The following is a 113,453-nucleotide window of genomic DNA, read 5'->3' as shown; positions in this document are numbered from 1 at the left end:
GTCACCGACTTCGTGCTGCTCGCGCCCACGAAGGGCTACGCCGTGGTCCAGGACGGCACGCTGCGCAACCACCTCGTCGCCTTCGATCCCACCGGCGCGACGCCGCCGCGCGACCTCTACGCGCGCATGGGCTTCCTGCCCGACGTCGCCGTCGGCCCCGACGGCCTCGTGTGGCTCGCCGACCAGGGCATGCCCGATCCCGGCCTGCGCCTCTTCGATCCGTCCACCGACCGCCCGGTGCAGCGCCGCCCGCTGCGGCTCGGGCTGCCGCCGTTCTCGATCGGATTCCTGCCGTGACGGTGCGCGCGCTCCTCGTCGTGCTGCTGCTGCTCGTGCCGGCGGCGGGGCGGGCCGATCCCTTCCTCGACGACGTCGTCAGCTGGACCATCGGCCCCGGCGGCGGCGCCCGGGTCGCCGACCTGCCGGGCGTGGTGCTCGGGCCGCCGCGCGGCGCGGGGCCGTTCGCGGGCTCGCTCGACACCCTGTCGCTCGGGCTCGGCGGCCAGGTCGTGGTCGCCTTCACCGACAACGTGGTCGTGAACGGTCCCGGCCCCGACTTCACCGTCTTCGAGAACGCCTTCCTCACGTTCGGGGCGACCACGCTCGATCCGTTCGCCGAGCCGGGCACCGTGTCGGTGAGCGCCGACGGCGTCACCTGGGCGACGTTCGCCTGCGCGCTCGACCAGCCGCCGTTCTATCCCGGCTGCGCCGGCGTCTATCCGGTGTTCGCGAACGCGGCCGATCCCGGCGCGCCGTCGCCGCTCGTGCCCTCGACGGCGCCGATCGCGTCGCTGGTCGGCGTCGACGTCGACGCCTTCGTGCCGCCGCCGGGCTCCGGCGGCGACGTCTTCGATCTCGCCGACGTCGGGCTCGCCGCGATCCGCTTCGTGCGCATCGACGCCGGCCCATACGTGTTCGGGCTCCAGCAGCTCGCGGGCTTCGACCTCGACGCCATCGCCGGCCTCAACTCGAAGGAGACCGCCGGCTCGGCCGACGGCGACGGCGACGGCATCCCCGACGTCGCCGACGGCTGTCCGCTGGTCGCCGATCCCGCCCAGGCCGACGCGGACGGCGACGGCGTCGGCGACGCCTGCGACCTCTGCCCGGGGCTCGCGAGCCCCGACCGCCGCGACCGCGACGGCGACGGCGTCGGCGATCCGTGCGACAACTGCCCGGGGACGCCGAATCCCGACCAGGCCGACGCCGACGGCGACGGAGTCGGCGACGCCTGCGAGGACGGTCCGAGCGGACCGCCCGACAGCGACGGTGACGGCGTGCCCGACGCCGCCGACGTCTGTCCGCTGGTGCCGGATCCCGCGCAGGCCGACGCCGACGGCGACGGCGTCGGCGACGCCTGCGACCTCTGCGTCACGGTCGCCGACCCCGAGCAGCTCGACACCGACGGCGACGGCGTCGGCGACGCCTGCGATCCGTGCCCGGCCGACGCCGCGTGCGGGCCGCTGGTCACGGGCGCGTTCCGCGGCCGCGGCGGCAAGCGCGCGTCCGACCACCTGCTCACCTACGTCAGCCCGACCGGCGCCGCGATCGCGCTGCCGGCGGGCAGCACGCATGCCGAGCTCATCGTGGTGATCGCGCCCGAGGTCCGGGCGGGGTCGGTCACGGTGCGCGCCGGCAAGCGCGACCTCACCGCGGAGCTGGGCGCGTCGATCCCGGGATCGACACGCCGGCTGCGCATCCCGCTCGCGCGTCGACGGACCACCGTCGTGCTTCGTGCCGAGGGCCCCGGCACGAAGCGACGGCGGAAGTCCGTCGACCTGGACCGCTTCACGGTGACGCTCCGCTGAGGCGACGAAAGGACATCCGCAGCATGGTTTCCTGGACACGTCATGCGACTCTGGCCGGCGCGCTCGCGCTGGCCGCCGTGGCCCCGGTCGGGGCCGCCATCACGACGGCGCCCGGCTGGGTTGCCGGCACCATCCCGACGCCGGACTTCGTGCAGGGCGGCGTCGTCCGTGCCGGCGACGCGGTCTTCGTGGGCCAGGGCGCCTTCGGGGTCGGGCTCCAGCAGGTGATCCGGCTCGACGGCGGCGTCGCCACCACGATCGCCACCGGCTTCAACTCGCTCGGCGGCTTCGCCTTCGCGGGCGGCACGCTCTACGTCACCGACAACGGCGGCCACCTCATGGGGGCGACCACCGGCGACACCGTCTACGCCGTTCCGGACGCGCTCACGCGGGCGACCGCGCTGCCCGCGGCGGGAGCCGAGGTCGTGCCCAGCGGCTCGATCCCCTTCGCGCAGGACGTCGTGGTCTCGGGGAGCGATCTCATCGTGAGCGACGGGACGGGCCCCGGCGCCGGCCGGGTCGTGAAGATCACCGGCGGCGTGGCGTCGAACCTCGTCACCGGATTCGACTACACCGCGGGCCTGGCCCTCGCCGGCGGCAATCTCCTGGTCGGCAACGTCGATGCGACGTTCACCGGCTCCGTGGCGGCGTACACGCTCGCCGGCACGCCGGTCGGGCCCGTCGTCGGCGGGCTCTCCGGCTGCTACGCCATCGATCTCGACAACGACGGCAACCTGCTCGTCAGCGGCGGCTTCAAGCCGGACTTCTCCAGCAGCACCATCCTGGCGGTGGCGCCGGGAGGCGCCCAGAGCGAGCGGGCCAGCGGCTTCGTCTTCTCGTCGGAGCTGTTCCACGACCCCGCCCGCAACGAGACGCTGGTCCTCGACGTCGGCGTGAGCGAGATCGCCACCATCTGTCGCGACGCGGACGCCGACGGGGCCTGCGACGCCGATCAGCCGTGCATCGGCGGCGTGGCGCTCACGCGGGCGAAGCTCACGCTCACGAAGGTCGCTCTGCCGACCGGCGACGACGGCCTCAAGCTGACGGGCGAGATGATCGTGCCCACGTCCCCGGCGCTCGATCCGCTCATGAACGGCGTGCGCCTCGCGGTCACCGGCGCCGCCGGCACCGTCGCCGACGTCGCGCTCCCGGGCGGTGCCTACGACGCCGGGACGAAGACCGGCTGGAAGGTGAAGGGCGGCGGTACGGCCTGGACGTTCTCGAGCAAGGCCGGGGTCGCAGGCATCACGAAGGTGGCCGTGAAGAAGCTCCCCGTACCGGCGGGCCGCGTGAAGGTGAAGGTCACCGGCAAGAAGGGCGCATTCGTCGCCGGTGCCGGCGATCTGCCCCTGCGGGCGACCTTCAGCCTCGATGCGGCGGGGCAGTGCGGTACGAGCGCGTTCGCGAGCTGTGCGCTCGCCGGGCCGAACGTGCGCTGCAAGTGAGGTCGGAACGGAACGAGCGGCGGGCGCCCGGCGCCCGTCGCTCGGGCCGCAAACACCACGGCCCCGATCGGCGGGGCTCCCCAGCACTCCGCCGATCGGGGCCGCAGCTTCGCGGGCGCGCAGCCGCGCCCTCAGTAGGTCATGTTGATCGACCAGGTGCCGACGACCCAGGGGTCGTCGTTGTCGTTGTAGAACTTGTTCACGTTGCCGAAGGTGTAGACGTAGGCGCCGGCGCTGGCCGACCACGAGCCGTAGTCCTCGCCCATGAAGGCGAGCGGGACGCTGAAGATCGCGCCCGCCCGGAAGAAGCCGAAGGTCTCGTTCGAGTTGCTGAACGGGCCCTCGTAGTAGTTGTCGATGCCGATGCCGAGCTGGAGCGGCACCGCCAGCGACACCGGATAGTCCTCGCTCTCGAGGATGGTGAACGACGGGCCGGCGTTGAACTCCATGTAGTCGCCGCGCTTGTCGCCGAGGGCGGTGCCCTCGAGCTCGTGCGCCCAGAGGAAGCTCGGCGACATCGCCCACATGCCCAGCCACTCGCTGTCGTCGAGGCTGAAGGACATGTCGAACTCCTGCACCGTGGAATAGGCGCCGTTCGGATAGGTGTAGGCGATGTAGAAGGGCTTCACCTCGAGCTTGTTGAAGAAGGTGAACTTGGCGCCGAGGTAGACGTCGGACTCGTACCAGTTGGTCGGGCCGCTGACGGCGCCGGTGGCCTTCGAGTGGACCGAGTTCCAGGTGCCGATGAAGGGCGTGAAGCCCGTGAAGATCGCGTTCTCGTCTTCGTCCGCGAAGAGGTTGATGTTCACCTCACCGTAGGGCTGCCAGATGAAGCCGTTGCGCTCCTGGAGGATGCCGCGGAAGAAGTAGGCCGTGGTGAAGTCCATGCCCACGCTGAACTCGATCTTCCCGCTGTTCGGTCCGGCGTGGACCGCCGGAGCTGCGAACAGCAGGCCGGCTGCTGCGACGAGGCCGGCCAAGCGCCCCGCCCTCGACGATCGACGTCGATGATCCATGAGTGTCCCTCCCTCCATTTCGCGACCGGCACCATCGAGGGCGCGTCGGCCGTCGTCCCGGGGCACAGCAACCCGCATGCCGCGACGCTCCGTCGCGCAGGCGACCGCCAAGTCCCCTGGTGAACGATCGTTTGCCGCCGCCGCTCGCAGCCGGATGTCGTCGCCTGCCTCGCATCGGGCATGCACCTGCCCAGGCAATGTGCACTGCAATCGTTGACAGGGGAGCCGCCGGCGCGGATGCACGGGCCGTGCTCCGGCTCCTCGGCGCGGCGGCGTTCGCGGTCGTGTTGGCCGCGTGTGCGCCGCCGCCGGCGGCGCGGGGCGACGGTGCGCGCATCGTCTCGCTCGCGCCGTCGGTGACCGAGATCCTCTTCGGGCTCGACGCCGGCGCGCGTCTCGTGGGCGTCTGCGGACACTGCAACTTTCCGCCGGCGGTCGAACGCCTGCCGCGTGTGGGCGGCTATCTGTCGCCGAGCGTCGAGGCGGTGATCGCGGTCGCGCCCGGGCTCGTCATCGCCGTGCCGTCGCCCGGGAACCGCGAGGCGGTGCGCGCCATCGAGCGCGCCGGCATCCCGGTGCTGGTCGTCGGCGACCGCACGCTCGCCGACCTGCGGGCGGCGATCCGCGCCATCGCCGCCGCGATCGGCGAGCCGGCGCGCGGCGAGGCCCTGGTCGCGCGCATCGACGGCGAGCTCGACGCCGTCCGCCGGCGCGTCGCCGGCCTGCCCATGCAGGGCGTACTGCTCGTCGTGGGGCATCGGCCGCTCATCGTCGCGGGCGGCGGGACGCTCCAGGACGAGCTGCTGCGTGTCGCCGGCGCGACCAACGTCGCGGCCGACGTCGGCCAGGCGTTTCCGCAGATCGCTACGGAGGTGGTCGTCGCGCGTGCGCCGGACGTCATCCTCGACGCCGCGATGGGCACGGAGGAGGGCGGCCGCGACCTGTTCGCACCGCTCACGACCGTACCCGCGGTGGCGAACGGCCGCGTCGTACGGATCGCCCCGGACGCGCTGTTCCGCGCCGGGCCGCGCGTGGGCGAGGCGGCCGCGGCGCTGGCGACGGCGATCCATCCCGGAGCCCCGGGGTGAGGCGCGGTCGTGGCGCCCATCTGACGCCGCGGCGCCTGCTCGGCGTGCTCGCCGTCCTGGCGCTGCTCGTGGTCGCGTCGATCGTGGCGGCGACGCTGATCGGGCCGACGTCGGCGAGCCTCGCACGCGCGCTCGGACCCGACGGCGCGGGGACGCCCGACCATCTGATCCTGTTTCGCACCCGCCTGCCGCGCGTGCTGCTCGGTGCCGTCGTGGGCGGGGCGCTGGCCTGCGCCGGCGCGGCGCTCCAGGGCCTGCTCGGCAACCCGCTCGCCGATCCGCACCTGCTCGGCATCTCGGCCGGGGCGGCGGTCGCCGGCGCCCTGGTGCTGGTGACCGGGGCCGATCCGGTGTCGCCCGTCGTGCCGCTCGCGGCGTTCGCGGGGGCGCTCGGCACGATGGCGCTCGTCTTCGTGCTGGCGCGGCGCGACGGCCGTGCGGCGCCGACGACGCTGCTGCTCGTGGGCGTCGTGTGCAACGCGCTCGGGGCCGCGGCGATCATGCTCGTCAACGCGCTCGCGAGCTACACGCAGGCACAGGGCGTGCTGTTCTGGATCATGGGGTCGCTGTCGGCGCAGAGCTACGTGCTGGTCGGTCTGGTGGCCGCCTACGCGCTGGCCGGCGTCGTCGCGCTCGGCCGGCACGCGCAGCACCTGAACCTCATGGCGGCGGGCGAGGAGGGCGCGCACGCGCTCGGCGTCGACGTCGAGCGGGTGCGGCGCACGGTGTTCGTGGCGGCGTCGCTGCTCGTCGCCGCCGCCGTCTCGGTGAGCGGCATGATCAACTTCGTCGGCCTCATCGTGCCGCATCTCCTGCGCCTGCTGTTCGGGCCGGACCTGCGCCTGCTGCTGCCGGCGTCGTTCCTCGGCGGCGCCGTCCTGCTCGTGTGGGCGGATACGGCGGCGCGCACCGCGCTCGGCGCGAACGAGCTGCCGGTGGGCGTCGTGACGGCCTTCCTCGGCGGCCCGTTCTTCCTCTACCTCCTGCGCCGCACCTTGCGCCGGGGGAGCGCGTGACCCGGCTCACGGCCGACGCGGTCCACTTCGCGCACCAGGCGCGCCCGGTGCTGCGCGGCGTGTCGCTGGCCCTCGAGCCGGGCGCCGTCGTCGGCCTCGTCGGTCCGAACGGGGCCGGCAAGTCGACGTTGGTCCGCCTGCTCGCCGGCCTCGATCGCCCGTCGGCGGGGACGGTCGTGCTCGGCGACCGCCCGCTCGCCGCGTGGCCGCGCCGCGAGGTGGCGCGGGTGCTCGCGCTGGTGCCGCAGGACCCGCGGCTCGAGTTCCCGTTCACGGTGCTCGAGGCGGTGCTGATGGGGCGTACGCCGTACCTCGGCCCGTTCGGGTTCCCCGGCCCGCACGACCTCGCCGTGGCGCGGGCGGCGCTCGCCGCGCTGGAGATAGACGCCCTCGAGGTGCGGCCCATCGACGCGCTCTCGGGCGGCGAGCGCCAGCGCGTCTTCCTGGCGCGGGCGCTCGCGCAGGAGCCGCAGGTCCTGCTCCTCGACGAGCCGACCACGCACCTGGACCTGCGCCACCAGAGCCTGCTGCACGCGGTGGTGCGCGCCCGCTGCCGGCGCGACGGGATGGCGGCGCTCACCGTCCTGCACGACCTCAACCTGGCGGCCGCCTTCTGCGACCATCTCGTGCTGCTCGCCGACGGGCGCGTCGTGTGTGCCGGGCCGCCGGCGGCGGTGCTGGCGCCGGACGTGCTCGAGGCCGTGTTCGCGACTCCGGTCCTGGTCGAGACGCACGGTCCGAGCGGGCGCCGGATCGTGGTGCCGCGGCTGGACGCGCCGGCCGGTTGAGGCGTGGATTGCGCCGCCCGCCGGGGCGCTGGTAGGGAGCGGGGCGAGACCGGTCCGTGATGCACTTCGACTTCGCGAACGTGCTCGTGTTCGTCGGGCTGGGCGTCGGGCTCTGCGCGCTGATGCTCGCTCTGGGGTCGCTCCTGCGCCCGAGCGCGCCGTCGCCCGGCAAGCTGGCGACCTACGAGTGCGGCGAGCCGCCGAGCGGGCCGGCGTGGATCAACTTCAACATCCGCTTCTATCTCATCGCGCTGGTGTTCGTGATCTTCGACGTCGAGCTGGCGTTCGTCTATCCGGTCGCCGCCGTGTTCCGCGAGATGGTGGAAGACGGCAGGGGCGTGACCGCGCTCGTCGAGCTCCTGTTCTTCGTCGGCATCCTCGCCGTCGGGCTCGCGTACGTGTGGGCGCGCGGCGATCTCGCCTGGCACGCACGCCGCGATCGGGTGCGTCCCGCCGCCTGACATCGGGAGACCGCCCATGTCGCTCCTCAACACCGCGCCCGAGATGGCGATCACCACGCGGGTCGACGACCTCCTCAACTGGACCCGCAAATCGTCGGTCTGGTACATGATGTTCGGCCTCGCCTGCTGCGCCATCGAGATGATGCAGACCGGCGGGCCGCGCGCCGACCTCGAGCGCTTCGGCATGGCGCCGCGCGCGACGCCGCGCGTCTCCGACGTGCTCATCGTCTCCGGCACGCTGACGCTCAAGATGGCGCTGCGCACGAAGGTGCTCTACGACCAGATGCCGGCGCCGAAGTACGTCGTCTCGATGGGCAGCTGCGCCAACTGCGGCGGGCTCTTCCAGCTCGCCTACTCGGTGTGCGACGGCGTCGACAAGGTGATCCCCGTCGACGTCTACGTGCCCGGCTGCCCGCCGCGGCCGGAGGCGCTCACCGAGGGGCTGGTGAAGCTGCAGGCGAAGATCCAGCGCGAGCGCTGGCTCGTCCGCGCCCCGGAGACGGCCTGACGTGCTCGACGCCGCCGGCGTGCACGCGCGGCTCCGCGATCGCTTCGGCGAGGCGATCGGCCCGCTCACGGGCAGTGGCCGCGACGCCTGGCAGCGGGTCGACGCCGCGCAGATCGCGCTCGTCTGCCGGTTCGCGAAGGATGATCCCGCTCTCGCCTTCGACTGCCTGTCGTGCCTGTCGGGCGTCGACTGGCCGAAGCGCGAGGTGATCGAGGTCGTCTACCACCTCTACTCGTACCGGCTGCGGCACTGGGGCGTGCTGAAGGTGGAGACGCCGCGCGACGCCCCCGGCGTGCCGACGGTGAGCGGCGTCTGGCCGGCGGCGGAGTGGCCCGAGCGCGAGGTCTTCGATCTCTTCGGCGTCGTCTTCGACGGCCATCCCGATCTCCGCCGCCTGCTGATGCCCGAGGACTGGCCCGGGCATCCGCTGCGCAAGGACTTCGTCGAGCCGGAGGAGTACCACGGCATCTCGACCTCGCGCGCGAGCCTGCTCCGACCCTGAGGCGGCATGGCGGGGCTCGGAGGCTTCGAGGTCGAGGTGCAGCGGGAGACGCCGGGCGGCGTCGTCACCGAGGACATGACGCTGTCGATGGGCCCGCAGCACCCGTCGACGCACGGCGTGCTGCGCTTCGTCGTGCGTGCCGACGGCGAGGTGATGAAGGAGGCGGTGCCCGACGTCGGCTACCTGCACCGCTCGATCGAGAAGATCGCGGAGAAGGTCGGCTGGCACGGCTTCCTGCCCTACACCGACCGCGTCGACTACGTGGCGGCGATGTTCTGCAACCACGGCTGGGCGATGGCGGCGGAGCGGCTCGCCGGCATCACCGTGCCGCCGCGCGGCGAGTACTGCCGCGTGATCGCCGACGAGCTCTGCCGCCTGCACAGCCATCTCCTCTCCGTCGGCTCGATGGCGATGGACCTGGGCGCGTTCACGCCGTTCACGCACGCCATCCGCGAGCGCGAGTACCTGAACGACCTCTTCGAGGAGCTGTGCGGCGCGCGCCTCACGTTCCACTACATGCGCATCGGCGGCGTGGGATGGGATCTGCCGCCGGGGTGGCTCGGGCGGCTGACGCATTTCCTCGGTCGCTTCGAGCCCATCCTCGACGAGTACGACCGCCTGATCTCGTACAACAAGATCTACGCCGAGCGGCTCGCCGACGTGGCCGTGGTCGGCGCCGAGCAGGCGATCGCGTGGAACCTCGTCGGCCCGAACCTGCGCGGCACCGGCTTCGCCTACGACGTGCGCCGCGACGATCCGTACTCCGTGTACCCGGAGCTGGAGTTCGACGTGCCGGTCGGCCGCGGCGAGATGGGGACGCTCGGCGACGCCTTCGACCGCTACATCGTGCGCATGCGGGAGATGCGCGAGAGCTGCCGCATCCTGCGCCAGTGCGTCGCGCGGCTGCCGGACGGGCCGGTGATCGCGAAGGTGCCGCGCAACTTCAAGCCGCCGGCGGGCGAGTGCTACGTCCGCGTCGAGAGCGCGCGCGGCGACATGGGCTGGTACGTGGTCAGCGACGGCACCGCGTTCCCCTACCGCTGCAAGATCCGCACCGGCTCGTTCGCCGCCATCGCCACCATCCCGCAGGTCAGCCGCGACCTCATGATCGCCGATCTGGTCGCCGTCATCGCCAGCTACGACCTCGTGGCCCCAGAGATCGACCGGTGAAGGCGCTGGTGGCGGAGCTGGCGGCGAGCGGCCTCGTGCCGGCGTGGGTGCCGCCGTGGGCGCTGGCGCTGGGCACCATGCTCGTCGCCGGCGGGCTCGTCGTCTTCGGCTTCGTGCTGCCGATCGCGGGCGTGACGACGTGGGTCGAGCGGCGCCTCATGGCGCGGCTCCAGAGCCGCGTCGGCCCGAACCGCACGGGTCCGATCGGCATCCTCCAGTGGCTCGCCGACGGCGTGAAGAGCCTGCTGAAGGAGGACGTCGTGCCGGCGGCGGCCGACGCGCGCCTCTTCCGGGCGGCGCCGTACGTCGTCATGGTCGGCTTCGTCGCGACCTTCGCCTGCCTGCCGTTCACGCAGGACCTCGTCGTCGCGGATCTGAACGTCGGCGTCGTCTACGTGACCGCGGTCACGGCGCTCGTCGTCGTCGGCATCCTCATGGCCGGCTGGGCGTCGAACAACAAATGGTCGCTGCTCGGCGGCGTGCGCTCGGCGGCGCAGATCGTGAGCTACGAGATCCCGGCCGGGCTCTCGATCGTGCCGGTCGTGCTGCTGTCGGGGACGCTGTCGATGCAGGGCATCATCCTCGAGCAGGGGGCGGCGCCGTGGACGTGGTACGTCTTCGACTCGCCGTTCACGTTCGTCGCCTTCCTCGTCTTCTTCACCGCGGCGCTGGCGGAGGGCAACCGCACGCCGTTCGACCTGCCCGAGGCCGAGTCCGAGCTGGTCGCCGGGTTCGCCACCGAGTACAGCGGCATGCGCAGCCTGCTCTTCTTCATGGCGGAGTGGGGCAACCTCTACGTGATCGGCGCGCTCGCGACCACGCTCTTCCTCGGCGGCTGGCAGATCCCGTGGGCGCTCGACGGGCGGCCCGTGCTGCGCAACCTCCTCCAGCTCGGCACCTTCTTCGCGAAGGCCTACACCGTCGGCGTGCTGCTCCCGATCTGGCTGCGCTGGACGCTGCCGCGCGTGCGCGTCGACCAGATGATGGCGATGTGCTGGAAGTACCTCGTGCCGGTGGCGCTCGTGAACCTCGTCGGCACGGCGGTGTGGATGGTCGTCTTCCCCGTCGGCGTGCCCGCCGTGCGCGGCGCGCTGTGCGGGCTCGCCGTCGTGCTGGCGGCCCTCTTCGTCCGCCGCGTCGCGTTCCATCTGCGTCACGCGGGTCTCGGCCGCGCCCACCTCAGCTGGAACCCGCTCGGCACGGCACGGTCGCCGGGATGAGCGGGCGGACGACCATGGGCGGCGTCACCGGCTGGTTGCGCAATCTCGCGGAGGCGCTCCTCACGGTGGCCGAGGGGCTCGCGGTGACCGCGTCGCACCTCGTGCGCAAGCCCGTGACGCTCCAGTATCCCGACCGTCTGCCCGACGGCCTGCGCGTCCAGGACACGCTGCCGTTCCGCTACCGGGGCATGCTCGCCGTCGATCTCGAGATCTGCACCGCCTGCCTCGCGTGCGAGCGTGCGTGTCCGATCGACTGCATCGTGATCGACGCGGTGAAGGACAAGGAGGCGGGCGGCCTCGTCATGTCGCGTTTCGACATCGACATGGCCAAATGCATGTACTGCGGCCTGTGCAGCGAGCCGTGTCCGACGGGCGCGATCCACCACACCCCGGAGTTCGAAGGGGCGGACTACACCCTGGAGAGCCTCGTCTTCCGCTTCGTCGACGCGCCGGTGCGGGCCTACCGCCCGAAGAAGGGCGGCGAGCGCGATCCGGTCCTGGCCCCGCTCCTCGAGCGCGGGCTGCGCTACGTCGACGAGTTCGCGAGCCCCGCGGCCACGCCGCCGCCGCGGAGCTGACGGGGTCGTGAAATCTGCCGCCGTTCGGCACGGCGCCGGTGGACCTCCGGGCGGGATTCCGTTACGGCGGAGCGCGTGAGGCGGAGCGCCGGCCCGACGTGGGCGACCCTCGGCGTCCTGGCGCTGCTGCTGCTCTTCGGGGGGGCCGAGGCGCGGGCGAGCCAGCCGGATCCGCTGTTCGACGATCCCGAGGGCGCCGAGGTGCCGTCGGGGTTCCCCGATCCCTTCGAGCCGATCAACCGCGCCGTCTTCGGCTTCAACCAGCAGGTCGATCGCTTCGTCCTGGCGCCGCTCGATCACGCCTACGTCGCCGCGGTCCCGGAGGGCGGCCGTCGCGCCGTGCGCCGCGCGCTCGCCAACCTCGATGCCCCGGTCGTCTTCGTGAACGACCTGCTGCAGCTCGATCCGGGCCGGGCGATCGTCACCCTGACCCGCTTCGGCGTGAACACGACGCTCGGCGTGCTCGGCTTCTTCGACGTCGCGGCGGTGATGGGTATCGAGGGGCATCGCACCGACTTCGCCGAGACGATGGCGCTCGTCGGCATCCCGAGCGGGCCGTTCCTCGTGCTGCCCGTGCTCGGCCCGACGACGGCGCGCGACGGCACCGGCTTCCTCGTCGATCTGGCCTTCCAGCCGATCACCTATCTGCTCACCCCGGCGGTCGTGATCGTCCTCACGGCCGCGCGCGAGGGCGGGGCGGGCTTCGCCAGCTACGACGAGAACGCCGGCGCGCTGCGGGCGCTGCGCGAATCGAGCGTCGACTTCTACGCCGCGGTCCGCAACGCCTACTACCAGAACGCGATGGGGCAGATCGGCTCGCGCCGTGCGGCGCAGCAGCGCGACGCGGCCGCGCCGGCGTGGCGGACGTCGCTACTGGGGGCGCTGACGTTCGCCCCGGCCCGCGGCGAGATCCGCGATCTTGCCCCGCAGAGTCGCTACTAGGGCGTCGAGGTCGCCGCGCGCGAGCGCCGCCGAGTAGTCCGACCGGCGCAGCGCCAGCTCGCTCACGGTGCCGCGGTAGAAGACGTCGGCGATGCGCCACGTCCCGTCGGTCTCCTGGAGCCGGTAGGCCAGCTCGACCGGGTCCTTCCCCGGCTCGTCGATGCGGGTGCGGACGAGGACCGTGCCGTGGCTGCTCGGCTCCTCGCCGAGGATCGTGAACGTCTGGCCGCCGGCGTGGTCGAGGTTCGCGGCGTACGTGGCCGTCATGAAGTCGGCGAAGGTGGTCTTCCAGCGCGCCTTGTCGGCGTCGGACAGCGGGGCCCAGTACCTGCCGAGCGACTTCTCGGCCATGAGGCCGAGGTCGAACGTGCTCGCGAGCAGCGGGGCGAGCGCGTCGTAGCGCCCCTGGTAGCCGAGGCTCTCGGCCTTCGCGAGCGTCTGCTGCATGCCCGCGTTGAGCTTCTCGACCGTCGACTGGGGCCCCGAGCCGGCGGCGACGGCGACCGTCGCCAGCATTCCCAGGAGGCCGGCGGCGTGGCCGGAGCGTCCTCTCCCCATGCGCTCGTGCTAGCACAGGCTCGCGGGAAGCCGAACCGTTCGCGTGCGCGGATACGGAGTTGCCCTGGCGGGGGGCCTTTTGCTAGACGGCCAGCCGGCCCCGCCGGGAACGGCTCGCCGCGAGTCCACGTGTCGACGACGCTCGCCGTCTTCTATCTGCTCGCCGGGCTCACCGTCGGCTCCGCGATCGCCGTCGCGGTGAGCCGGCACGTCGTCTACGCCGCGTTCGCGCTCATGAGCACCCTGCTCGGCGTCGCGGGCCTCTTCGTCCTCCTGTCGGCGGACTTTCTCGCCGTCGTGCAGCTGCTCGTCTACGTCGGCGGCGTCCTCGTGCTCGGCCTGTTCGCGATCATGCTGACGCACCGGATCGCGGAGGCGGAGGTCTCGAACCGCGCCGTGGGCCGCGGCCCGGCGGCGGTCGTCGTCGGGCTCGTGCTGGCGGCGCTGCTGCGCGCGCTGGGGCAGACGGAGTGGGGGACGGCCGAGCTGCCGCCGCCGGCCCCGACCACCTACGCCGTCGGCATGGCGTTCCTCGGCGACTACGCGCTGCCCTTCGAGGTGGCGTCGCTCGTCCTGCTGCTCGCCCTCGTCGGCGCGGTGGTCGTGTCGCGCAAGGAGCTCGGCCGGTGATCGGCGAGCCGACGCTGCTCCACTTCCTCGTCGTCGGCGCGATCCTCTTCGCGCTCGGGCTCTACTGCGTGCTGACGCGCCGCAACGCGCTCGGCATGCTGATGGGCATCGAGCTCATCCTCAACGCGGCGAACGTCAACTGGGTGGCGTTCGCACGCTACCGCGACACCGGCGTCGACGGGCAGGTGTTCGCGATCTTCGTCGTCATGCTCGCGGCTGCCGAGGCCGCAGTCGGGCTCGCGATCGTCCTCGGGCTCTACCAGGGCTTCGAGACCATCGACGTCGACGCGGCCGATCGGCTCCGAGGCTGACCCGGGCCATGCCGACCGCCGCGCCCGTGCTCGCCCTGATGCCGCTCTTCCCGCTCCTCGGGGCGCTCGTGCTCGGGGTCGGCGGGGCGCGGCTCCAGGCGCGGGCCGGGGCGGGGGCGGTCGGAGCGCTCGGCTGCGCCGGGGTGTGGGCGGCGTTCGGCGTCGGGGCGGCCGCGGTCTGGACCCTGGCCGGACTCCCCGCGAGCGAGCGCCTGCTGCTCGCCGAGGGACCGACGTGGATCGACGTCGGCGGGCTGCGCGTGCCGTTCACGCTCGCGCTCGATCCGCTGTCCGCCGTCCTCGTCCTGCTCGTGGGCGGCGTCGGCGGGCTGATCCACGTCTATGCGATCGGCTACATGCGCGACGATCCCGCCGCCTGGCGGTTCTTCGCGTACCTCAACCTGTTCACGGCGGCGATGCTCGTGCTCGTCCTCGCCGACAACCTGCTCCTGCTCTTTCTCGGCTGGGAGGGCGTGGGCTTCTGCTCCTGGGCGCTCGTCGGGTTCTGGTGGGAGGACCGCGCGAACGCGGCCGCGGGGACCAGGGCCTTCCTCGTGAATCGCGCCGGCGACGTGGGCGTGCTCCTCGGGACGGCGCTGCTCGTGGCGAGCCTCGCCGCCGCCGGCCCGCCGACGCTGACGTTCCGCGAGCTGGGGCCGCTGGTCGGGGGGCTCGCGCCGGAGGTGGTGACGACGGTGACGCTGCTCCTCTTCCTCGGCGCCGCCGGCAAGTCCGCGCAGATCCCGCTGCACGTATGGCTGCCCGACGCGATGGCCGGCCCGACGCCGGGGTCGGCGCTGATCCACGCGGCGACCATGGTGACGGCGGGCGTCTACCTGCTCGCCCGCCTGCACCCGCTCTTCGCGCCGGCGCTGGTGACGGCGCACGTGGTCGCGGGCGTCGGCGCCGTGACCGCGCTCTGGGGGGCGGTGCTGGCGGCGTCCCAGCACGACGTGAAGAAGGTGCTCGCGTACTCGACGGTCTCGCAGCTCGGCTACATGATGCTCGCGATGGGCGTCGGCGCCGCGGCGGCGGGCGTCTTCCATCTGACCACGCACGCGTTCTTCAAGGCCGCGCTGTTCCTCGCCGCCGGCAGCGTCATCCACGCGCTCGGCGGCGAGCAGGACATGCGGCGCATGGGCGGGCTCCGCCGCGCGCTGCCGCACACCTGCGCGGTGTACGTCGTCGCGACCCTGGCGCTCACCGGGGTGCCCTTCGTCGGCGGCTTCTTCTCGAAGGACGCGATCCTGTGGGAGGCGTTCGCGGGCGAGCGGGGACACGCCGGGCTGTGGCTCGTCGCCACGGCCGTCGCCGGGCTCACCGCCTACTACATGGTCCGGCAGCTGCTGCTCGTCTTCGCGGGGGCGTCGCGCCTGGAGCCGGCGGCGGCGCGCATCCACGAGTCGCCGCCGGTGATGATGCTGCCGCTGTGGGTGCTGGCGGCGGGTGCGCTCGGCGTCGGTTGGCTCGGCGTGCCGCCCGCGCTCGGCGACGTCCTCGGCGTGCCGCATCTCTTCGGGGCGTGGCTCGCGCCGGTGCTCGGGACGCCCGTCGCCGAGCCCCATCCGGCCCGCGGGGTCGAGCTCGCGCTCATGGGCGTGTCGGTGGCCGTCGCGGCGGCCGGCATGCTCGTCGCATGGTGGCGCTTCGGCCGCGGCGCGCCGCCGGCGACGGGAGCGGCGGCGACGGATCCCCTCGACGCGCTCTACGCGCGCGCCGTCGTGCCCGCCGTGCTCGCCGCAGCGGCGGGTGCGGCGCGCTTCGATCGCACGGTGCTCGACGGCGTCGTCGACGGGACGGCGGCGCTCGTACGCGGCCTCGCCGGGGCGAGCGGGTGGCTCGACCGCGTGGTCGTGGACGGCGCCGTCGACGGCGTGGCGACGCTCACGCGCCGCCTCGGGGACCGCGCCCGCGCGCTCCAGACCGGCGCGATCTCGACGTATCTCTTCGTGGTCGCCCTCGGCGTGCTCGGCGGGGTCGTCCTCTGGTGGACGTGGACATGGACGACGGCATCCTGACGCTCATCACGTTCCTGCCGCTCGTCGGGGCGGCGGTCGTGCTCGCCCTGCCCGCGAGCGAGCCGCGGCTCGTGCGCCTGGTGGCGACGGCGGCGACGCTGCCCTCGCTCGGGCTCGCGTGCCGGCTGGTCGCCCGCTTCGATCCGGCGGGCGGCTTCCAGTTCGTCGACCGCGTGCCGTGGATCCCGGCGTTCAACATCGAATACTTCGTCGGCGTCGACGGCATCAGCGTTACGATGGTGCTGCTGACGGCGCTGCTCTCGACGCTGTGCATGGTGGCGTCGTGGAACGTCGGCGAGGCGGTGAAGGGATACGCGGCGCTGTTCCTCCTGCTCGAGACGGGCATGCTCGGGACCTTCGTCGCGCTCGACTTCTTCCTGTTCTTCGTCTTCTGGGAGCTGATGCTGCTGCCGATGTACTTCCTCATCGGCATCTGGGGCGGGCCGCGGCGCGAGTACGCGGCGATCAAGTTCTTCCTCTACACGCTGCTCGGGTCGGTGCTGATCCTGGTGGCGATGCTGGTCCTCTACGTCACGCCCGATCCGCACTCGTTCGACATCACCCGGCTCGGCGCGCTGGTGCGCGACCGCCTGGCGCCCGAGACGCAGCTGCTCCTGTGGATCGCGCTCTTCGTCGGCTTCGCGATCAAGATCCCGGTCGTGCCGTTCCACACCTGGCTGCCCGACGCGCACGTCCAGGCGCCGACGGCGATCTCGGTGATCCTCGCGGGCGTGCTCCTCAAGATGGGGACGTACGGGCTCCTGCGCATCAACTTCGGCATCCTGCCGGAGGCGACGTGGGCGCCGTTCGCCGGGGCCACGCTCTCGTTCTGGCTTCTCGGCGCACTCGGCGCGCTCGGCATCGTCTACGGCGCCGTCTGCGCCATGGCGCAGACGGACCTGAAGGCGCTGGTCGCGTACTCCAGCATCAGCCACATGGGCTTCGTGCTGCTCGGCCTCGCGGCGCTGACGCCGATGGCGCTCAACGGCGCGGTCCTCCAGATGTTCAACCACGGGACGATCACCGCGATGCTGTTCCTGCTCGTGGGGGTCCTCTACGACCGCACCCAGCGTCGCGACATCGACGGCTTCGGCGGGATCGCGGCGATCATGCCGCGCTATGCCGGCGTCGCGGGCTTCGCGTTCTTCGCCGCCATGGGCATCCCGGGGCTGTCGGCGTTCATCTCCGAGGTGCTCGTCCTGCTCGGCGCCTGGCCGGTGTATCCGGGCCTCACCGTGGTCGCCGCCGCGTCGGTGGTGCTGACCGCCGGCTACTTCCTGTGGGCGCTGCAGCGCGTGTACCTCGGGCCGCCGAACCCGCGCTGGGCCGGGTTGCGCGAGCTCGACGCCCGCGAGCTCGGGATGCTCCTGCCGCTCGCCGCGATCGTCCTCACGCTCGGCATCGTGCCGACGCTGGTCCTCGACCTGCAGAGCCCCGCGTTGCTGCGGCTGGCCGAGCACGTGCGCGCCGCAGCCCCGGCCGACGCCGCGGCGGCCGCGCCCCGCGATCCGGCCCGCGTCGCGGCCGGGCCGCTCCGCGCCGAGCGCGAGGCGCCGTGAGTCCCGCGGACAGCCTCGCCTTCTTCCTCCCGGAGCTGGCGCTCGCGACGGCCATCCTCGCCGTGCTGCTGGTCGACCTCGTGCCGGCGGTGCGCGCGCGCGGCGGGCGCGAGTGGCCCGGAACGCTCGCGCTCCTCGGCGCGGCGGCGGCGCTCGTCCTCACCGCCGGGCTGCCGGTGCTGCGCATCCGCGGCCTGCTCGAGGCCGCTCCGGTGCCGCTGTTCGGCCGCATGCTGGTGCTCGATCCGTTCGCCGTGTTCTTCAAGCTGCTGCTCCTGCTCGCGCTGCTGGCGGCGGTGTGGATGGCGCTGCGCTCGCGCGAGGTGCACGGGCGGCCGCACGAGGCCGAGTTCCACGCGCTGCTGCTCGGCAGCGGACTCGGCATGCTGCTGATGGCGTCCGCCGCCAATCTCCTCATGGCCTATCTGGCCCTCGAGCTGGTGAGCCTGTGCGCGTATGCGCTGACGGGCTTCCTGCGCCACGACCGGCGCGGCGGCGAGGCGGCGCTCAAGTATCTGCTCTACGGCGGGGTCGCGTCGGGCACCATGATCTACGGCATGAGCCTCCTCTTCGGGCTCGCCGGGACCATGGACTACCACGGCATCGGCGAAGCCCTGGGCGCGCTCGGGCCGGACGCGCAGGGCGTCCTGTTCGTCGCGCTGCTGCTGGTGCTCGTCGGCTTCGGCTACAAGATCGCCGCGGTGCCGTTCCACATGTGGGCGCCCGACGCGTACACCGGCGCGCCGTTGCCGGTGAGCGCGCTCCTCGCCGTCGGCTCGAAGGCGGCGGGCTTCGCGCTGCTGCTGCGTTTCTTCGCCTTCGCCGTCGGGGCGGACGGACCCGCGGCGTCGGTCGCCGGCATCCCGCTCGTCCCGCTGGTGTGGGGCGTCAGCGTCGCGACCATGACGCTCGGCAACCTCGCGGCGCTGGCGCAGACGAACATGAAGCGGCTGCTCGCATACTCGTCGGTCGCGCACGCGGGCTATGCCTTGCTCGCCGTCGTCGTGTTCCGCGATACGGGCGTGCGGGCCGTGCTGCTGTATCTCGCGATCTACTACGTCATGACGCTGGGCGCGTTCTGGATCGTCATGATGATGCGCAACGCCACGGGCCGGGAGGATCTCGACGCCTACCGCGGGCTCGCGTGGCGCGGGGGCGGGCCGGTGGCGGCGCTCCTGGCCGTGTTCCTCTTCTCGCTCGCGGGGCTGCCGCCGCTCGCCGGCTTCATCGGCAAGTTCTACGTCTTCGCCGCGGGCGTGCAGGCGGGGCTGTACGGGCTCGTCGTCGCCGGCGTGCTGAACAGCGTGCTGTCGCTCGCGTACTATGCCCGCGTGGTGCGCACGATGTTCCTCGATCGCCCGGGCCCGGACGACCGCTCGCTCGCGTTCCCGACCGGCGACGTGCTCGCCGCGGCGGCGCTCGGCGTCGCCACGGTAGTGCTCGGCGTTCGCTTCGGCTGGCTCGTCGATCGCGCCGAGGAGGCGCGGCGCGTGTTCGCGGGTTAGGCGCGGTGGCGGCGCCCGGCGTCTTGTGGGTCGTCGCGACCCCGATCGGCAACCTCGAGGACGTGACCCTGCGCGCGCTGCGGGTATTGCGCGAGGCCGACGTCGTCGCGGCCGAGGACACGCGCCGCACGAAGGTCCTGCTCGCGCACCACGGCATCGAGCGGCCGCTGGTCGCCTACTACGACGCCGTGGAGCGCGCGCGCGCGCCGCAGCTCGTGGCGCGTCTGCTCGCGGGCGAGCGCGTCGCGCTGGTGAGCGACGCCGGCACGCCCGGCATCAACGATCCCGGCTACCACCTCGTGCGCGAGGCGATCGCGGCGGGCGTGCCGGTGGTGCCGATCCCGGGCCCGTCGGCGGTGACGGCGCTCGTGTCGATCGCCGGCATTCCCGCCGAGCGCTTCGTCTTCGAGGGCTTCCTGCCGGCGCGACGCGCGGCGCGACGGGCACGGCTGGAGGCCCTTGCCGGCGAGACCCGGGCGACGGTCTTCCTCGAGGCGGGCCGGCGGCTCGCCGACTTCCTCGCCGACGCGGCGGACGTCCTCGGCGACCGCGACGTCGTCGTCGGCCGCGAGCTGACGAAGCTCCACGAGGAGGTGCGCCGCGGGCGGCTCGTCGCCTTGCGCGACGCCGTCGCCGCCGAGCCGGTGCCGCTCGGCGAGCTGACGCTGCTGGTGTCGGGCGCCACCGAGGCGCCGGCGCCGAGCGCGACGGCGCTCGACGACGCGATCCGCGCCGGGCTCGCGGCGGGACAGCGCGTGCGCGACGTCGCCGACGCGGTGGCGGGTGCGCTCGGCGTGCCGCGGCGCGAGGTGTATCGCCGCGCGCTGGCGCTGGTGGCGGACGGACGCGGCGACTGACGCCGCGCGCCCGCCGTCCACGGGGCGGTCGCCGTGTCCGCGCCGGTGGACGGTCTGGCGGCGGCCCCTGGTCGGATGCCGTAGGCGGCGTCTCATTCGCGGTGTGGCGTGGGCTTTGCTTCGATCGTCGCCGAGCATGGAGAGCGAAGCCGAGATCGCCGCGGCCCTGGCGCGCTATCGCGAACACCGTCTCGAGGAGCTTGCGGGCTATCCGGACAGATTGTCCGAGCATGATGCCGAGCGTGTGGCGCGTGATCTCGAGCGGTGGCTGGAGGCCGAGCAGGCGCGACGGCAGCGCGAGGCCGACCTCGCCTGGGCGCGGGGCTGGAGGCGCTGGGTGTCGACCGGGGCGGGGGCAGCGGGTGTAGCGGTCGCGTTCGCCGCCATCGCGCTGTGGATGGCGTTTCGGAGCGTCCCGGTGGCGAGCCCGAGCGGGGCCGAGCCCCTGGTCGGGCTCGTCGAACGCCTCGTGGCCGCGGGGCATACGCCGAGCCCGGCCTTCGATTCGGGGGCGGCGAGCCTCGCCGTCGTTCTGGTCACCATCGCGTTGCTGCTGGCCGTCGCCAAGCTGTTCGGCACCTCCGACGGAGCTCGGCCCCGGAACGACGACGATGGTGTGACGCGGATCATCGCCGCGGCCATCGGCACGATCGGCGGCGTGTTCGCCCTCTCCAAGATCGGTGCGCCGGTGCTGCCGGAGTCCTGGGGCATGGTCGCAGGGCAGGCCACCCTGGCGACGCTCGTGTGCGTGGGGTTGGCGGTCGCACGCAGCGACGATCGTTGCATGTCCCGGCTCGGAACGGCGGTCGTCGGAGTCTGCCTCGTGGGGCTGATCGCTCCGCTGCTCGGCTGCGGCGAAACCGAGACCGACGGGTTCCCGCCGACGACCACATTGGTTCCCACCACGACGTCGACCGTAACCTCGACCTCGCCTCCGCCCGGCGCGACGACGACGACTGCGCCGCCGCCGCGCGCGGCGGCAGGCGTGTCCGTCCGACAGGTCGCACGGGTCCGTGGGTTCTCCTCGGGCGTGGCGAGTCCCGACGAGGCCGCGTCCTGCGCCCCGGTCGCCGAGGCGGATCGCGCCGCCTTTCGCCGGAGCATCGAAGCGGCGGCGCGGAAGCTGCGGCGGATCCTCGCGCACGGTCACGACGTCCGCCTGCTCCTGGTGCCGTCGGTGGACCGCGATCGACTGGTGGACGCCTGCCTGACCCGTTTCGGGACCAACCAGCGGCTGGCACGGGCACGCGCGCGACGCGTCGCCGAGGCGCTCGCATCGGCGAGCGCCGGCGCCCCCTACGCGATCGTCACCACGGGCCCGCTCGACTGCGGGATCGCCGATCGCAGCCAGGATCGCTTCGTCCGCGTCTTCGCCGTCTTCTCCCGGCAGCCCCGGCTCGCGAGCGTCATGGCCCGGTGAGCGATCGGGGCTCGGACGGCGGTCGATCGGCCGCCGGCTCGGGCGGCGGCGGCAGGATCGGCTCCGCGGGCGGCACGCGGCCCTCCGACAGCGTCAGGGTGCCGTGGCTGACGTTGCCGAGGCGTCCCGCGCCTGCGGCCAGCACGGGGCCGACGAGCCTCGCCTCGGACAGCGCCCGCTGGGCCGGCTCGAAGGCGATGACGCCCATGCCGGGCGTGATCTTGCCGGGATCGCGCGCCAGCGCCGGGATGGGGCGCTCGGCGTAGACGACGATCTGGCGCACCACCTTGCCGTAGAAGACGAGGGGCGCGTCGCGGAAGCGGGCCGCGGCCTCCTGGGCGAAGGGCTTGAACGACGCGCGGGTGGCGTTGTCGGCCTCCATGCGCGGCACGGCGACGAGGAGCCAGCCGGTGGCGACGACGGCCACCCCGGTCGCGATGACGCTCCAGGCGCGGTAGGCGATCGCGCCCGACACGACGCCCACCGTGAGGCCGAGCACGGCGGCGGCGGCGCCGGCGCCGCCGTGCGCGCCGACGAAGGCCTCGACCGTGAGCCGGTCGGAGCGCGCCAGCCAGTCGGGCCGCGCCAGCGCGACGAACGTGCCGGTGGCGAGCAGCACCGCCGTCACCCCGGCCGCGATCAGCGAGGCCCGGCTCGGGCGCAGCGCCCCGCGCGGCGCCGTCAGCAGCGCTTCCACCGTCGGCGCCATGAGCAGCGCCAGCGCCGGCAGCGCCGGCAGCAGGTAGTAGCGCAGCTTCCACTCGGCGGGCGTGAACGCGATCGCCGGCGCGAGCGCCCAGCAGACGAGGAAGCGCGCGCGCGGATCGCGGAAGCCGTCGCGGCGCCAGAGGCGCCACAGCGCGACGGCGAGGAAGGGCGTCCACGGCATCACCACCATCGGCAGGTGCACGACGTAGAACGACAGATGGTACCAGATCGGGTTCGTCGAGTAGTCGCCGCCCTCGGGCAGGCCGCCGGCGAGGTTGCGGACGTAGCGGCCGACGAGGTGCTCCTGCACGAAGAGGTCCCCCCAGCCGAGGAGCGCGAGGGCGTACCAGCCGAGCCCGAGCACCGCGAAGCCGAGGACGCCCGCGAGCGTCGGCAGGCGTCGCAGGCGGGGCAGGGCCCGCTGCCAGAGCAGGAAGCCGCCGACCGCGATCGCGAAGATGACCGGACCGACGGGGCCCTTCGCCAGCGTCGCCGCCCCGGCCCAGACGAGTGCCCAGGTGCCCTGGCGGCGATCGCCGTCACGCCACCACCCCCACACGGCGCCGAGCGCCAGCGCGAGGCACAGCGTCAGGAGGACGTCGGGCCGCGCGACGCGCACGCGCGTGAACAGCGCGACCATGGTCGCGAGCAGCACGCCGGCGACGGTGCCGGACGCGGGGCCGACGAGACGCGTGCCGAAGGCGACCGTCCACCACACCAGCGCCGCGCCGCACAGCGCCGACGGCAGCCGCACCGCCGTCTCGGAGAAACCGGCGAGCGCGGTCGGGATCGCCGCGAGCCAGTGATAGCCGGTGGGCTTGTCGGGCAGCGTGTCGTCGTTGAAGCGCGGCCACAGCACGTGTCCGCGCACGACGTCCTGCACGATGCCGACCTCGCGCGCCTCGTCGTCGCCGACGATGGGCGCGTCGCCGAGCCCGTGCAGCGCCAGCAGCAGATAGACGAGCGCGAGCAGCGGCCCGCGCGCCGCCGGCGATGCGAGCCAGCGCCGCAGCTCAACCGCGAACGACGAAGTCCCTGAAGCCTGCACCGCCCGCCCCCGGCCAGGTGACGCTCACGCCGTCCACCCGCGCTCCGCGCGGCCCGCGATGGGCCCACGCGATCAGGGCGTCGACCGCCCGGGGCGTGCCGACGCATTCCGCTTCCACCGTGCCGTCGTCGCAGTTCCGCACCCAGCCGACGACGCCGAGCCGCCGCGCCTCCTCCTGCATGGAGCCGCGGAACCACACGCCCTGCACGCGCCCGCGCACGACCAGCCTCGCGTGCGCCGTCATCGCGCCTTCACCAGATCGAGGAACCGGTCCTCGTCGAGGACCGGGATGCCGAGCTTCTCCGCCCGCTTCAGCTTCGCGCCCGCCTCGGCGCCCGCGACCACCCAGTCGGTCTCCTTGCTGACCGACGCCAGCACGCGGCCGCCGAGCGCCTCGACGCGCCGCTGCGCCTCGGGGCGCGACATCGACGCCAGCGTGCCGGTGAGGACGAGCTTCTTGCCCGCGAGCGGGCCCTTCGCTTCGGTGACGGGCTCCGGCGCCACGCCGGCGGCGCGCAGTCGCTCGACGAGCGCGCGGTTGCGCGGCTCGGCGAAGAACTGGTGGATCAGCGCAGCGACCTCGGGTCCGACGTCGCGCACGCCCTGGAGCGCCTCCACGTCGGCCGCCATGAGCGCATCGAGCGAGCCGAAATGGAGGGCGAGGGCCTTCGCCGTCGCCTCGCCGACCTGGCGGATGCCGAGCCCGACGAGGAAGCGCGGCAGGGTCGTCGTCCGGCTGCGCGCGATCTGGGCGAGCAGGTTCTGCGCCGACTTCGTGCCCATGCGCTCGAGGCCGACCAGGGTCGCTTCGTCGAGGTGGTAGAGGTCCGCGAGGTCCCGCACGATGCCCTGGTCGACGAGCTGGTCGACGAGCTTCTCGCCGAGCCCCTCGACGTCCATCGCGCCGCGATGGCCGAAGAAGCGCAGCCGCTGCTTCAGCTGCGCCGGGCAGGCGAGGCCGACGCAGCGGTACGCGACCTCGTCCTCGGGTCGCACGACCTCGGCGCCGCATACGGGGCAGTGGGCCGGCATGACGAACGGCTCGGCGCCGTCGGGCCGTAGGGCGCGCTTCACCTCGACGACGTAGGGGATGACGTCGCCGGCGCGCTCGAGGAGCACGGTGTCGCCGACGCGCACGTCCTTGCGCGCGACCTCGTCCATGTTGTGCAGCGAGACGTTGCGCACCGTGACGCCGCCGACGCCGACCGGCTCCAGCTCGGCGACGGGCGTCAGCACGCCGGTGCGCCCGACCGAGGGCAGCATCTTCAGCACCCGCGTCTCGGCGCGGCGGGGCGCGAACTTCCACGCCACCGCCCAGCGCGGCGAGCGCGACACCTGGCCGAGCAGGCCCTGCAGCTCGCGGTCGTCGACCTTCACGACCAGGCCGTCGACCTCGAAGGGCAGGGCGTCGCGCTCGCGCTCCAGCGCGGCGAACGCCGCGACCACGCCGTCGCGGTCCTCGACCATGCGGTGGAGCGGCACGGGGCGCAGGCCCCAGTCTGCGAAGGCGGCCAGGAGCGCGTGATGGCTGTCCACCGCGGCCCCGTCGAGGGTGCCGACGCCGTGGCAGGCGACGACGAGGCCGCGCGCGGCGGTGACGCGCGGATCGAGCTGCTTCAGCGCGCCCGCGGCGGCGTTGCGCGGGTTCGCGAACGGCGCCTGGCCGGCTTCCTCGCGCTCGCGGTTCGTGCGCCGGAAGGTCGCGAGCGGGATGTAGACCTCACCGCGCACGTCGAGCCGCGCGGGCACGGGGTGGCGGTCGGCCGCGAGGCGCAGCGGCACGCTGCGGATGGCGCGCAGGTTGCGCGTCACGTCCTCGCCGACGAGGCCGTCGCCGCGCGTCGAGCCCACCGCGAGCAGGCCGTCCTCGTACACCAGCTCGACCGCGACGCCGTCGATCTTCGGCTCGACCGCGAAGGCGAGGCGCTCGCGGCCGAGGAGCTTGTGCACGCGGGCGGCGAACTCGTCGAACTCCTCCGCGCTGGTGACGTTCGACAGCGACAGCATCTGCTGGCGGTGCGCGACGGTGGGGAAGCCCTCGTGCGGTGCGGCGCCCACGCGCTGCGTGGGCGAGTCGGGCGTCACCAGCTCGGGGCGCTCGCGCTCGATCGCCTCCAGCCGCCGGAAGAGCGCGTCGTACTCGGCGTCCGGGATCTCGGGGGCGTCGAGGACGTGGTAGAGGCGGTCGTGGTGCGCGATCAGGCGGCGCAGGTCCTCGAGCTCGCGCTGGACGTCGCGGGAGGGCCGGGGCATCGCGTGCGGCGACGTCTAGCAGCTTGATCCGGTGCCGTCATCTGATAGACCCGCTCGGACTCGTGCTGCGCCGCCTCCTCGTCCTGCTCGCCGCGGTCGCGGCCCTGCCCATCGCGTCGTCGGGCGCGTTCACGCTGCCGGTCGAGACGGCGACCCTGCCGAACGGGCTGCGCGTCCTCGTGCACACCGACCGCTCCGCCCCGGTCGTGTCGTCGTACGTGTTCTACCGGGTCGGCTCGCGCAACGAGAAGCTCGACCGCACCGGCATGGCCCACCTGTTCGAGCACATGATGTTCAACGGCGGGCAGAAGTTCGGGCCGGGCCAGTTCGACGATCTCATCGAGGGCAACGGCGGCTCGACCAACGGCTACACGACGCGCGACTTCACCGCCTACCTCAACAACTTTCCGCGCGAGGCCCTGCCGATCGTGCTCGACCTCGAAGCCGACCGCATGGGGCATCTCGCCGTCACGCCGCAGAACCTCGAGCAGGAGCGCGGCATCGTGATGGAGGAGCGCCGGCTGCGCATCGACAACGACGTCGGCGGCACGATGTACGAGCAGCTCTACCTGCACGCCTTCGAGCGCAGCCCGTACCGCTGGAACCCCGTCGGCTTCATGGCCGACCTGCGCCTGATCACGCTCGCCGACGCGCAGGCCTTCCACAAGACGTATTACGCGCCCAACAACGCGGTGCTGGTGCTCTCCGGCGACGTCGAGCCCGCGGACGGCTTCGCGCTCGCGAAGAAGCACTTCGGCCGCATCCCGCGCCAGACGCCCCCCGGCCCGGTGAGCGCCGAGGAGCCGCCCCAGGACGGCGAGCGCCGCATCACGGTGCGCAAGCCGGCCGAGCTGCCGGCCCTGCTGCTCGGCTACCACGGCGTGCGCGCCCTCGATCCCGATCGCGCCGCCCTCGACGTGCTCGGCAAGCTGCTGACGGGCGGCGACAGCGCCCGCCTCGACCGGGCGCTGGTGCGGCAGCACGAGCTCACCACGGGGGTGTCGGCCGACATCACCTGGGCCATCGACCCCGAGCTGTTCGTGATCTACGCCCAGGCCCGGCCCGGCAAGGGCGTCGCGCTGGTCGAGCAGCGCATCGACGAGGTGCTGGCGGCGATGGCGCGCGAGCCGGTCACGCCCGAGGAGCTCCAGACCGCGAAGCGGCAGCTGCGCGCCGAGCTGGTGAAGGGCCTGAAGACCGTCGGCGGCAAGGCGAACCAGCTCGGGTTCTGCGAGGTCGTCCTGGGCGACTACCGGCGGCTCTTCCAGTTCGGCGCCGAATGGGAGGCGGTGACGGCGGCGGACGTGCAGCGCGTCGTCGCCACCCATCTCGTGCCGACCAGGCGCACGGTGGTCGTGCTCGAGCCGATCGCCGCGGACGGGCGCCGCCGCGCGCCGGCGCCCGGGGGCGGCTCGTGAGGCGCCTGCTCGCGGGCCTGGTGGCCCTGGTCGCGCTGCTGCCGGTCGCGGCGGGTGCGGCCGAGGAGCTGGAGCTGCCGGCGGTGACGCGGGTCACGCTCGACAACGGGCTGCGGCTCGTCGTCGCCGAGTCGCACGAGCTGCCGCTCGTCGAGTTCTACGCCATGATCGGCGCGGGCGCGGCGCAGGATCCCGCGGATCAGCTGGGGCTCGCCTCGCTCACCGCGGCGAGCGTCACGCGCGGCGCCGGCAAGCTCGACGCCGAGGAGTTCGCGCGCGCCGTGGAGTCGCTGGCGGGCGGCATCGCCGCCGCGGCCGGCACCGACGGGACCATCGTCAACGCCGAGTTCTTGTCCGAGGACTTCGACCGCGGGCTCGATCTGCTGCGCCTCGTCCTGCGCGAGCCCACGTTCGCGGCCGACGAGGTGCGCCGCGCGCGCGAGCAGCAGCTGGCGGGCCTCGTCGCCGATCTCGAGGAGCCGACGGCCATCGCCGAGCGCTGCTTCGCCGCCTTCCTGTACGGCGGCTACTCCTACGGGCGGCCGATCGACGGCCGGCACAAGACGGTCGCAGGCCTGGGTCGCGGCGACGTGCGCAAGTTCCACGCCCGCTGGTGGCGTCCCAACGCCACGGTGCTCGCGATCGTCGGCGACGTCGCGACCGACAGGATCGTCGCGCGCGTACGCGAGGCGCTGGGCGGCTGGACGCCGAGCCCCGAGGCGATCGCGCAGCGCGCCGGCCCGCCGCCGCCGGTCGAGGCGCGCCGCGTGCTCCTCGTCGACAAGCCCGACGCCACGCAGACCCAGCTGCGCGCCGGCGCGATCGCCATGGCGCGCAACGCCCCCGATCTGCTTCCGGCGCAGGTCGCGAACACCGTGCTCGGCGGCGGCTTCACCTCGAAGCTGATCGAAGAGCTGCGCGTGAAGCGCAGCCTCACGTACGGAGCCTCGAGCGGCTTCGCCGCGCGGCTGACGGGCGGCGACTTCCGGATGGCGACGTTCACCAAGAGCGCCACCACGGCCGAGACGCTCGGGCTCGCGCTCGACGTGGAGGGGAGCTTTCGTCGGGGCCCGATCGATCCGCAGGCGCTGCGCAAGGCCAAGGCCTACCTCGCGGGCCAGTTCCCGCTCCGCCTCGAGAGCCCCGACGCGCTGGCCGCCCGGCTGGCCGAGATCGAGTTCTTCGGTCTGCCGCCGGACGAGCTCGTCACCTACCGCACCCGCCTCGCCGCCGTCACCGACGCGGACGCCGAGCGCGCGGCCGAGCGGTGGATGCCCGACCCCGATCGCATGGCGATCGTCGTCGTGGGCAACGCCGCCGAGGTGCGCGAGCAGCTCGAGGCGCGCTTCGGGCCGGTGCAGTCGACGACGCCCGAGGGCTGCGACGCGTTGGCGGTCAGCCCGCCAGCGGCAGCGACACGCTGACGGTCGTGCCGGCGCCGGGTGCGGTGTCGACCGCGACCGTCCCGCCCTGCGTCTCGACCAGCCGGCGCACCACGTAGAGCCCGATGCCGAGCCCGCCGAAGCGTCGGGTGTTCGAGCCGTCGATCTGGCGCAGGCGCTCGAAGCACGCGGGGACGTCGTCGGCGGCCATGCCGACGCCGGTGTCCTGCACGGTGAAGGTCGCGACCTCGTCGCCCATCTCGACCCCGAGCGACACCCACCCGCGCGGCGTGAACTTGCACGCGTTCGTGAGCAGGTGCTTCAGCGTCGTGTAGAGCGCGCGGCGGTCGAGGACGACGCGCCCCGGCGGCACGCCCTCCGTCAGCAGCGCGGTGTCGGCGGTGCGCAGCGGGTCCACCGCGGCGACCAGCTCGGCCGCCAGCGCCGGCAGGTCGATCTCCTCGGGCTCGAGGACGACGCCGGCGTCGAGCCAGCTGAGGTCCTGTGCGCCCTCGACGACGTCGCGCAGCTGCACGGTGGCGCGCGCGATGCCGCCGACGAGCGCCCGGTCGGCGGCGTCGGCGTCGGCGAGCATCTCGCTGTAGCCGAGGAGCACGTTGAGCGGCGTGCGCAGCTCGTGCGAGAGCGTGCTCAGGAACTCCGACTTCATGCGGTTGGCGCTCTGGAGCTCGGAGAGGCGGAGCGTGTTGTCGAGCGCGAACGCGGTCGCCTGCGCGATGCCGACGGCGAGGCGGTGCGTGCGTGGGCTCGGCGCCGGCGGCTGCTTCCAGGCGTGGATCAGGAGACCGACGACGTCGCGCCGCTGGCAGATGGGGACGCAGAGCGCCGTCGTGAGGCCGAGCTCGAGGAGCGGCGCGGCCGGCAGCAGGTCCTGACGCGCGAGGTCGGCGAGCTCGACGACGCCGCCCGGCTCGAGCAGGTCGAGGAGGCCGAGCTCCTCGGGAGCGAGCACCAGCGCGCCCGGATCGCCGGGCAGGACGCCCGCGGTGGCGAAGGGCCGATAGCGCCGGCGGCGCGCGTCCCAGCCGAGGACGGTGCTCCAGTCGCAGCCGAGGAGGCGGAGCGCGATCGTCGTCACCCAGTCGAGGACGTAGGGATCGCCGAGGTGCCGGTTCAGCGTATCGCCGAGATCGAGGAGGGCGCGCGCGACCTCGCCCTCCTCGCGCAGCGCCGCCTCGGCGGCCTGCGCCTCGGCGACGTCGCGCACGAGCACCATCCACCGGCCGGCCTCCGCTGCCGGCCATGCGGCGAGGGCGCAGCGGACGCGCCGTCCATCCGGGCGCACGAGGTCGGCGTGCTCCGCGCCGCCGTCGTCCGCGGGTCGCACCACGTGGTCGAGCGCCATGCCCGCGAGCTCGCCCTCGGTGCGTCCGAACACGGCCGGCGCGGCGTCGCTGGCGCGCTCGATCCAGCCGTCCGACGAGACCGTCAGCAGGACGTCGCGGCCGCCGGCGACGATGGCGCGCAGGAGCGCGCCGCGCGGTGCCACCTCGAGCGGCGCGGCGGGTGGCGATCCGGGGCCCGTTGCCGGGGAGGAGCCGGAGACGAGCTGGCGCGCAGGCAGGGACAGGGACATGGCCAGTTCGAAGTTGCCGACCTGCAATGCGCATACCGCCGACTACGGCAGCTGCGCTCGACGTCGCGCCGGCTGCCGGTGTCGCCGAACCTGCCCGATCGTCATTCGCGTGACGCTGGCGCGCGCGATTCGGCGCCGCATGCGGGCGTCGCGCGAGACGTCGCGAGCGGAACGGCGGCGGAGCCGTCGTGGCCCGGCCCGTCGTCGGGAACCGTGAGCCAGCGCGCGGCCAGCAGCCAGAGCGTCATGCAGCCGTAGCCGGCGGCCCACTCCCACGCCGGGCGCAGGGCCATCACCGTGTCGCCCGGCGTCCAGCGGTACGAGTGGACGAGCCCGACCGCCGCCAGCCCCGCGGCGACGGCGCACCAGACCGCGGCACGCCCGAGCCGACGCTCGATGATCGCGACGGTCGCGGCGGCGAGGATCGTGGCGGTGAAGATGAAGCCCTGCTCGAGCGCGAAGGCGCCGTCGATCCAGGTGTCGGTGGCATGGAACTTCGTGATCAGGTCGGGCGAGAAGGGCGGCCCGCCCGGGTCGCCGACGCCGGCCGCATGGAGGCCGTTCTTCGCCATCAGCGCGCCCCATGCGGCGAGCCCGGGCATGAGGCCGAGGACCACGGCGGGCGCGTGGGACACCGGCACCGCCTGGAACGCCTGCGCCGTGATGACGATGCCGATCCACAGCACGATGGCCATGCCGGCGTCGACGGGGACCGCCCAGGCGATGTGGGCGAGCGTGCCGGTGAGGCAGACGATGGTCACGAAGACCGCGTTCAGCACCGAGTAGCCCGAGCGCGCGCCCATCGCCTTCCAGCCCGGGTGGCCGATGTAGATCGTGGTCGGGAAGCAGGAGCCGAAGCCGGCGGCCGCGATGCTGCCGAGCCCGTTCACCGCCAGGGAAGGAGCGGTGGGGAAGCGGTCGCCGGCGGCCTCGGCGCTCTCGATGTTCTGGAGCGAGCCGACGACGTTGAAGAGCCCCATCGGCAGGATGACGGACAGGTAGGCGAGCAGATGGTCGCCGCGCAGGCCGGCGAGGAGATCGCCGAGCACCGGCACCGGCAGGTGCAGCTGCGGCGGCGCGTGCGGATCCGGGCCGGGCGCGATGCCCGTGAGCCACGCGAGCGCAGTGCCGACCACGACGGCGACCAGCCCGCCCGGCAGCCCGCCGCGCAGGCGCACGCCGCCGAAGTAGGTGACCAGGACGATCGCGAGCGTGGTCAGCCCGACGATCGGCCGCGCGTAGGTGCGGAAGAAGAAGCCCATGGCGATGAAGCCGAGGGCGATGCCGGCGAGCGTCGCGAGCAGCGCCGCGCGCGGCGTCGCGCGCCGCAGCCGCTCGGCGCCGAGCGCGCCCACCATCTCGATCACGCCCGAGCCCAGCGTCGCGACGAGGCCGGCCTGCCAGGCCACCAGCACCGGGTCGGCCGCACCGGCCGCCTCGGCGACCATCTTCGCGGGCAGCATGACGAGGAAGACGTGGCCGAAGAGCGACACCGTGTTGATGCCGTAGGGCAGCGCGCACACGTCGGTGCGGCCGGTGGCGCGGGCGACGCGGCGCGCCTGCCAGGCGTAGAACAGGTTGCCGACGACCAGCGACACGGCCGCCGCCGGCAGCACGCGGCCGTACAGCAGCTCGGGCGACATGCCGAGCACGGTGCGGCAGAGCGCGTCGATGAGGAGCAGCTGGACGAGGTTGTCGAGCGCGAGCCCGAAGAATCCGTCGACGTCGCCGCGGACGAAGCGGGGGAGCCGCACGCGCGTCAGTCGTTCCCGCCGAGCGGCACGGTGACGTTGTACTGGAAGTTGCCGCGTCCGATCGCGAGCAGCACGGCCCGCGCACCGCGCACGCTCGCCACGCGGCGACGAAAGTCGGCGAGCGACTCCACGGCGGCGCCGCCGATGCCCAGCAGGTGATCGCCGCGCTGGACGCCGATCTTCGCCGCCGGGCTGCCGCGGCGCACGCCGGTCACGACGAGGAGGCCGCCGTCCTCGCCGATCCGGAGGCCCAGCCGGTCCCAGGCCACGCGGTCGGCGTCCTTCTCCGGGAACTCGACCATGCGGATGCCCAGGTCCTCGGAGCGATCGTCGCGGATGCGGGTGAGCGTGACGGTCTCGCCGGGCCCGCGGGTGTCGATCAGCTCGCCGAACTCCTCGCCCGAGCGGACCGGCTGTCCGTCGACGCGGGTGACGACGTCGCCCCGCGCGAGGTCGGACTTCGCCGCCGGGCTGCCCGGCTCGATCTCGGCGACGACGACGCCGCGCTCGACGCCGAAGTGCCGCGCCAGGTCGGGCGTCAGGTCCTGCACGCTGACGCCGAGCCAGCCGCGGCGCACGCTGCCGTGCGAGACGAGGTCGCCGAGGATGCGGCGGGCGCGCGCCACCGGGATCGCGAAGCCGATGCCCTGCGCCTTGCCGTAGATGGCGGTGTTGATGCCGATCAGCTCGCCCTTGATGTTGAGCAGCGGGCCGCCCGAGTTGCCGGGGTTGATCGACGCGTCGGTCTGGATGAAGTCGGCGTAGGTGCGGTCGCCGCCGCGCAGCGAGCGGCCGGTCGCGCTGATGACCCCGGTGGTGACGGTGTGCGAGAGGCCGAACGGGTTGCCGATCGCGATCACCGTCTCGCCGATCATGAGGTCGTCGGAGCGGCCCATGTCGATCCAGGGCAGCTTGCCGGCGTCGATGCGCAGCACGGCGAGGTCGGAGTCGGTGTCGGCCCCGACGAGCTTGGCGGCGAACTCGCGGCCGTCGGAGAGCGTCACGTGGATCGTACCGCCGCGCAGGATGACGTGCTCGTTGGTGAGGATCGTGCCGTCGTTGCGCACGACGACGCCGGAGCCGAGGCTCGTGCGCTTCTCGCGCCGCGGGCGCGGGTCCATGAAGTCGCGGAAGAACTCGTCGAAGAACGGGTCGCCGCGGAACGGAAACGGCGAGCCGCCGCGTCGCTCGACGATCTGGTCGCTCGAGATGTTGACGACCGCCGGCCCCGCGCGCTCGACCGCCATGACGACGGCGCTGCGGCGGATCGGATCGGTCTCCGGGGCGGCGGCGCGGCCGGGCGGCGGCAGGGCCCCGGCGGCGAGCGCGATCAGGAGGAGGGTCGGGAGCGGGCGCGGGATCGTGACCATCGCGGTGTCGGAAGCTCCGATTGTGCCAGGACCAGGTCGATGTGGCGACGCGCGGGCACCGCGGCGGCGACCACGACCCGCACGGCATCGACGACGCGCAGTCGCCGGCCGCTGCGGCGGCCGCACAGCACGTGCTTCCCCGGGTCGTGCTCCCACCGGTCCGGGGGCAGGTCGCGGACGTGGATCAGGCCCTCGACGAAGACGTCGGTCAGCTCGACGAAGCAGCCGAACGGCGCGATGCCGGCGACGACGCCGGCGTGCTCCTCGCCGACCCGGGCCTGCATCGCCGCCACCCGCCACAGCGCCACGACGTCGCGCTCGGCGTCCACCGCCACCCGCTCGCGCTGCGAGGCCTCGGCGGCGATCGCGGCGAGGTCGTCCGGCAGCGCGCCGAGGCCCCGGCGGACGCGGCGGAGCAGGCGGTGGACGACGAGATCGGGATAGCGCCGGATCGGCGACGTGAAGTGGGTGTAGGCCTCGGCCGCGAGGCCGAAGTGGCCGAGCGGCTCGGCGGCGTAGCGCGCCTGGCTGAGGCTGCGCAGCAGGACGGTGTGCACGAGGCGCGCCTCGGGCCGTCCCTGGACGGCGTCGAGCACGCGCTGGAGCGCGAGCGGCGTCACGTGGCCGTCGGCGGTCTCGAGGCGCAGGCCGAGGTCGGCGAGGAAGCGCGCCAGCGCGGTGACGGCGTCGGGCGCGGGCGGCTCGTGCACGCGATGGAGCGACGGCACGCCGCGCCGGGCCAAGTCGCGCGCGACGGCCTCGTTCGCCGCCAGCATGCACTCCTCGACGATGCGGTGCGCGAGCGAGCGCTCGGCGCGCAGGATGTGCTCCGGCTGGCCGCGCAGGTCGAGCAGGATCTCGGGCTCGGGCAGGTCGAAGTCGAGCGCCCCGCGGGCGCGGCGTCGCGCCAGCAGGCGCTCGGCGAGCTCGGCCGCGGCCTCGAGCGACGCGAGCAGGCCGGCGAGCTCGCGCCGCGCGGCGTCCTCGCGGTCGACGAGCGCGCGCCGCACCTGCGGGTAGGTGAGGCGCGCGGCGCTGTGCATGACGGCGTCGGCGAAACGCGCGCCGGTGACCGCGCCCGACGGGTCGCAGTCGAGCTCGACGACCTGGCACAGCCGGTCCTCGCCTGGCTTCAGGCTGCAGCGGTCCTCGGACAGCTCCGCCGGCAGCATCGGCACGACGCGGTCGGGGAAGTAGACGCTCGTCCCGCGTGCCCGCGCCTCGCGGTCGAGCGCGCTGCCGGCCTCGACGTAGTGCGCGACGTCGGCCACGGCCACCGTGAGGCGGAAGCCGCGGCCGGCGCGGGCGACGTGGATGGCGTCGTCGAAGTCACGCGCGCGCTCGCCGTCGATGGTGACGAGGGGGAGGGCGCGGAGATCGCGGCGGTCGGCGGTGTCGAGGTCGCGCGGCAGGCGGCGCGCGGCCGCCGCCACGGCCTTCGGGAACGCGGTGGGCAGCCCGTGCGACGCGAGGATCGCCGCGGTTTCGCTCTGCAGGTCGCCGGCGGCGCCGAGGGCGTGCTCGACGCGGGCGCCGACGAAGCGATGCGCGTCGCTCGGCCAGCGCACCACGCGGGCCGCGACCAGGTCGCCGTCGCGCGCACCGCCGTCCTGCCCGCGGCCGACGACGATCGGGGTGGTGAAGCCGGCCTCGCGCGGCACCACGACGACGACCCCGCGGCCGCGGCGCAGGATGCCGACGACGCGGTCGTCGCGCCGCCGAGCACGCGCACGACGCGGCCGCTGCGCCCCGGGCCGCCGCGGCCGCGCCCGAGTCGGACCAGCACGCGGTCGCCGTGCACGGCGGATGGACGCCGCGCGCCGGCACGTGCACGTCGCCGCGCCCGTCGTCGGCGCGCACGAAGGCGAAGCCGTCGGGATGGCCGAGGAGGAGGCCGGGCGACCTCGCCGGGCCGCGGGCCCTGGCGTCGTTCCGGGCGGCGGCGTCGCGCCGGCGGCGCGGCGCCGGGGCCGGCGGGCGCCGGCGCTTCACGCGATCACGGCGAGGAGCTCGCCGCTCTCGACGGCCTGGCCCACCTGCACCTCGAGCTCGTGGACGACGCCGCTGCGCGGGGCGCCCAGCTCGTTCTCCATCTTCATCGCCTCGATGACGACGATGCCCTGGCCGAGGACGACGGCGTCGCCCGCGGCGACGAGCACGGCCAGCACCTTCCCCGGCATGACCGCACGCAGCTCCGGCGGCCCCTCGCGGCGGCGTCGCGCGGACCGTTCGGCGTGGGCGCGCACGCGCGGGCGCCGCGACCTCGGCCGGCGGCGCGAGCCAGGATCGCCGCCGCGGGCGGTGCAGCCCGTCGCGGCGTGCCGCCGCGGCCCAGCGCGATCGCCCGAGCACGTCCGCCGGGCCGCGCGGCGGCTCAGAGCGGGATGTTCCCATGCTTCTTGGGCGGATTCGTGTCGCGCTTGGTGGCGAGCATGCGCAGCGCCGCGATCAGGCGCGGGCGCGTGTCCTCCGGCGCGATCACCTCGTCGACGTAGCCGAGCTCCGCCGCCTTGTAGGGGTTCGCGAAGGTGCGGCGGTATTCCCCGACCAGGCGGTCCTTCTCGGCGGCGGGATCGGCAGCGCGATCGATCTCGCCGCGGAAGACGACGTTGACGGCGCCCTCGGGCCCCATGACGGCGATCTCGGCCGTCGGCCAGGTGAGGTTCACGTCGCCGCGGATGTGCTTCGACGACATCACGATGTAGGCGCCGCCGTAGGCCTTGCGGGTGATGACGGTGAGCTTCGGGACCGTCGCCTCGCAGTAGGCGTAGAGCAGCTTCGCGCCGTGGCGGATGATGCCGCCGAACTCCTGCGCCGTCCCCGGCAGGAAGCCCGGCACGTCGACGAAGGTGACGAGCGGCAGGTTGAAGCAGTCGCAGAAGCGCACGAAGCGCGCCGCCTTCACCGAGGCGTCGATGTCGAGGCAGCCGGCGAGGACGGCGGGCTGGTTGGCGACGACGCCGATCGAGCGGCCGCCGAGGCGGGCGAAGCCGACGATCACGTTGCGGGCGTAGTCGGCCTGCACCTCGAGGAGGCGGCCGTGGTCGACCACGGCCTCGATCACGGCACGCATGTCGTAGGGCCGGCTCGGGCTCGCCGGCACCAGCGTCGCGAGCGCCGGATCGCGGCGCTCGGGCGGGTCGCCCGGGGGGCCCGGCGGCGGGTCGTCGAGGTTGTTGGACGGCAGGAACGCGAGCAGCTCGCGCACCAGCGCGAACGTGTCGGTCTCGCTCTCGGTGGCGAAGTGCGCGACGCCGCTCTTGCGGTTGTGGGTGTCGGCGCCGCCCAGCTCCTCCTTCGAGACCTCCTCGTGGGTGACGGTGCGGATGACGTCGGGCCCGGTGATGAACATGTAGCCGCTGCCCCGCACCATGAAGACGAAGTCGGTGGTGGCGGGCGAGTAGACGGCGCCGCCGGCGCACGGGCCCATGATGATCGAGAGCTGCGGCACGACGCCCGAGGCGAGGACGTTGCGCAGGAAGATGTCGGCGTAGCCGGCGAGGCTGCCGACGCCCTCCTGGATGCGCGCGCCGCCCGAATCGCAGAGCCCGATCACCGGCGCGCCGGCCTTCATGGCGAGGTCCATGACCTTGCAGATCTTCTCGGCCATGGCGCCGGAGAGGCTGCCGCCGAAGACGGTGAAGTCCTGCGCGTAGACGAAGACCTGGCGGCCGTCGATGGTGCCGTAGCCGGTGACCACGCCGTCGCCGGGGATGGTCTTCTCGTCCATCCCGAAGTCGGTGCAGCGGTGCACCTTGAAGCGGTCGGTCTCGACGAAGCTGCCCGGGTCGAGGAGGGCGCCCAGCCGCTCGCGCGCCGTGCCCTTGCCGTCGGCGTGCTGGCGGGCGACCCGCTCGGCGCCGCCGCCGGCGAGGGCCGCGGCGTTGCGGCGGGCGAGCTCGTCGAGCTGATCGTTCGTGGCCATCGCGGTCCGGCTCGTGGAGCGCGGGTCGCTCCCGCCTATCAGGGGGGCGCGACCCCTTCCAGTCGCACGACGTCGCCGGCCTGCACGCCTTCGCGCGCGCACCAGCCGCCCGGCACCTCGAGCACCCACGTCGACGGCTTGCCGACGGTGACCGGCGCGGTCGAATGCGGCACGGCGTTGGCGTGCACGCCGACGATCCTTCCGGCCGTGGGTCCGTCGCGGGCGATGAAGATCATGTCGAGCGGGATGAGCGTGTTCTTCATCCAGAACGAATGCTCCTCCTCCTGCGGGAAGACGAAGAGCATGCCGGTGAAGTCGGCGAGCTCGCTGCGCCACATGAGGCCCTTCTGGAGCTCGGCGGGGGTGCGGACGACCTCGAGGGCGACCGTCACCGGCGTACGTCCCTGGCGCTCGATGACCGCCGTCGGGCCTGCCGGACGGCCGTTGCCGCACGCGGCGAGCAGAAAAAAGACGCTCGTGATGACGCGCAGTTGCATGCGCGCAAGGCGTGAATTATGCGGCCCTATGCTCAGCGCCATCGCCTTCTCGATCGTGCTCCTCGCTGGGGTCGGTCTGTTCATCTACCAGCTCTGGGGCCGCTTCAACCTGCTGCGCGCGGCGCGTGGGCCCTGGAAGATCGATTTCCTGCCCGAGCGGGTCCAGGCCGTGCTCGTCTACGCGTTCGGTCAGAAGAAGTTCATCCGGCCGGCGGTCGGGATCGTGCAGGAGCGGACCGCGGGGTGGATCCACTTCTTCGTGTTCTGGGGCTTCACGATCCTCGGCGTCCAGGTGACGACGATGTTCGCGCGCGCCTACGCGCCCGACTTCCACCTGTTCCCGTTCGTTCCGTGGCTGCTGGGCAAGCCCTACGCGCTCGTCCGCGACCTCTTCGAGGTCACCGTCTTCGTCTGCATCCTGGCGCTGTTCGCGCGCTGGCTGATCACGCGTCCGAAGCGCCTCTTCGGCTTCGAGCCCGCCGAGAGCCGGCACGCGCATCACTCCCATTGGGAGGCGTATCTGATCCTCGGCTGCATCGGCATGATCACGAGCGGCGGCCTGGTCTACGACGGCGGCCGCATCGTCATGGAGCACGGCACCGAGGCGGTCGCGGCGACGTACTGGTACGAGCCGTTCTCCTACGCGACCAGCCGTCTCCTGCTGTCGCTCGGCGGCGTCGGCTTCGCCGAGCACGCCAGCAACGTCGCCTGGTGGCTGCACAACCTGGCCGTGCTGGTGATGCTCAACTTCCTGCCGCTGGCCAAGCACTTCCACGTCATCACCTCGCTGCCGAACGTCTTCTTCAAGAAGATGGAGCCGATCGGCCAGCTCTCGAAGCAGGACCTCGAGAACGCGACCACGTTCGGCACCTCGCACATCGACCAGTTCACCTGGAAGCAGGTGCTGGACATGTTCAGCTGCACCGAGTGCGGGCGCTGCTCGTCGCAGTGTCCGGCGACGGCCACCGGCAAGCCGCTCGCGCCGCGCCAGCTGCTGCTGAACCTGCGCGACTACCTCTACGAGAACCAGTCCGAGATCGTGGCCAAGCGCGTCGACGTGACGCCCGGCCCCGACGGCGAGCTGCCCGAGGTCGGTCGCAACCTGATCGCGCCGATCGACGACCCGAACCACGTCATCGCCGACGAGACCCTGTGGGCCTGCAACACCTGCCGCGCCTGCGAGGAGTCGTGCCCGGTGATGATCGAGTACGTCGACAAGATCGTCGACATGCGCCGCCACCTCGTGCAGGAGGAGTCGCGCTTCCCGACCGAGCTGACGCGCGTCTTCAAGTCGATGGAGACGCAGTCGAACCCCTGGGGCATCGGCGCCGAGAAGCGCTTCGACTGGGCCGACGGCCTGGACATCCCGACCATGGCCGAGAAGCCGAACCCCGAGTACCTCTACTACGTCGGCTGCGCGGGCGCCTTCGACGACCGCAACAAGAAGACGACGCAGGCGTTCGCGCGCATCCTCACGAAGGCCGGCGTCGACTTCGCCTGCCTCGGCCCGGAGGAGCCCTGCAACGGCGACTCGGCCCGCCGTCTCGGCAACGAGTATCTGTACCAGGCGATGGCGCAGATGTGCGTCGAGACGTTCAAGGGCTACGAGGTGAAGAAGATCATCGTCAACTGCCCGCACTGCTTCAACACGATCAAGAACGAGCTGCCGCAGTTCGAGGGCCACTACGAGGTGATCCACGCCGCCGAGCTGATCCAGCAGCTGGTCGCGAGCGGCAAGCTGCAGCTGACCGGCGACGGCAACGGCAAGCGCACGACCTACCACGACTCCTGCTACTACGGCCGCTTCAACGACGTGTACGACGAGCCGCGCGAGGTCCTCGAGCGCGCCGGTGCGAAGGTCGAGGAGATCCCGCACAAGCACCACCAGTTCGGCATGTGCTGCGGCGCGGGCGGCGGGCGCATGTGGCTCGAGGAGGACGCCGACAAGCGCGTCAACCTGAAGCGCACCGATCAGGCGCTCGAGAACGATCCCGAGGTGATCGCCGTGTCGTGCCCGTTCTGCATGACGATGCTCTCCGACGGCATCAAGGCGAAGGACCTCGAGGAGAAGGTGCAGACGCTCGACGTGATGGAGATCGTCGAGCGGTCGCTGCGCTGACGCGTCCCGCCGCGCACGCCGGGCGCGTGCGCGGCGTTGCGTCGGAGGAGGGCGCCGGGGCCGGCGCGCCGCGGTCGCCGCGGGAGGAGTGCCCCGCGTCGGACTCCGGAGAGGAGGGCCGAAGCCCGACGCGGGGCGAGGACCGGACGATGCGTGGTGTGGGTGGGCGTCCGGTGAAACCGGCGGGGGGAGCCGGAGGATCAGTGCAGGCCGAGGGCGCCGGCGGTGTGGATGGGGAGGACGAGCGTGCCGCGCGCGCTTTCGCACGCGGTGCTGCCCGGCTGGACGCTCGCGCGCGGGACGGCGACGCGACGATCGCCGGACTGGACGATCAGCGCCTGGGTGGAGGCGGCCACGATGCGAACGTCATGGAGGGTGACGGTCGCCGGAGCGGGACGGTTGTCGTGGCAGAGGCCGGAGAGGTCGAGCATGGCGTGTAGCCGTCCCAGAGCAAACGACGGGCCGACACGAAACGCCGTGACGGCGGGGGCCATGCGACCCCGACTGTGCCATCGCCGTCCGATGGAGGGAGAATGCGTGGGCACGCGCGCCATCGTGGCACACCGCCGCCGCGCTCCGGCAGGCGCTCGTGCAGACGCTACGGACAGCCCGGCGGCAGTGGACCGCGGGCGACGAGATGCAGTGCCTTACCCGTGCGTCGTGCGGCGATCAGCTGCTCGCCGCGGTCGGCGAGCACGGCGTCGGCGCGCCCCGGCTGCTCGATGCGCAGGCGAGCGAAGCCGAACGTCGGCTCGAGGCGTTCGATCAGCATTCGCCTCGGCGCGTACGAGCTGTCGGCGACCAGCACGACGTCGCCGTCGGGTCGGATGTCGACCGAGTCGAGCCGCGTACTGGCGCCGTCGTCGAGCCGCACCGTCGTTCGCCAACGTCGCCTCCCGGACGGTTCCAGGACCGCCAAGGCGCCGCCGGTCTGCACGCCGATCGGCCCGCTCGTCGTTCCCCAGATCGCGAGGGTGCCGCTCGGCCCGAGGCTCGATCGGATGGGCGGCGACGGCGCCGTGAGCGGCGGGAACGGGCGGATGCGCCATCGCTCGGCCCCGTCGCCGGCGAGCCGGGCGACGAAGACGTGCGTGGGGCTGTCCTCGAGGTCGTCGGTCCCGGCCGCGTAGACGTCGCCTTCCGGCGCGGTCGCGAGCGTGTCGATGTCCTCCGAGATCGCGCTGCGGTCGCGCGTCCACCTGACCGCCCCGTCCTCGGCGCTCACGGCGCGGAGGTCGCCGAAGGGTCCGGGACCCTGCTTGAAGACGACCGTGCCGTCCGTGGTCGCCGCGATGGCCTGCGGCGCTCCGAGGCCCGGCATCTCCCGATTCCAGCGCTCGCGTCCCGTGGCGCCGTCGACGCGGACGACGACGATGGACGGCAGCACCACCACCACGTCGCCGTCGGGCAGCGGCGTGGCGTAGCCCGGACGGCGGACGTAGTACTCGGCCCGGTCGGCGCCATAGGCGACGGGGCTGAGGCGTCGCGATCGCCACCGCCAGCGCTGCCGGCCGTCGCTCTGGTCGATTCGTCGGAGTGCTATCCGGTAGGGCGCCGAATCCTTCTTCGGCGCCTCGATCGCCACGACCACGGGCGAGCCGTCCTTCATCGGGAGCACCGCGAACGTCGCGCCGGGCAGGCGCCGCGTCCACTCGACCGTTCCGGCGCAGCGGGCGACGCGGGCGACGCGGATGCCGGCCCGGCGGTTGCAGACGACGATGGGATCGCCGTCGAGCGCCGCGACGATGGCGACCGGGCTGCCGCAGGCGCCGAGGTTCGTGATCCACGCCGCCGCGGGCGAGGCGAGCGCGATCGAGAGCACGATCGTGGGGAGGGAACGGCCGCGTCGCACGTGCCGTCGTCTACCGGGATGTGCGTCGCGCCGCTACCGCGTCGGCGCGGCGTCGTCGCTGCGTGGCTGCGGCCGCCAGCCGCGGTCCCGAGACCGCGCGGCTCTCGCGCAGGGCGAACCGCCAGGGCAGGACGGCATGCGCGCCGGCGTAGCCCACCCCGATGCGCGGCGTGCGCGCGACGGCACGGGCGGGGACCGGGGTTCCGTCCAGCAGCCGCAATGGCCCCGCGCGGAGGTCGGCACCGTTCTGCGTGCGCCCGATGCCGAGCGCCTGGCACAGTGCCCCCGGCCCGCGACAGAGCCGCCAGTCGGGGGCCGTCGCCGGCAGCCCGCGCCGCGCCCGCATGCGGTCGAGGCCGACGAGCGGCTCCAGCGCCCGGATCAGCACCGCCTCCGGAACGCCGGCCTCCTGCGTGGTCACGTTCACGCACCAGTGCATCCCGTAGACGAAGTAGACGTACGCGTGCCCCGGCGCGCCCCACATCACCTCGTTGCGCGGCGTGCGGCGGCCGTTCCAGGTGTGCGCGGCGCGGTCGCCGGGCCCGCGGTAGGCCTCGACCTCGACGATGCGCCCGGCGGTGCGGCCCTCGGGCGCGTCGTGGACCAGCACCATGCCGAGGAGGGCGCGGGCCACGCGCAGCGTGGGCTGCAAAAAGAACGAGCGGGCCGGGGCCCGCTCGTCCAGTGCTGCGTCGATCTCGGAATCGCCCGCCGGCGGGCGACGGCGCGTCATGACGCCTTCAGCTTCTTCACTTCCTCGGTCAGCTCGGGGACCGCCTTGAAGAGGTCGGCCACGAGGCCGTAGTCGGCGACCTGGAAGATCGGCGCCTCCTCGTCCTTGTTGATGGCGACGATGACCTTCGAGTCCTTCATGCCGGCGAGGTGCTGGATGGCGCCGGAGATGCCGACGGCGATGTAGAGCTTCGGCGCGACGACCTTGCCGGTCTGGCCGACCTGGAGGTCGTTCGGCACGAAGCCGGCGTCGACGGCGGCGCGGCTGGCGCCCATGGCGGCGCCGAGGGCGTCGCAGAGCGGCTCGAGGACGGTGGTGAAGTTCTCGCCGTTCTTGAGGCCGCGGCCGCCCGAGCACACGATCGCCGCCTCGGTGAGCACGGGGCGGTCGGACTTGGTCTCGGCGAACTCGACGAACTTGGTCTTCTGGTCGCCGGCGCCGGCGGCGAGCTTCTCGACGCTGCCGCTGCCCTCCTTGGGCGCCGGGTCGAACGCGGTGCCGCGGACGGAGACGACGGTCACCGCGGCGTCGGTCTCGACGGTGGCGAAGAGGTTGCCGGCCCACATCGGCCGCACGAACGTCTTGGCGTCGACGATGTGGCTGATGTCCGACACCATCGCCGCGTCGAGGCGGGCGGCGAGGCGGGGCAGGAGGTCCTTACCGACCGCGGTGGCGGTGGCGACGACGGCGGCTGCGCCCTTGGCCTTGGCCGCCTCGGCGATCGCGGCGGTGTGCGCGTCGGCGACGTAGTGCTCGAAGGCGTCGCCGTCGATCGCGACCACGTCGATGCCGTAGCCCGCGAGCTCGGCGGCGAGCGCGTCGACGCCCTTGCCGAGGACGACGCCGATCGCCTTGCCGCCCGACTTGGAGGCCAGCTCCTTGGCGGCGGCGACGCCGATCAGCGTGGTCTTGGGGAACTTGCCGTGGAGATGCTCTGCGAAGACGAGAACGTTGCTCATCGGAAACCTCTCAGATGACCTTGGCTTCGTCGTGGAGGACCTTCACCAGCTCTTCCACCGAGCCCACCTTGCGACCCGCGGCGCGCTTCGGCGGGGTCTCGAGCTTGACGATCCTGGCCTTCGGCTTCACGTCGACGCCGACGTCGGCCACCGGGATCTCCTTCAGCTCCTTCTTGCGGGCCTTCATGATGCCCGGGAGCGAGGCGTAGCGCGGCTCGTTGAGGCGGAGATCGGTGGTGACGACCGCGGGCAGCGCGAAGGAGAGCTTCTCGAGACCGCCGTCGACCTCGCGGGTGACGGTGGCGTTCGTGCCGCTGATCTCGACCGCCGAGGCGTAGGTCGCCTGGGGCCAGCCGAGCAGCTCGGCGAGCATCTGGCCGGCGCAGTTGTTGTCGTAGTCGACCGCCTGCTTGCCCATGAGGATCAGCTCGGGCTTCTCGGTCTCGGCCAGCTTCTGGACCACGCGGGCGACCGCGAGGGGCTCGAGGTTCTCGTCGCTCACCACCAGGATGGCGCGGTCGGCGCCCATGGCGAGGCCGGTACGGAGCTGCTCCTGGGCCGTCTTCGGGCCGATGCTGACCAGGACCACCTCGCTGCCGGCGTTCTTCTCCTTGATGCGGAGCGCCTCCTCGATGGCGATCTCATCGAAGGGGTTCACGACCCACTTGATGTTGTCGGTGGCGAAGCCGGTGCCGGACGCGTCGATCTTGAGATTGCTCTCCGGATCGGGGACGCGCTTCACGGTGACGAGAATCTTCACGACGGAGCTCTCCTCTGCGGGGTGGGGATGGGTCCCGGAAGGGAAACCGGTGTTCGCTACACTGCCCGGAAAGCCCTAGTCAACCCGGGGACGCAGCTGGGTCGCATCGAGCGACCATCTCCGCCCGACCTGCGGCAGGGCGTCCGGGCAGGAGGTAGCATCGCCCGGGTACGACGGCCGCCGCGGACGAGCCGCCCGGCCCCGGCGCCAACGCGCCGTATCAAGCTGAGGCTCCGTTCGAATCGCCACGGCGGGCGCAGGCCGTCCGACGGGCGGGCTCATCCCCGGTCGGGGGAAGCCCCGGTGCTCGGGTGCCGCCGGGTGATCGCGCGCGAGCCCGACGTCGAGCGCCGCGCCCCGTGAGGTCGACTCGCCACCGGTGAGGCGACTAAAGGGGAGCGGCCATGACTCGACGTCTCGCGCTGCTGGTGTCCGCGCTCGTCCTGCTCGTCGCGTCGCCCGCGCTGCCGGGGGACGCAGGCGGCGAGTGGCTCCTGCGTCAGCCCGACGACCTCGCGTGGCGACCGTCCGACTCGCTGCCGCCCGGCGCGATGGTCGCGCTGCTCGAGGGCGATCCGTCGAAGGCGGGCTTCTTCACGATGCGGGTGAAGATGCCCGACGGCTACCGCGTGCCGCCGCACTCCCACTCGCAGCAGGAGCGCGTGACCGTCCTCTCGGGCACCCTGAACCTCGGCCACGGCGACACCTTCGACGCGAAGGCGACGAAGGCACTCGGTCCCGGCACGTACAGCTCGATGCCACCCGGCATGGCGCACTTCGGCTGGATGACGGGCGAGGTCGTGCTACAGCTCAGCACGATGGGCCCGTGGACGCTGACATACGTGCATCCGGAGGACGGCCCGCGGTAGCCTCGAGCGCGGTCGCGATCGCGTGGCGAAGAAGCGAAACCGGCGGGCGCGGCTCGGGCACGACGCACCCGAGCGTCCGGTGGACGACCGCATCACGTGGGTGCGCGGCGACGAGCGAGCCGGTCCGCGCCAGACCATCGGCGTGCTCGAGCTGCGCCAGGATGGCGCATGTCGCGTGGCGTTGGCGGAGCGGACCCAGATAGACGGGCGCTGTCACGTGTTGCTCGCGAGGAAGGCGTGGGGCGGCAAGGACGCGCTCGCCACACGGTGGTGGAGCCTCGTCCTCGACGCAGACGCCGCGGTCACGACGGTACGCAACGGCTCGTGCGGCGACCGGATCGAGCCGGGAGACGTCGCGCGCATCGTCCGGGCTCTCGAATCGCTGGCACTCCTCTCGGTCCAGACCACGATCTTCGTCGACGACGGGCGGCCGGTGTTTCCCGGCATGCGGCGATGAGCCCACGCACGGCGGCAGGCCGCGGGAACCTTGCGAGACCCGCGAGTACCGTCCAGCGGAGATGAGTGGCGACCTCCACGGCCGTGCCGCGCTCGTCACCGGCGCCGGCCGGCGTGCCGGGATCGGGGCCGCCGTCGCGCGAGCCCTGGCGGCGGCCGGTGCCGACGTCGTCGTCGCGTACCACCGCGCATACGATGCGGCGACGCCGTGGGGATCGGACGCGGGCGACGTCGATGCACTGCTCGCCGCCATGCGCGCGCACGGGGTGCGCGCCGCCGCCGTCGAGATCGATCTCGCCGACCCGACCGCGCCCGCGACCCTGATCGAGCGCGCGACGGCCGGCGTCGGGCCGCTGCGCATCCTCGTGAACAACGCCGCACACTGGGAGGCGACGCCGCTCGCCACGCTCGACGCCGCGCAGATCGACCGCCACTACGCCGTGAACGTGCGCGCGCCGATCCTGCTCTGCGCGGAGTTCGCGCGCCGCTGCGCCGGAGACGGACGCATCGTCAACCTGACGTCGGGTCAGGGGCTGCACGCGATGCCGGGCGAGCTCGCCTACGCCGCCACGAAGGGCGCGCTCGACGCCTTCACGACGAGCCTCGCTGCCGAGCTCGCGGGACGCGGCATCACGGTCAACGCGGTCGATCCCGGTCCGACCGACACCGGGTGGATGTCGCCCGACGTGCGCCGCGATCTCGTCGCGCGGGCGCCGCGCGGGCGCGTCGGCGAGCCGGACGACGCAGCGCGCCTCGTCGCCTTCCTCGCCTCGGACGCGGCGCGATGGGTCACGGGACAGGTGATCCGCTCGCGCGGAGGGTTGCCATGACGTCGGCGAGCCCGAGCGGCTCTCACGGCGTCGCGTCGTCGGCTCGCATCGGGCGCACGATGCGAGGATTCGGGACGCACGTCACGTGGAGTCGGTTCGCGTGATCAGCGGGCGCGGCGACGTGGTGCGGCCGGTGCGTTCCGCCCGCTGCGCGAGCGCGGCGCTCGCCGCCGGCCGTACGGGGTGGCTCCTTCCCGAACGACATTGCTCGCGGTGGGATTGCGGACGACGAGGCCCTCGAAACGACTGAAGTCGCGATCGGCCGTCCAGAGCTCGTGCACCTCGTGTGCCCGGCACAGCGCGGCGATGCGGGCGTCATGGACGAGCGAGCCGGAGACGTGCGCGGGCGATGCCACGGCCCTGAACGTCGTCCAGTACGTCCGGCCCTCGGCGAGCAGCACCAGGCTCGGGGATTCGAGCCACGCCTCGATCTGGCCCAGTGCGCGCGCAAGCGGCGTGGGCGGGTCGAAGATGCGTGGCCGTGTGACGACCGCGAGGAACTCGTGGAGGCACGGCCACGGGATGGCCCAGGTCTCCCGTCCTTCGGCGAGTGCCGTCACGGCCGCGAGGGCCGGTTCGTGGAACGGGCTGTCGGGGCGATGTGCGTAGACGAGGACGTTGGTGTCGACGGCGATCACGACTTCGGCTTCGATGTCGCTCGGCCGCGGTCGGCGCCGTCTGGCTCGTAGGCGGCGTCGCGCAGCGCAGCGTATCCGCGCGCCGCAAAGTCGGGATGAAGGCCGCGGCCCTTGCCGCTGAAGCGCGCGTCCCGCAGCCGGAACGGCCGAGCCGTTCCGCGTGCCGCGAGCACGGCACGCAGTCCCTCTTCGACGAGAGCCCGCAGCGTGACGCGCTCGCGCTCCGCCAGTCGTTTCGCTTCCTCGAGAAGCGGCGTCGTGATGTCGAGCGTGGTCTTGATACGGCCACCCATATCAGGGGGTCGTGACGGCCACAATCAGCACGGAGGCTGCCGGCGTGCCTCCGCCGCTCGGCGCAGCCCGTGCAGCATCTCCCAGCGGATCAACCCGCTGAACGGTCCGATCAGCATCCAGTACCAGGAGAAGCGCCGGCCCGCGGCCGCGTCGCAGCACGCGACGCGCGTCTCGGTGACGACGCGCGTGCTGCGCTCGGCCAGCGGCTCGAGACGGATCGTCATCGCGGCCTTGGCCCAACCCGGCTCGGCGAAGCGCCGGAACGTGTCGGCGTCGGGGAGGCGCCGGAGCGCCTGCGTCTCCCGCAGCGCCCAGAAGCGTCCGGCGATGCCGAGGACGATCTCGCGGCCCGGGCGCTCGACGAGGATGGAGAAGCCGGTGGCTCCCATGGTGTCGCGGAGCGCGCCGCGCTTCGTGCCGAGGCCGCGCAGCCTGAGGAGCAGGCCGGTGATGAACGAGCCGCTGAGGATGTCGTCCTCCGTGAGCGCGTCCCAGGTATCGGCGACGGGCGCGCCGACGTCGAGCTGGTGACGGCTGCGGACGTCCCAGCGGGGCAGGAGGTCGTCGAGCAGGTCGGCCGCGCCCGGCGTCGGGTCTGCTGCGGCGGTCATCGCACCTCCGTGCGGCGTCGCGCGTGCAGCACCAGCGGCCCGAGCGCGAGCAGCAGCCAGAAGCCCGAGACCGGCGCGATCAGCACGCCGGCGACGCCGAGAGCGACGAGCCCGCGTCCGAGGCCGCCCAGCACCCAGTCGGCGCCGGTGTCCTCCGCGCGATCGACGAGCCACGCGAGCAGCGCCAGCACCGGCGTGAAGAGCAGGAACCAGAACGCCGCCGAGCGTTCGACCGGCACGACGACCGCCGGCAGCCACGACGACGCGTCGGGCACGACGCGCGGCACGAGCGAGCCGACGACACCGTCGTGCAGCATGGCCGCGAGCGGCCCGTGGAAGAGCCAGACGCCGACGACGGCGTGCCCCACCGCCGTAGCCAGCAGCAGACGTCCGGCGAGATGCTTCATGACGTCCTCACTTTCAGTGCGTCGGCCGCGAGCGGCTCGCCGCGGGTGAAGGCCGCGATCCCGGCTTCGAGCAGCGAGAAGAACGCCGTCAGCGCGTCGAGCCGGGCCTTGATGAGCTCGGCGCGCTCGGGGTCGGCGTCGGGGAGCGCCCGCGCGCCCTCGTCGGCGGCGAGCAGCACCTGGCGCACGTTGAAGCGGTAGCGGCGCTCGAGGATCTCGAGGAACACGCGCCAGAAGTCGGTGGCCGCCTCGTAGTGGTCGCGGCGCGAGCCGCCGACGCGCACCAGCCGCACCAGGTGCCAGTCGATCAGGCCGCGCACGTTGACCGAGATGTTGCTCTTCGACTGCCCGAGCTCGCTGGCGATGTCGTCGAGCGCCATCGGCTGGGGCTGCAGATAGAGGAGGGCGAAGATGCGGCCCTGGAGCTGGTTCACGACGCCGGAGGTGGCGGCGGCGCTGCCGAGGCCGTCGACGAAGATCGCGGTGGCTCTATCCATGAGGTGAACGTTTGGAACGTTCTGAACGTTCACTCAATATGGCGTGCGCGGCTCCGTGACGTAGGGCCGATCAGCTCATCGGCAAGCACGGCTCGATGGGTAGCGCCTCCGGCGGTATCTCTTTGGGATCGTTGCGATATGTATCGCGGACGAGCCCGCGCGGCTCGTGTCCGTGCCCCTCTGCGCCCGCAGTGGTGGCGCGCGTACGCGACGCCCACTCCTCGTACGATCCGCGAAGGGCGAGCCACGCCGACGGCGCGCGCCAGCGTGCGGGTGGCGGGGAGCAAGGGCCGAACGTCCGACGAGCGGGCGCTTGGTCACCGTCCCCGGGTTCTTCTTCCCATCGTCCCACGACCCCGGGGGGCAGTGTCAGACGGGCGGCGGGTCGGTTCAGAGCGGCGCTGGCAACTGGAGGAGCGCGATCGTCCGCCGCACCATGCGCTGACGTCCATGCCTGGCGAGGCGTCAGCGGCACGTAGTGTACGTTGCCTTCGATCACGGCCAGCTGGCGCACATGTCCCGCGCGCACGACCAGCTCCGCACCCGGGAGGCGACGCCCGGTAGGCGCGCCGCGAGCCGCGCGGACGGCATTCGTCCGGGTTGCAGACGCGACCCGAAACGCGCGCGTGCTCGGCGAGCACCCTACGGACCGGAGCCCGGTAGGGGGGCAGGCCCCCGGGTCAGGCCTGGGCCTTCTGCACGCCGACGTCGGACCCGAGCCGGCTCGACAGCTCGCGGCCCGCCTTCACGATGAGCGGCGCCAGCTCCTTGTCGATGCGCTCCGCCTGGAAGCGATAGGCGGGTCCGGCGACCGCCATGGTCGCCACCACCGTGCGCGTGTAGTCACGGATCGGCACGGCGACGGCGCGCACGTCCTCGACGTGCTCGCCCATGTCGATGGCGTAGCCCTGCGAGGCGACCTTCTCGAGCTGCTGCTGCAGCGCGCTGCGGTCGACGGGTGTGCGGTCGGTGAAGCGCTGGAGCGCGTCGGGGACCAGCGCGCGAAAGTCGTCCTCGGTCTCGAAGGCGAGATAGGCTTTGCCGGCGGCGGTGCAGTGGAGCGGCAGCGCCTCGCCGAGGCTCGGGACGATGCGCACGGGACGATCCGCCTCGACGACCTCGACCGGCACCATGCCGCCGCGGCGGAGGACGGCGACGTAGACGGTCTCGCGCGCCTGGCGTACGACGTCGGTCATGATCGGTCCGGCCTGCCGCAGCAGCCCCATGTGCTGCACGTAGGCCTGGCCGAGCTGGAGGCAGCGGATGCCGAGGCGGTAGTTCTCGGTGGCGCGGTTCTGCTCGATGTAGCCGCGTGACTCGAGCGTCGCGAGGAGACGGAAGACGTTGTTCTTGTGCAGCTTCAGCCGCTTCGACAGCTCGGTGACGCCGAGCTCGTCGCTGTCGCGACAGAACTGCTCCAGCACGTCGAGCGCATGGGAGACGGACTGGATGACGTAGTTGGTCTTCTCGCGGCGCATGGTTCGCTCTGCGAAAACGCGTTTTAGGCTACGACGCTCCCCGGAGGGTGTCAACGCGCGCATCCGGTCCCTCAGGTCGAGGTGGTTTGCTTGGGAAATCGCTTATTTATGGCGCGCGATGGGCCGTGCGCGAGCGACTAAACGTCGTCTTGACAGCAGCGTTCGACTCGGGAAGAGACGGGCGCCGAACGAGGAAGGGAGCCGAGCGATGAGCGTGCAGACGGAGATGATCGAGGTGCCGACGCCCGCGGGAACGATGCCCGCGCAGCTGTCGATCCCGGCCGGCGCGGCGAAGGCGCCGGCGGTGATCGTGATCCAGGAGGCGTTCGGCCTGAACGACCACATCAAGGACGTCGCACAGCGCATCGCCGCCGAGGGCTACGTCACGCTGGCGCCCGACATGTTCTACCGCGGCGGCGCCGGTCGCACCGCGGGCTACGATCAGCTTCCCGATGCGCTGCGCCTCATGGGCGAGCTCCGCGACGACGCCATCGTCGAGGACGTCGCCGCGGCCGTCGCGTTCCTCCAGCAGCACCAGGGCGTGCGCGGCGACCGCATCGGCATCACCGGCTTCTGCATGGGCGGACGCGTGAGCTTCCTCGCCGCCGCCGCGCTGCCGGGGAAGATCACGGCGGCGGCGCCGTTCTACGGCGGCGGCATCCCGATCGACCGCACGAAGGAGCTGACCCAGCCCGTGCTCGCCTTCTTCGGCGCCGACGACCCGTTCATCCCGTTGGACTCCGTCGAGGCGCTGCGCGCCGAGGCGAAGCAGCACGGCAAGCACATCGACGACGTCGTCTATCCGAAGGCGCCGCACGGCTTCTTCTGCAACGAGCGCGACTCGTACCGCCCCGAGGCGGCGAAGGACGCGTGGGAGCAGCTGAAGGCCTTCTTCGCGAAGCACCTGAAGGCCGCCTGAGTGCGCGTTCTCCTCGTCGGCCAGGCCGCGTTCGCCGAGAAGGTGCTCGAGGGGCTCGTCGCCGCGGGCGACGAGATCGTCGGCGTCGTCTGCCCGCCGGATCGCGGGCCGAAGCCCGATGCCGTGAAGGCCGCCGCGCTCGCGCGCGGCATCCCGGTGCATCAGTGGAAGAATCTGAAGGGCGACGACGCCCGCGCCGTGTTCACGAACGCGCGTGCCGACCTCGGCGTGCTCGCCTACGTCACCCAGATCGTGCCCGAGTCGCTGATCGGGCTGCCGCGTCACGGCACGATCTGCTTCCACCCGTCGCTGCTGCCGAAGTATCGCGGCGGCAGCGCCATCCCGTGGCAGCTCATCAACGGCGAGACGACGACCGGCGTCACCGTCTTCTGGACCGACGCCGGCATCGACACCGGCCCGATCCTCCTCCAGCGCACCGCCGACGTCGGCCCCGACGACACCGCGGGCAGCCTCTACTACCAGAAGCTCTTTCCCCTCGGCGTCGACGTCGTGCTGGAGAGCGTTCGGCTGGTGCGCGAGGGCCGGGCGCCGCGCGTGCCCCAGGACGACGCGCAGGGGACGTACGATCCGCTCCTCACCGACGCCCATGCGCGCATCGACTGGACGCAGCCGCAGCAGCGCGTGCACGATCTCGTCCGCGGCTGCGACCCGCAGCCGGGCGCGCACACGACCGTCGCAGGGAAGACGCTGCGCCTGTTCGACCCTCGCCGGGTGGACGGCGCGGGCGCCCCGGGCACGGTGCTGGCGGTGGGCGCCGACGGGATCACGATCGCGACTGCCGGCGGCGCGGTGCGCTGCGCGCGCGCCCGCGGCGACGGCGCGAAGGCCGCCGCCGCGGAGGTCGCGGTCGCGATGGGCATCGCAGGCGGCACGCGGCTCGGCTGAGCCGCGGGCCGGCCGCGTCGTACCTCAGAAGGTCATGAAGTCGAACGGCTTCGGCTGATCGCAGCCGAGGTTGATGTCGAGCCGGCCGCGGAGGCGGACGTTGACGTTCACCGCGAAGCCGAGATCCTGGCCGCGCGGGATCGCGGCCGCGGCGATGATGCTGCCGCCGGGGCGATGCGCCTGCAGGGTGCCGAGCACGAAGGGGTACTCGGGGTCGGGGGTGGTGATGGTGCTGGCGTCGTGCACCGTCACGCTCGGGCAGCCGACGGTGCCGCCGGCGCCGCACTTCCACGTTACCCGCTGTCCGCGCGTGAGGCCCGGCTGCGTCGTGTCGACGCCGTTCTGGTCGACGTCGTACACGCTGCTCATCTCCGGTCCGTCGTTGGGGCCGTCGGCGACCGCCAGCGCCGCCTGATCGGCCCCCGACACCGAGCCGGCCGCGGTGCCGGTGCGGACGTTGGGCTTGCGGACGTTGAGCCAGTGCATGGTCGGCGCGCTCCACTGGCTGCAGCCGGTGGCGTCGCAGGCGCGCGGCAGCAACTCGGTGTAGACGCCGCCGACGCACGTCTTCGCGGAGCCAGCGGCGGGCGTCAGCATCACCGTGGTGCCGAGACGCAGCCCCGTGAGCCGCCAGACGCCGCCCGAGTCGGCGGTCGTGCTGCCGAGGAAGATGGCGTTGCCGCCGTTCTTCCAGCTGCACCAGCCGAAGCGATCCTGGCCGTCGTTGGTGCCCTCCTTGAAGTTGCGCTGCCGGAACCACAGCTGCACCTGGACGCCGGGCGCCGCGAGGCCCTCCACGGCGTCGAGGTCGTTGTTGGTCGCGGTGATGCGGTAGATTACCGGCTGCCAGCTCACCGAGTGGACGGTGACCGCGCGCAGCACGAGCACCGCTGCCAGCGCGGCACCTCCGGTCACGGCGAGAACCTTCGCTCGAGTCGTCATGCGCACCTCCTCGGGGCGGGCAGGCGTCGCTGGTGCAGGCAGCGTGCCGGCGCGCGAGGGCGCCGCGGCGGCGGCCCGGCGGCGCGACCACCGCGCGGGTGAAGCCGGGGCGTTCATGCCGTTTCACGCGCCGGGGCGCCGAGCGGATCGCGGATGCCGTGCCGCTCCATCCGGCGCCACAGCGTCACGCGCGAGATGCCGAGCGCGGCGGCGCTGCGCTGCCGGTTCCAGCGGTGATCCTCCAGCACGCGCAGGATGCGTGCGCGCTCGTCGGCCCACAGCCCGCCGCCGAGGACGTCGCCGGAGCGCAGGAGCGCGCCGAGATCGGCGCCGGTCGCCTGCGCCGTGATGCAGAGCGACTCGACGGTGTTCTCGAGCTCGCGCACGTTGCCCGGCCACGGATGCTCGCCGAGGACGCGCAGTGCGTGCGGCGGCGGCGGCGCGAGCACCGTGCCGTGGCGCTCGTTGAAGCGCGCGAGGAAGTGGGCGACGAGGATCGGCAGGTCGCCGCGTCGCTCGCGCAACGGCGGCAGGCGGATGGTGAGGACGCGCAGCCGGTAGAAGAGGTCGCGGCGGAACGCGCCGTCCTCGACCATGCGGGCCAGCTCGCGGTTCGCGGCCGCGACCAGGCGCACGTCGACCCGTCGCACCGTCGTCGCCCCGAGCGGGCGGACCTCGCGGTCCTGCACCACGCGCAGGAGCTTCGCCTGGAGCGCCAGCGGCAGGTCCTCGATCTCGTCGAGGAACAGGGTGCCGCCGTCGGCCAGACGCAGTGCCCCGGGACGGTCCTGCACGGCGCCGGTGAACGCGCCGCGGGCGTGGCCGAAGAGCTCGCTCTCGGCGAGCGTCTCGGGGATGGCGGCACAGTTGAGCGGCACGAACGGTCGCGCCGCGCGGCGGCCGACCGCGTGGACGGCGCGCGCGACGACCTCCTTGCCGGTTCCGGTCTCGCCTTCGAGCAGGACGGTGGCATCGGTGCGCGCCGCGGTGCGCACGAGGCGGCGCACCGCCTGGATGGCCGGGCTGGCACCGACCAGCCCGGGGAGCGGGGCGTCGTCGCCGGCCGGCGGACGCGCGCGCCCGGGCGGCGGATGGAGCAGCTCGGCGACGGCGGCGGGCAGCAGCTCGTCGAGCCCGTGCAGCGGCCGGCAGTCGGCCGCGCCGGCGCGCAGCACGGCGACCGCGACGCTGGCGCGATCGAGCGCCGTCACGACGACGAGCGGCGCGGTCGAATGCCGCGCCCGCAGCGCGGCGATGCGGTCGGCGACCCCGTCGTCGACCGCCCCGGGACCGAGCACCACCAGGGCGGGCGCGCCGTCGGGCGGCGGCCCCGCGACCGGGACGATCCGCACCTCGGCCCGCGGCGCCGCGCGTGCCAGCGCCAGGGTGAGCGTGCGGGGCGGGTCGTCGTCGACGAGCAGGATCCGCATCGGCGTCCCTCCTTCTGCGCCGCCGACGCTGCCGGCGCGCGCGCGCCGCCGCAATTCATGTGACCGGAACACGCGACACCGACAGACCGCGGTTGACGAGGGGACGTCGGATCGACCATTGCGGCGGCATGCGCACGCTCCTTCCGCTCGTGCTCGTCCTCGTCGTCGCCTGCGGACCTAGGGAGCCGCCGGCGCCGATCCCGGTGCCCGAAACGGCCGACCAGGCGTCCGCCGCGCCGGCGGCCGACGCTCCGCCGGCGGCGCTGCGCGTCGACCACGCCTGGGTGAAGGGGGCCGACGACCCGGGCCACCAGCGCGCGATCGCCACGCTGCGCACCCGCGTCGTCGCCGGCGAGGGCATGAGCGCGGCGTGGATCGCGCTCGGCCAGGACGGCAACGTCTGGCACGTCGGCGAGAGCGAGCTCTACGAGTATGCCGTGATCCCGCTGGCGGCGCGCGATCTGCCGGTCGGCAGCGTGTCGCCGGTGATCCCCGGCGACGGCGGGCTGCATCTCTTCCGCATCCTGGCACACGAGTCGGCGGAGTGATCCCGATCCGCGGCGTCCTCGTCGTCGTGGCGCTCCTCGGCACGGTGACGGCGGTGTCGGCGCATCGCGCCGAGCCCGTTCGATGTGCCGATGCGCGCTGGGTCGTGACCGCCGGCGGCGAGCGTCTCGGCGACGGCTCGGGCGCGCCGGTCGTGCTCGTCGTCGCCGGCGGCACCATGACGCTCGACGGCGGCTGCGCGCCGACGGCGCAGCGGCTGCGCGTCACCCGGCGCGGGACGCGGGTCCGTCTCCGCATCGCGTCGTGCGCGGGCCTCCGGGCGGTGCGCGTGCAGGCGGTCCTCGCGCCGTCGTGCGACGCGATCGGCGGGCGCGTGCGCGCGAAGCGGACCAGGCCGACGGCGTTCGCGGCCGCGCCGTCGCGCTGCGACGACGGCATCGCCGACGCCGGCGCCGGCGAGCAGTGCGACGGGGCCGCCTGCGACGGTGCGGTCGTGTGCGTCGGCTGCGGCTGCGGCGCGCCGGTCACCACGACGACGCTGCCGCCCGCCGCCTCCTGCGTGACCAGCGCGGTGCCGATTGCGGGCTTCACCCACGTCCCGGTCGGCTCCGCCATCACCTACCCGAACGATCCGCCGTCGTCGGGCAACCACTATCCGATCTGGGCGCGCTGGGGCGTCTACACGCAGGCGGTCCCGCGCGGCTACTGGGTACACAACCTCGAGCACGGCGGCGTCGTCGTCCTGCATCGTCCCGACGTCGGCGCGGCGTCGGTCGGCGCGCTCCACGCCGCCTTCGACGCCGTCCCGCTCGACCCGGCATGCACGCACCGGCGCACGCTGCTCACGCCGGATCCGCTGATGACGCCCGCCGTCGCGGTCGTGTCCTGGGGCTGGCAGATGCTCTGCGACGGCGTCGACCAGCAGGCGATCGTCGCTTTCGCCGGCGCGCACCGCGGGAACGGGCGCGAGGACCTCTGCGCACAGGGCGGCTATCCGTGATCAGCGCCGCCGCAGCGCCTTGCGCTCGATCCAGGCGCCGCCGAGCTCGGTGACCACGAACACGAGCAGCACGGGCGTCACGCGCGAGAGGAGCACGTAGCCGACGATCCACAGCGCCACCACGCCGCGCCCCCAGACGTCCATCTGCCCGAGCTCGGTGCCGCGGCTGCGGAAGCGGGCGAGGTTCCACAGCACCGCCAGCACGCCCATCAGGTTGATGAACAGGAGGTGCAGCGAGTCGAGCCGGAAGAGCGGCGTGCCGAGACCGAGCATCTCGTCGAGGTCGAAGAGCGCATAGAGCAGCCGCTGCGCCACGATCGGCAGGGCGAAGGGCAGGGTGACGACGAGATCGAACAGCGCCACCCGGCGCAGCGTCGCGACGGTCGCGGCGCGCGCCATGCCTAGCGCGCCGCCTCCGGCGCGAGCCAGCGCAGGGCGACGGCGGCGTGGAGCGCGATGCCGGTCGCGAACGCCGCCTCGTCGAGCGTCATGCGATCGGAGTGCAGCGGGTGCGGGTCGCCCTGCGGCGGGCGGGCGCCGAGGAAGACGAGCGCACCCGGCACCTGCTGGAGGATGTAGGAGAAGTCCTCCGCGCCCATGATGGGCGCCGGCATCTCGTGCACGCGGGCGCGGCCGAGGAGGGCCGCGGCGGTCTCCTGCGCGAAGCCCGCGAAGCCTGCGTCGTTCACGGTGACGGGATAGCCGGGCACGATCTGGACGTCGGCCTCGAGGCCGTGTGCGGCGGCGATGCCCGCGGCGACGCGACGGATGCCGGCGTGCATGTCTTCGCGCGTGCGCTCGGAGAACGTCCGCAGCGTGCCCATCATCTGGGCCGACGACGGGATCACGTTGCCGGTGCTGCCCGCGCGCAGGCGCGCGATCGTCAGCACGGCCGGATCGAAGGCGTCGACGCGGCGGGTGACGAGGGTCTGCAGCGCCAGGACGATCTCGCAGGCGACCGGGATGGGATCGAGCGCGCGGTGCGGCATCGAGGCGTGGCCGCCGCGGCCGCGCAGCTCGACGGCGAGGGCGTCGGCGGCGGCGAGGATCGGGCCGGGGCGCCAGAGGACGCTGCCCGACGGCGACGAGCTGTCCATGTGGATCGCGAACGCCGCGTCGACCGCGGGCGCGTGGGCCAGCAGGCCCTCGTCGATGAGGATCTTCGCCCCGCCGAAGCCCTCCTCACCGGGCTGGAAGAACGCCTTCACCGTGCCGGCGAGGCGGTCGCGGCGTGCGGCGAGGAGACGCATCGCCGACGCCAGCATGGCGACGTGCGCGTCGTGGCCGCAGGCGTGCATGGCGTCGCGCGTCGAGGCGAAGGGGAGGCCGGTCGCCTCGCGCATCGGCAGCGCGTCCATGTCGGCGCGCAGGAGCAGGGTCGGGCCGGGCTTCGTGCCGCGGATGGTCGCGACGATCGCGCTGGTGGCGCCGCCGGTCGCGATCTCGAGGTCGAGCCCGGCGAGCGCATCCAGGACGGCGCGCTGGGTCTCGGGCAGGTCGAGGCCCAGCTCGGGCGCGGCGTGGAGGGCGCGGCGGAGCGCGATGCAGTCGGGCAGGAGGGCGTCGGCCTCCCGGCGCAGCTCGGCGAGGGGATCGATCATGGGTTCTCCTGCGCGGCGATCTCGACGAGGAGCGCGCCGCCGTCGACCATCGCGCCCTCGGCGGCGTGCACGGCCTTCACCGTGCCGGCGACCTCGGCCGCGAGCGTGGTCTCCATCTTCATGGCCTCGAGCACGACGAGCGCCTGCCCGGCCTCGACGGCATCGCCGACCCCGACCGCGACGCGAATCACCTTGCCCGGCATGGGCGCGGTGACGGTGCCCGAGCCGACGCCGCCGGCGGCGCCGCCGCCCGTATCGTCGCCGACCGCGAAGGTGTGCACGACGCCGTCGATCGCCACCAGCACGCGATCGCTGCGACGCGCGACGAACGCGCGGTGCGTGCGGCCGTCCAGCACGACGACCAGCTCCTCGACGCTGTGGCCGTCGGCCGCGGGAAGGGGGAGGGCGACGGGCTCGACGCACGCGTCGACGGCCGCGCCGTCGACCTGCACGTCGTTGGCGCCGACGGCGACGGTGAGCGTGCGCGTGCCGGTGCGCAGCGTCGTCGTCATCGCAGCCGCCACGCCCCGAGCGTGTCCCACGGCGTGGGCACGACGGCGGGACCGTTCGGGCCCGCGGCGCTCGCGTGCGGGCGGCGCAGCGCCGCCGCCGCCGCGATCGCCGCGGCGACGAGGCCGCCGTCGTCGGGGCGCCAGCCGGCGAGGTGCTCGTCGACGAACCCGGTGTGCGTGGCGCCGGCCGCCCAGGCGGGGTGGGCGAGCGCGTCACGCAGGAACGCCTGGTTCGTCGTCGGCCCGAGCGCGACCGTGTCGCGGAGGGCGTCGCGGAGCCGCGTGGTCGCGGTCGCGCGGTCGGGGCCCCAGGCGGATATCTTGGCGAGCATCGGATCGTACTCGACCGGCACGACGGAGCCGGCGCCGAGCGCCGCGTCGGTGCGCACCCACGGGCCCGCCGGCTCCTGCCAGGCGAGCAGCGGGCCGGCGCTCGGCAGGAAGCCGCGCGCCGCGTCCTCCGCGTAGAGCCGCACCTCGATCGCGTGGCCGCGCAGCGCGACGTCGTCCTGCGCGAAGCCGAGCCGCTCGCCGCGGGCGATGCGCAGCTGGGCGACGACGAGGTCGACGCCGGTCACCCATTCCGTCACCGGGTGCTCGACCTGGAGGCGCGTGTTCATCTCGAGGAAGGCGAAGGTGCCGTCCTCGCCGAGGAGGAACTCGACCGTGCCCGCGCCGACGTAGTCGACGGCGCGCGCCGCGGCGAGCGCGGCGTCGGTCATCTGCCGGCGCAGGTCGGGCGTCATGACCGGGCAGGGCGACTCTTCGACGATCTTCTGGTGGCGGCGCTGGATCGAGCACTCGCGCTCGCCGAGGTGGACGAGCCCGCCGTGCGCGTCGGCCAGCACCTGCACCTCGACGTGGCGCGGGCGGACGAGGAGCTTCTCGAGATAGACGCGGCCGTCGCCGAAGGCGCTGGTCGCCTCGCGTGCCGCGGCCGCGAGCGCGTCCGGCAGCTCCGCCTCGGACGCCACCGTGCGCATGCCCTTGCCGCCGCCGCCGGCCGCGGCCTTCACGAGGATCGGGTAGCCGAGGCGCTGCGCCGCCTGCGCGACGGCGTCGATCTGCGTCGGGTCGACGTCGGCGCCGGGGACGAGCGGCACGCCCGCCCTGCCGGCCGTGGTGCGGGCGACGAGCTTGTCGCCCATGGTCGCGATCGCCGCCGGCGCCGGGCCGATCCAGGTGAGGCCGGCGGCCTCGACCGCCCGGGCGAAGGTCGCGTTCTCGGCGAGGAAGCCGTAGCCGGGGTGGACGGCGTCGGCGCCGAGCGCCTTCGCGGCGCCCAGGATCGCGTCGATGCGCAGGTACGACTCGCGGGCCGGCGCCGGCCCGACGCATTCCGCGGCGTCGAGCAGGCGCGGATGGACGGCATGGCGGTCGGCCTCGGAGAAGACGCCGACCGGCGACAGCCCGAGAGCACGGCAGGCCCGCGCGATGCGGACGGCGATCTCGCCGCGGTTCGCGATGAGCACGCGGCGCATCGGCTCACATCCGGAAGACGCCGTAGCGCGTGTCGGGAACGGGCGCGTCGAGCGACGCCGCGATCGCGAGCCCGAGGGCGTCGCGCGTGTCGAGCGGGTCGAGGATGCCGTCGTCCCAGAGGCGCGCCGTCGCGTAGTAGGGGCTGCCCTCCTCCTCGTACTTGGCCCGGATCGGTGCGGCGAACGTCTCCTGCTCCGCGGGCGACATCGCCTGGGTCGCGAGCTTCACGGTGAGCAGTGTCTGCGCCGCCTGCTCGCCGCCCATGACCGAGATGCGGCTGTTCGGCCACGAGAAGAGGAGGCGCGGCGAATAGGCGCGGCCGCACATGCCGTAGTTGCCGGCGCCGTGCGACGCGCCGAACAGTACGGTGAACTTCGGCACCGCGGCGTTGGCGACGGCGTTCACCATCTTGGCGCCGTCCTTGGCGATGCCGCCCTGCTCGTAGCGCTTGCCGACGATGAAGCCGGTGATGTTCTGCAGGAAGAGGAGCGGCGTGCCGCGTGTGCAGCACAGCTCGATGAAGTGCGCGGCCTTCTGCGCCGACTCGGAGAACAGCACGCCCTGGTTCGCGAGGATGCCGACCGGGTAGCCGTGCAGATGCGCGAAGCCGCAGACGAGCGTCGTGCCGTAGCGCGCCTTGAACTCGTGGAAGCGGCTGCCGTCGACGAGGCGCGCGATCACCTCGCGGGCGTCGGTCATCTTGCGCGGGTCGCGCGAGACGATGCCGTACAGCTCGGCGGGGTCGTAGGCGGGCGCCTCGGGCGTCTCGCGCGTCAGGCGCGGCGCGGGCGCTTTCGCCAGGTGTGCGAAGATCTCGCGCGTGATGCGGAGCGCGTCGCCGTCGTTCTGCGCCAGATGATCGGCGACGCCGGAGACGCGCGTGTGGACGTCGCCGCCGCCGAGGTCCTCGGCGCTGACGTCCTCGCCCGTCGCCGCCCTGACGAGCGGCGGACCGGCGAGGAAGATCGTGCCCTGGTTCTGCACGATCACCGTCTCGTCGCACATGGCGGGCACGTAGGCGCCGCCCGCCGTGCACGAGCCCAGCACGACGGCGACCTGCGGGATGCCCGCCGCCGACATGCGCGCCTGGTTGTAGAAGATGCGGCCGAAGTGCTCGCGGTCGGGGAAGACGTCGGCCTGGAGCGGCAGGAAGGCGCCGCCCGAGTCGACCAGGTAGACGCACGCGAGCCGGTTCTCGAGGGCGACCTCCTGCGCGCGCAGGTGCTTCTTCACCGTGAGCGGGTAGTAGGTGCCGCCCTTCACGGTGGCGTCGTTCGCGACCACGACCGCGCGGCGTCCCTGGATCTGGCCGATGCCGGTGACGATGCCGGCGCCGGGGGCGTCGCCGCCGTAGCAGCCGTGGGCGGCGAGCGGCGACAGCTCGAGGAACGGCGTCCCTGGGTCGAGCAGGCCCTCGATGCGGGCGCGCGGCAGCAGCTTGCCGCGCTTGGTGTGCCGCGCGCGGGACTCGGGCGGGCCGCCTTCGGCCGCCGCCGCGCGCGCGGCACGCAGCGTGGCGACCAGCTGCTCCATGTGCGCCGCGTTGGCGCGGAACTCCGCATCCGCCGGGCGGACCTGGGTGGGAAGGCGCATCGCCAGCGCGCTCTACCAGAAGAGCGAGCGGCGCGCCGCCAGGCCGTCGGCCAGCATCGCGGCGATGCGGGCCTTCACGCGCTCCACCTGCTCGGCGATCACCTCGTCCTCGTCGTTGGGGTTGCCCGTGAACGTCATCGGCTCGCCGAAGTGGACGTGGTACTTGACCGGCAGCGGCAGCAGGCCGAGCAGGCCGAGCCAGGGGAAGGTCAGCGTCACCGGGAAGGCGGGCATGCCGAGGAGGCGGCCGAGACCCTGGAGGTTCGCGATCGCCGGCGCCTGCTCCTCGGAGCCGACGACGGCGACGGGCACGATCGGCGTGTTGGTCTCGAGCGCGAGCCGCATGAACCCCTGACCGAAGTCCTGCAGCTGGTAGCGCTCCCAGATGAGCTTGTTCATGCCGCGGATGCCCTCGGGGAAGGCGATGACGGCCTCGCCCTTCTCGAGCAGCTGGATGCAGTTGCGCCGCGTGCCGACGACCGAGCCGGTGCGCACCATGGCGAGGTTCACCCACGGCACCGTCGGCAGCCAGTACTCGCCCATGCCGCGCACGATGCGCGGCGGCTCGGCCTCGAGGACCAGCGCCGTGCCGATCATCGCCGCGTCGATCGCCACCTGGCCGGCGTGGTTCGAGATGAGGAGCACGCGGCCGGAGGGGACGTTCTCGATGCCGTGCGTCTCGACGCGGAACCAGTAGCGATAGAGGAGCGTGCAGGCGAGCAGGGCCTGGCGCATGGCGCCGGGATGGAAGCCGAAGGCGTCGTAGCCGTAGGCGTTCAGCTCGGTCGGGATGCGCGCGAGTCGGCCGTCGATCTCCGTGCCGAGGGAGCCGAGGAGGTCGCTCGTCCCCTGGCACAGGCCCGCCACGGCGCGGACGGGCGCGTCAACGACGGACACTGGCGAAGATGTCCTCGAGCGAGAAGAGGGGGGCGAAGCCCGTGGCAGTGTGGAAGCGGCGGCCGTCGAGCGTCACCGGGTACTTGATGAAGTCGATCGCGCCCGAGGGCGTGTGGTAGAGGCCGAGGCTGAAGAGTTGCTTGAAGATCGCGCGCGCCAGCGGCTCGGGGATCGGCACCGCGAGGCCGCCGGTCTCGTGGACGGCGACCTTCAGCGGCACGGCCCCAGGGCCGACGACGTTGTAGACGCCGTGCGTGCCCGCCTGCAGCGCGAGGGCCACCGCCTCGGCGACGTCCTCCTCGTGGATGAACTGCATCATGGGATTGAAGCCCATGATCGTCGGCACGTAGCGCTGGCGCAGATAGCGGCCGATGGCGCTATGGACGTAGTAGCCGAGCGTGTTCACCGGCCGCAGCAGCGTGGTCGCGATCTCGGGGTGGCGCCACAGGAAGGCGCTCACCATCTGATCGACCTCGGCGAGGTCGCGCACCTCGGGGTAGGTGCGGCTGACGTTCAGCGCCTGGTCCTCGTCCATGTAGTACGGGTTGTCGGCGAGGGCGCCGTACACGTAGCTGCTCGAGAGCACGATCAGCCGCTTCACGCCGTAGCGCACGCAGTAGTCGAGGAGCAGCTTGGTGCCGAGGACGTTGACCTCGTGGCGCACGCGCGGATCGACGTTGAAGTGGCGGATCAGCGCATGGTGCACGACCGCGTCGGGGCGCTCGGTGCGGAAGATGTCCTCCATCTTCCGCTTGCGCAGGTCGAGCACGTGGACGTTCAGCGAGGGCGGATGGCCCTCCCAGGGCACGCGGTCGACGCCGGTCAGGCCGAAGGTCGCGGCGAGGCGGCGGGCGATGAGGCGGCCCTGGCCGCCGGCGATGCCGGTGATGAGGACCTTCTCGCCGGGCAGGGCGCCGCCGCGGGGGTGGAGGGTCGTGGGTCCGGCGTCGGGCGACGCCACGGGCGCGGACGCCTCCCCGAAGTGGAAGAGCTGCTCGGGGGTGTCGATCGGCATCCGGGCCATCGGTCGGGGCACGCTCCCCGCGAGAGTTATGCCCGGCAGGATGCGGAGGCTCAAGCCATCTGCGCCCGGGAATCTCGCCCCCGGCACGGGGACGGCGGTGCGGAGGGGAGCGCGCCGCCCGTCCCGGTGCGTCAGGGTGGTCCGGCGGATTACTGCTGCTGCTGCTGTTGCTGGTGCGGCTGCTGCGGCGGCTCGTCCTCGGCGACGACGATCGGGGGCGGTGCGGCCTCACGCATCACCTCGGCGCCGTCGTCGCCCGCCGCGGGCAGGACGCGGACGTCGACCGACAGCCGTTGCCCGGCCTCGCCCTTGTAGACGCCGCGCACCGGCGGCACGTCGCCGTAGTCGCGGCCGCTCGCGACCCGGATGTGCTGGGCGCCGGTCGCGCGGCCGAGCGTCGGATCGACGGCGACCCAGCCGACACCGGGCACGAAGAGCTCCGCCCACGCGTGCGACGCGCGTCCGCCGATCACGGTCTCGTCCTTGCGCTCGCCGTCCTCGAGGGCGCCGCGCGGAACGAGGTACCCGGAGACGTAGCGGGCGGGCAGGCCGCGCTGGCGCGCCATCCCGATGAGCAGGTGGGCGAAGTCCTGGCAGACGCCGGCGCCGGTTCGCAGCACGTCGTGCAGGGACGAGTGCACGTGCGTCGAGCCCTTCGCGTACTTGAACCGCGTGTGGATCAGCCGCGTGGCCGCGTGCACGAAGCCGAGCGACGCCCCGCCGCTCTCCGCTTCGGCGGCGCGCAGGAGCGGATCGAGCTCGGGCCCCGTCGCGACGTACGTCGACGGCATCAGGTAGTCGTAGTGGCCGTCGAGCAGCAGGGTCTGCTCGCAGACCAGATCGGCGAGCAGGCAGCCGGCGTCGGGCACCGGCGGCGGCTCGTGCACCATGATGATGGACTCGGCCTCGACGCGTAGCCGGCGGTGCTTCGGCATCACGTTGAAGCGGTGCACCCAATTGCCGAAGTAATCGCGCCACGCCGCCGGCTGCGACGACGGCGACGTGCGCAGCTTGAAGGTGACGCAGTTCTGCCACTCGTCGTCCTGCGGCTGGAGGTGGACCTCGTTGTAGCTCTCGGAGACGGGGCCGTCGTACTCGAACTCGGTCACGTGGACGACGCGGACGCGGTTCATGCGGTCACCTCTTGGTAGAAGTACGTGCGGGCGATGAGGTCGCCGATGGCGCGGCAGGTGCGCTGGACGTCGGTCATGCAGGTGTGCAGGCCGCGCGCGAACAGGTCTTCGATGCGGTCGTACTTGAGCCCGTCGTAGAGGCGGCCCGTCAGGCGCTCGGCCTCGTTGCGATAGGTCTCCGGCGGCGCGCCGCTGATCGCGTGCAGCGCCTGCTGGAGCCGGCCGATGCTGAAGCGTACCGAGCGCGGATGCTGCGGGTGCAGGATCAGCAGCTCGGCGACGCGCTGCGGATCGATGCGGCTGTGGAACGTACGGCGGTAGAACTCGTACGCGGCGACCGACTTGAGGACCGCCATCCATTGATGGTTGTCGGGCTCGACGCCCGCGGGCAGCCCTTCGAGGAGGGAGTGGTACTGGACGTCCACGATCCGTGCCGTCATGCCGGCGCGCTCGATCGCCTGGCCGCCGGTGAGGAACTGCCAGCCCTCGTCGCGGGGAAAGGTCGCCGCGGTGACGCCGGCGAAGCGCGCGCAGCCCGCCTTCACCATCGTGCAGAAGTCGTGCGGACCCGACGACAGCATCGCGTCGACCTGTGCGCGGCGCAGCTCGAGGTAGAGCGCGTTCAGCTCCTCCCACATGTCGCGCGAGATGCGGTCCCGGATCGCGCGTGCGTTCTCGCGCGCGTTCGCGATGCACTCGACGATCGAGTCGGGATTGTGCTCGCTGAAGCCGAGGAACTCGAACACCGCCCGCGGATCGGGCTCGGCGTACTGCGCGAAGAAGCGCTCGTGCTGGCCGGTGATGATGACGAGCGGCTCCCAGCGCACGCGGTACGGCTGTCCCGCGCCCTCGAGCAGCATGTAGTAGTTGACGTCGAGGATGCGGGCGGTGTCCTCGGCGCGCTCCATGTACCGCGCGATCCAGAACAGGGACTCGGCGATCCGGGACAGCATCACTCGTCGCCCGCCAGGACCCAGGTGTCCTTGCTGCCGCCGCCCTGGGAGGAGTTGACCACCATCGAGCCCTCGCGCAGCGCCACGCGGGTGAGCCCGCCCGGCACGATCGTCACGCGATCGCCGTCGTAGAGACAGTAGGGGCGGAGGTCGACGTGCCGGCCCGCGAGACAGCCCGCGTCGGGGGCCCAGCAGGGGACGCGCGAGAGCGGCACCACGGGCTGCGCGATGTAGTTGCGGGGGTCGTCGCGCAGCCGCTCGCGGAACTGGTCGAGCGTCGCGCGATCGGCGCTGGGGCCCATGAGGATGCCGTAGCCGCCGGACTCCGCGACCGGCTTCACGACCAGCTCGGGCAGGTGCTCGAGGACGTAGGCCAGCTGGCTCGGATCGTCGCAGAGCCAGGTCTCGACGTTGCGCAGGATCGGCTCCTCGCCGAGGTAGTACTTGATGAACTTCGGCACGTACGCGTACACCGCCTTGTCGTCGGCGACGCCGTTGCCGACCGCGTTGACGAGGGCGACGTTGCGCGCGCGGTAGGCGTTCACGAGGCCCGGCACGCCGAGGAGCGAGTCGGGCCGGAAGGTCAGCGGGTCGAGGAAGTCGTCGTCGATGCGCCGGTAGATCACGTCGACGCGCCGCAGGCCGTGGATCGTCTTCATGTAGACGACGTCGGCGTCGACCACGAGGTCGCGGCCCTCGACCAGCTCGATGCCCATCTGCTGGGCGAGGAAGCTGTGCTCGAAGAAGGCGCTGTTGTGGATGCCGGGCGTCAGCAGCGCGATGGTGGGCCGGTCACCGCCGCGCGGCGCGAGCACGCGCAGGATCTGGAGCAGCTCGATCGGGTAGTGGTCGACCGGCAGCACCTCGTGCTGCTGGAAGACGAGGGGCAGGGTGCGGGTCATCACCAGCCGGTTCTCGAGCACGTACGAAACCCCGCTCGGGGTGCGGACGTTGTCCTCGAGGACCACGTAGTCGCCGCTCTTCGAGTCGCGCACGAGGTCGATGCCGGCGATGTGGACGTGGATGCCGCGCGGCAGCTCCACGCCCGCGACCTCGCGGTGGAAGTGCTTGCAGGAGAGCACGAGGCTGCGCGGGATGGTGCCGTCACGCAGGATGCGCTGCGGGCCGTAGACGTCCTGGAGGAAGAGGTTCAGCGCGACGACGCGCTGGGCGAGGCCGCGCTCGACGCGGTCCCACTCCGAGCGCGGGATGATGCGCGGCACGAGGTCGAAGGGGAACAGCCGCTCGACCCCGCGCGCATCCGAGTACACCGTGAAGGTGATGCCCTGGAGCAGGAACGAGAGGTCGGCGAGCTTGCAGCGCTCGTCGAACTCGCTCGGCTCCATGGTCGCCAGGCGCGAGAAGACGCGGCGGTAGTGCGGCCGCGGCTCGCCCGAGGGCATGAACATCTCGTCGTAGAACGCGCCCGGGTCGTATCCGTCGATCAGCGACACCTCACCCCCTGCGGCGCATGGCAGCAACCGCCGTGCCCGCGTGGCTGAGCCCGCGAAGCGCCCGGAATATCGAGCACTCCGTTCCGGAACGCCCGTTTGGCATGCGGCGGCGTGCCCAAAGCATGGGCAGCCGCCCAGGCTAGATGGTGAGCCGATAGTGGGAGTCGAGCATCGCCGTGCGGATCGGGACGCCGTGCGGACAGTGCCCGGCGCAGGGCGCGGGACAGCCGGCGCAGAGGGAGGCGTTGCGTTCCCCGAGGGTCGCGTAGCGGCCGATGCCCTCGCGCTCCCAGCCGTAGTCGCGAGCGTACATCCGCCAGCGGAGCACGTCGTGGATCGGCAGTTCCTCGGGGCACTGGTCGAGGCACTGGCCGCAGTGCGGCTGGCAGTAGTCGCCCTGGACCAGCTGGTGGTAGCGGTCGAGCAGGGCGACGTCGGCCTCCGTCAGCGCGGTGCCGGACGCGGCGAGGTACTCGTCGACGTGCTGCGGCTTCGAGAACGAGACCACGAGGCACGACACGTTCGGGTTCGACAGCACCCAGCGAAACGCGGACTGGGAGTAGGCGCCGGCGTCGTCGCGGAAGCGCTGCAGGTTCTCGTGGCGGGCGCCCTTCAGCGTCTTCATCGCCACCACCGCGACGTCGTGCTGCTTCGCCTTCTCGAGGATGTGCTCGAAGTGCGGCCACATCTTGAAGTGGTAGGCGAGCATCATCACGTCGAAGCGCCCGGAGTCGATGGCCGTGTTCGCGACCTCCTCCAGGTTCGGCGTGTGCGTGCTGACGCCGAGGAAGCGGACCTTGCCCTGCTCCTTCAGGCGGTCGAACGCCTCGTGGATGTTCGGCGCCATCAGGCGCTCGACGCGATCGCAGGAGTGGATGTGGATCAGGTCGACGTAGTCGGTCTGCAGGCGCGAGAGGCTGTCCTCGACCGCGCGGATGATCTCCGGGACGGGGGTCTCGTCGCGCAGGTGGCCGTCGGGCCGGCAGAACTTCGTGGCGAGGAATATCCGGTCGCGCTTCCCCCTCATGGCTTCGCCGAGGAGCCGCTCGGAGCCGGCGCGGGAGTAGTCGGGCGCGGTGTCGATGTAGGTGACCCCGCGCTCGAGCGCCGCGCGCGGCACCTCGACGTCCTTGATCTGCCCGGAGCCGAGCGAGATGTCGGAGACCATGACGCCGGTGCGGCCGAGGCGCCGGTAGCTGCGGATCTCCGCGCTGGCCCACTCCGGCGACGGCGACGGCGACTCCGTCTCGACCTTGGCCTGGAAGAAGTCGCCGAAGATGGGCACCCAGCCGGCGTTGCGGCCGACCGCCGCCGCGACGCCGCCCACGGTGGCCGCGACGGTGAGCCCGCCGGCGCGCAGGACGGCGCGGCGCGTGCCGCCCGCCGGATCCGGCTCGGGCGCGACCGTCACCGGGGCGAAGGCGCCGGCGTCGTGGCACTGCGTGCACACGGGACGCCGCCGCCGCACCGTGCTCGCCGCCACCGCGGCGACGAGGACGAGGGCCGGTACGACGATCTTCCACGTGGGCAGGCGCGTGCGGTCGACGCCCTCGACGAGGTCGTGCAGGTACTGGCCGCCGAGCACGAAGGCGAGGCCGAGGCCGGCGGCCCACAGGGCCAGGGTCACCACACGGGGCACACGCACCGTCCGCGTCTCACAGGGTCCACCACACCGGGCACAGGCCATCGGGGCTCCTCCTCCGGCGCGCCTTGACGATCGCGGACGCGCCGACGCAGTGATCGTCGCATGACGTACCGTCGCCGCCCCGCTCCGCGCAACTCCCGTCCGGGCCGGGCCGGCCTCGTGCTGGCGCTGCTCGTGGCGCTGCCCCTCGGGGCCGCGGCGGCCCCTGACCTCGCCGATCTGACCGACGCCGATCTCGTCGACCTGACGCACGCGTTCGACACGCAGACGATCTACTGGCCGACGGCGCGGCGGTTCACCCTGGAGCCCGTCGCCCACGGCCACACGCCGGGCGGCTGGTGGTACGCGGCCAACGACTTCTGCGCCGCCGAGCACGGCGGGACGCACCTCGACGCCCCGATCCACTTCGCCGAGGGCGGGGCGACGGCCGACACCGTGCCGCTGCGGCGCCTCATCGGCCCGGCGGCGGTCGTCGACCTCACGGCGCGCGCCGACGCCGACCGCGACGCGCTGCTCGAGGTCGACGACCTCGAGGCCGACGAGCGCCGCCACGGCGCGATCCCGGCCGGCGCGATCGTGCTCGTGCGCACCGGCTGGGCGGCGCGCTGGCCGGACGCGGCCCGCTACCTCGGGACCGCCGTGCGCGGCGACACGGCGGGGCTGCACTTCCCCGGCGTCTCCGAGGCGGCGGCGCGCTGGCTCGTCACCGCGCGGGGCGTGCGCGCCGTCGGCATCGACACGGCGTCGATCGACCGCGGCACGTCGGCCGACTTCGCGGCCCATCGGGTCCTGGCCGCCGCGGGGGTGCCGGTCTTCGAGAACCTCGCGAGCCTCGACCGGCTGCCGCCCCGCCGGGCCGTCGTCGTGGCGCTGCCCATGAAGATCCGGGACGGCAGCGGGGGACCGCTGCGGGCGCTGGCGATCCTGCCATAGCGCCCTCAAGCCCGCGGCGTTCCAGGCCGATATCAGCCGGGGAGCGCCCACGGATGGACCACGACAGCCTCCAGCGGTTTCGCGCCGAAGTCATCGCCCGCAAGAACCTGCCGACGATCCCGCCGGTGCTGGCGGGCATCGTGTCCCTGATCGACAGCGACACGGCGGGCGCGCGCAAGCTCGTCGAGCTGATCGAGCGCGACCAGGCGCTCACGGCGAAGCTCCTGCGGCTCGCCAACAGCGCCTTCTTCGGCCAAGCGCGCCGCGTCTCGACGGTGCCGCGCGCGATCCTGCTGCTCGGCTTCACGACCGTGCGCAACCTGGCTCTCGGCGTGAAGGTGTGGGAGGCGCTCGGCGGTGACGTGGCGCGCAAGCGGCTGGAGGAGCTGTGGGCGCATGCGGTCGTCACCGCGGTCTGCGCCAAGGCGCTGACCGGGCGCCTGCGCCTGTGCGACCCCGACGAGGCGTTCACCGCGGGGCTGCTGCACGACGTCGGCCGTCTCGTCATCGCCGTGCGCTTCCGCGACCTCTACTGGGAGACGGTCGGCGGGGCGTCGGAGCTGGAGCCGGTGGACCGGATGGAGCAGGCGACCTTCGGCGTGGACCACGCCGAGGTCGGCGGCTGGCTTCTCGAGGCATGGAACCTGCCGCCGCTCATCGTCGAGGCGGTGCGCCAGCATCACGGCGACGACGCGCGCGGCGGTCTCTCGCGCGTCCTCGGGCTGGCGAACCGGCTCGTGTGCTGGACGGACCTGGGGCAGGGCGTGCTGCGCCCCGAGGCCGAGGAGGCGTTCGGCGACGACACCGCCGGCCTCGACGCCGAGGGCTGGCTGACGCTGGTCGCCGAGCTGCGGGACGGGGGCGCGTTCGGGGCGAGCGTCCTCGCGGACGGCTGACGGCATGGCGGTGGGATTCGATGAGCGCGCGCGGCGCGCCCTGGCGGAGATCGAGGCCCAGCGCGACGACGTCCTCGTCTGGCTCTCGGCGGCGCGTGCCGTCCTCGAGGTCGCCACACGCGGTCTCGGCGTGCGGCCCTGCGCGGGGGCGGTCGCGCAGCAGCTGGTCGCGCAGCTCGGGCTCGAGGCCTGCGCCGTCGCGCTGCGCGAGGGCGACGCCGACGGCGACACGCTGTGGCTCGCCGGCGTCGCCACCCAGGCCGACCGCCTGGGCGGCCCGCGCGACGACGTCTCGGAGGCCGGCTGGCTGACCCTCGCGCGGCTCGAGGCGCCCGACGGGGCGCCGACCTGCTTCCGGCGCACCCCCGACGCCGGCTTCGCCGCGGTCACGGTGAGCGAGCTCGACGGCGAGGGCTTCATGGTCCTGCCGTTCCAGGCCGGCGGCGAGACGGCCGGCGCGCTGGTCCTGCACACCCTGGTCGCGCCGGCGCAGACGTTCGGGCGCGGGCCCGCGCTCGCCATGCTCGGCGACATCGTCGGCCAGGTGCTCACCATGGCGCGCATGCGCGAGGCGACCGGCCGCCTCTGCGATCGGCTCTCCGAGGAGCTCGGCGCCGCCCGCCGCGTGCTGTCGGTACGCGAGGAGAGCCTGCGTGCGCGCGAGGAGAGCCTCGGCGCGCTGACCCAGGAGCTCCTGCGCTCGAACCGCGCCAAGAGCGAGTTCCTGAGCACCGTCTCGCACGAGCTGCGCACGCCGCTCAATGCGATCCTCGGCTACACCTCGCTCTTGCGCGACGGCGTCGTCGGCGCGCTCGCGCCCGAGCAGCTGCGGCTCCTCGAGCGCGCGCTCGGCAGCACGCGCAACCTCGGCCACCTGATCGACGACGTCCTCTTCTTCGTCCAGCTCGAGGCCGACACCGTGCTCGTGCGACCCGAGCCGCTCGCCGTCGCCGAGGTCGTCGAGGACGTCCTCGCGGCGTTGCCCGACCGCCCCGATCCGGGGCGGGTCGCGTTCGCGGTGACGATCGCGCCCGAGGCGGCGACGGTGCGCAGCGACGCGGCGCTGCTGCGGCGCATCCTGTTCCACCTCGTCGGCAACGCCTTCAAGTTCACCGCCGACGGGTGCGTCGACGTGGCCGTGCGCTCCGGCGCCGCGCCCGGTGAGGCGCTGGTCGTGGTGCGCGACACGGGGTGCGGCATCCCGGTCGAGTGTCAGGGCGACGTCTTCGACGCGTTCGCGCAGCTCGACGCCTCGGACACTCGCCGCCACGGTGGGCTCGGCATGGGCCTCGCGCTCGTGCAGCGCGCCGTGCGGCTCCTCGGCGGCGAGGTCACGCTCGAGAGCGAGCCGGGCGCGGGCAGCGAGTTCCGCGTCGTGCTGCCGGGCGCGATCGGGGCGGCGACGCGCCTGCCCGCCGATCTGCGCGCCGGGCGCGCGCTGCACTGACCACGCCGGCGTCGCGATGCGGCGCGTGCCGCGGGGGTTCGAGCACCCCGTCGGCGGTCCGGATCCCCCCGGAGCGCGCTTGCGCCATGGGCACCGCGCTGCCTACGCGGGCGGCAGCTCCCCAGGGTCGGCCTGGAAAATCGCGCCCTGGCGCCTTGCGGGCTGCTGGCCGCTGATTTGCTCTGCTCGGCTTCCATGAAGCGCATCGACGCCATCATCAAGCCGTTCAAGCTGGATGAGGTGAAGCAGCGTCTCGAAGCCGTCGGGGTTCGAGGCGTCACCGTGACCGAGGTCAAGGGCTTCGGTCGCCAGAAGGGCCATACCGAGCTCTACCGCGGTGCGGAGTACGTGGTGGACTTCCTGCCGAAGGTCCAGATCTCCGTGCTCGTTCCCGACGAGCGGCTGACGGACGTCGTCGATGCCATCGTCGAAGGCGCCCGGACGGGGCGCATCGGCGACGGCAAGATCTTCATCACGCCCGTGGAGGAGGTGATCCGGATTCGCACCGGCGAGCGCGGCGCGGCCGCGGTGTGATCGGTCGCCGAGGAGGGATGCCGATCTCGCGGCGGCTCGCGTGAATGCGTGCGGCAGACGCGTAACGCCAGCCAGGGGCGATCACCAAGCGAGGAGAGATCACGTTTCGGAGGTCCGTTTCATGCGACGCGCACTCGGAGTCACCGCCGGTGCCGGCGGGTCGGTCACCCTGGAGGAGCGGGGTGCGCCCGCCGTGTGCGGGCGTGCGGTGTGCGTTGCCGGATCCGGCGTGAAGGGGGGATGAGCACGGTGCCGCTGGGGCCGATCGGGACCAAGGACACGGACGTGGGAACGGTGAACGCGCGCCTCGCGGAAGCCGCGGAGACCGGAGACACGGTCGAAGTGATTCTCGTCGTGCGCGGAAAGATACGCGCCGTGCGCGGCGCGGACCGGCGGCGCTGGCGCCTGCGGGTCGATCGCGATCACGTGCTGACCTTCCGAGCGGAGTCGGTGGTGGCGGCGACGCCCGTCAAGCGCAACGGTGGATCGCATGGCACCTGAGGCGCGCCGGCGCGGACTGCCCTTGCGCTGGGCAACGCGCTGCTCGTGCGGCGAGCGTTGCGCGGGGGTGGTCGGAGAAAAGGCGCGCGTGTGCGACGTGGCGACGGCGGCACCAGCCTTGCAGTGAAAGATCGGCGTGATTCTCGGCTGGCCCGGCAACAACACACGAATCCCCCCTTCGTGGCCGGTGCGCGGCAGGAACAAGACAAGGCGAGTAGGCAAACGGGTCCGCATACCTGTTGGGTCGATGGGCAACCTGGCCGCCGCCAGCCGAGAGTCACGCTAAACCCCCCGCGCAGAGCGCAACGCATCGCGGCCCACGCGGGACCCGTCGCAGGTTTGAACCGCGATTCGATCCGGGTAAGGTACCCGCCCATGGCGGACGCCCGAGATGCTGCGGACTTGAAGCTCTGGCGCGACCTTGCAGCGAAGGAGCGCAAGGGCGCGAGCGCCGATGATCTCGTCTGGCACACCCCCGAGGGCATCGCGCTGAAGCCCCTGTGGACCGCGGCCGACGTGGCCGATCTCGACTTCGTCGACACGGTGCCCGGGGCGGTGCCGTTCCTGCGCGGCCCGCGCGCGACGATGTACGCGGAGAAGCCCTGGACGATCCGCCAGTACGCCGGCTTCTCCACCGCCGAGGAATCGAACGCGTTCTATCGCGCGAACCTCGCGGCCGGGCAGATGGGCCTCTCGGTCGCCTTCGACCTCGCCACCCACCGCGGCTACGACTCGGATCACCCGCGCGTCGTCGGCGACGTCGGCAAGGCGGGCGTCGCGATCGACTCGGTCGAGGACATGAAGATACTCTTCGACGGCGTGCCGCTCGAGAAGATGTCCGTGTCGATGACGATGAACGGCGCGGTGCTGCCGGTGCTCGCGAGCTTCATCGTCGCCGGCGAGGAGCAGGGCGTGCCGCGCGCCCAGCTCACGGGAACCATCCAGAACGACATCTTGAAGGAGTTCATGGTTCGCAACACGTACATCTATCCGCCGGCGCCGAGCATGCGGATCGTCGCGGACATCATCGAGTTCACCTCGAAGGAGATGCCGAAGTTCAACAGCATCTCGATCAGCGGCTACCACATGCAGGAGGCGGGGGCGACGTGCGATCTCGAGCTCGCCTTCACGATCGCCGACGGCCTCGAGTACGTGCGCGCCGCGCTCTCGAAGGGCCTCGACGTCGACGCCTTCGCCGGGCGGCTCTCCTTCTTCTGGGCGATCGGAATGAGCTTCTATATGGAGATCGCCAAGATGCGGGCCGCACGGCTTCTCTGGGCGACGCTCATGCAGAAGCACTTCCAGCCGAAGAAGGCGGGCTCGCTCATGCTGCGCACGCACTGCCAGACGTCGGGCGCGAGCCTCACCGAGCAGGATCCGTACAACAACGTCATCCGGACCACGATCGAGGCGATGGCGGCGGTCTTCGGCGGCACGCAGAGCCTGCACACGAACTCCTTCGACGAGGCCATCGCGCTGCCGACCGACGCGTCGGCGCGCATCGCGCGCAACACGCAGCTGATCCTCCAGCTCGAGACCGGCATCCCGAAGGTGATCGATCCGTGGGGCGGCTCGTACTTCATGGAGAGCCTCACCCACGCGCTCGCCGCCAAGGCGCTCGGCCTCATCGACGAGTGCGAGCAGATGGGCGGCATGACGAAGGCCATCGAGGCGGGGTGGCCCAAGCTCAAGATCGAGGAGACCGCCGCCCGCCGCCAGGCGCGCGTCGATCGCGGCGACGACGTCGTCGTCGGCGTCAACAAGTTCCGCCTCCCCGAGGAGCCGGACATCGACGTGCGCGAGATCGACAACACCGCGGTGCGCGAGGCGCAGGTCCGGCGCCTGGAGCAGATCCGCCGGACGCGCGACGGCGCCAAGGTGCGCGCGACGCTCGCGGCGCTCGCGACGTGCGCCGAGACGGGCGAGGGCAACCTGCTCGCGCTCGCCGTCGAGGCGGCGCGTGCCCGGGCCAGCGTCGGCGAGATATCCGACGCGCTCGAGAAGGTGTGGGGCCGCTACCATGCCGAGGTGCGCTCGATCTCCGGCGTCTACGGCGCCGCCTGGGAGAACGACGCCGACTGGGTCGCCCTCCAGCGGGAGATCGCCGCGTTCGCCGACGCCCACGGCCGCCGCCCGCGCATGCTCGTCGCCAAGGTCGGCCAGGACGGGCACGACCGGGGCGCGAAGGTCATCGCCACGGCGTTCGCCGACCTCGGCTTCGACGTCGACGTCGGCACGCTCTTCCAGACGCCCGAGGAGATCGCCCGCCAGGCGGTCGAGAACGACGTCCACGTCGTCGGCGTCTCCACCCAGTCGGGCGGCCACAAGACGCTCGTGCCGCAGATCGTGGCCGAGCTGGCGAAGCTCGGTGCCGGCGACATCGTCGTCACGGCAGGCGGCATCATCCCGGCGCGCGACTACGCGATGCTGGAGCAGGCGGGCGTGAAGGCGATCTTCGGCCCGGGAACGCACGTGCCGAAGGCCGCGCGCCGCGTCCTCGAGCTCATCCAGCAGGCACAGCACGGGCAGCGTCCCGGGGCCGCCGTCGGCCAGTAGCGACGTGGACGCGGCCGAGCTCGCGAGCCGCGTGCGGGCCGGCGACCGCCGGGCGCTCGCCAAGGCGATCACCCTCGTCGAGAGCACGCGTCCCGATCACCAGGCGGCGGTGCAGCGGCTCCTCGAACGGCTGCTGCCGTACACCGGGAGCGCCGCGCGCGTCGGTATCACCGGTGTGCCCGGCGCGGGCAAGAGCACGTTCATCGAGGCCTTCGGCCTGTCCCTGATCGCCGACGGGCATCGCGTCGCCGTCCTCGCCGTCGATCCGTCGAGCGCGCGCTCGGGCGGCAGCATCCTCGGCGACAAGACGCGCATGGTGCGGCTGTCGACGGCGCCGGAGGCCTACATCCGTCCGAGCCCGTCGGGCGGCTCGCTCGGCGGCGTCGCGCGGCGGACGCGCGAGGCCATGCTCGTGTGCGAGGCGGCCGGCTACGACGTGATCCTGGTCGAGACGGTTGGGGTGGGGCAGTCCGAGGTGGCGGTCGCCTCTATGGTCGACTTCTTCCTCGTGCTCATGCTGCCCGGCGCGGGCGACGAGCTGCAGGGCATCAAGAAGGGCATCATCGAGCTGGCCGACGCCCTCCTCGTCAACAAGGCCGACGGCGACAACGTCGCGCGCGCCGGCCTGGCCGCCGCCGAGTACAAGAACGCCCTGCGCCTCTTCCGCCACACGACCGCGACCTGGGATCCGCCGGTGCTGCTCGTCTCCGCGCTCGAGGGGCGCGGCATGGACGCCGTATGGGGGGTGATCGCCGATCACCGGGGGCGGCTGTCGGCGACCGGCGAGCTCGCGCAGAAGCGACGCGAGCAGCGGCGCGCCTGGCTCTGGTCGCTGGTGCGCGAGGGGCTCGAGCAGCATTTCCTCGGCCGCGCCGACGTGCGCGCCCTGCTGCCGGTGGTCGAGGCCGGCGTGGCGTCGCAGGAGATGACGCCGACCGAGGCGGCGCGCCGCCTGCTGGCGCTGCTCGACGGCGGTCCCGGCGGGTCCTGAGCGCACGACCGCCCGGACGGCGCGGGCCGTCCGGGCGGTTGGTTCGTGGTTGCGGCGCGCGCGGCGCGCCGACGGAGGGGATCAGTGGTGGACGGGCAGGCCCATCTGGGTCGAGCCGCTCTCCATCGAGTAGGCGCTCTCGCTGTGCTCCGCGAGGTCGAGACCGCCGATCTCGTCCTCCTCGGACACCCGCAGGGAGCCGAAGATCATCTTGAGGACCAGTAGGATGACGACCGTGGCCACCGGCGCGAAGATGGCCACGAAGCCGATGCCCTTCAGCTGCACCATGATCTGCTGGGCGTTCGACTCGATGTCGGAGCCGAGCGTGACCGCGAAGATGCCCGAGGCCAGCGCGCCCCAAGCGCCGCCGAGCGCGTGGACGCCGAAGACGTCGAGCGAGTCGTCGTACCCGAGCGCCGGCTTCATGAAGGTGACGGCGACGTAGGAGATGATGGAGACGCCGACGCCGATCCAGATCGCGCCCATCGGCGACACGTTGCCGCAGGCGGGCGTGATGGCGACGAGGCCTGCCACCGCCGCGGTGGCACCGCCGAGGGCGGTCGGCTTGCCGCGGTGGAGCCACTCGACGATGGCCCAGACCACGACCGCGGCGGACGCGCAGGTGCTCGTGTTGAGGAAGGCGAGCGTCGCCAGCGGGCTCGCGGAGAGCGCGCTGCCCGCGTTGAAGCCGAACCAGCCCATCCACAGCATGCCGGCGCCGACGAGGCAGAGGGGCAGGCTGTGCGGCGGCATCGGCTCCTTCCCGAGGCCGCGGCGCGGGCCGATCATGATCGCCGCGACGAGCGCCGAGAAACCGCTCGACATGTGAACGACGAGGCCGCCCGCGAAGTCGATCGCGCTGTCCTTGTAGATCCAACCCTCGCTCGACCAGACCATGTGCGCGAGCGGGCAGTAGACCACGAGGAGCCAGACGACGATGAACGCCACGTAGGCGCTGAACTTCATGCGCTCGGCGACCGCACCGAGCATCAGCGCCGGCGTGATGATCGCGAACATGCCCTGGAACATCACGAAGATGTACTCGGGGATGTTGCGTCCTGAGCCGTTCTCGACGGCCGAGTCGAGCGTGATGCCCGAGAGGCCGACGCGGCTGAAGTCGCCGACGAACGCGTTGCCCGTGCCGAAAGCGAGGCTGTAGCCGACGAGGATCCACAGCACACCGATGACACCGGCCGAGATCACACACTGCATGAAGACGTTGAGGACGTTGCGGGATCGGACGAGGCCTCCATAGAAGAGCGCCAGGCCGGGCAGGGTCATCGCCAGCACCAGTGCGGCGGCGGTGATGACCCAGGCGGTGTCGCCGCTGTCGAAGGTGGGCGCTTCGGCCGCGGCTTCCTGTGCCCAGGCGCCGGCGGCCGACAGTACGGCGGCACAACCGGCCGCCAGGGCGGCGGTTCGACGGGTTGCAGATCGCAGGCGAGGGTGGGCGTTTTTCATGCCGGCCGGGTGAGCAAGTCACGCGCCAAGCTGTCATGGCGGCTGCGTGCCGCCCCGATCGCGCCGAACGTCCACGTCGGCAGCGCATTCGTGGGCGCGATCCTGCGCTGCACGCGGCGGCAACGCAGACGCGGGGCTGCCGCCGAAGGAGGCAGCCGCTCAGCGGATGGGCACCGCGCCCGCGGCTTGGATGACCCGTAGCGTCAGGGGTAGACTCGCCGGACGGTCGCATCCGGCGGCCACCGAGGGAGCGACCCATGACCCGCCCAGCCCATCTCCTCGTCGACAAGGACGGCCGTCCCACCCGCGACGCGCCGTGGATCTTCCGCACCTACGCCGGCCACACCAACGTGCGCGCGTCGAACACGCTCTACCGCGACAACCTGTCGCGCGGGCAGACGGGCCTCTCGATCGCCTTCGATCTCCCCACCCAGTGCGGCTACAGCTCCGACCACGGGCTGGCCGGGCCTGAGATCGGCAAGGTGGGCGTGCCCGTGAACAGCCTCGACGACTTCGAGCTGCTGTTCGAGGGCATCCCCATCGAGACCATCAACACATCGATGACCATCAACGCGACGGCCATGTGGCTGCTGTCGCTCTACGTCGCCCTCGCCGAGCAGCGCGGCGTGTCGCCGACGGCGCTCCAGGGCACGACCCAGAACGACCTCGTGAAGGAGTACCTGGCGCGGGGCACGTACATCTTCCCGCCGAAGCCGTCGATGCGGCTCATCGTCGACATGTACGAGTACTGCCTGCACGCGATCCCGCGCTGGAACGCGTCGAACATCTGCTCGTATCACCTGCAGGAGGCCGGGGCGACGCCGACGCAGGAGCTGGCCTTCGCGCTCGCCAACGCCGCCTCCCTGCTCGACGCCATCGAGGCCCGCGGCACCTTCTCGCACGACGACTTCGAGCGGTGCGTCGGCCGCGTCTCTTTCTTCACGAACGCCGGCATCCGGTTCGTGGAGGAGATGTGCAAGATGCGGGCGTTCGCCGAGCTATGGGACGAGATCACGCGCGACCGCTACCGCGTGCAGACGGCGAAGTACCGCCTCTTCCGCTACGGCGTGCAGGTGAACTCCCTCGGCCTCACCGAGGAGCAGCCCGAGAACAACGCCTGGCGCATCCTCATCGAGGCCCTCGGCGTCACGCTGTCGCGCAAGGCGCGCTGCCGCGCGCTACAGCTGCCGACCTGGAACGAGGCCCTCAGCCTGCCGCGGCCCTGGGATCAGCAGTGGTCGCTGCGCCTGCAGCAGATCCTCGCCTACGAGACCGATCTGCTCGAATACCCGGACCTCTTCGACGGCTCGCCGGTGGTGGCCGCGAAGGTCGAGGCGCTCAAGGAGGCCGCCCGCGCCGAGATGAAGGTCATCGCGGAGATGGGCGGCGTGCTCGAGGCGGTCGAATCCGGCTACCTCAAGTCGGCGCTGGTCCGCAGCCAGGCCGAGCGGCTGGCGCGCATCAACGCCGGCGACACCCTCATCGTCGGCCGCAACCGCTGGACCGAGGCCCTGCCGTCACCGCTCCTCGGCGGCGACGACGGCGGCATCTTCCGGGTCGACGCCGCCTCGGCGGCCGAGACGCTCGAGATGCTGCGCGCGACCAGGAGCCGCCGCAGCCAGGGCGAGGTCGACGCCGCGCTGAAGGCGCTGGTCGACGGCGCCCGCGCCGGCACCAACCTGATGCCGCTGTCGATCGCCTGCGCGAAGGCACGGGTCACGACGGGCGAGTGGGCGGCGGCGCTGCGCAGCGTCTTCGGCGAGTACCGGCCGGCCACGGGCGTCGACGGGCAGCACCTCGCCCTCGAGACCCCGCGGGTGGCGGCGGTGCGCGCCCGGGTCGAGGCCTGGGCCCGGGCGCATGGCCAGCGTCCGCGGCTGGTCGTCGGCAAGCCCGGCCTCGACGGCCACTCGAACGGCTCCGAGATGATCGCGGTCGCCGCCCGCCACGCCGGCTTCGACGTCGTCTACGGCGGCATCCGCATGACCCCGGCCGAGATCGTGCAGTCGGCGGTGGAGGAGGACGCCAGCGTGCTCGGGCTGTCGGTGCTGTCGGGCTCGCATCTCGAGGTCGCGAAGCTCGTCCTCGACGAGCTGGCGGCGCAGGGCGCGCGCGACGCCATCCCGGTCGTCCTCGGCGGCATCGTGCCCGAGGGCGACATGCCGGCGCTGCGCGAGCTCGGCATTCGCGCCATCTTCACGCCGCGGGACTTCGACCTGATGGACGTCATGGACCGCATCCTCGACGTGATCGGGGCCCCGCACGACGCGCCCGAGCCCCGCGTCGCCAGTGCCTGAGGTGCCCGCGGCGCTCGACGAGCCGACCCGGGCGCTCCTCGCCCGGGCGGCGGCGCTCGAGAAGCACCCGCTCGCGCGCCTGATCTCCGTCGTCGAGCGGGACCACCCCGGCGCGCGCGTGCGGCGGGCGGCGCTGTTCCGCCACCTCGCGGCCCACGCCGAGACGTATCCGCGTCGCGGCCGCGTGATCGGCGTGACCGGCACGCCGGGTGCGGGCAAGTCGTCGCTCATCGGCCGCGTGGCGCTCGAGGTGCTCGCCACCGATCCCACCGCGAGCGTCGCCGTGCTGGCGATCGACCCCACGAGCCCGACCTCGGGCGGCGCGCTGCTCGGGGATCGGGTGCGGACGAGCTTTCCCGTCGGCGAGCGGCGCATCTACTTCCGCTCGCAGGCGACGCAGGGCGATCTCGGCGGCGTCGGGCGGCGGACCTTCGCCGTCTCCCGGCTCCTGCGCCATCTCTTCGACTTCGTGTTCGTGGAGACGGTCGGCATCGGGCAGAGCGAGATCGAGATCAGCGCGCTCGCCGACCGCACGCTGCTCGTGCTCCAGCCGCTCGGCGGCGACCACGTGCAGTTCCTCAAGGCCGGCGTGATGGAGGTGCCGGACGCCTTCGTCATCAACAAGTGCGACGAGGCTGCGCTCGCGCGCCGCAGCGCGCACGAGCTGCGCACGGCGCTCGAGTGCGCGCGCATCGGCGCCGACGGCGCGCCGCTGCCCGTCTTCCTGACGAGCGCCGTCAGCGGCGCCGGCGTCCCCGAGCTGACGGACTGGCTCCGCCGCGAGACGCCGCACCAGACCCGCGACGGCCAGCGCCGCCAGGAGCGCCACTTCCTGCGCCGCGCGATCGCCGAGCGCTACGGCGCGTTCGGCGTCGCGATCCTCGACGAGATGACCGCCGCCGCGAGCCCGGACGGCGCAGCGGCGCTCTACGAGGACGTCGAAGCGGCGGCGCTCGACGCGATCGCAGCGCGGGTGCGGTAGCCTACGACGCCCGACTCGCGGGCGCATGGGACGGCGTACACGAACGTCCCGCGCGTGTCGGAAAGCCGACGCTCGGCGCGGTGGGGTGCGGGGCGCGAATCAGGCCGCGCGGCGTGCGGCGAGGCGCAGAGGCCGGCCGCCCATGTTGCCGAGCGGCGCGCGGCCGGCGTGCCGCGCCCGGTACGCCTCGACCCGCCGGTCCATCTCCTGCTGTTCCTCGGCGGTGAGCATGAAGCGGAAAAAGTAGCCGCCGGTGCTGGCCGGGAGGTGGACGGGCAGGTGACCCATCTCGGTGAAGCGGCGGCGCAGGCTGCCGTCGCCGCGCCCGATGTAGAGGACGTTGCGGACCAGGTTGGCGATCTCGAAGACCCCGGCGTCCTCCGGGAGGCCGGCGATGTTGTCGGGGTTCAGGCGCAGCCACCGTCCGGGTTCGACGTCCATGGCAGGTGGATCGAGCAAAGCGCATGCCGGCCGCGGGCGGTTGCGAGACGGGCGCGGATGGGCGGCGCCGCGTCGCATCCGTAACGGCTGCGGCGCGTTCCCGGCGCTCGCGCCGGCCGTGCCGCGTCGCGTCCTTTCTTTCCTTTGGACGCCGCGAGCCGCTCGGCGGCCGTCCGTGCGGCCTCGGCATCGTGGTGCCGACGCGAGGCGGCGCGCGCTGCCGGTGCCCGAGCCGGCCGGGGTTGTCCCCGTCCCGCGGCCTCTGATACTCGGCCCGCCGCGACGGGAGGGCAGGATGGCTGGTCGAAGCTTCGGCGCCGCGCTGGCGGCGGCATTCGTGGTGCTGTCGGGATGCGTGTCGGTCGACTACGTCGGGCAGAGCTACACACCGACGTCCGCGGTCGATCTCTACTTCTCGCCCGACGACGTGAAGCGCCCCTACACCGTGATGGGCGAGGTGACGGCCCAGATGGAGGTTCTTCCGTTCCAGAGCACCGGCCAGCAGCTCCAGCAGAAGCTCATGGAGGAGGCGCGGCGGCGCGGCGCCAACGGCATGATCGTGGGCTCCATGTCGACGCGCGAGGTCGCGGCCACCCAGCAGACCAGCGGCCAGGAGCAGTGGAAGAAGCAGGGCAAGAAATCGAAGGGGACCTACACCGAGACCACCACGACCTCGACCGAGGAGCAGGCGGAGCTGCGCGGGACGCTGATCCGTTACGAGTGAGCCGTCCCCGCATGCGTGCTACAGCGGGCGCATGGTTCGTCTCTACGACTACCTGGAATCCGGCAACGGCTACAAAGTCCGGCTCGTCCTCGGCCAGCTCGGGATCCCCTTCCAGCGGGTCGAGCTCGACATCACGCAGGGCGCGACCCGGACGCCGGAGTTTCTGGCGAAGAACCCGAACGGGCGCATTCCGACCGTCGAGCTCGAGGACGGCACGTTCCTCGCCGAGTCGAACGCCATCTGCTGGTACTTCGCGGAGGGCACGCCGCTCCTCCCCAACGGCCGTCTGGCGCACGCGCAGGTGCTCCAGTGGATGTTCTTCGAGCAGTACAGCCACGAGCCGAACATCGCGACGGTGCGTTTCTGGAAGCACACGCACGTCGACGAGGAGCGTGCCCGCCTGCTGCCCGGCAAGGAGAAGGCGGGCCATGCGGCGCTGGCGGTGATGGAGCAGCACCTCGGGTCGCGAACGTTCTTCGTCGGCGAGCGCTACACGATCGCCGACGTCGCGCTCTACGCCTACACGCACGTGGCCGGGGAGGGCGGCTTCGACCTCGCGCCCTACCGCGCGGTGCGGGCATGGCTGTCACGGGTCGCGGCGCAGCCGAAGCACATCCCCATCACGCAGGGTTAGTCGTGGCCGCCGAATCCCACGGCGTGGAGCTCGGACAGGTCGTCGCACTGCTCGGCGCCGGCGTCGCCGCCGTCACCGTCTTCAAGCGCGCCGGGCTCGGCTCGGTGCTGGGCTATCTCGCTGCCGGACTCGCCATCGGGCCCTACGGGCTCGGGTTGTTCACCGACCCGCAGGCGATCCTGCACACCGCCGAGCTGGGCGTCGTCATGTTCCTCTTCGTGATCGGGCTCGAGATGCAGCCGTCGCGATTGTGGAAGCTGCGCGCCCAGATCTTCGGGCTGGGCGTGGCGCAGGTGCTCGCCTGCGGCGGCATGGTCACCGGCGTGGGCGTGGCGCTCGGCATGACGCCGGTGGTCGCGTTCATCGCCGCCATGGGCTTCACGCTGTCGTCGACGGCGATCGTGATGCAGCTCCTCGACGAGCGCGGCGAGACGGCGTCGTCGCGGGGGCAGCAGGTGGTGTCGATCCTGCTGCTCGAAGACCTCGCGATCGTTCCGCTGCTGGCGCTCGTGGCCTTCCTCGCACCCGGGGGGACCGAGGTCGGCTCGTCGCGGCTCGAGGGCGTGCTGATCGGCCTCGCCTCGATCCTCGCGCTGGTCGCGGCCGGACGCTGGTTCCTGAACCCGTTCTTCCGCCTGCTCGCGGCGGCGCACGCGCGCGAGGTCATGACGGCGGCGGCGCTGCTCGTCGTCCTCGGAGCGGCGCTGCTCATGCAGCTCGGCGGGCTGTCGATGGCGATGGGCGCGTTCCTCGCGGGCGTGCTGCTGTCGGAGTCGACCTTCCGTCACCAACTCGAAGCCGACATCGAGCCGTTCCGCGGCATCCTCCTCGGGCTCTTCTTCCTGGCCGTGGGCATGGCGCTCGACGTCGGCGTCGTCATGCGCGCCTGGCCGACGATCGTGCTCGGCGTGGTCGCGTTCATGGGAGCCAAGGCGGCGACGATCTACGTCGTCGCGCGCCTCTCGGGGTCGTCGCACGCCGACGGCCTGCATCGCGCAGCGCTCCTCGCCCAGGGCGGCGAGTTCGCGTTCGTACTCTACAGCGCGGCGGCCGGCGTGGGCCTCTTCGTCCAGGAGACGAACGCCGTTCTCACCACGACGGTGATCGTCTCGATGGCGCTGACGCCGGTCCTCGTGCTCGCGCTGCGCTGGTTCGAGCCCGCGGAGCCCGCGTCGCTCGAAGGCGTCGCCGTGCCGTTCGGGCTCGACGGGTGCGTCCTCATGATCGGATTCGGCCGCTTCGGGCAGGTGGCGAGCCAATCCCTGCTGGCGCGCGGATACAACGTCTCCATCATCGACACCGACATCGACATGATCCGCAACGCCGCCGGCTTCGGCTTCCAGGTCTACTACGGCGACGGCACGCGGCTCGACGTGCTCCACGCCTCGGGCGCGGGGCGGGCGCGCGCCATCGCCGTGTGCGTCGACGACCAGGCGGCGGCGAACAAGATCGTCGAGCTGGTCCAGTCCGAGTTCCCGCTGGCGCAGCTGCTCGTCCGGGCCTACGACCGCGAGCATGCGCTGCACCTGATCCAGCACGGCATCGACCACTACGTGCGCGAGACGTTCGAGTCGGCGATGGCGTTCGGCGAGAAGGCGCTCCAGGTGCTGGGCGTGCCCGAGGACGAGGCCGCGGCGGTCGCCGACGAGATCCGGGCCCGCGACGCGGAGCGGGTCGAGCTCGAGGTCGCGGGCGGCCTGCAGGCGGGGACGGCGCTGGTGCTCGGCAACGCCGGCAAGCCCACCCCGGTGCCGCTCACCCGCCCGCGGCGCGCGGCGCGCGCGCTCAGCGACGCCACCGCCCGCGCGATGGGGGCGCCCGACGGCGCCGAGGTGGGCTCCGAGCGGTGATGGGTCGGGCGGGGCGAGGCTGGCTCGCCGGGCTCTTCGGGCTCGTGGCCCTCGCGGCGCTGGCCGGTGCGCTCCGGTGGGCGCCGGGGCCTGCCGGCGACCCCGGGCCGGTCGTGCTCGAGCGCGTCGTCTGGGAGCTGGAGGCGGCACCGCCCGGGACCAGCATGCAGCTCGACGTGCTCGAGCCGGTGCCCTTCGTCGACGGCCGCGGCGGCCGCCGTCTCGCCCTCGTGGCGCAGCCGCCGGCCGCGGCCGAGCTCGCGCTCGAGATACCGGCCGGCGGCGTGCTGCGCGGCGCGGTCGGGATCGAGGGGGCGGGCGTCGAGCGCGAGCGCGTCGAGCCGGTGGATTTCCGGGTGCTCGTCGGCGACGAGGTCGCCTGGGAAGCGACGCTCGACCCGCGCCGGCGGGCGGCGGAGGGGCGCTGGGTCGAGGTGGAGGCCGATCTCGGCGCCTTCGCCGGGCAGCAGGTCCGGCTGCGGCTCGAGGTCGACGGCGCGGCGGACCGTCCCGTGGGCTGGAGCGGCCTGCGCCTCGTGCGGCGCGTGGAGCGGCCGCGCGTCGCGGCGCATCCGGACGCGCCGAACGTGCTCGTCCTGCTCGTCGACACGCTGCGGGCCGACGTGCTCGGCGCCTACGGGGCCTCGCCGAGCCCGACGCCGGCGCTCGACGCCCTGGCCCGGCGCGGCCTCGTCTTCGAGCACGCCCTCGCGGCCGCGCCGTGGACGATGCCCTCGGTCGCGTCGATCCTGACCGGCCTCCACCCGGCGTCGCACGGCGTCCTCGGCGGCTCGGAGCAATGGGGCGTGCCGGCGGACGTCCCGCCGGGCGCCGACTGGGCGGTGCTCGCGCACGGCATCCCGACCTTCGCGGAACTGGCCCAGGACGCGGGCGTCACCACCTTCGGCGTGTCGACGAACCCGGCGGTCGCGCGCGGCACCAACCTCGGCCGCGGCTTCGAGACCTTCCACGAGCTGGCGGCGGCCGAGGACGACGTCCGCTGGGCGCGCGCGCGCGCCGTCAACGACGCCTTCCTCGAGTGGGCGGCCGATCACCGCGCCTGGCGCTTCGTCGCGTACCTCCACTACATGGACGTGCACGGTCCGTACGGCGACGTGGGCGCGCGGCCGGCGACGCCGGCCGGCGTCCGTCCGCAGGTTGCGGCCGGCGATCCGCCGCGCATCCGCCGCAACCTGCGGCGGACCGGCGCGCCGCTCACGCCCGTCGAGGTCGGGCACCTGCACGACCTCTATCGTGCCGACGTCGTCGCGTGGGACGACGAGCTCGCACGCCTCCTCGCCGAGCTCGCCGGGCTCGGGCTCGACGACAGGACCGTCGTTCTCGTCACCGCGGACCACGGCGAGGAGCTGTTCGAGCACGGCTGGGTCGGCCACGGCTCACACCTCTACGACGAGTCGATCCGGGTGCCGCTGATCGTGAGCGGTCCCGGCGTCGCCCCGGGCCGCTCCGAACGCCAGGTCGGCGGCGTCGACGTGCTGCCCACCGTCGCGGCGCTCGTCGGCACGGCGACGCCGGACGACCTGCCGGGCCACGATCTCCTGAATCCGCCCGACGCGGAGCCCGGCATCGCCTTCGCCGAGACCCGATTCGGCCGCCGCGCGGACGGCACTGGGGCCGCCCTGGTCGCGGCGCGCACCCCGGAGTGGAAGCTGATCCGGTTCGCGAACGGGGACGGCGCCGAGCTGTTCCACCTGCCGAGCGATCCCGCGGAGCGGGTCGATCGCTCCGCCGATGGGAGCGCGCTCGTCGATGCGTTGGCGTTCTGGCAGGAGTCGACGCTGCAGGCGTCGCCGGTGCGCGCGGGGGGCGATCCGCAGGTGGCCGAGCGGCTGCGCGCGCTCGGCTACCTCGAGTGAACCGCCTCAGCTCGGATCGGTGAAGCGCGGCGGCCGCTTCTCGAGGTTCGCCTGCACGGCTTCGAGCTGGTTCGGCGAGCCGATGAGCGCGGCCTGCAGCCGCTCCTCCATCTGCAGGCCGGCGCCCGGGTCGGACGTCACGCTCGCGTCGAGGAGACGCTTCGCCGAGCGGATCGCGTGCGGCGACTTGCTCGCGATCTCGCGCGCCATCGCCAGCGCCTCGGCGTGCGGGTCGTCGGCGACGCGCGTCGCCAGCCCGAGCGCGACCGCCTCGGTGCCGGAGACGATGCGGCCGGTGAAGGTCAGCTCCTTGGCGACGTCGAGGCGCACCAGGTGGCGCAGCGTCTGCGTGCCCGACATGTCGGGCACGAGGCCCCACTTGATCTCCATGACCGAGAGCTTCGCGTCGGGCGCGACCAGGCGGATGTCGGCGCCGAGCGCGATCTGCAGGCCGCCGCCGAAGGCGACGCCGTGCACGGCGGCGATGACCGGCACCGGGACCTCGGTCCAGACCCACGCCGCCCGCTGCGCCGCATTGGCGATGGTGCCGTGCTCGCGCGCGAACAGGCCGGGGCCTTTCGACTCGCCGCCGCCTCCCATCGCCATGAAGCTCATGAAGTCGAGCCCGGCGCAGAAGCCGCGGCCCTCGCCGGAGAGGACGACGGCCCGCACGGCGGTGTCGGTACAGAGCTGCTTCCCCACCTCGACCAGGCCCGCGAACATCGCGGCATCGAGGGCGTTCATCTTCTCGGGGCGGGCGAGGCGGACGTCGGCGACGCCGGCGTCGATCGTCACGCGGACGCGGTCGGACATGGATGCCTCCTTGGCTCGGTTCAGGCCGCGGTGCGGGGCGCGTGCCGGCGGGCCAGGTCGTCGGCGTAGCCGCGCGCGGTGGTGCCGAAGACCCGATCCCAGACGGGGAGGAAGCCGGCGTAGTTGCCCCGCACGCGGGCGTGGTGGACGTCGTGGTGCACGGCGCCGTCGTTCCCCGGGAGGAGATGCGTCGGCGTCCAGGGGAACTCGTAGCCGCCGTGGCCCTCGGCCGCCTCCCACTGGCGGAAGACGAACCACAGCCAGACGGTGACGACGTGCGCGCCGACGAGCATCGGCCCCACCAGCGCGACCATGGCGGTGCCGAGGTACTCGATCGGGTGCATGTAGTGCCCGGTGATCGCCCACGGCGTGACGATCGTGTGGTGCCGGCCGTGGACCCGCTTGTAGAGCCAGCGGCCGTGCATGGCGCGGTGGAAGCCGTAGTAGAGGAGGTCGTCGAGGTAGACGAAGAAGACCAGCTGGAGCGCGATCACCCACCAGGGCGGCAGCGGCCCCGCGTGGATGCCGGACAGCCGCAGGAGCGGCCACGACGCCACCACGGCGAGCAGCATGAGCGCGTCGTTCACGAGCCACGCCCGCACCGACGGCCCGACCAGCTGCTGCGAGCGCGGCGGCCGCGACTGGATGCGGAAGCGGCGCAGCGACGCCGGATCGCGCGCGGCGACGAGGGTCAGCGCGCCCGCGAACAGCGCGAACGCGGCCCAGCTGATCAGCGTGGTCGCGACCGGGAACAGCCAGAACAGCGGCTCCCGGTAGATCGCCATGAGGCCCTCGGGCACCCGCCGGTGTTACGAAGGCCGTCCCGCGGACGCAAGGCCCGGGCGGCGGCGCCCTCAGGCCGGCTCGCGCCGGGCCCGGACGTACTCGACGATCATCGGCAGGATGGAGAGGAAGATGATCGCCAGGATCACGGTCTCGAAGTTGCGCTGGATGATCGGGATGGTGCCGAAGAAGTAGCCCGCCAGCGTGAGGCTCGTCACCCAGACGATGCCGCCGGTGACGTTCCACATCGCGAAGCGCGCGTACGACATGCGCCCGATGCCGGCGATGAAGGGCGCGAACGTGCGCACGATCGGCACGAAGCGAGCGAGGAAGATCGTCTTGCCGCCGTGCCGCTCGTAGAACTCCTGCGTGCGGATCAGGTGCTTCTTGTTGAGCAGCCACGAGTCCTCGCGCGCGAAGACCTTCGGCCCGAAGAGGTGCCCTATGGAGTAGTTGACCGCGTCGCCGAGGATGGCGGCGACGAGCAGCACCGCGATCATGAGCCAGACGTTCAGCCCCGTGTCCGGCAGCGAGCAGATGGCGCCGATCGCGAAGAGCAGCGAGTCGCCAGGGAGGAAGGGCGTCACCACGAGCCCGGTCTCGGCGAAGACGACCAGGAACAGCACCACGTAGAGCCACGGCCCGAGCATCTGCGCCCATTCGCCGAGGTAGCGGTCGAGGTGCAGCGCGATGTCGACGGCCTGGGACACCCACTCCATGGGCGGGGGTCCCTACCGGAAAGGCCGGTGGGGGACAAACCCGGACGGGCCCTGTGCGGTCCCGCGCAGGCTCCAGCGGACCGGGCGCTGCGGGGATGCATGCGATCTCCTCATCGGAGGGTCGTGTGAGCCCTGGGGGGCGGGGCGAAGCGTGTCGGTGCGGAAGGAAGTAGGTGGCGCTCGGCCTGGCCGTTCTGGGAGCCCTTGTCGGTACCAAGACGCTCGAGCACAGCTGCACGTAGCTGCATGAGCTGGAACTCACACGCTGAAGAAGCAGCGATTTGCTCGACAGCCTCGAAGTGTTCTCGGTCGCCGCTACGTGCGACTGTGGCGGCGGCTCCCGGCAGGCTCTCACACCACAGGCCGCCGGGGATGTGGGCCCGCCCCGGCGAGCCCAGCATTTCGCCGTCGAAGCCGTCGGCGCCGCGCCCGAAGTCCGCCAATGATTGCCCGAAGCAAGCGCCCTGGCCCGAGCCGTCCGGCCGAGCGAGCTTGTTCAAGAGGCCTCTGGAGGCTACTTCGGAGGGATGCGGGCCGTCGGCTTGAAGACCCTCAAGAACCGGTTGAGCGAATACGTGCGTCTCGCCGCGCGGGGCGAGACGGTCCTCGTGACCGACCGCGACCGGATCGTGGCCGAGCTCGTACCGCCGCGGCCGGGACGCGCCGAGTGGCTGGCCGACGCGCAGCTCGCCGCCCTCGTGCGTGAGGGGGTGCTTCGCCCTCCGTTGAGTCCGCCGGGTACGGTTCCGCCGTGCCTTCCGGTTGCGCCGACGGAGGTCCTCGTCGCCGAGCTCGCGGTGGACCGGGGTGAGCGATGACCTACCTCGACACCTCCGTGGCATTGGCACACCTGCTCGGCGAAGGGCGTCGGCCGAACGCGGAGCTCTGGCAGCAGCGGCTCGTTGCGAGCCGCCTGCTCGAGTACGAGCTCTGGGTCAGGATCAACGCGCGAGGCCTTGCGATGAGCCATCGGGAAGCAGCGCGGGAGCTGCTCGGTGTCGTGGCGCTGCTCGAGCTGAATCCTCTGGTGCTGGCGCGTGCGCTCGAGCCGTTCCGCCATCCGGTCCGTACGCTCGACGCACTTCACCTCGCGTCGATGGTGTTCCTTCGCGAGCGCGGCGACGACGTCACCCTGGCGACATATGACGATCGCCTCGCCGGCGCCGCTCGCGCGCTCGGGTTTACCGTCCTGGATGGGTGAGTAGGGATCGCGGCCATCGGGGGTGCTTCACGGGGCGCGAAGCACCCCGCAGCGGGTTCCGTGGCGCCGCCGTGACGGCGTTCAGCAGGACAGCGCGAGCGGGTCCGGCGCCGCCGGCGGCGGCGCGCCCGGCCCGAAGCGCTGCACCTTCCTCTTCGCCATCCAGTGCTGCTGCGCGTTCAGCGGCCAGAAGCCGATGCGCTGGATCCAGCTCGAGCGGTCGCGCACCGTCCAGCGACGCCAGATCGACTGCCAGGAGTAGAAGCGGTCCCAGGCGCGCACCCAGCCGTCGCGGAGCTGCTGCGGCGTCAGGTGGAGCGGCTTGTAGTGCGGGCCGCTGTCCTCGTGATCGGGGCGCAGCCACCAGGCGGGATCGGTGAGGCGGCCCTCGGCGGCGAGGCGGCGGTAGAGGGCGGTGCCGGGGTAGGGGCACAGCATGGCGAACGTCGCCATGGTGAGGCGGGTCTCGATGGCGAACTCGACGGTGCGGTCGAAGACCTCGGGGTCGTCGGTGTCGAAGCCGAAGACGAAGCTGCCCCACACCGAGATGCCGTGCTCGTGCAGCATCTCGATCACCTCGCGGTACTGCGCGGGCTGGTTCTGCTTCTTGCCCGCGGCGCGCGTCGTCGCCTCGTCGATGCTCTCGAAGCCGACGAAGAGCGCCTTGCAGCCGCTCTCGGCCATGAGCTTGACGTTCTCGAGGCGCTTCACGGCGGCGAGCGAGCACTGCCCGATCCAGTGCTTTCGCATCGGGATCATGCGCGTGAAGAGGTCCTTCGCGTAGGCGCGATGGATCATCACGTTGTCGTCGCCGAACATGACGCGGCGGCCGACGGTGGCGAGCTCGGCGAGGACGTCGTCGGCGGGGCGGAAGCGCATGCTGGTGCCGTTGGCGGTCGAGACGCTGCAGAACTCGCAGGGGTAGGGGCAGCCGCGCATCGTCTGCACCACGTCGAACGGGATGTAGCGGCGCGAGCGGAAGAGGTCGCGGCGCGCGAACGGGCGTCCGGCCAGCTCGGGCAGCTCGGGCGTGTAGCGCGGGCGGAGCGCGCCGGCCTTGGCGTCGGCGAGCACCGCCGGCCAGACGTTCTCGGCCTCGCGCACGACGACGGCGTCGGCGTGCTGCGCGGCCTCGTCCGGGCAGGCGGTGGGGTGGATGCCGCCCAGGACGACGCGGACGCCGCGGCGCCGGTAGGCGTCGGCGATGGCGTAGCTGCGCGCCGCCGTCTTCGAGTCGACGCTGATGCCGACTAGGTCGACGTCCTTCAGATCGCGCTCGAGGTCGAAGGGGCGCACGACCTCGTCGGTGTAGATCACCTCGTCCTCGGGCGGCGTCAGCGCCGCGAGGATGCCGAGCCCGAGCCGCGGCATGGGGGCGGCGGCGATCGAGGCCGAGGCGATGAGCTCGATCTGCATGCGGACCCTTAGAGCCGATCGCCGTGCGGGGCGCCAGATGGAATCGCGCCTCCGCTCGCTTCAAATCGCCGGACCACTCGCGCTATCCTCCCCGCCCATGCAGCGACCCTTCCGTATCCTGGGCATCCAGCAGATCGCCGTCGGCGGCGAGGACAAGACGAAGCTCGCGCGCTTCTGGGTCGACGTTCTCGGCCTCTCGAAGGCGGGCACGTTCCGCAGCGAGCGCGAGAACGTCGACGAGGACATCCTGCGCATCGGCGACGGGCCGCACGCGGTCGAGGTCGACGTCATGCAGCCGATCGATCCGGCCAGGAAGCCTCGCGTGGACGAGCCGCGTCTCAATCACGTCGGGCTGTGGGTCGACGATCTGGCGAAGGCGTACGCGTGGATGACGGCGCAGGGCGTGCGTTTCGCGCCCGGCGGCATCCGCAAGGGCGCCGCGGGTCACGACGTCTGCTTCGTACACCCGAAGGGCAACGACGAGTTCCCGCTCTCGAGCGAGGGCGTGCTGGTCGAGCTGGTGCAGGCGCCGCCGGACGTCGTCGCCGCGCTGGGCTGACCCGCATGGCGGAGCGGCGTGCCGCGCGGTGTGCCGTCCGTGGCACGGCGCCCGCGCCAGTGTGCCGCTTCGGACGTCCCGAAAGGCTCCGGTCTCGGTCGACCCGGCCTTCGTCGACCGGCGCAGTTCCTGCTTCCGCTCGGTGCTCGAGGGCTCGTCGTTGCGCTGCCATTCGGAGGGGGCAGCGGCGACGCGGACGGTGCTGGTCGTCGACGACCGGACCGAGACGCTCGCCGTATGCCGGAGATTGCTGGAGGACGTCGGTCACCGCGTCGTCGTCGCGCGCGACGCCGCCGAGGCGCTCGAGGTCCTCGCCGATCACCCGATCGACCTCGTGCTCACCGAGCTGGTGCTCCCCGGGCCGCACGGCGATGCGCTCATCCGTGCGATCCGCGCGCGCGACGTCGACGTCGCCATCGTCGTGCAGACCGACCGCGACGCCGCGCATCCGCCGCGCGAGATGGTGCGCCGGCTCCCCATCCAGGGCTGGCACGACAAGGCCGACGGCCCCGAGCGCCTCCTCTGCTGGATCGAGGCCGCGCTCCAGACGCGGGACCGCGTCGCGGCCCTGCGGGAAGCCGAGCGGGGCAAGGGCGAGCTGCTCGCGAGCGTCTCGCACGAGTTCCGCACGCCGCTCAACGTCATTCTCGGCTACCTCGATCTGGTGCGCGACGGTACGTTCGGCGCCTGCGCGCCCGACGCGCTGGAGGCGCTCCGCAAGGTCACCGGGAACGCCGCCCATCTGCTCGAGCTGGTCGAGGAGTTTCTCGACACTGCACGGCTCGAGGCCGCGCACGGCGGCGTGACGTCCGAGATCGTCCCGATCGACGCGCTCCTCGCGGAGCTCGCCGAGCCCTTCACCGTGCTGCTGCGCGAGCGCCCCATCGCACTGCGGACGCGCGTCGTCTCCGGCGTCCCGGGCGTCGTCGCCGACGCGGCCCGGCTGCGCATCGTTCTCCAGAACCTCCTCGGCAACGCCGCCAAGTTCACGCGCGAAGGTTGGATCGAGATCGCCGCCGAGCCCCACGGGCAGGACGCGGTCGCGATCCACGTCACCGACACCGGCCCCGGCTTCGGCCCCGAGGAGGGCGAGCGCATCTTCGAGCCGTTCCGCCAGCTCGGCACCCCGGCGGTGGGGTCGGGCATCGGCCTCGGGCTGGCGCTGGCGCGGCGGTTCGCGCGCCTCATGGGCGGCGACCTCACCGCCAGCGGGACGCCCGGCGTGGGCGCCCGCTTCACGCTCGTGCTGCCGGCAGCCGCGGGCAGCGCCGCCGCCGCCCTCGGCTGAGCGGGCTCAGAGCCCGTACGCCGCCTTCAGCTCCGGGTCCTTCTCGGCCAGCATCTTCGCGAGCTGGACCATGACGCGGCACTGCTTCCAGGTGGCGTCGTCCTGCATCTTGCCGTCGAGCATCACGACGCCGCGCCCGTCGGGCATCGCCTCGAGCACGCGCAGGGCGAACTTCACCTCGGCGACCGGCGGGCTGAAGACCTTCTTCGCGATCGCGATCTGGCTCGGGTGCAGCGACCAGGCGCCGACGCAGCCGAGCAGGAAGGCGGCGCGGAACTGATCCTCGCAGCCGACCGTGTCGGCGATGTCGCCGAAGGGGCCGTAGAACGGCAGCGCGCCGTTCGCCGCGCAGGCGTCGACCATGCGCGCGATCGAGTAGTGCCACGGATCCTGCTGCGCGGTCGGGCGCGCCGCCTGCGGATCGCTCGCGTCGGGGTCGTTGCGCACGAGGTAGGCGGGATGGCCGCCGCCGACGCGCGTCGTCTTCATGCGCCGTGACGCCGCCAGGTCGGCCGGGCCGAAGCTGATCCCCTGCACGCGCGGGCTCGCGGCGCAGATCTCCTCGACGTGGGTGACGCCCTGCGCGGTCTCGAGGATCGCGTGCACCAGGATCGGGCGCTGCACCTTGTGCCTGCCCTCGAGCTGCGCGAGCAGGCGGTCGACGTAGTGGATGTCCCACGGGCCCTCGACCTTCGGCACCATGACGACGTCGAGCCGGTTGCCGATGGCGCCGACGAGCGTCTGCAGGTCGTCGAGCACCCAGGGGCTGTCGAGGCTGTTGACGCGCGTCCACAGCGGCGTCGTGCCGAGGTCGATCTCGCGGCCGATGCGCGCCAGGCCTTCGCGCGCGGCGATCTTGCGATCGGCCGGGATCGCGTCCTCGAGGTTGCCGAGCAGGATGTCGGCCTGCTTGGCCATGTCGGGCAGCTTCGCGGCCATCTTCTCGTTGCTGGGGTCGAAAAAGTGGATGCAGCGCGAGGGGGTGAACGGGATCTCGCGCACCGGATCCGGAGCGCCGACGGCCAGGGGCTTGAAGAAGTCGCGAGGGCTGCGCATCGGCGGAGATTAATCGGCGCTCGCCGGCCGGTGCAAACGGACCGCGCTGCTCGTGTCGGGGGCAGCAGGATGGTCTCCGGCGCGGCAGCGCGCGCCTGCGCGGCGATCCGTGACCCCGCGCATCGTCCCTGGCCGGCGGCATGGCCGTTGCTCCTCGGCGTGGCTCGCCCCGGCGGTGCACGGGAGGTCCGCCAGCCGTCCGGGGCCACGGACGCGGAGGAGGGAAACCATGTCGAGGTGCATGCATCGTTGGCGCGGCGTGATCGCATTCGTCGCGCTGCTCGTTCTGCCGGGGATCGTCGCGGCCAAGGACCGCGCGTTCCTGCTGAAGAACGCCGAGCTCGTCGTGACGATGGACCCCACGCTCGGGTCCGGCCCGCTCGGGCTCGTGCCGGGCGCCGACGTTCTCTTCGACGATACCGGCATCCGCGCGGTCGGACGCGGGCTCAGCCCGCGCACGCCGGCCGGCGTCGCGAAGACGATCGACGTCTCGGGCAAGATCGTCATGCCCGGCTTCGTCGACACCCACACGCACCTCTGGCAGTCGGCGATCCGCGGCTGCCTGCTCGACCTCGAGCTGCCGGGATGGCTCTCGTGCAACGGCTACGCGCGCACGCAGAACGTCACCTACGACGAGGCCTACACGCTGGTGCGGCTCTCGACCCTCGACGCGATCAACAGCGGCGTCACGACGGTCACCGATTGGTCGCACGCCTTCACGAACGAGTTCGTCGAGGGCAACGTCGACGCGCTGGTCGATTCCGGCATGCGCTTCGTCTACGCCTACAGCGTCCCCGTCGCGCGCTACGATCACTTCCGCAGCCTGAAGGCACGCAAGATCGACCCGAATCCGCTGGCGAGCATCCACGTCGCGGCGGGTGCGCGGCTCGCCGCGGTGTCCACGCTGGCGCAGGCGGTCGGGCTCGCGAAGGAGACGCACACCTACATCAACACGCACTTCCGCGAGCACGTGAGCGATCTCGATCAGGGCCAGCTCGAAGCGCTCCAGCAGTCCGGCGCCCTCACCGAGGTGTCCCTCCTGCTCGCGCACGCGGTCCATCTCAGCGACGGCGACATCGCGACGCTCGCCCGTCCCAACGTCCACCTCTCGCACCAGCCGCTGTCGAACATGCGCCTCGCGTCGGGCGTGATCCGCTTCCCCGCGCTCGCCGCGGCCGGCGTCTCCGTCGGCATGGGGCTCGACGGCGGCACCAACGACACGAGCGACATGTTCATGAACATGCGTGCGGCGGTCGGCCTCCAGCGTGCCACGACGCTCAGCGCGGCGGCGTATCCGACCCCGGCTGCCGCCGTGCGGGTGGCGACCCTCGGAGGCGCGACCGCGCTCGGGATGCAGAGCCGCATCGGCTCGGTGACGCCCGGCAAGGAGGCCGACCTGCTGGTGCTCGACCCGCACACGATCAACTGGGGTCCGAGCTGGGACTGGATCGCGCAGATCGTCTACAGCGCGGCGCCCGCCAACGTGGAGTGGGTCTTCGTCGGCGGCAAAGCGCTGAAGGCGCGCGGCGAGCTGGTCTACCCGCGCAGCATGAAGAAGCTCGTGGCCAACGCCGAGGCGATCGCGGCGCGCCTCAAGATGGGGATCACGGGCACGGCGAAGCCATACTGAACGCCGGGAGGTCGTGGACGGCTCAGGCGAGCAGGCCGTCGGCCGCGAGGCCGTCCACGATCTCCGCGTCCTCCTCCGGCGCCGCGCCGAGGCGCCGCGCGAGGGCGCAGAGCGTGGTGCGCGGCTGCGGCGTCGCGGCGGTCTCGAGCAGGGTGGCGAGGGCGGGGTCGAGGGGCTCGAGCGTCGCGCCGTCGCCGTCCCGCACCGCGAGCACCGCCTCGTCGTCGGTCCCGAGGGGCGGGAGCGGCGTTCCGGCGCGGGCCGCGGCGAGCAACGCCAGGCTGCCGGCAGGGACGCGGAGCACGACCGCGTGCGGCGCGAGCTGCAGTCGCGTCGACGCGAGCTCCGCGGCGGCGGCGCGGCGCGGCACACGCGATCGCCGCCTCAGGCGCGCCGCCGCGGCGCAGAGTCGGGATCGGCGGCGAGGTGGGCGCTAACGCCAGCGCCAGCGAGCCGCGCGCCTGCACCGCACGTCGTGGAACGCCGGCGGGCGAAAGAACGCCGCGGCGCGCGCCGGCGCGAGCGCGGTCGCGACCGGGTATTCGTCGCGCAGCGCGGCGAGCACGCGCGCCGGCCGCGCGCGGTCGGTGCCCCACGCCGCGCGCGGCGTCGCGAGCAGCCAGGTGCGCTCCCGTGCCTCGAGGTCGGTGCCGGCGAGCGCGCGCTCGGGGTCGGCGTAGAGCGCCGCGACGAACGCGGGATCGTGGAGCAGGCGGACGGTCACCCGTTGCAGCGCGAGGTGGCTCATGCCGAGAGCAGCGCCGCGAGGCGCGCGAAGCCGTCGCGGCAGGCGGGCAGGGGATTGCGCTCGCACTCGTAGACCACGGCGCGCAGGTTCGGCGCCCGTGCGACGACGTGCTCGACGACGCGCCAGGTGTCGGCGAGGACGCCGGGCGTGTGGTCGTCGTCGAGCCAGGCGAAGCCGTCGTGGCGACGCTCGGTGCCGCCGGCGACGTGCAGCTCGACGACGCGATCGAGCGGGAAGCCGTCGAGGCCGGTGAGCACGTCGAGCCCGCGCAGGCGCTGGAAGATGACGAGGTGGGCGCAGTCGAGCAGCAGGCCGGTGTCGGCGCGCTCGGCGACGCGGGCGAAGAAGTCGAGGAGATGGAGGTCGCCGAGGAAGACCGTGCCGGGCGGGTTCTCGGGCAGCACCTCGTAGCCGGTCGCGTCGCGCAGGCGCACCACGCCGTCGGCCATGGCGTCGGCGGCGTCGGCCGTGAGGATCGGCGGCAGCAGCAGCATGTGGCCGCGGTCGCGCGTGCCGAGGTGCCACATGCCGGCGTCGCCGCACAGCCACGCCGGACGCAGGTGCGCCGCGAGCGCGCGCACGCGCTCGAGCCAGGGGGCGTCGAAGTCCTCGGGCTCGTCGAGGTTGACGTCGAGGTAGTGGTAGGTCGTCGGCAGGCCGCGGGCGATCCACGCCTCGGCGTGGCGGTCGAGGCCGCGCGAGGCCTCGACGCCGACCTCGAGGAACTGGGCCCATTCGGGGTGCGCGGCGCGCAGGGCGGCGAGGTCGAGGCCGCCCGGCGTATCGCCGGCGCCGTACTCGGTGGAGACGCCGAGCCCGAGTCGGGGCAGGGCGGCGGCGCGCGCCAGGAAGGACATCGCGCGGTGGCGTACCGCGCGAGCTTCCGCGCGGCAATCGGAGCGGTGACGCGAGCGGCGTGCGGGCGTCGCACGGTCGAATTCACGGGATCGTCGCCGAGGCGCCATCGCGCCCACGCGGCGCTCCGCTATCCCGCTCCCATGACGTCGCCGGTCGCCGGAGTGCCGTAGCGGAGACACGCCTCGCTCGTCGCGCATCGCCGCCCACCGCGCGCGACGCGGCACGGCGAGGCGTCTCGGCAGCGCCGGTGCGCGCTCCGGCCCATCGAAAGGAGATACCCGATGCCCCCCTTGTCGCCTCCGCTCGTGTCCCGTCCCTCCACGTCCCCGAGGACCTCACGCCGGCGCCGCTGGCGCGCGGCGCTCACGGCGGTCGCCCTCGGCGCCGTGCTGCTCGGCGCGGGGCGTTCGGCCGACGCCGGCACCCCGGTGACCATCAACGTCGTGACGGTCAACGACTTCCACGGTCGCATCGAGCGCGACGGAGCCGCCGCCGGGGCCGCCGCGCTGTCGACGGCCGTGAAGCAGATTCGCGCCGGCAACCCCAACACGGTGTTCGCTGCCGCGGGCGATCTGATCGGCGCGTCGACCTTCACGTCGTTCATCGCGCAGGACGTGCCGACGATCGCCGCGCTCAGCGCCGCCGGCCTCGAGGTGAGCGCGGTCGGCAACCACGAGCTCGATCAGGGCTGGAGCGATCTCGTCGACCGGGTGATGCCGCTCGCGAGCTGGGAGTACCTCGCCGCGAACCTGCACCCGACGCTCGGACAGCCTGCGGTTCCCGCGTACTGGACGACGACGTTCGACGGCATCACCGTCGGGTTCATCGGCGCGGTCACCGACGAGCTTCCGGCGCTGGTGAGCCCCGCGGGCATCGCGGGCATCACCGTCGAGACCCCGGTCGTGGCCGCGAATCGGGTGGCGGACCAGCTCCGCGACGGCGACCCGTCGAACGGCGAGGCCGACGTCGTGATCCTCCTGGTTCACGAGGGGGCGACGACCACCAGCGTCGCGTCCGCCACCGACCCGACGACGCGCTTCGGCCAGCTCGTCAACGGTGCCAACGCGAACATCGACGCGATCGTGTCGGGTCATACCCACCTCGCCTACAACCATGTGATCGCCGGCCGCCCCGTCATCTCCAGCGGGCAGTACGGTGAGAAGTTCGGCAACATGACCATCCAGGTCGACTCGGAGAGCCGGGCCATCCTGTCGATGAGCAACGTCGTCGTCGACGCGGCGACGGCGATCCCTCCCGCCCTCGATGATCCCGCGGTGACGCCGATCGTGGCGGCGGCAGTGGCCAACGCCAACGTCCTCGGCGCGGTGCCGCTCGGGACCGTCACCGCGGACTTCAACCGGGGCGTGCGCGCGACCGGCGCCGAGAGCCGCGGCGCCGAGTCGACGCTGGGCAACTTCGTCGCCGACGTGCAGCTGTGGGCCGCGAACCAGATCGGCACCGCGCAGATCGCGTTCATGAACCCGGGCGGCCTCCGCACCGACATCAAGCTCGGCGACGACGGTGGCATCGTGACCTACCGCGAAGCCGCCAACGTGCAGCCGTTCGCGAACACCCTGAACACCCTGACCCTCACGGGCGCCCAGGTGAAGACGGTGCTCGAGCAGCAGTGGCAGCCTGCCGGGGCGTCGCGCCCGTTCCTGAAGCTCGGCGTCAACAAGGCGCTCACGTACACGTTCGATCCGGCGCGGCCGTCGGGCGATCGCGTCACGCGCATCCTGCTGGACGGCCAGGAGCTCGACCCCGCCGCGGACTACCGGATCGTCGTGAACTCGTTCCTGGCGGCGGGCGGGGACAGCTTCTTCGAGCTGGCGAACGGTCGCGAGAAGGTCGACACCGGGAAGGTGGATCTGCAGTCGATGGTCGACTGGTTCGCGGCGTTCCAGACGGCGACGCCGGATGCGGCGCAGCGGGCGGTCGCCCTGCACGTGGCGGCGCCCTCGGGCTACGTCGGCGGCGCCCCGCTGACCGTCGACCTCGCGTCGCTGGACTTCACGACCAACGAGGTGAAGTCCGGCGCCGTCGAGGTGTCGCTCGGGGGCGTCCCGCTGGGCACGTTCCCGGTCGACTCCAGCGTGATGGCCGAGGACGACCTGTTCGACCTGACCGGTCGGGTCGCGATCGCCACCGGCATCCCGGGCGGCCTCCACGGTCCCCAGACGCTGGCGATCAGCGCCCCCGCGACGGGGACCGCCGTGTCCGTGCCGCTCACGTTGGTCTCTGCGCTCGGACAGCACCAGACCACGGTGACGAGCCTCGAGGCGCTCCTGCCCGGCGCGGACAAGAGCACTGCGAAGCGGCTCTCCCGTGCGATCCTGCGTCTGTCCCGCGCCACGGCAGCCGACCGGTGGCTGGACCCGTCCCACCCGGCCGACCGCCGGGTGTTCGACGAGGTGAAGCAGGCCGTCCGCTCCCTGACGCGCATCAAGAACCCGTCGCCCGAGGTGCTCGCGGCGATCGACCGGCTCTGGAAGCTGGCGCGGACCCTGGCCGAGACCGCGATCGAGGACGCGGCCGGCGGGACCCCGAAGCTGCTCGCCGTCGCAGCCAAGGCGATGGCCCGCGCCGCCGCGGCCGTCGACGCCGGCAAGCTCGACAAGGCGATCCGGCAGTACGGCCTCGCCTGGAAGGCGGCTTCCGCGGCCTGATCGCTTCGCACCGCGGTGTCGGGCGCGAGGCCGGTTCGCCGGCGTCGCGTCCGACACCGAAGCCGCGGCCGGCAGCCGGGGCGTGACTCGCGGGCAGCCGCCGTAGTCGGCACTGGGGGGAACGGCCGGACGGCTCCGAGCCGGTGGGCCGGGCGTCCCGCCGTCGGTCGCGCGGGCCACTAAAGCAACTGCTCCCACCCGCCGAGAATGGCATTGTGGGAGGTCCCGACACGCCCGTCGTGCGCCCGGGCGAGGTGACGCGAGGTCCGGCGTGACCGACGTCCTCGCCTGGCTCGGTCTCGGGACGCAGGCGATGCTCGTCGTCACCGTCGTGCTGTTCACCCTGAGCGGCCTCGACGATCTGGTGATCGACACCTACTACGTCTGCCGCCAGCTCTACGTCCTGCTCTACGTGCGGCGCCGCTGGCCGCGCCTCAAGGAGGAGCAGCTGCTCGGCGCCGTCGAGCAGCCGATCGCGATCATCGTCCCCGCGTGGCAGGAGGCGCCGGTCATCGGGAAGATGATCGACAACACCGTCCGCACGCTGCGCTACAGCAAGTACACGATCTTCGTCGGCACGTATCCGAACGATCCCGACACCCAGCAGGAGGTCGAGCGCGCACGCGAGCGCTGGGCGAACGTCGAGCGCATCGTCTGCCCGAAGGACGGTCCGACCAACAAGGCGGACTGCCTCAACTGGATCATCCAGGGCGTGCGCCGCCACGAGCGTCAGACCGGCACGCGGTTCGCGGTCTTCGTCATGCACGACGCCGAGGACATCGTGCACCCGCTGTCGCTGAAGCTCTTCAACTACCTGATGCCGCGCTTCGCGATGATCCAGATCCCGGTCTTCTCGCTGCCGCGGAAGTGGAACGAGTTCACCGCCGGCGTCTACATGGACGAGTTCGCGGAGCTGCACTCGAAGGATCTCGTCGTGCGCGAGCGGCTCGGGCGCAACGTGCCGAGCGCCGGCGTCGGGACCGCGTTCAGCCACGAGGCGGTCGAGGCGCTCGGCATGGCGAACGAGAACCAGCTCTTCAGCCTGGACTCGCTCACCGAGGACTACGACTTCGGCTTCCGCTTGCGGGCGGTCGGCCTGCCGTCGATCTTCGTGCGCTTCCCCTACGAGCGCGAGACGACGCGCACGCCGTGGTGGTCCCGCACGCCGCGCCGGGTGCGGGTCACGGACTACGTCGCGACGCGGGAGTACTTCCCGAGCCACTTCTGGCTCGCGGTGCGACAGAAGACGCGCTGGGTCATCGGCATCACCCTCCAGGGCTGGGCGAACCTCGGCTGGCGCGGCGACTGGCGCACCAAGTACATCCTCTTCCGCGACCGCAAGACGCTCGTCACCTCGCAGCTGAACGTCCTCGGCTACGTGCTGGTGATGATCGTGGCGGCCTTCTGGATCGGCGAGGCGCTCGACCCCGACGGGCACCGCTACGTCGCGCTGAGCGACCTCGCCCCGTGGGTGAAGGCGCTGCTGTGGATCAACGGCAGCTTCCTCGCGCTGCGTCTCGTGCAGCGCTTCGTCACGGTGACGCGCATCTACGGGCCGCTGCAGGGGCTGCTGAGCGCGCCCCGCCTCGTGTGGGGCAACCTCATCAACTTCTGCGCCTGCTGGCGCGCCCTGCGGCAGTACGCGAGCTATCTGCGCACCGGCAAGCTCATCAAGTGGGACAAGACGGATCACGTCTATCCGAACGACGAGGATCTCGCCGCCTACCGGCGTCGCCTCGGCGACCTCCTGCTCGAGCGCCGTCTCCTCACCGTCGGTGCGCTGAACGAGGCGCTCGCGCAGCAGAAGAGCGATCCGCGTCCCCTCGGTGCGATTCTCGTCGAGCGCGGGCTCGTGCGCGAGGAAGAGCTCGTGCAGGTCGTGGGCGCGCAGCTCCAGGTGAAGGTCCGCGAGATCGATCCGTATGCGGTGCCCGAGGAGGTGCTGTCGACGGTGCCGCGCGACCTCGCGCGGCAGTACGGCTTCGTGCCGGTCGCCGTGCAGCCGAACGGCCGCATCGAGATCGCGTCGAGCACCCTCCTGACGCGCGAGCAGCGCGACGACATCGAGCAGCGCCTCGGCCACCCGGTCGATCTGTCGCTCAGCACCACCGCCGACGTCGCCTTCGCGATCAACCGCTGCTATCCGCCCGAGCCCGGCGAGCCCGCCGCGCCCGCGGAGCCGTCGCTCGGCCAGAAGCTGGTCGACGCCGGACTCCTCACGCGGGAAGCGCTCGACGGCCTGGTGCGCGAGCAGCGGCGGGGCTTCCGGCGTCTGGGCGACGTGCTGCTCGACCACGGCTGGCTCACGCGTGCGCAGCTCGACGAGGTGGCGACGACGGCGGCGCGCAACGGGCGCTACATCGGCGATTGCCTGATCGAGCGCGGCTGGCTCACACGGGCGCAGCTCGACGCGGCGCTCGCCGAGCAGCGCGCGAGCGATCGCCGCCTCGGCGAGCTGCTGGTGGAGCGCGAGCTGGTGAGTCCCGAGGTTCTCGCGCGGGCCCTCGCGAGCACGGGTCACGGTACGACGGAGTGAGGTCCGGCGCGGTGCAGGGAGGGACGGGGCGCACCGTACGCGTGGCCCTTTTGGCGGCGGCCCTCGCCGCGAGCGTCGCCGTGCGGCCGGCGGGCGCGCAGCCGACGCCCGGGTCGTCGCCGGCGTCGTCCTACGCCGATCTGCTGCACGCCGACCGTGAGGGGGAGAGCTTCGTCGCGCGCCAGCTGCGCGAGGCGAAGACGTACCCCTATCTCGACCGCGGCAACCGGCTCCTGGCGCAGGGCCGGCGCGAGGAGGCGCGCGCCGAGCTCGCGGCCTACCTCGAGCGCGATCCCGCCGACGTGAAGGTGCGCTACGAGTACGGCGTGCTGCTGGCGTCGCTCGGCGACGCGGCGGGCGCGGCGCGCGCGATGACCCGCGTCCTCGCGCAGCAGCCGGGGTTCGCCCCGGCGCTGCTCTACCGCGCCAACGCGCGCCAGCGCCTGGGGGAGCAGGCGGGGGCGCTGGCCGATTTCCGCGCCGCAGCGCGCCACCGCGGCCTCACGCCCGCCGACCGCACCGCGGCGCTCGATGCGGCCGCGAACGTCGCTGTCGCGCTCGGCCGACGCGACGTCGCACTGCAGGTGCTGGGCGATCTGCGGGACGCCCCGGCCGATCCGGCGCGCGACCTGATGTCCGCGCAGCTGCTCGCCGAGGCCGGCCGTGGTGACGAGGCGATGGCGATCCTGTCACGGCTCGCCGCGGGTACGGCGACGCCGGCGCAGAAGCGCGAGGCGCTCCAGCGTCTGTCCGTGCTCGCGACCACGAGCGGCAAGCTCGCCGAGGCGCGTGCGGCCGGCGAGCAGGCGCTGGCGCTGGGTCCCGACGATCCCGCCCTGCTGCGCCAGCTCGCCGAGATCGCGCGCCGCCAGGGCGACGACGCGGCCGCGCTCGCGTACCTCCAGCGTTCCGCCCGCCTGGAGCCGTCCCCCGACACCACGCGGGCCGAGGTCTACGCCGCCGAGCGCGCGGGCGACGATGCACGCGCCGCCGAGCTCCTGCGCGGCCTCATCGCGGCCGACCCCGTCGGGTCGCCCGCGGCGGTACGGGACCGGGCGAGCCTCGCCGTCGTCGAGGCGCGGCGGGGCCGTCACGCGGCCGCGGCCGACGCCTGGCTCCAGGCGTTCGAGGCGAGCCAGGGAGCGAATCCCGAGTTCCTCGTGCGCGCCGCGCGCGCGCGCGCCGCCGCGAAGAAGGCGCGCTGGCTCGCGCGCGAGGCGATCGGTCACTCCAACCTCGGGCAGGCCAAGCTGGCGCTCGGCGAGCACGAGGTCGCGGCCTCCGAGCTCGATCGCGCGTGCCGCCTCGCCGACGAGGGCGGCTTCCTCGACGTCCTCGCCGACAGCGCGCGCGCCCTCGCGGAGGTCGAGCTCGCCCGCGCCAACGTCGCCGAGGCGGCCTCTCGCGCGCGCGCGGCGATCGAGGCGGCCGAGCGCTCGAAGAACGCGATGTTCGTGGCGCTGGCCCACGCGACGGCGATGGACGTCTTCCTCGCGGCGATGCATACGACGCGGAGCCGCGAGGCGTTCGAGCAGGCCCGCCGGCACAAGGAAGAAGCCTACGCCCGCCTGATCGAGCTCGGACAGAAGAACGCCGCGGAATCCTTGGCAAAACGTTATGGCCAGGGAAGCAATGCCACCGTCGACACGTAAGAGACACTGCCTGCATGGTCAGAACCCCCCTCCTCCCCGTCGCCCTCCTCTCTTGGTCGGTCCTGTTCGCCGCGGCCGCGACCGGCTGCAGCTCGGACGACGACGAGGGCGCGCTGGCCCCGCCCGACGGCGTGTCGTGCGCGTCGGTCGCCGGCGCGTCGGACGAGTCGAGCCTCGTCTCCGGCCTCGCCAACGTCGGGGCCGGCGGGTGCGTCGTCCTCACGGGCAGCGTGACGTCCTCCGTCCCGATCGTGATCGACGGCGTGACGTTGGTCGGCGCGAAGGGGACCCGGCCGGTCCTCACGGCCGCGCCCGGGACCGGCGGGGCGATCACCGTCACCGGCGACGGTTCGCAGCTCGGCAACCTCGACGTCACGGGGGCGCGCGGCGTCGGCGTCGCGATCGTCGCGCGGGACGTCAAGGTGTTCGACGTCGTCGTGTCCGGCGCCGAGAAGGCGGCGGTCGCCGTCGTCCCGGGGAGCGAGGGCGCGTCGAGCGCGACGCTGACCGACGTCGTCCTCGAGAAGAACGCCTATGGCCTCTACGTCGGCGGCGCGGGCGTCGAGGTGACGATGTCCGGCGGTCGCGTGTCGGAGAACGGCGGCTCGTCGCTCTCGGCGGGCGCGGGCGTCGTCACGACCGACGGAGCGAAGCTCACGCTCGACGGCGTGACGGTCGAGAAGAACGAGGGCACGGGCGTGCTCCTCGACGGCGCCAGCACGCGCGCCGTGATCGCGGCGTCGACCATCTCGGAGAACCGCGAGCGTGGCGTCTGGGCGCAGGGCCTCCAGGGGACGCTCGACGCGCCGGCGCTGAGGATCGAGGAGACCGAGCTCTCGAAGAACCGCATCGTCGGCATGGGCGGGATCGCGCTGAAGGGCATCATCATCGTCGGCGGGTCGGTGAAGGAGACCGTCGCTTCGCCCGTCCCGACCAACCTCGCCGCGACCGAGCTCATCGGCGACGGCGTCGGGATCTTCGGCGGCTCCACCGACTTCAAGATCGAGCGGACCAACTTCGCCGCCAACGGCCGCGCCGCCGGCGTGGTCGACGGCAGCGAGGTCGGCATCATCATCGTCGGCGGCAAGGTGGAGCCGGGCGACTCCGGGTTGAAGTTCGTCGTCCAGAACAGCAAGGCCGACGTCCAGATCCCCGACGCCGACAAGAGCACCACGACCTCACCGCTCGGGATCAGCGCGCCGAAGATCCAGGTCCCCTCGGCGCTCTGAAATCGACGATCGACGGCTCGCGCCGCGGGGCGCCCGGACGTCGGCGGCCGAGGAGCCCGCCGACGCCGCGCCGGCGTGCTCGTGCTGGACGGACCTGACGAGCTGTCTGTCCGGCGCCCCGGCGCGTCCGGCACCCCGGTGCCGTCGCGCTCGGTCGCCTCGCTCGAGTGTGACGGCAAGGACGTGAGCGGCTGCCGCTGAGCCGGTGAGATCCGGCCGTCGCGTGGCCGCGGCCGTGTGCGGCGCCGCCCGGTCACGGCGGTCGCGCGGGCGTCGCCGGACGACGGGGCGCCGCGCGGAGCGGGTGCCCTGCGGTCCGCTCGTCCGTCTTCCGGCGGGCCGGGGACGCCGATCCGTTGACAGGAGAGGACCCGCGATTAGGATGCGCGGCCGAGGGACTTTGACGTCTTCCCGAGGATTCTCGCCGCGTTCGGCCGTCCGCTCGAGGGCGCTGAAATGACGGGACTGTTGGGTCTGGGGAAGAAATCCGGTAGGAAGCTCGTTCCGCGCGTGCCGGGCGGGTCTGTTTCACCAGTATTCCAAGGGAGCTCGCGACCGAGGATACGGGGTTCCGAGGGGCCAAAAGCGACCGAGGAACGTGACTCTTCCGCTCTCTTTCTCTCGATTGTGCGCGTCCGATTCCCCTCCACGAACGGCGGGGGACGGGCGACGGAGGATGGATGTCCACCGACGTGATGATCTACGCGAGCGGCCTGACGAAGCGATACGGCTCGTTCAAGGCGCTCGACGACGTCAGCTTCGAGGTCAACAAGGGTGAGGTCGTGGGCTTCCTCGGGCCGAACGGCGCCGGGAAGTCGACCACGATGCGGATCCTGACCTGCTTCATCTCGCCCACCGGCGGGACGGCGAAGGTCCGCGGCCACGACGTCTTCGACGACACCCTCTCGGTTCGAGCGAACCTCGGCTACTTGCCGCAGCGCGCGCCGCTCTACCTCGAGATGACGGTCTACGAGTACCTCCAGTTCGCGGCGCGGATCCGCAACATCGACGCGAGCAAATTCAAGCAGCGCGCGCGCACGGTCGTCGAGATCTGCGGCCTCGCGCAGTCGCTCTCGAAGGAGATCCGGCAGCTGTCGCACGGCTATCGCCAGCGCGTCGGCCTCGCCCAGGCGCTCATCCACGACCCGCCGATCCTCATCCTCGACGAGCCGACGAGCGATCTCGATCCGAACGAGCGCACCGAGTTCCTCAACTACCTGAAGCAGATCGGAAAGGACCGCACGGTCCTCCTCTCGACGCACAACCTCAAAGAGGTCGAGGCCGCGTGCGCCCGCGCGATCATCGTCTCCCGCGGTCGCGTCGTCGCCGACGGCCCGCTCGACGAGATCCGCGCCAAGAGCGGCCGCGTCCGCTACGTCGTCTCGATCCAGGAGTCGGTCGGCGACGCGCCCTATCGCGGCAAGGGCACGCCCCCGCGCCAGACCGAGGTCGAGCACGCGCTCAACTCGCTCCCCGGCGTGAAGAAGGTCAACGAGCTCCCCACGGACGATCGCGCGCACGCCTACGAGCTCGCCGGGGAGGACGGGTCGGATCTCCGCCCCGAGATCTTCCGCATGATCGCCGACAAGGGCTGGGTGCTCCTCGAGCTCCACCGCGACACGCAGACCCTCGAAGACGTCTTCCGCCAGCTGACGATCGGCGACGAGCGGCGCAACCGCCAGCTCGGCCCGGTCAGGGACGACGATCGCCGCGCCCGCGACGAAGACGACGACGACGAGGAAGAAGAAGAGGACGACGACGAGGACGAGTCGGACGACGACGAGGACTCGGATTCGGACGACTCCGACGCGGACGACGACGGCAAGAGGAACAAGCGATGAGCAGCGAGAGCACCATCGAGAAGGCCACGAAGGACAAGTCCCGCGCCGCCGAGGAGGCCGAGGAGCGCGACGAGGACGAGGAAGACGACGAGGCGCGCGACGAGGGCGAAGGCTCGGACGACGGCGACTCGGGCGACGACGACTCCGACGACGGCGACTCCGACGGCGGGGGCAGCGACGACGTGGCGACCAAGCCGATGTCGATGATCGACGCGTCGCCCAAGGAGAAGGCCGCCCTCGATCGCCCGAGCTCCCTCGCGATGACGTGGACCATCACGCGCCGCGAGCTCGCCGCCTATTTCAACTCGGTCATCACGTACATCGTGATCTCCGCGAGCATGGTGGGGCTCGGCCTGTTCTTCTACATGTACAAGGGCGGGTTCTGGCAGGTCGACCGCGTGACGATGCAGCGCATGTTCGACTTCTTGCCGTTCGCGCTCTGCTTCCTCGTCATCCCGCTCTTCACGATGCGGACGCTCTCGGACGAGAAGCGCGTCGGGACGATCGAGCTCCTCATCACGATGCCGGTGAAGGACAGCGAGGTCATCCTCGGCAAGTACTTCGCCGCGCTCGCGATCGTGACGGTGCAGCTCGCCCTCGTGGTGCTCTACCCGATCGCCATGTTCAAGTGGCCGTGGCACCTCGGCGAGCTCGATTGGGGCGCGTTCTGGGTCGGCATGAGCGGCCTCTTCTTCCTGTCGGCGACGGGGACGGCGGTGGGCCTCATGTACTCGAGCTTCACGGAGAGCCAGATCCTCTCGTTCTTCGCGACGATGCTCACGCTGACGGGCATCTACGCGCTCGGCACGCTGAGCGCCGTCGAGTCGCTCCAGGGCTGGCCCGGCGACGCGATCTCCTTCATCAGCCTCCAGTCGCGCTTCGAGCCGTTCGCGCGAGGCCTGCTCGACAGCCGCGCGATCGTCTACTTCGTGTCGATCGCCGTCCTCTGCCTCGTGGTCGCGTTCCACGCGCTCGAGCGCAGGAAGTGGACCTGACGGGCGCCCGCCGGCGCCGACTCGGGACACGCTCGCGACTCAACAGACTCATCTCGGCTTCACAAGGCAAACCGAACCATGGCCATGGAACGCAAGAAGAAGGCGGCGACCGAGAGCGGCGCCATGCTTTTCATCCTCGCTGCGATCGTCGTCGCCGTGAACACGCTCAGCTACTTCATGTACTGGCGCAAGGACATGACGAAGGCGGAGAAGTACACGCTGTCGGAGGGCAGCGGGCGCCTCATCCGCTCGATCAAGGACGGTGAGAAGATCGAGGTCGAGGCGTACGTCACGCGCGGCCTCCCGAAGCTCGACGCCTTCGTCCGCGATCTGCGCGATCTCCTCCAGCAGTACAAGGAGAAGGGCGGCGGCAAGTTCGACTACACGATCATCGAGCCGAAGACGGAGGAGGAGCGCAAGAAGGCCGAGGAGGCCGGGCTCCAGAAGCTCCAGCGGATCGAGGGCTCGGACACCGAGGACAAGGCCGAGGTCGCGCAGGGCTACATGGGCCTCGTCTTCACCTACAAGACGCAGCGCGAGAAGATCCCGGTCCTCTCTCCGGACAACAACACCGGCCTCGAGTTCTGGATCACCAACAAGATCCGCGAGCTGAAGGACGCGGGCGACAAGACGAAGCACAAGCTCGGCGTCCTCACCGGTCACGACGAGCTCAAGCTCTCCGACGCGAACCTCGTCCCGGGCGGCGGCCGTCAGGGCGGCCCGACCATCCAGGGCATCATCGGTCAGTACTTCCCGTTCTACGAGATCAAGGAGGTCGACCTGAAGAACGGCGACGCCGAGGTCGACGAGGAGCTCGACGGCCTGCTCATCACGCAGCCGGGCAAGGACCTCTCCGAGAAGGAGCTCCGCCGCATCGACCAGTTCGTCATGCGCGGCAAGAGCCTCGCCGTGCTCGCCAGCGCGGTCAACGTGAAGGCCGGCGACCCGACGATGAACGCGACGCTCGACACGCACGGGCTCGAGAAGCTCCTCGACGGCTACGGCATCGTCATGAACAAGGACGTCGTCCTCGAGTTCGGCCGTCCGTTCCGCGTCCGCGTCGACACGCTCACCGGTCCGCGCACGATGATCTTCCCGCAGGTGCTCGACGTCCGCGAGGACAGCCGCTTCACCGGCGACGAGGTCCTGCTCGACACGAGCTTCGCCGCGTTCTTCCGCATCCCGCAGGCGTCGTTCCCGTTCGCCTCGTCGCTGACGTTGAAGAAGGACAAGCAGCCCCAGCTCGGCGACAAGCTGCGCGTCATCGCGCGCTCGACGCCGGCGGCGCTCACCGAGACCGGCGACACCGTCGACCTCAAGCCGGCGCGCCAGTGGCGCCCGAAGGGCAACTTCCAGCAGCACGCGATCGCCGCGACCGCGGAGGGCAAGCTCAAGACCGCGTTCCCCGAGGGCGACAAGATGGGCGTCGAGACGCCGGCCGAGGCCTCGAACAACGCGCGCGTGCTCGTCATCTCGTCGGCGCAGTTCTTCGCCAACCCGTTCGTCCGCTCCGGGCAGGGCCCCGACCTCGGCCAGATGGGCATGATGATGCCCGGAGGCGGCGGCGACGAGTTCCTCAACGCGATCGCCGGGCCGTACGTCCAGCTCATCGGCACGACGTTCATCCTCCAGACGAAGAACCTCCTCGACTGGATGACGGGCGACGTCGACCTCCTCGCCGCGAGCGCGAAGATCCTCATGGAGCCGAACCTCGCCTACGGCGACGTCGTCAAGCCCAAGGCGGGCGAGGAGATGACGGAGGAGCAGCTCAAGAAGGAAGAGGACCGCATCAAGAAGGAGCGCAAGACGCGGCAGTACTGGATCGAGGGGACGATGACCCTCGGCATCCCGCTGGTGTTCGCCGGGCTCGGCCTGGTCCTCTGGCGCATCCGCGAGGCGCGCCGCCAGAACGTCGATCTCCTCGCCGCCTGACCTCCTCTTCGACCCGAGATAGCCAAGCCATCATGAGCCAGAGCACGAAGCTGTACGCAGGTGTGATCGTCCTCGCCGCGCTCGGCGGCGCCATCTACTACGCCAAGGACAAGGACTCGAAGATCGGGACCTCGTCGACCACGAGCGCGGAGCTCCCCGAGCTCAAGGCGCCGGACGAGCTCGACAAGATCAGCGTCACGAACGGCGACAAGGGCGAGATCGTCCTCGAGAAGAAGGGCGAGAAGTGGGCGATGACCAAGCCCGTGGAGGCGCCGGCCAACCAGGGCAACGTCGACCAGCTCGTGAAGAACCTGAAGGACCTCAAGGCCAAGGAGGTCATCGTCTCCACGGCCTCCGAGGACTCCAAGAAGGACTACGACTTCGTCGCCGAGAAGGGCGTCCACGTCGTCGCGTTCAAGGGCGGCGAGAAGAAGGTCGACCTCACGTTCGGCAGCTCGGGTCAGCGCGGTCAGATGGCGATGGTCGACGGCAAGCCGGGCATCTACGCCGTCACCGGCTACTCGAGCTACCTGTACACGCGCGAGCCGAAGGGCTTCCGCGAGACCGAGATCTTCAAGTACGACGACCAGAACGCCAACGGCCTCGTCATCGAGAAGAAGGACGGCCAGCTCTCCTTCACCAAGGAAGGCGACAAGTGGTCGGGCACCTGGAAGGGCCGGCCGATCGATCGCTTCGACGAGGAGAAGGTCAAGGACGCGGTCCGCGCGTTCAAGGCGCTCACGGCCGACGACTTCGGCGACGGCAAGACGCCCGCGGACACGGGCCTCGACAAGCCCGAGTCGACCGTCACCGTCCAGCTCAAGGACAACGCCGGCAAGTTCGTGGTGAAGGTCGGCGGCGTCTCGACCGGCACGAACCGCTGGGCGATGAAGGAGGGCTCGGACACGATCTACAGCATCCCGTCGTACTCGGCGGACTGGGCGACGGCCGAGGTCGCCAAGTTCCAGAAGGCGGCCGACGCCGGCGCGGGCGACGCGCCGAAGAAGCTCGACGTGCCGAGCATCCCCGGGATGCCGCACGGCATGCCCCACGGCGACGACGACGGCCACGGTCACTGAGCGTCGACGGCGCTCGCACGAGCCAGGCGCGGAGGCGAGGGCCCCGCGCCTGTTTCGTTTCGACGTGCCGCGCGCCGCGAGGTCGTGGGCGCGCCGCGCCGCTCAGGGGAGCGTCGCCTTCACGTGCGCGAGCAGCGTGCTCATGTCGAGGCGCCGGCCGTCCTTGAAGTAGCGCGTCAGCTTCGGGCTCGTCGCGGAGCCTTCGAGGACGAGGCGCTCGACGTCCGCCGCGCTATAGGCGGCCCGCTTCGTCTTGAGGTACTGGACGACGCGGGAGACGGCTCCGGCGACCATCGGGCCGGAGTACGACGTCCCGATCTGCACGCTGTAGCGGCCCTCCGCGAAGTCCCCGCCCGACGACGCGGCCATCCCCGGCGCGGCGAGCTCGACGTACGTCGGGCCGTAGTTCGAGAACTGCGCGTAGAAGTCCCCGTCCTCGTCGATCGAGCCGACGGCGATCACGCCCGGGATCGTCGAGTAGCGCGTGGGATAGACGGCGCGCTGGTCGACGTCGATCCTCGAGTTGCCCGCGGCCATCACGACGACCGTGCCCTGCCTCGTCGCGGTCTCGAGCAGCTCCCTGAACTCGGGGACGTCCTTCTCGCCGCCCTGGCTGCCGAGCGGCCAGCTCATCGAGATGACGTCGACGCGTCGCTCCACGGCGAAGCGCAGCGACGCGAGGTTGTCCGTCTCGAGATCGCGGACGAAGAGATCGAGCTTGGCGGAGGGGTTCACGCCGACGATGCCTCGGCCGGGCGCGCCGCGGCCCGCGATCAACCCCGCGAGCATCGTGCCGTGCACGAGCTTGATCGGCTCCTCTCCGAGCGCGGGGAGCGGCACCCGTTCGGGGACGTCGGGCGCGACGTCGCGGCACGCGCTCTTGCCGAGATCGAAGGTCGTGCAGCCGGCCTCGAGGAAGTTCCACGTGATGTCGACGGACGGCGCGATGTCGGGATGGTCCGTGATGAAGGAGAGGTCCAGGATCGCGACCGTGACCGGCGCGCGGTCGTACGCCGACCACTCCGCCGCGGCCTCCCAGTAGTGGATCGCGTCGAGGTGCGGGAGGCACACGAGCGTCGTGTAGGCGTTCCCCAGCGGCATCCGGACGCCGTCGGCGCACGCGCGGCCCAGTTGCGTCGGCGTCTCCGCCGGCTCGGCGGTCGTCTCCGCCGCCGCCGGATCGTCGATCGGCGGCGAGGCGTCGTCGTCGTCGCTCTCGGCGACCTCGGCGCGCGGCCTCGCGGGAGAGCCGGTGCCATCGCATGCGACGAGCGCGACGAGGCTCGCGCACGCGAGGGCGACGAGTTTTCGTGTCTGCGAAGCGTGGGTCTCGAGGCCGTTCATGACGACGGGGTTTGCAGCGGTCGTGCCGCGAGGCGCGACGGTTCGTCCTGCGACGGCGCCCGCGCGCGCGTGCGCGGATCGGGCTCGCGCGTTCGTCCGCCGCGTACCTCCCGCGTCCGGCTCAGCTCGACCGCGCGACGCCCCGCCGATGACGTGACGCGTCGTCGCTGCTCCTTGCCTGGCGGCGGCTCGTCTGTGCTAACGAGGATCGCGATGGATCTCTTCGGGCACCTGAGGGCATACGACTACGGCGAGGTTCACTTCAAGCATGACAAGGCGTCCGGCTTGAAGGCGATCGTGGCGATCCACGACTCGCGCCTCGGCCCCGCGCTCGGCGGCTGTCGCTTCCTGCCGTACGACACGGACGAGGACGCCGTCGTCGACGCGCTGCGGCTCGCGCGCGGCATGACGTACAAGGCGGCGCTCGCCGGGCTCGCGCACGGCGGCGGCAAGAGCGTCCTCATCCGGCCGAAGCAGCACTTCGACCGCGTCGCGATGTTCCGCGCCTTCGGCAAGTTCGTCGACGATCTCGGCGGGCACTACATCACCGCCGAGGACAGCGGCACCGGCCTCGAGGACATGGAGGTCATCCGCACCGTGACGAAGCACGTCACCGGCGTCGGCCCCGCGCACGGCGGATCCGGCGATCCGTCGCCGTTCACCGCGCTCGGCGTCCGTCGCGGCATCGAGGCCTGCGTGAAGTTCACCATGAAGCGCGACTCGCTCGACGGCGTCCACGTCGCCGTCCAGGGGGTCGGCCACGTCGGCTACCACCTCTGCAAGGAGCTCCACGCCCAGGGGGCGAAGATCTCCGTCGCCGACGTCGATCCGCTGAAGGCCGAGCGCGCGCAGCGCGAGTTCGGCGCGGTCATCGTCCCGCTCGACCAGATCTTCGAGACCGAGTGCGACGTCGTCGCCCCGTGCGCGCTGGGCTCGGCGCTCAACGACACGACCATCCCGAAGATCAAGGCGCGGATCGTCGCGGGCGCCGCGAACAACCAGCTCGCGCAGCCGCGTCACGGCGACGACCTCCACGCGCGGGGCATCCTCTACGCGCCCGACTACGCGATCAACGCGGGCGGTCTCGTGAACGTCGCGCAGGAGGTCCAGGGGTACGACGCGGCGAAGTCGCGC

The 113,453-nt window shown here is 72.5% G+C and carries 102 protein-coding genes and 1 pseudogene (1 of these 103 running past the window's edge); 57 read left to right on the top strand and 46 right to left on the bottom strand.

Annotated features, from left to right (window positions below):
* On the top strand, nt 1-1,805 hold the 3' portion of the coding sequence (locus KIT14_23275) for a thrombospondin type 3 repeat-containing protein (GenBank protein MCW5893447.1). It extends 1,192 nt beyond the left edge of the window; only the last 1,805 of its 2,997 coding nucleotides appear in the window; the start codon falls outside the window, past its left edge; it ends in the stop codon at nt 1,803-1,805.
* Between the two features lie 23 nt (nt 1,806-1,828).
* On the top strand, nt 1,829-3,250 hold the full coding sequence (locus tag KIT14_23270) for a hypothetical protein (protein MCW5893446.1): 1,422 nt from the start codon (nt 1,829-1,831) through the stop codon (nt 3,248-3,250).
* Nucleotides 3,251-3,381: 131 nt separating this feature from the next.
* On the opposite strand, the gene KIT14_23265 is transcribed toward KIT14_23270, so the two are convergent.
* Complete coding sequence (locus KIT14_23265) at nt 3,382-4,230, bottom strand: hypothetical protein (protein MCW5893445.1); 849 nt, start codon at nt 4,228-4,230, stop codon at nt 3,382-3,384.
* A gap of 284 nt (nt 4,231-4,514) precedes the next feature.
* On the opposite strand from KIT14_23265, the gene KIT14_23260 reads away from it, so the two are divergent.
* The 10 genes from KIT14_23260 (at nt 4,515) to KIT14_23215 (ending at nt 12,539) form a co-directional block, all read left to right on the top strand.
* Nucleotides 4,515-5,354 (top strand): ABC transporter substrate-binding protein, encoded by an 840-nt coding sequence (locus KIT14_23260; protein ID MCW5893444.1) that lies wholly within the window; start codon nt 4,515-4,517, stop codon nt 5,352-5,354.
* Entirely contained in the window at nt 5,351-6,370 is a 1,020-nt protein-coding gene (locus KIT14_23255; GenBank protein ID MCW5893443.1) for an iron ABC transporter permease, read from the top strand. The genes KIT14_23260 and KIT14_23255 overlap by 4 nt, the downstream gene beginning before the upstream one ends.
* Complete coding sequence (locus KIT14_23250; GenBank protein ID MCW5893442.1) at nt 6,367-7,158, top strand: ABC transporter ATP-binding protein; 792 nt, start codon at nt 6,367-6,369, stop codon at nt 7,156-7,158. Before KIT14_23255 ends, KIT14_23250 begins: the two co-directional genes overlap by 4 nt.
* A gap of 59 nt (nt 7,159-7,217) precedes the next feature.
* The gene (gene ndhC, locus KIT14_23245; protein MCW5893441.1) at nt 7,218-7,619 is read left to right on the top strand and encodes an NADH-quinone oxidoreductase subunit A; all 402 of its coding nucleotides are present in this window, start codon (nt 7,218-7,220) and stop codon (nt 7,617-7,619) included.
* Nucleotides 7,620-7,635: 16 nt separating this feature from the next.
* Nucleotides 7,636-8,127, top strand: a complete 492-nt coding sequence (gene nuoB, locus KIT14_23240) for an NADH-quinone oxidoreductase subunit NuoB (protein MCW5893440.1) — start codon at nt 7,636-7,638, stop codon at nt 8,125-8,127.
* A gap of 1 nt (nt 8,128) precedes the next feature.
* Nucleotides 8,129-8,629 carry an NADH-quinone oxidoreductase subunit C gene (locus tag KIT14_23235; GenBank protein ID MCW5893439.1) on the top strand — a complete coding sequence of 167 codons (501 nt, stop codon included), beginning with the start codon at nt 8,129-8,131 and terminating at the stop codon, nt 8,627-8,629.
* A gap of 6 nt (nt 8,630-8,635) precedes the next feature.
* A complete protein-coding gene (locus KIT14_23230; GenBank protein MCW5893438.1) occupies nt 8,636-9,799 on the top strand; it encodes an NADH-quinone oxidoreductase subunit D in 1,164 nt (387 codons plus the stop codon).
* A gap of 77 nt (nt 9,800-9,876) precedes the next feature.
* Nucleotides 9,877-11,019, top strand: coding sequence for an NADH-quinone oxidoreductase subunit NuoH (gene nuoH, locus KIT14_23225; GenBank protein MCW5893437.1), 1,143 nt, complete (start codon nt 9,877-9,879; stop codon nt 11,017-11,019).
* The gene (locus KIT14_23220) at nt 11,016-11,597 is read left to right on the top strand and encodes an NADH-quinone oxidoreductase subunit I (GenBank protein ID MCW5893436.1); all 582 of its coding nucleotides are present in this window, start codon (nt 11,016-11,018) and stop codon (nt 11,595-11,597) included. Before nuoH ends, KIT14_23220 begins: the two co-directional genes overlap by 4 nt.
* 75 nt (nt 11,598-11,672) lie before the next feature.
* Nucleotides 11,673-12,539 carry a VacJ family lipoprotein gene (locus tag KIT14_23215; protein MCW5893435.1) on the top strand — a complete coding sequence of 289 codons (867 nt, stop codon included), beginning with the start codon at nt 11,673-11,675 and terminating at the stop codon, nt 12,537-12,539.
* Here the strand turns inward: KIT14_23215 and KIT14_23210 are convergent.
* Entirely contained in the window at nt 12,468-13,097 is a 630-nt protein-coding gene (locus KIT14_23210) for an ABC transporter substrate-binding protein (protein ID MCW5893434.1), read from the bottom strand. The two genes, KIT14_23215 and KIT14_23210, sit on opposite strands and share 72 nt — an antisense overlap.
* A gap of 129 nt (nt 13,098-13,226) precedes the next feature.
* On the opposite strand from KIT14_23210, the gene KIT14_23205 reads away from it, so the two are divergent.
* The 7 genes from KIT14_23205 (at nt 13,227) to KIT14_23175 (ending at nt 21,397) form a co-directional block, all read left to right on the top strand.
* Nucleotides 13,227-13,727: an NADH-quinone oxidoreductase subunit J gene (locus tag KIT14_23205; GenBank protein ID MCW5893433.1), complete on the top strand. Its 501-nt coding sequence runs from the start codon at nt 13,227-13,229 to the stop codon at nt 13,725-13,727.
* On the top strand, nt 13,727-14,038 hold the full coding sequence (gene nuoK, locus KIT14_23200) for an NADH-quinone oxidoreductase subunit NuoK (protein ID MCW5893432.1): 312 nt from the start codon (nt 13,727-13,729) through the stop codon (nt 14,036-14,038). The genes KIT14_23205 and nuoK overlap by 1 nt, the downstream gene beginning before the upstream one ends.
* Before the next feature lie 8 nt (nt 14,039-14,046).
* Nucleotides 14,047-16,056, top strand: coding sequence for an NADH-quinone oxidoreductase subunit L (gene nuoL, locus KIT14_23195; GenBank protein MCW5893431.1), 2,010 nt, complete (start codon nt 14,047-14,049; stop codon nt 16,054-16,056).
* Nucleotides 16,050-17,615: an NADH-quinone oxidoreductase subunit M gene (locus KIT14_23190; protein ID MCW5893430.1), complete on the top strand. Its 1,566-nt coding sequence runs from the start codon at nt 16,050-16,052 to the stop codon at nt 17,613-17,615. The genes nuoL and KIT14_23190 overlap by 7 nt, the downstream gene beginning before the upstream one ends.
* Entirely contained in the window at nt 17,612-19,120 is a 1,509-nt protein-coding gene (locus KIT14_23185; GenBank protein ID MCW5893429.1) for an NADH-quinone oxidoreductase subunit N, read from the top strand. The genes KIT14_23190 and KIT14_23185 overlap by 4 nt, the downstream gene beginning before the upstream one ends.
* A gap of 5 nt (nt 19,121-19,125) precedes the next feature.
* Entirely contained in the window at nt 19,126-19,977 is an 852-nt protein-coding gene (rsmI, locus tag KIT14_23180; protein ID MCW5893428.1) for a 16S rRNA (cytidine(1402)-2'-O)-methyltransferase, read from the top strand.
* A 136-nt stretch (nt 19,978-20,113) separates the two neighbouring features.
* A complete protein-coding gene (locus KIT14_23175; GenBank protein MCW5893427.1) occupies nt 20,114-21,397 on the top strand; it encodes a hypothetical protein in 1,284 nt (427 codons plus the stop codon).
* Here KIT14_23175 and KIT14_23170 read toward each other — a convergent pair.
* The 3 genes from KIT14_23170 to ligA are packed head-to-tail and all read right to left on the bottom strand — an operon-like array spanning nt 21,384 to nt 25,406.
* Entirely contained in the window at nt 21,384-23,153 is a 1,770-nt protein-coding gene (locus KIT14_23170) for a glycosyltransferase family 39 protein (GenBank protein ID MCW5893426.1), read from the bottom strand. The two genes, KIT14_23175 and KIT14_23170, sit on opposite strands and share 14 nt — an antisense overlap.
* Nucleotides 23,119-23,397 (bottom strand): acylphosphatase, encoded by a 279-nt coding sequence (locus tag KIT14_23165; protein MCW5893425.1) that lies wholly within the window; start codon nt 23,395-23,397, stop codon nt 23,119-23,121. Before KIT14_23165 ends, KIT14_23170 begins: the two co-directional genes overlap by 35 nt.
* The gene (ligA, locus tag KIT14_23160; GenBank protein MCW5893424.1) at nt 23,394-25,406 is read right to left on the bottom strand and encodes an NAD-dependent DNA ligase LigA; all 2,013 of its coding nucleotides are present in this window, start codon (nt 25,404-25,406) and stop codon (nt 23,394-23,396) included. Before ligA ends, KIT14_23165 begins: the two co-directional genes overlap by 4 nt.
* A gap of 62 nt (nt 25,407-25,468) precedes the next feature.
* Between ligA and KIT14_23155 the strand changes: the two genes are divergently transcribed.
* Both KIT14_23155 and KIT14_23150 read left to right on the top strand, forming a co-directional pair.
* Nucleotides 25,469-26,824: an insulinase family protein gene (locus KIT14_23155; protein ID MCW5893423.1), complete on the top strand. Its 1,356-nt coding sequence runs from the start codon at nt 25,469-25,471 to the stop codon at nt 26,822-26,824.
* The gene (locus KIT14_23150; GenBank protein ID MCW5893422.1) at nt 26,821-28,248 is read left to right on the top strand and encodes an insulinase family protein; all 1,428 of its coding nucleotides are present in this window, start codon (nt 26,821-26,823) and stop codon (nt 28,246-28,248) included. The genes KIT14_23155 and KIT14_23150 overlap by 4 nt, the downstream gene beginning before the upstream one ends.
* Here KIT14_23150 and KIT14_23145 read toward each other — a convergent pair.
* From KIT14_23145 to KIT14_23115, 7 genes and pseudogenes are all read right to left on the bottom strand, one after another.
* Nucleotides 28,220-29,803: a PAS domain-containing sensor histidine kinase gene (locus KIT14_23145; protein MCW5893421.1), complete on the bottom strand. Its 1,584-nt coding sequence runs from the start codon at nt 29,801-29,803 to the stop codon at nt 28,220-28,222. The genes KIT14_23150 and KIT14_23145 overlap by 29 nt on opposite strands.
* Before the next feature lie 200 nt (nt 29,804-30,003).
* A pseudogene (locus tag KIT14_23140) lies at nt 30,004-31,566 on the bottom strand (NCS2 family permease).
* A complete protein-coding gene (locus tag KIT14_23135; protein ID MCW5893420.1) occupies nt 31,563-32,927 on the bottom strand; it encodes a trypsin-like peptidase domain-containing protein in 1,365 nt (454 codons plus the stop codon). The pseudogene KIT14_23140 and the gene KIT14_23135 overlap by 4 nt, the downstream one beginning before the upstream one ends.
* Nucleotides 32,888-34,807, bottom strand: a complete 1,920-nt coding sequence (gene rnr / locus KIT14_23130; protein ID MCW5893419.1) for a ribonuclease R — start codon at nt 34,805-34,807, stop codon at nt 32,888-32,890. The genes KIT14_23135 and rnr overlap by 40 nt, the downstream gene beginning before the upstream one ends.
* A gap of 108 nt (nt 34,808-34,915) precedes the next feature.
* Nucleotides 34,916-35,173 (bottom strand): HlyD family efflux transporter periplasmic adaptor subunit, encoded by a 258-nt coding sequence (locus tag KIT14_23125; GenBank protein MCW5893418.1) that lies wholly within the window; start codon nt 35,171-35,173, stop codon nt 34,916-34,918.
* A 128-nt stretch (nt 35,174-35,301) separates the two neighbouring features.
* A complete protein-coding gene (locus KIT14_23120; protein ID MCW5893417.1) occupies nt 35,302-36,852 on the bottom strand; it encodes a methylmalonyl-CoA carboxyltransferase in 1,551 nt (516 codons plus the stop codon).
* Nucleotides 36,853-36,890: 38 nt separating this feature from the next.
* Nucleotides 36,891-37,349 (bottom strand): DUF192 domain-containing protein, encoded by a 459-nt coding sequence (locus KIT14_23115; GenBank protein ID MCW5893416.1) that lies wholly within the window; start codon nt 37,347-37,349, stop codon nt 36,891-36,893.
* 28 nt (nt 37,350-37,377) lie between these two features.
* On the opposite strand from KIT14_23115, the gene KIT14_23110 reads away from it, so the two are divergent.
* Nucleotides 37,378-39,468 (top strand): (Fe-S)-binding protein, encoded by a 2,091-nt coding sequence (locus KIT14_23110; GenBank protein ID MCW5893415.1) that lies wholly within the window; start codon nt 37,378-37,380, stop codon nt 39,466-39,468.
* A 200-nt stretch (nt 39,469-39,668) separates the two neighbouring features.
* Here the strand turns inward: KIT14_23110 and KIT14_23105 are convergent, their stop codons facing one another.
* The 5 genes from KIT14_23105 to KIT14_23085 all read right to left on the bottom strand — a co-directional run bounded on the left by KIT14_23105 (nt 39,669) and on the right by KIT14_23085 (nt 43,772).
* Nucleotides 39,669-39,899, bottom strand: coding sequence for a hypothetical protein (locus KIT14_23105; protein MCW5893414.1), 231 nt, complete (start codon nt 39,897-39,899; stop codon nt 39,669-39,671).
* A gap of 167 nt (nt 39,900-40,066) precedes the next feature.
* Nucleotides 40,067-41,320: a PQQ-binding-like beta-propeller repeat protein gene (locus KIT14_23100; protein ID MCW5893413.1), complete on the bottom strand. Its 1,254-nt coding sequence runs from the start codon at nt 41,318-41,320 to the stop codon at nt 40,067-40,069.
* A gap of 10 nt (nt 41,321-41,330) precedes the next feature.
* Complete coding sequence (locus KIT14_23095) at nt 41,331-42,053, bottom strand: DNA-3-methyladenine glycosylase (GenBank protein ID MCW5893412.1); 723 nt, start codon at nt 42,051-42,053, stop codon at nt 41,331-41,333.
* Nucleotides 42,050-43,012, bottom strand: coding sequence for an electron transfer flavoprotein subunit alpha/FixB family protein (locus tag KIT14_23090; protein MCW5893411.1), 963 nt, complete (start codon nt 43,010-43,012; stop codon nt 42,050-42,052). The genes KIT14_23095 and KIT14_23090 overlap by 4 nt, the downstream gene beginning before the upstream one ends.
* Nucleotides 43,013-43,022: 10 nt before the next feature.
* A complete protein-coding gene (locus tag KIT14_23085; protein ID MCW5893410.1) occupies nt 43,023-43,772 on the bottom strand; it encodes an electron transfer flavoprotein subunit beta/FixA family protein in 750 nt (249 codons plus the stop codon).
* A 404-nt stretch (nt 43,773-44,176) separates the two neighbouring features.
* On the opposite strand from KIT14_23085, the gene KIT14_23080 reads away from it, so the two are divergent.
* The 3 genes from KIT14_23080 (at nt 44,177) to KIT14_23070 (ending at nt 45,927) form a co-directional block, all read left to right on the top strand.
* Nucleotides 44,177-44,641: a cupin domain-containing protein gene (locus KIT14_23080; GenBank protein MCW5893409.1), complete on the top strand. Its 465-nt coding sequence runs from the start codon at nt 44,177-44,179 to the stop codon at nt 44,639-44,641.
* 22 nt (nt 44,642-44,663) lie between these two features.
* Nucleotides 44,664-45,098 carry a hypothetical protein gene (locus tag KIT14_23075; protein ID MCW5893408.1) on the top strand — a complete coding sequence of 145 codons (435 nt, stop codon included), beginning with the start codon at nt 44,664-44,666 and terminating at the stop codon, nt 45,096-45,098.
* 61 nt (nt 45,099-45,159) lie between these two features.
* Nucleotides 45,160-45,927, top strand: a complete 768-nt coding sequence (locus KIT14_23070; protein MCW5893407.1) for an SDR family oxidoreductase — start codon at nt 45,160-45,162, stop codon at nt 45,925-45,927.
* A 104-nt stretch (nt 45,928-46,031) separates the two neighbouring features.
* Here the strand turns inward: KIT14_23070 and KIT14_23065 are convergent, their stop codons facing one another.
* The gene (locus tag KIT14_23065) at nt 46,032-46,565 is read right to left on the bottom strand and encodes a PIN domain-containing protein (GenBank protein MCW5893406.1); all 534 of its coding nucleotides are present in this window, start codon (nt 46,563-46,565) and stop codon (nt 46,032-46,034) included.
* Between the two features lie 95 nt (nt 46,566-46,660).
* Here KIT14_23065 and KIT14_23060 point away from each other — a divergent pair, with 95 nt between their 5' ends.
* Entirely contained in the window at nt 46,661-46,873 is a 213-nt protein-coding gene (locus KIT14_23060) for a hypothetical protein (protein ID MCW5893405.1), read from the top strand.
* Nucleotides 46,874-46,882: 9 nt separating this feature from the next.
* On the opposite strand, the gene KIT14_23055 is transcribed toward KIT14_23060, so the two are convergent.
* The 4 genes from KIT14_23055 to KIT14_23040 all read right to left on the bottom strand — a co-directional run bounded on the left by KIT14_23055 (nt 46,883) and on the right by KIT14_23040 (nt 49,852).
* Nucleotides 46,883-47,470: a hypothetical protein gene (locus KIT14_23055; protein MCW5893404.1), complete on the bottom strand. Its 588-nt coding sequence runs from the start codon at nt 47,468-47,470 to the stop codon at nt 46,883-46,885.
* Entirely contained in the window at nt 47,467-47,877 is a 411-nt protein-coding gene (locus KIT14_23050) for a hypothetical protein (protein ID MCW5893403.1), read from the bottom strand. Before KIT14_23050 ends, KIT14_23055 begins: the two co-directional genes overlap by 4 nt.
* Nucleotides 47,874-48,374: a hypothetical protein gene (locus KIT14_23045; protein ID MCW5893402.1), complete on the bottom strand. Its 501-nt coding sequence runs from the start codon at nt 48,372-48,374 to the stop codon at nt 47,874-47,876. Before KIT14_23045 ends, KIT14_23050 begins: the two co-directional genes overlap by 4 nt.
* A gap of 680 nt (nt 48,375-49,054) precedes the next feature.
* On the bottom strand, nt 49,055-49,852 hold the full coding sequence (locus KIT14_23040; protein ID MCW5893401.1) for an IclR family transcriptional regulator: 798 nt from the start codon (nt 49,850-49,852) through the stop codon (nt 49,055-49,057).
* Between the two features lie 208 nt (nt 49,853-50,060).
* Here KIT14_23040 and KIT14_23035 point away from each other — a divergent pair, with 208 nt between their 5' ends.
* Both KIT14_23035 and KIT14_23030 read left to right on the top strand, forming a co-directional pair.
* Nucleotides 50,061-50,771, top strand: a complete 711-nt coding sequence (locus KIT14_23035) for a dienelactone hydrolase family protein (GenBank protein ID MCW5893400.1) — start codon at nt 50,061-50,063, stop codon at nt 50,769-50,771.
* The gene (locus tag KIT14_23030; protein MCW5893399.1) at nt 50,772-51,677 is read left to right on the top strand and encodes a methionyl-tRNA formyltransferase; all 906 of its coding nucleotides are present in this window, start codon (nt 50,772-50,774) and stop codon (nt 51,675-51,677) included.
* 24 nt (nt 51,678-51,701) lie between these two features.
* On the opposite strand, the gene KIT14_23025 is transcribed toward KIT14_23030, so the two are convergent.
* Together KIT14_23025 and KIT14_23020 are read right to left on the bottom strand one after the other, a co-directional pair.
* A complete protein-coding gene (locus tag KIT14_23025) occupies nt 51,702-52,619 on the bottom strand; it encodes a hypothetical protein (protein MCW5893398.1) in 918 nt (305 codons plus the stop codon).
* Between the two features lie 113 nt (nt 52,620-52,732).
* On the bottom strand, nt 52,733-54,049 hold the full coding sequence (locus tag KIT14_23020) for a sigma 54-interacting transcriptional regulator (protein MCW5893397.1): 1,317 nt from the start codon (nt 54,047-54,049) through the stop codon (nt 52,733-52,735).
* A 128-nt stretch (nt 54,050-54,177) separates the two neighbouring features.
* On the opposite strand from KIT14_23020, the gene KIT14_23015 reads away from it, so the two are divergent.
* Complete coding sequence (locus KIT14_23015; GenBank protein ID MCW5893396.1) at nt 54,178-54,597, top strand: hypothetical protein; 420 nt, start codon at nt 54,178-54,180, stop codon at nt 54,595-54,597.
* Entirely contained in the window at nt 54,594-55,556 is a 963-nt protein-coding gene (locus tag KIT14_23010; protein MCW5893395.1) for a DUF3105 domain-containing protein, read from the top strand. The genes KIT14_23015 and KIT14_23010 overlap by 4 nt, the downstream gene beginning before the upstream one ends.
* On the opposite strand, the gene KIT14_23005 is transcribed toward KIT14_23010, so the two are convergent.
* From KIT14_23005 to KIT14_22955, 11 genes are all read right to left on the bottom strand, one after another.
* The gene (locus tag KIT14_23005) at nt 55,557-55,955 is read right to left on the bottom strand and encodes a hypothetical protein (GenBank protein MCW5893394.1); all 399 of its coding nucleotides are present in this window, start codon (nt 55,953-55,955) and stop codon (nt 55,557-55,559) included.
* A gap of 2 nt (nt 55,956-55,957) precedes the next feature.
* Entirely contained in the window at nt 55,958-57,157 is a 1,200-nt protein-coding gene (locus tag KIT14_23000; GenBank protein MCW5893393.1) for an amidohydrolase, read from the bottom strand.
* Entirely contained in the window at nt 57,154-57,669 is a 516-nt protein-coding gene (locus KIT14_22995) for a hypothetical protein (GenBank protein ID MCW5893392.1), read from the bottom strand. The genes KIT14_23000 and KIT14_22995 overlap by 4 nt, the downstream gene beginning before the upstream one ends.
* A complete protein-coding gene (locus KIT14_22990) occupies nt 57,666-59,150 on the bottom strand; it encodes an ATP-grasp domain-containing protein (protein MCW5893391.1) in 1,485 nt (494 codons plus the stop codon). The genes KIT14_22995 and KIT14_22990 overlap by 4 nt, the downstream gene beginning before the upstream one ends.
* 4 nt (nt 59,151-59,154) lie before the next feature.
* On the bottom strand, nt 59,155-60,750 hold the full coding sequence (locus tag KIT14_22985; protein MCW5893390.1) for a methylcrotonoyl-CoA carboxylase: 1,596 nt from the start codon (nt 60,748-60,750) through the stop codon (nt 59,155-59,157).
* A 6-nt stretch (nt 60,751-60,756) separates the two neighbouring features.
* Complete coding sequence (locus KIT14_22980) at nt 60,757-61,479, bottom strand: acyltransferase family protein (GenBank protein MCW5893389.1); 723 nt, start codon at nt 61,477-61,479, stop codon at nt 60,757-60,759.
* Between the two features lie 148 nt (nt 61,480-61,627).
* A complete protein-coding gene (locus tag KIT14_22975; GenBank protein ID MCW5893388.1) occupies nt 61,628-62,656 on the bottom strand; it encodes an NAD-dependent epimerase/dehydratase family protein in 1,029 nt (342 codons plus the stop codon).
* A 158-nt stretch (nt 62,657-62,814) separates the two neighbouring features.
* Nucleotides 62,815-63,798 carry a transglutaminase family protein gene (locus KIT14_22970; protein MCW5893387.1) on the bottom strand — a complete coding sequence of 328 codons (984 nt, stop codon included), beginning with the start codon at nt 63,796-63,798 and terminating at the stop codon, nt 62,815-62,817.
* On the bottom strand, nt 63,795-64,751 hold the full coding sequence (locus KIT14_22965) for an alpha-E domain-containing protein (protein ID MCW5893386.1): 957 nt from the start codon (nt 64,749-64,751) through the stop codon (nt 63,795-63,797). The genes KIT14_22970 and KIT14_22965 overlap by 4 nt, the downstream gene beginning before the upstream one ends.
* A complete protein-coding gene (locus KIT14_22960) occupies nt 64,751-66,160 on the bottom strand; it encodes a circularly permuted type 2 ATP-grasp protein (GenBank protein MCW5893385.1) in 1,410 nt (469 codons plus the stop codon). The genes KIT14_22965 and KIT14_22960 overlap by 1 nt, the downstream gene beginning before the upstream one ends.
* A gap of 184 nt (nt 66,161-66,344) precedes the next feature.
* Nucleotides 66,345-67,835, bottom strand: a complete 1,491-nt coding sequence (locus KIT14_22955) for an aldo/keto reductase (protein MCW5893384.1) — start codon at nt 67,833-67,835, stop codon at nt 66,345-66,347.
* Between the two features lie 117 nt (nt 67,836-67,952).
* On the opposite strand from KIT14_22955, the gene KIT14_22950 reads away from it, so the two are divergent.
* The 7 genes from KIT14_22950 to meaB all read left to right on the top strand — a co-directional run bounded on the left by KIT14_22950 (nt 67,953) and on the right by meaB (nt 75,708).
* Complete coding sequence (locus KIT14_22950; protein ID MCW5893383.1) at nt 67,953-68,783, top strand: cyclase family protein; 831 nt, start codon at nt 67,953-67,955, stop codon at nt 68,781-68,783.
* A 53-nt stretch (nt 68,784-68,836) separates the two neighbouring features.
* Nucleotides 68,837-69,679, top strand: a complete 843-nt coding sequence (locus KIT14_22945; protein ID MCW5893382.1) for an HDOD domain-containing protein — start codon at nt 68,837-68,839, stop codon at nt 69,677-69,679.
* A 4-nt stretch (nt 69,680-69,683) separates the two neighbouring features.
* A complete protein-coding gene (locus KIT14_22940; GenBank protein MCW5893381.1) occupies nt 69,684-71,126 on the top strand; it encodes a HAMP domain-containing histidine kinase in 1,443 nt (480 codons plus the stop codon).
* A gap of 195 nt (nt 71,127-71,321) precedes the next feature.
* Nucleotides 71,322-71,660: a P-II family nitrogen regulator gene (locus KIT14_22935; protein ID MCW5893380.1), complete on the top strand. Its 339-nt coding sequence runs from the start codon at nt 71,322-71,324 to the stop codon at nt 71,658-71,660.
* A 240-nt stretch (nt 71,661-71,900) separates the two neighbouring features.
* Nucleotides 71,901-72,161: a hypothetical protein gene (locus KIT14_22930; GenBank protein ID MCW5893379.1), complete on the top strand. Its 261-nt coding sequence runs from the start codon at nt 71,901-71,903 to the stop codon at nt 72,159-72,161.
* Nucleotides 72,162-72,536: 375 nt separating this feature from the next.
* Nucleotides 72,537-74,717 carry a methylmalonyl-CoA mutase gene (scpA, locus tag KIT14_22925; GenBank protein ID MCW5893378.1) on the top strand — a complete coding sequence of 727 codons (2,181 nt, stop codon included), beginning with the start codon at nt 72,537-72,539 and terminating at the stop codon, nt 74,715-74,717.
* A 4-nt stretch (nt 74,718-74,721) separates the two neighbouring features.
* Nucleotides 74,722-75,708 (top strand): methylmalonyl Co-A mutase-associated GTPase MeaB, encoded by a 987-nt coding sequence (meaB, locus tag KIT14_22920; protein ID MCW5893377.1) that lies wholly within the window; start codon nt 74,722-74,724, stop codon nt 75,706-75,708.
* Nucleotides 75,709-75,789: 81 nt separating this feature from the next.
* Here the strand turns inward: meaB and KIT14_22915 are convergent, their stop codons facing one another.
* The gene (locus tag KIT14_22915) at nt 75,790-77,169 is read right to left on the bottom strand and encodes an ammonium transporter (protein MCW5893376.1); all 1,380 of its coding nucleotides are present in this window, start codon (nt 77,167-77,169) and stop codon (nt 75,790-75,792) included.
* 257 nt (nt 77,170-77,426) lie between these two features.
* Here KIT14_22915 and KIT14_22910 point away from each other — a divergent pair, with 257 nt between their 5' ends.
* Together KIT14_22910 and KIT14_22905 are read left to right on the top strand one after the other, a co-directional pair.
* Entirely contained in the window at nt 77,427-79,466 is a 2,040-nt protein-coding gene (locus KIT14_22910) for a protein meaA (GenBank protein ID MCW5893375.1), read from the top strand.
* 1 nt (nt 79,467) lies between these two features.
* Nucleotides 79,468-80,448: a protein kinase gene (locus KIT14_22905; protein ID MCW5893374.1), complete on the top strand. Its 981-nt coding sequence runs from the start codon at nt 79,468-79,470 to the stop codon at nt 80,446-80,448.
* Nucleotides 80,449-80,547: 99 nt separating this feature from the next.
* Here KIT14_22905 and KIT14_22900 read toward each other — a convergent pair whose 3' ends face one another.
* Nucleotides 80,548-80,889 (bottom strand): hypothetical protein, encoded by a 342-nt coding sequence (locus KIT14_22900; GenBank protein ID MCW5893373.1) that lies wholly within the window; start codon nt 80,887-80,889, stop codon nt 80,548-80,550.
* Between the two features lie 295 nt (nt 80,890-81,184).
* Between KIT14_22900 and KIT14_22895 the strand changes: the two genes are divergently transcribed.
* Genes KIT14_22895 through KIT14_22880 form a run of 4 tightly spaced genes read left to right on the top strand, consistent with a single transcriptional unit; the run spans nt 81,185 to nt 85,974 of the window.
* Nucleotides 81,185-81,613 carry a hypothetical protein gene (locus KIT14_22895; protein MCW5893372.1) on the top strand — a complete coding sequence of 143 codons (429 nt, stop codon included), beginning with the start codon at nt 81,185-81,187 and terminating at the stop codon, nt 81,611-81,613.
* Between the two features lie 31 nt (nt 81,614-81,644).
* A complete protein-coding gene (locus KIT14_22890; protein MCW5893371.1) occupies nt 81,645-82,247 on the top strand; it encodes a glutathione S-transferase family protein in 603 nt (200 codons plus the stop codon).
* The gene (locus KIT14_22885; GenBank protein ID MCW5893370.1) at nt 82,193-84,097 is read left to right on the top strand and encodes a monovalent cation:proton antiporter-2 (CPA2) family protein; all 1,905 of its coding nucleotides are present in this window, start codon (nt 82,193-82,195) and stop codon (nt 84,095-84,097) included. Before KIT14_22890 ends, KIT14_22885 begins: the two co-directional genes overlap by 55 nt.
* Complete coding sequence (locus tag KIT14_22880) at nt 84,097-85,974, top strand: sulfatase (protein MCW5893369.1); 1,878 nt, start codon at nt 84,097-84,099, stop codon at nt 85,972-85,974. The genes KIT14_22885 and KIT14_22880 overlap by 1 nt, the downstream gene beginning before the upstream one ends.
* Before the next feature lie 6 nt (nt 85,975-85,980).
* On the opposite strand, the gene KIT14_22875 is transcribed toward KIT14_22880, so the two are convergent.
* From KIT14_22875 to KIT14_22865, 3 genes are read right to left on the bottom strand one after another with little or no spacing between them, the layout of a single operon-like run.
* Entirely contained in the window at nt 85,981-86,787 is an 807-nt protein-coding gene (locus KIT14_22875; GenBank protein ID MCW5893368.1) for a crotonase/enoyl-CoA hydratase family protein, read from the bottom strand.
* A gap of 20 nt (nt 86,788-86,807) precedes the next feature.
* Nucleotides 86,808-87,587, bottom strand: a complete 780-nt coding sequence (locus KIT14_22870; protein ID MCW5893367.1) for a sterol desaturase family protein — start codon at nt 87,585-87,587, stop codon at nt 86,808-86,810.
* A 54-nt stretch (nt 87,588-87,641) separates the two neighbouring features.
* Nucleotides 87,642-88,289, bottom strand: a complete 648-nt coding sequence (locus tag KIT14_22865) for a DedA family protein (GenBank protein MCW5893366.1) — start codon at nt 88,287-88,289, stop codon at nt 87,642-87,644.
* A 527-nt stretch (nt 88,290-88,816) separates the two neighbouring features.
* Here KIT14_22865 and KIT14_22860 point away from each other — a divergent pair.
* Nucleotides 88,817-89,107 (top strand): type II toxin-antitoxin system prevent-host-death family antitoxin, encoded by a 291-nt coding sequence (locus KIT14_22860; GenBank protein ID MCW5893365.1) that lies wholly within the window; start codon nt 88,817-88,819, stop codon nt 89,105-89,107.
* Nucleotides 89,104-89,490 (top strand): PIN domain-containing protein, encoded by a 387-nt coding sequence (locus tag KIT14_22855; protein ID MCW5893364.1) that lies wholly within the window; start codon nt 89,104-89,106, stop codon nt 89,488-89,490. Before KIT14_22860 ends, KIT14_22855 begins: the two co-directional genes overlap by 4 nt.
* An 81-nt stretch (nt 89,491-89,571) precedes the next feature.
* On the opposite strand, the gene KIT14_22850 is transcribed toward KIT14_22855, so the two are convergent.
* Entirely contained in the window at nt 89,572-90,906 is a 1,335-nt protein-coding gene (locus KIT14_22850; GenBank protein MCW5893363.1) for a radical SAM protein, read from the bottom strand.
* A 97-nt stretch (nt 90,907-91,003) separates the two neighbouring features.
* Between KIT14_22850 and KIT14_22845 the strand changes: the two genes are divergently transcribed.
* Both KIT14_22845 and KIT14_22840 read left to right on the top strand, forming a co-directional pair.
* Nucleotides 91,004-91,465: a VOC family protein gene (locus KIT14_22845; protein MCW5893362.1), complete on the top strand. Its 462-nt coding sequence runs from the start codon at nt 91,004-91,006 to the stop codon at nt 91,463-91,465.
* Between the two features lie 199 nt (nt 91,466-91,664).
* A complete protein-coding gene (locus KIT14_22840) occupies nt 91,665-92,753 on the top strand; it encodes a response regulator (GenBank protein ID MCW5893361.1) in 1,089 nt (362 codons plus the stop codon).
* A gap of 6 nt (nt 92,754-92,759) precedes the next feature.
* On the opposite strand, the gene KIT14_22835 is transcribed toward KIT14_22840, so the two are convergent.
* Complete coding sequence (locus KIT14_22835; GenBank protein MCW5893360.1) at nt 92,760-93,809, bottom strand: CoA ester lyase; 1,050 nt, start codon at nt 93,807-93,809, stop codon at nt 92,760-92,762.
* A 229-nt stretch (nt 93,810-94,038) separates the two neighbouring features.
* On the opposite strand from KIT14_22835, the gene KIT14_22830 reads away from it, so the two are divergent.
* A complete protein-coding gene (locus tag KIT14_22830) occupies nt 94,039-95,439 on the top strand; it encodes an amidohydrolase family protein (protein MCW5893359.1) in 1,401 nt (466 codons plus the stop codon).
* A 22-nt stretch (nt 95,440-95,461) separates the two neighbouring features.
* Here KIT14_22830 and KIT14_22825 read toward each other — a convergent pair whose 3' ends face one another.
* The 3 genes from KIT14_22825 to KIT14_22815 all read right to left on the bottom strand — a co-directional run bounded on the left by KIT14_22825 (nt 95,462) and on the right by KIT14_22815 (nt 97,044).
* Nucleotides 95,462-95,743: a hypothetical protein gene (locus KIT14_22825; protein MCW5893358.1), complete on the bottom strand. Its 282-nt coding sequence runs from the start codon at nt 95,741-95,743 to the stop codon at nt 95,462-95,464.
* A 129-nt stretch (nt 95,744-95,872) separates the two neighbouring features.
* The gene (locus KIT14_22820; GenBank protein ID MCW5893357.1) at nt 95,873-96,187 is read right to left on the bottom strand and encodes a hypothetical protein; all 315 of its coding nucleotides are present in this window, start codon (nt 96,185-96,187) and stop codon (nt 95,873-95,875) included.
* Nucleotides 96,184-97,044 (bottom strand): DUF692 family protein, encoded by an 861-nt coding sequence (locus tag KIT14_22815; protein MCW5893356.1) that lies wholly within the window; start codon nt 97,042-97,044, stop codon nt 96,184-96,186. The genes KIT14_22820 and KIT14_22815 overlap by 4 nt, the downstream gene beginning before the upstream one ends.
* 306 nt (nt 97,045-97,350) lie before the next feature.
* Between KIT14_22815 and KIT14_22810 the strand changes: the two genes are divergently transcribed.
* From KIT14_22810 to KIT14_22775, 8 genes are all read left to right on the top strand, one after another.
* Complete coding sequence (locus KIT14_22810; GenBank protein MCW5893355.1) at nt 97,351-99,711, top strand: bifunctional metallophosphatase/5'-nucleotidase; 2,361 nt, start codon at nt 97,351-97,353, stop codon at nt 99,709-99,711.
* Nucleotides 99,712-99,982: 271 nt separating this feature from the next.
* Nucleotides 99,983-102,247 (top strand): glycosyl transferase family protein, encoded by a 2,265-nt coding sequence (locus KIT14_22805; protein MCW5893354.1) that lies wholly within the window; start codon nt 99,983-99,985, stop codon nt 102,245-102,247.
* Nucleotides 102,248-102,258: 11 nt separating this feature from the next.
* Nucleotides 102,259-103,899: a tetratricopeptide repeat protein gene (locus tag KIT14_22800; GenBank protein MCW5893353.1), complete on the top strand. Its 1,641-nt coding sequence runs from the start codon at nt 102,259-102,261 to the stop codon at nt 103,897-103,899.
* A gap of 14 nt (nt 103,900-103,913) precedes the next feature.
* Nucleotides 103,914-105,128: a right-handed parallel beta-helix repeat-containing protein gene (locus KIT14_22795; GenBank protein ID MCW5893352.1), complete on the top strand. Its 1,215-nt coding sequence runs from the start codon at nt 103,914-103,916 to the stop codon at nt 105,126-105,128.
* A gap of 695 nt (nt 105,129-105,823) precedes the next feature.
* The gene (locus tag KIT14_22790) at nt 105,824-106,969 is read left to right on the top strand and encodes an ATP-binding cassette domain-containing protein (GenBank protein ID MCW5893351.1); all 1,146 of its coding nucleotides are present in this window, start codon (nt 105,824-105,826) and stop codon (nt 106,967-106,969) included.
* Nucleotides 106,966-107,964, top strand: coding sequence for an ABC transporter permease subunit (locus KIT14_22785; protein MCW5893350.1), 999 nt, complete (start codon nt 106,966-106,968; stop codon nt 107,962-107,964). The genes KIT14_22790 and KIT14_22785 overlap by 4 nt, the downstream gene beginning before the upstream one ends.
* A gap of 84 nt (nt 107,965-108,048) precedes the next feature.
* The gene (locus KIT14_22780; GenBank protein MCW5893349.1) at nt 108,049-109,896 is read left to right on the top strand and encodes a GldG family protein; all 1,848 of its coding nucleotides are present in this window, start codon (nt 108,049-108,051) and stop codon (nt 109,894-109,896) included.
* Between the two features lie 32 nt (nt 109,897-109,928).
* The gene (locus KIT14_22775) at nt 109,929-110,975 is read left to right on the top strand and encodes a DUF4340 domain-containing protein (protein ID MCW5893348.1); all 1,047 of its coding nucleotides are present in this window, start codon (nt 109,929-109,931) and stop codon (nt 110,973-110,975) included.
* Nucleotides 110,976-111,077: 102 nt separating this feature from the next.
* Here KIT14_22775 and KIT14_22770 read toward each other — a convergent pair whose 3' ends face one another.
* A complete protein-coding gene (locus tag KIT14_22770) occupies nt 111,078-112,319 on the bottom strand; it encodes a S8 family serine peptidase (GenBank protein ID MCW5893347.1) in 1,242 nt (413 codons plus the stop codon).
* Between the two features lie 213 nt (nt 112,320-112,532).
* Here KIT14_22770 and KIT14_22765 point away from each other — a divergent pair.
* Nucleotides 112,533-113,453, top strand: a 921-nt coding sequence (locus KIT14_22765) for a Glu/Leu/Phe/Val dehydrogenase (protein MCW5893346.1), incomplete at its 3' end; no start/stop codon positions are given.

The sequence above is a fragment of the bacterium genome (assembly GCA_026129405.1).
Classification (GTDB): Bacteria; Desulfobacterota; Binatia; order DP-6; family DP-6; genus JAHCID01.
This window is presented reverse-complemented; position numbering and strand designations above follow the sequence as displayed.

What these genes read in the sequence shown, in the direction of transcription:
- nuoB (MCW5893440.1), top strand. Translation starts at nt 7,636, where the DNA reads ATGTCGCTCCTCAACACCGCGCCCGAGATGGCGATCACCACGCGGGTC.
- KIT14_23095 (MCW5893412.1), bottom strand. Translation starts at nt 42,053, where the DNA reads ATGACGCGCCGTCGCCCGCCGGCGGGCGATTCCGAGATCGACGCAGCA.
- KIT14_22775 (MCW5893348.1), top strand. Translation starts at nt 109,929, where the DNA reads ATGAGCCAGAGCACGAAGCTGTACGCAGGTGTGATCGTCCTCGCCGCG.
- KIT14_22980 (MCW5893389.1), bottom strand. Translation starts at nt 61,479, where the DNA reads ATGCGCCAGGCCCTGCTCGCCTGCACGCTCCTCTATCGCTACTGGTTC.
- KIT14_22975 (MCW5893388.1), bottom strand. Translation starts at nt 62,656, where the DNA reads ATGCCGATCGACACCCCCGAGCAGCTCTTCCACTTCGGGGAGGCGTCC.
- KIT14_23080 (MCW5893409.1), top strand. Translation starts at nt 44,177, where the DNA reads ATGACTCGACGTCTCGCGCTGCTGGTGTCCGCGCTCGTCCTGCTCGTC.
- KIT14_22930 (MCW5893379.1), top strand. Translation starts at nt 71,901, where the DNA reads ATGAGCACGGTGCCGCTGGGGCCGATCGGGACCAAGGACACGGACGTG.
- KIT14_23110 (MCW5893415.1), top strand. Translation starts at nt 37,378, where the DNA reads ATGCTCAGCGCCATCGCCTTCTCGATCGTGCTCCTCGCTGGGGTCGGT.
- KIT14_23230 (MCW5893438.1), top strand. Translation starts at nt 8,636, where the DNA reads ATGGCGGGGCTCGGAGGCTTCGAGGTCGAGGTGCAGCGGGAGACGCCG.
- KIT14_23070 (MCW5893407.1), top strand. Translation starts at nt 45,160, where the DNA reads ATGAGTGGCGACCTCCACGGCCGTGCCGCGCTCGTCACCGGCGCCGGC.
- KIT14_22995 (MCW5893392.1), bottom strand. Translation starts at nt 57,669, where the DNA reads ATGACGACGACGCTGCGCACCGGCACGCGCACGCTCACCGTCGCCGTC.
- KIT14_22950 (MCW5893383.1), top strand. Translation starts at nt 67,953, where the DNA reads ATGACGTACCGTCGCCGCCCCGCTCCGCGCAACTCCCGTCCGGGCCGG.
- nuoH (MCW5893437.1), top strand. Translation starts at nt 9,877, where the DNA reads ATGCTCGTCGCCGGCGGGCTCGTCGTCTTCGGCTTCGTGCTGCCGATC.
- KIT14_23055 (MCW5893404.1), bottom strand. Translation starts at nt 47,470, where the DNA reads ATGACCGCCGCAGCAGACCCGACGCCGGGCGCGGCCGACCTGCTCGAC.
- KIT14_22850 (MCW5893363.1), bottom strand. Translation starts at nt 90,906, where the DNA reads ATGCAGATCGAGCTCATCGCCTCGGCCTCGATCGCCGCCGCCCCCATG.
- KIT14_23045 (MCW5893402.1), bottom strand. Translation starts at nt 48,374, where the DNA reads ATGGATAGAGCCACCGCGATCTTCGTCGACGGCCTCGGCAGCGCCGCC.
- KIT14_22945 (MCW5893382.1), top strand. Translation starts at nt 68,837, where the DNA reads ATGGACCACGACAGCCTCCAGCGGTTTCGCGCCGAAGTCATCGCCCGC.
- KIT14_23120 (MCW5893417.1), bottom strand. Translation starts at nt 36,852, where the DNA reads ATGGCCACGAACGATCAGCTCGACGAGCTCGCCCGCCGCAACGCCGCG.
- KIT14_23040 (MCW5893401.1), bottom strand. Translation starts at nt 49,852, where the DNA reads ATGCGCCGCGAGAAGACCAACTACGTCATCCAGTCCGTCTCCCATGCG.
- KIT14_23035 (MCW5893400.1), top strand. Translation starts at nt 50,061, where the DNA reads ATGAGCGTGCAGACGGAGATGATCGAGGTGCCGACGCCCGCGGGAACG.
- KIT14_22900 (MCW5893373.1), bottom strand. Translation starts at nt 80,889, where the DNA reads ATGGACGTCGAACCCGGACGGTGGCTGCGCCTGAACCCCGACAACATC.
- KIT14_23090 (MCW5893411.1), bottom strand. Translation starts at nt 43,012, where the DNA reads ATGAGCAACGTTCTCGTCTTCGCAGAGCATCTCCACGGCAAGTTCCCC.
- scpA (MCW5893378.1), top strand. Translation starts at nt 72,537, where the DNA reads ATGGCGGACGCCCGAGATGCTGCGGACTTGAAGCTCTGGCGCGACCTT.
- KIT14_22885 (MCW5893370.1), top strand. Translation starts at nt 82,193, where the DNA reads ATGGCTGTCACGGGTCGCGGCGCAGCCGAAGCACATCCCCATCACGCA.
- KIT14_22875 (MCW5893368.1), bottom strand. Translation starts at nt 86,787, where the DNA reads ATGTCCGACCGCGTCCGCGTGACGATCGACGCCGGCGTCGCCGACGTC.
- KIT14_22835 (MCW5893360.1), bottom strand. Translation starts at nt 93,809, where the DNA reads ATGCGCAGCCCTCGCGACTTCTTCAAGCCCCTGGCCGTCGGCGCTCCG.
- KIT14_22790 (MCW5893351.1), top strand. Translation starts at nt 105,824, where the DNA reads ATGATCTACGCGAGCGGCCTGACGAAGCGATACGGCTCGTTCAAGGCG.
- KIT14_23025 (MCW5893398.1), bottom strand. Translation starts at nt 52,619, where the DNA reads ATGACGACTCGAGCGAAGGTTCTCGCCGTGACCGGAGGTGCCGCGCTG.
- KIT14_23165 (MCW5893425.1), bottom strand. Translation starts at nt 23,397, where the DNA reads ATGACGGCGCACGCGAGGCTGGTCGTGCGCGGGCGCGTGCAGGGCGTG.
- KIT14_22895 (MCW5893372.1), top strand. Translation starts at nt 81,185, where the DNA reads ATGGCTGGTCGAAGCTTCGGCGCCGCGCTGGCGGCGGCATTCGTGGTG.
- KIT14_22780 (MCW5893349.1), top strand. Translation starts at nt 108,049, where the DNA reads ATGGAACGCAAGAAGAAGGCGGCGACCGAGAGCGGCGCCATGCTTTTC.
- KIT14_22935 (MCW5893380.1), top strand. Translation starts at nt 71,322, where the DNA reads ATGAAGCGCATCGACGCCATCATCAAGCCGTTCAAGCTGGATGAGGTG.
- KIT14_23115 (MCW5893416.1), bottom strand. Translation starts at nt 37,349, where the DNA reads ATGCAACTGCGCGTCATCACGAGCGTCTTTTTTCTGCTCGCCGCGTGC.
- KIT14_22990 (MCW5893391.1), bottom strand. Translation starts at nt 59,150, where the DNA reads ATGCGCCGCGTGCTCATCGCGAACCGCGGCGAGATCGCCGTCCGCATC.
- KIT14_22910 (MCW5893375.1), top strand. Translation starts at nt 77,427, where the DNA reads ATGACCCGCCCAGCCCATCTCCTCGTCGACAAGGACGGCCGTCCCACC.
- KIT14_22795 (MCW5893352.1), top strand. Translation starts at nt 103,914, where the DNA reads ATGGTCAGAACCCCCCTCCTCCCCGTCGCCCTCCTCTCTTGGTCGGTC.
- KIT14_23050 (MCW5893403.1), bottom strand. Translation starts at nt 47,877, where the DNA reads ATGAAGCATCTCGCCGGACGTCTGCTGCTGGCTACGGCGGTGGGGCAC.
- KIT14_22845 (MCW5893362.1), top strand. Translation starts at nt 91,004, where the DNA reads ATGCAGCGACCCTTCCGTATCCTGGGCATCCAGCAGATCGCCGTCGGC.
- KIT14_22865 (MCW5893366.1), bottom strand. Translation starts at nt 88,289, where the DNA reads ATGGAGTGGGTGTCCCAGGCCGTCGACATCGCGCTGCACCTCGACCGC.
- KIT14_23105 (MCW5893414.1), bottom strand. Translation starts at nt 39,899, where the DNA reads ATGCTCGACCTCTCCGGCCTCTGCCACGACAACCGTCCCGCTCCGGCG.
- KIT14_22785 (MCW5893350.1), top strand. Translation starts at nt 106,966, where the DNA reads ATGAGCAGCGAGAGCACCATCGAGAAGGCCACGAAGGACAAGTCCCGC.
- KIT14_23220 (MCW5893436.1), top strand. Translation starts at nt 11,016, where the DNA reads ATGAGCGGGCGGACGACCATGGGCGGCGTCACCGGCTGGTTGCGCAAT.
- KIT14_23000 (MCW5893393.1), bottom strand. Translation starts at nt 57,157, where the DNA reads ATGATCGATCCCCTCGCCGAGCTGCGCCGGGAGGCCGACGCCCTCCTG.
- KIT14_22820 (MCW5893357.1), bottom strand. Translation starts at nt 96,187, where the DNA reads ATGAGCCACCTCGCGCTGCAACGGGTGACCGTCCGCCTGCTCCACGAT.
- KIT14_22940 (MCW5893381.1), top strand. Translation starts at nt 69,684, where the DNA reads ATGGCGGTGGGATTCGATGAGCGCGCGCGGCGCGCCCTGGCGGAGATC.
- ligA (MCW5893424.1), bottom strand. Translation starts at nt 25,406, where the DNA reads ATGCCCCGGCCCTCCCGCGACGTCCAGCGCGAGCTCGAGGACCTGCGC.
- ndhC (MCW5893441.1), top strand. Translation starts at nt 7,218, where the DNA reads ATGCACTTCGACTTCGCGAACGTGCTCGTGTTCGTCGGGCTGGGCGTC.
- KIT14_23020 (MCW5893397.1), bottom strand. Translation starts at nt 54,049, where the DNA reads ATGCGGATCCTGCTCGTCGACGACGACCCGCCCCGCACGCTCACCCTG.
- KIT14_23060 (MCW5893405.1), top strand. Translation starts at nt 46,661, where the DNA reads ATGAAGGCCGCGGCCCTTGCCGCTGAAGCGCGCGTCCCGCAGCCGGAA.
- KIT14_22855 (MCW5893364.1), top strand. Translation starts at nt 89,104, where the DNA reads ATGACCTACCTCGACACCTCCGTGGCATTGGCACACCTGCTCGGCGAA.
- KIT14_22890 (MCW5893371.1), top strand. Translation starts at nt 81,645, where the DNA reads ATGGTTCGTCTCTACGACTACCTGGAATCCGGCAACGGCTACAAAGTC.
- KIT14_22815 (MCW5893356.1), bottom strand. Translation starts at nt 97,044, where the DNA reads ATGTCCTTCCTGGCGCGCGCCGCCGCCCTGCCCCGACTCGGGCTCGGC.
- KIT14_22880 (MCW5893369.1), top strand. Translation starts at nt 84,097, where the DNA reads ATGGGTCGGGCGGGGCGAGGCTGGCTCGCCGGGCTCTTCGGGCTCGTG.
- KIT14_23270 (MCW5893446.1), top strand. Translation starts at nt 1,829, where the DNA reads ATGGTTTCCTGGACACGTCATGCGACTCTGGCCGGCGCGCTCGCGCTG.
- KIT14_23005 (MCW5893394.1), bottom strand. Translation starts at nt 55,955, where the DNA reads ATGGCGCGCGCCGCGACCGTCGCGACGCTGCGCCGGGTGGCGCTGTTC.
- KIT14_23015 (MCW5893396.1), top strand. Translation starts at nt 54,178, where the DNA reads ATGCGCACGCTCCTTCCGCTCGTGCTCGTCCTCGTCGTCGCCTGCGGA.
- KIT14_22970 (MCW5893387.1), bottom strand. Translation starts at nt 63,798, where the DNA reads ATGAACCGCGTCCGCGTCGTCCACGTGACCGAGTTCGAGTACGACGGC.
- KIT14_23175 (MCW5893427.1), top strand. Translation starts at nt 20,114, where the DNA reads ATGGAGAGCGAAGCCGAGATCGCCGCGGCCCTGGCGCGCTATCGCGAA.
- KIT14_23145 (MCW5893421.1), bottom strand. Translation starts at nt 29,803, where the DNA reads ATGTCCCTGTCCCTGCCTGCGCGCCAGCTCGTCTCCGGCTCCTCCCCG.
- KIT14_23135 (MCW5893420.1), bottom strand. Translation starts at nt 32,927, where the DNA reads ATGGTCACGATCCCGCGCCCGCTCCCGACCCTCCTCCTGATCGCGCTC.
- KIT14_22965 (MCW5893386.1), bottom strand. Translation starts at nt 64,751, where the DNA reads ATGCTGTCCCGGATCGCCGAGTCCCTGTTCTGGATCGCGCGGTACATG.
- KIT14_22915 (MCW5893376.1), bottom strand. Translation starts at nt 77,169, where the DNA reads ATGAAAAACGCCCACCCTCGCCTGCGATCTGCAACCCGTCGAACCGCC.
- KIT14_23210 (MCW5893434.1), bottom strand. Translation starts at nt 13,097, where the DNA reads ATGGGGAGAGGACGCTCCGGCCACGCCGCCGGCCTCCTGGGAATGCTG.
- KIT14_22860 (MCW5893365.1), top strand. Translation starts at nt 88,817, where the DNA reads ATGCGGGCCGTCGGCTTGAAGACCCTCAAGAACCGGTTGAGCGAATAC.
- nuoL (MCW5893431.1), top strand. Translation starts at nt 14,047, where the DNA reads ATGCCGACCGCCGCGCCCGTGCTCGCCCTGATGCCGCTCTTCCCGCTC.
- KIT14_22960 (MCW5893385.1), bottom strand. Translation starts at nt 66,160, where the DNA reads ATGTTCATGCCCTCGGGCGAGCCGCGGCCGCACTACCGCCGCGTCTTC.
- KIT14_22830 (MCW5893359.1), top strand. Translation starts at nt 94,039, where the DNA reads ATGTCGAGGTGCATGCATCGTTGGCGCGGCGTGATCGCATTCGTCGCG.
- KIT14_22770 (MCW5893347.1), bottom strand. Translation starts at nt 112,319, where the DNA reads ATGAACGGCCTCGAGACCCACGCTTCGCAGACACGAAAACTCGTCGCC.